The 97,135-nt window shown below is 54.1% G+C and carries 95 protein-coding genes, 5 tRNA genes, 1 pseudogene and 1 riboswitch; of the genes and pseudogenes, 70 read left to right on the top strand and 31 right to left on the bottom strand.

Translation table 11 applies throughout. From position 1 onward, the window contains the following. Window positions 1-630: 630 nt before the first annotated feature. From H8696_RS10380 to H8696_RS10345, 8 genes and pseudogenes are all read right to left on the bottom strand, one after another. Window positions 631-2,133 (bottom strand): annotated as a pseudogene (locus H8696_RS10380) (ABC transporter substrate-binding protein). A gap of 536 nt (window positions 2,134-2,669) precedes the next feature. Further along, a complete protein-coding gene (locus H8696_RS10375; RefSeq protein ID WP_283244982.1) occupies window positions 2,670-3,338 on the bottom strand; it encodes a GntR family transcriptional regulator in 669 nt (222 codons plus the stop codon). 251 nt (window positions 3,339-3,589) lie between these two features. Beyond that, on the bottom strand, window positions 3,590-5,428 hold the full coding sequence (locus H8696_RS10370) for an ABC transporter substrate-binding protein (protein WP_249317358.1): 1,839 nt from the start codon (window positions 5,426-5,428) through the stop codon (window positions 3,590-3,592). 158 nt (window positions 5,429-5,586) lie between these two features. Next, window positions 5,587-6,261 (bottom strand): GntR family transcriptional regulator, encoded by a 675-nt coding sequence (locus tag H8696_RS10365; RefSeq protein WP_249317357.1) that lies wholly within the window; start codon window positions 6,259-6,261, stop codon window positions 5,587-5,589. 181 nt (window positions 6,262-6,442) lie between these two features. Beyond that, entirely contained in the window at window positions 6,443-8,302 is a 1,860-nt protein-coding gene (locus H8696_RS10360) for an ABC transporter substrate-binding protein (protein ID WP_249317356.1), read from the bottom strand. Window positions 8,303-8,628: 326 nt separating this feature from the next. Next, window positions 8,629-9,657 carry a 5-oxoprolinase subunit C family protein gene (locus tag H8696_RS10355; protein WP_249317355.1) on the bottom strand — a complete coding sequence of 343 codons (1,029 nt, stop codon included), beginning with the start codon at window positions 9,655-9,657 and terminating at the stop codon, window positions 8,629-8,631. 1 nt (window position 9,658) lies between these two features. Then, window positions 9,659-10,363: a 5-oxoprolinase subunit PxpB gene (gene pxpB / locus H8696_RS10350; protein WP_249317354.1), complete on the bottom strand. Its 705-nt coding sequence runs from the start codon at window positions 10,361-10,363 to the stop codon at window positions 9,659-9,661. Between the two features lies 1 nt (window position 10,364). After that, complete coding sequence (locus H8696_RS10345) at window positions 10,365-11,132, bottom strand: LamB/YcsF family protein (protein ID WP_249317353.1); 768 nt, start codon at window positions 11,130-11,132, stop codon at window positions 10,365-10,367. 341 nt (window positions 11,133-11,473) lie between these two features. On the opposite strand from H8696_RS10345, the gene H8696_RS10340 reads away from it, so the two are divergent. The 7 genes from H8696_RS10340 (at window position 11,474) to spoIIE (ending at window position 19,331) form a co-directional block, all read left to right on the top strand. After that, window positions 11,474-12,166 carry a response regulator transcription factor gene (locus H8696_RS10340; protein ID WP_249317352.1) on the top strand — a complete coding sequence of 231 codons (693 nt, stop codon included), beginning with the start codon at window positions 11,474-11,476 and terminating at the stop codon, window positions 12,164-12,166. Further along, entirely contained in the window at window positions 12,163-13,902 is a 1,740-nt protein-coding gene (locus H8696_RS10335) for a sensor histidine kinase (protein ID WP_249317351.1), read from the top strand. The genes H8696_RS10340 and H8696_RS10335 overlap by 4 nt, the downstream gene beginning before the upstream one ends. A 91-nt stretch (window positions 13,903-13,993) precedes the next feature. Then, window positions 13,994-14,458, top strand: a complete 465-nt coding sequence (locus H8696_RS10330) for a GtrA family protein (protein ID WP_249317350.1) — start codon at window positions 13,994-13,996, stop codon at window positions 14,456-14,458. Between the two features lie 97 nt (window positions 14,459-14,555). Continuing rightward, window positions 14,556-15,689, top strand: a complete 1,134-nt coding sequence (locus H8696_RS10325) for a trans-sulfuration enzyme family protein (protein WP_249317349.1) — start codon at window positions 14,556-14,558, stop codon at window positions 15,687-15,689. Window positions 15,690-15,743: 54 nt separating this feature from the next. Next, window positions 15,744-16,469 carry a DUF2161 family putative PD-(D/E)XK-type phosphodiesterase gene (locus tag H8696_RS10320; protein WP_249317348.1) on the top strand — a complete coding sequence of 242 codons (726 nt, stop codon included), beginning with the start codon at window positions 15,744-15,746 and terminating at the stop codon, window positions 16,467-16,469. A gap of 60 nt (window positions 16,470-16,529) precedes the next feature. Then, window positions 16,530-16,606: transfer RNA gene (locus H8696_RS10315), tRNA-Met, on the top strand. A gap of 421 nt (window positions 16,607-17,027) precedes the next feature. Beyond that, window positions 17,028-19,331, top strand: coding sequence for a stage II sporulation protein E (spoIIE, locus tag H8696_RS10310; protein ID WP_249317347.1), 2,304 nt, complete (start codon window positions 17,028-17,030; stop codon window positions 19,329-19,331). Window positions 19,332-19,370: 39 nt separating this feature from the next. Here spoIIE and H8696_RS10305 read toward each other — a convergent pair whose 3' ends face one another. Beyond that, complete coding sequence (locus H8696_RS10305) at window positions 19,371-19,757, bottom strand: hypothetical protein (protein WP_249317346.1); 387 nt, start codon at window positions 19,755-19,757, stop codon at window positions 19,371-19,373. A 148-nt stretch (window positions 19,758-19,905) separates the two neighbouring features. On the opposite strand from H8696_RS10305, the gene tilS reads away from it, so the two are divergent. The 11 genes from tilS to H8696_RS10250 all read left to right on the top strand — a co-directional run bounded on the left by tilS (window position 19,906) and on the right by H8696_RS10250 (window position 32,800). Further along, entirely contained in the window at window positions 19,906-21,180 is a 1,275-nt protein-coding gene (tilS, locus tag H8696_RS10300; RefSeq protein WP_249317345.1) for a tRNA lysidine(34) synthetase TilS, read from the top strand. After that, the gene (gene hpt, locus H8696_RS10295; RefSeq protein WP_330605426.1) at window positions 21,177-21,731 is read left to right on the top strand and encodes a hypoxanthine phosphoribosyltransferase; all 555 of its coding nucleotides are present in this window, start codon (window positions 21,177-21,179) and stop codon (window positions 21,729-21,731) included. The genes tilS and hpt overlap by 4 nt, the downstream gene beginning before the upstream one ends. A 114-nt stretch (window positions 21,732-21,845) precedes the next feature. Further along, window positions 21,846-23,777, top strand: coding sequence for an ATP-dependent zinc metalloprotease FtsH (gene ftsH, locus H8696_RS10290; RefSeq protein WP_330605425.1), 1,932 nt, complete (start codon window positions 21,846-21,848; stop codon window positions 23,775-23,777). A gap of 53 nt (window positions 23,778-23,830) precedes the next feature. Beyond that, a complete protein-coding gene (locus H8696_RS10285; RefSeq protein ID WP_249317344.1) occupies window positions 23,831-24,289 on the top strand; it encodes a hypothetical protein in 459 nt (152 codons plus the stop codon). Window positions 24,290-24,369: 80 nt separating this feature from the next. Further along, window positions 24,370-25,632: a DNA recombination protein RmuC gene (locus tag H8696_RS10280; protein WP_249317343.1), complete on the top strand. Its 1,263-nt coding sequence runs from the start codon at window positions 24,370-24,372 to the stop codon at window positions 25,630-25,632. Between the two features lie 9 nt (window positions 25,633-25,641). Next, on the top strand, window positions 25,642-26,643 hold the full coding sequence (locus H8696_RS10275; RefSeq protein ID WP_249317342.1) for a TRM11 family SAM-dependent methyltransferase: 1,002 nt from the start codon (window positions 25,642-25,644) through the stop codon (window positions 26,641-26,643). 43 nt (window positions 26,644-26,686) lie between these two features. Beyond that, the gene (locus H8696_RS10270; RefSeq protein WP_249317341.1) at window positions 26,687-27,268 is read left to right on the top strand and encodes a hypothetical protein; all 582 of its coding nucleotides are present in this window, start codon (window positions 26,687-26,689) and stop codon (window positions 27,266-27,268) included. An 18-nt stretch (window positions 27,269-27,286) separates the two neighbouring features. After that, window positions 27,287-28,033: a ZIP family metal transporter gene (locus H8696_RS10265; RefSeq protein ID WP_249317340.1), complete on the top strand. Its 747-nt coding sequence runs from the start codon at window positions 27,287-27,289 to the stop codon at window positions 28,031-28,033. Between the two features lie 48 nt (window positions 28,034-28,081). After that, on the top strand, window positions 28,082-29,875 hold the full coding sequence (locus H8696_RS10260) for an ABC transporter ATP-binding protein (protein ID WP_249317339.1): 1,794 nt from the start codon (window positions 28,082-28,084) through the stop codon (window positions 29,873-29,875). Then, window positions 29,872-31,695 carry an ABC transporter ATP-binding protein gene (locus tag H8696_RS10255; RefSeq protein WP_249317338.1) on the top strand — a complete coding sequence of 608 codons (1,824 nt, stop codon included), beginning with the start codon at window positions 29,872-29,874 and terminating at the stop codon, window positions 31,693-31,695. Before H8696_RS10260 ends, H8696_RS10255 begins: the two co-directional genes overlap by 4 nt. A 37-nt stretch (window positions 31,696-31,732) precedes the next feature. Next, window positions 31,733-32,800, top strand: coding sequence for a lysylphosphatidylglycerol synthase transmembrane domain-containing protein (locus tag H8696_RS10250; protein WP_249317337.1), 1,068 nt, complete (start codon window positions 31,733-31,735; stop codon window positions 32,798-32,800). Between the two features lie 61 nt (window positions 32,801-32,861). Here the strand turns inward: H8696_RS10250 and H8696_RS10245 are convergent, their stop codons facing one another. Then, complete coding sequence (locus H8696_RS10245) at window positions 32,862-33,950, bottom strand: Gfo/Idh/MocA family protein (protein ID WP_249317336.1); 1,089 nt, start codon at window positions 33,948-33,950, stop codon at window positions 32,862-32,864. Between the two features lie 212 nt (window positions 33,951-34,162). Here H8696_RS10245 and H8696_RS10240 point away from each other — a divergent pair, with 212 nt between their 5' ends. Together H8696_RS10240 and H8696_RS10235 are read left to right on the top strand one after the other, a co-directional pair. Continuing rightward, the gene (locus H8696_RS10240; protein WP_283244981.1) at window positions 34,163-34,963 is read left to right on the top strand and encodes an HAD-IIA family hydrolase; all 801 of its coding nucleotides are present in this window, start codon (window positions 34,163-34,165) and stop codon (window positions 34,961-34,963) included. Window positions 34,964-34,971: 8 nt separating this feature from the next. Then, the gene (locus H8696_RS10235; protein ID WP_249317334.1) at window positions 34,972-35,682 is read left to right on the top strand and encodes an alpha/beta hydrolase; all 711 of its coding nucleotides are present in this window, start codon (window positions 34,972-34,974) and stop codon (window positions 35,680-35,682) included. A 37-nt stretch (window positions 35,683-35,719) separates the two neighbouring features. On the opposite strand, the gene H8696_RS10230 is transcribed toward H8696_RS10235, so the two are convergent. Further along, window positions 35,720-36,898: an MFS transporter gene (locus tag H8696_RS10230; protein ID WP_249317333.1), complete on the bottom strand. Its 1,179-nt coding sequence runs from the start codon at window positions 36,896-36,898 to the stop codon at window positions 35,720-35,722. A gap of 443 nt (window positions 36,899-37,341) precedes the next feature. Here H8696_RS10230 and murA point away from each other — a divergent pair, with 443 nt between their 5' ends. The 3 genes from murA (at window position 37,342) to H8696_RS10215 (ending at window position 40,513) form a co-directional block, all read left to right on the top strand. Continuing rightward, window positions 37,342-38,595: a UDP-N-acetylglucosamine 1-carboxyvinyltransferase gene (gene murA, locus H8696_RS10225; protein WP_249317332.1), complete on the top strand. Its 1,254-nt coding sequence runs from the start codon at window positions 37,342-37,344 to the stop codon at window positions 38,593-38,595. A gap of 54 nt (window positions 38,596-38,649) precedes the next feature. Then, window positions 38,650-39,696: a stage II sporulation protein D gene (gene spoIID, locus H8696_RS10220; protein ID WP_249317331.1), complete on the top strand. Its 1,047-nt coding sequence runs from the start codon at window positions 38,650-38,652 to the stop codon at window positions 39,694-39,696. A 61-nt stretch (window positions 39,697-39,757) separates the two neighbouring features. Beyond that, the gene (locus H8696_RS10215) at window positions 39,758-40,513 is read left to right on the top strand and encodes a M23 family metallopeptidase (protein ID WP_249317330.1); all 756 of its coding nucleotides are present in this window, start codon (window positions 39,758-39,760) and stop codon (window positions 40,511-40,513) included. Between the two features lie 59 nt (window positions 40,514-40,572). Here H8696_RS10215 and H8696_RS10210 read toward each other — a convergent pair whose 3' ends face one another. From H8696_RS10210 to H8696_RS10190, 5 genes are all read right to left on the bottom strand, one after another. Further along, on the bottom strand, window positions 40,573-41,853 hold the full coding sequence (locus tag H8696_RS10210) for a nickel pincer cofactor-dependent isomerase, group 22 (protein ID WP_249317329.1): 1,281 nt from the start codon (window positions 41,851-41,853) through the stop codon (window positions 40,573-40,575). Between the two features lie 8 nt (window positions 41,854-41,861). Beyond that, window positions 41,862-42,947, bottom strand: a complete 1,086-nt coding sequence (locus tag H8696_RS10205; RefSeq protein WP_249317328.1) for a zinc-dependent alcohol dehydrogenase — start codon at window positions 42,945-42,947, stop codon at window positions 41,862-41,864. A gap of 122 nt (window positions 42,948-43,069) precedes the next feature. After that, entirely contained in the window at window positions 43,070-43,924 is an 855-nt protein-coding gene (locus tag H8696_RS10200; RefSeq protein ID WP_249317327.1) for a DegV family protein, read from the bottom strand. Between the two features lie 125 nt (window positions 43,925-44,049). Beyond that, the gene (locus H8696_RS10195) at window positions 44,050-45,915 is read right to left on the bottom strand and encodes an ABC transporter substrate-binding protein (RefSeq protein WP_249317326.1); all 1,866 of its coding nucleotides are present in this window, start codon (window positions 45,913-45,915) and stop codon (window positions 44,050-44,052) included. Window positions 45,916-46,338: 423 nt separating this feature from the next. Continuing rightward, the gene (locus H8696_RS10190; protein ID WP_249317325.1) at window positions 46,339-48,210 is read right to left on the bottom strand and encodes an ABC transporter substrate-binding protein; all 1,872 of its coding nucleotides are present in this window, start codon (window positions 48,208-48,210) and stop codon (window positions 46,339-46,341) included. A 453-nt stretch (window positions 48,211-48,663) separates the two neighbouring features. On the opposite strand from H8696_RS10190, the gene H8696_RS10185 reads away from it, so the two are divergent. From H8696_RS10185 to H8696_RS10170, 4 genes are read left to right on the top strand one after another with little or no spacing between them, the layout of a single operon-like run. After that, window positions 48,664-50,754 carry an efflux RND transporter permease subunit gene (locus tag H8696_RS10185; protein WP_249317324.1) on the top strand — a complete coding sequence of 697 codons (2,091 nt, stop codon included), beginning with the start codon at window positions 48,664-48,666 and terminating at the stop codon, window positions 50,752-50,754. Beyond that, window positions 50,751-52,394, top strand: coding sequence for a YhgE/Pip domain-containing protein (locus H8696_RS10180; RefSeq protein ID WP_249317323.1), 1,644 nt, complete (start codon window positions 50,751-50,753; stop codon window positions 52,392-52,394). The genes H8696_RS10185 and H8696_RS10180 overlap by 4 nt, the downstream gene beginning before the upstream one ends. Before the next feature lie 21 nt (window positions 52,395-52,415). Further along, window positions 52,416-53,042, top strand: coding sequence for a TetR/AcrR family transcriptional regulator (locus H8696_RS10175; RefSeq protein WP_249317322.1), 627 nt, complete (start codon window positions 52,416-52,418; stop codon window positions 53,040-53,042). Window positions 53,043-53,051: 9 nt separating this feature from the next. After that, complete coding sequence (locus tag H8696_RS10170; protein ID WP_249317321.1) at window positions 53,052-53,504, top strand: GNAT family N-acetyltransferase; 453 nt, start codon at window positions 53,052-53,054, stop codon at window positions 53,502-53,504. A 31-nt stretch (window positions 53,505-53,535) separates the two neighbouring features. On the opposite strand, the gene H8696_RS10165 is transcribed toward H8696_RS10170, so the two are convergent. The 3 genes from H8696_RS10165 to H8696_RS10155 are packed head-to-tail and all read right to left on the bottom strand — an operon-like array spanning window position 53,536 to window position 55,110. Beyond that, window positions 53,536-54,102 carry a DUF4825 domain-containing protein gene (locus H8696_RS10165; RefSeq protein WP_249317320.1) on the bottom strand — a complete coding sequence of 189 codons (567 nt, stop codon included), beginning with the start codon at window positions 54,100-54,102 and terminating at the stop codon, window positions 53,536-53,538. Further along, on the bottom strand, window positions 54,099-54,770 hold the full coding sequence (locus H8696_RS10160) for a permease prefix domain 1-containing protein (RefSeq protein WP_249317319.1): 672 nt from the start codon (window positions 54,768-54,770) through the stop codon (window positions 54,099-54,101). The genes H8696_RS10165 and H8696_RS10160 overlap by 4 nt, the downstream gene beginning before the upstream one ends. 10 nt (window positions 54,771-54,780) lie before the next feature. Then, on the bottom strand, window positions 54,781-55,110 hold the full coding sequence (locus H8696_RS10155; RefSeq protein ID WP_249317318.1) for a PadR family transcriptional regulator: 330 nt from the start codon (window positions 55,108-55,110) through the stop codon (window positions 54,781-54,783). Between the two features lie 130 nt (window positions 55,111-55,240). On the opposite strand from H8696_RS10155, the gene H8696_RS10150 reads away from it, so the two are divergent. The 4 genes from H8696_RS10150 to H8696_RS10135 are packed head-to-tail and all read left to right on the top strand — an operon-like array spanning window position 55,241 to window position 59,254. Next, entirely contained in the window at window positions 55,241-56,731 is a 1,491-nt protein-coding gene (locus tag H8696_RS10150) for a spore germination protein (RefSeq protein WP_249317317.1), read from the top strand. A gap of 11 nt (window positions 56,732-56,742) precedes the next feature. After that, complete coding sequence (locus H8696_RS10145) at window positions 56,743-57,942, top strand: Ger(x)C family spore germination protein (protein WP_249317316.1); 1,200 nt, start codon at window positions 56,743-56,745, stop codon at window positions 57,940-57,942. A gap of 3 nt (window positions 57,943-57,945) precedes the next feature. Continuing rightward, entirely contained in the window at window positions 57,946-58,164 is a 219-nt protein-coding gene (locus H8696_RS10140; protein WP_249317315.1) for a hypothetical protein, read from the top strand. A 4-nt stretch (window positions 58,165-58,168) separates the two neighbouring features. Continuing rightward, on the top strand, window positions 58,169-59,254 hold the full coding sequence (locus tag H8696_RS10135; RefSeq protein WP_249317314.1) for a GerAB/ArcD/ProY family transporter: 1,086 nt from the start codon (window positions 58,169-58,171) through the stop codon (window positions 59,252-59,254). A gap of 42 nt (window positions 59,255-59,296) precedes the next feature. On the opposite strand, the gene H8696_RS10130 is transcribed toward H8696_RS10135, so the two are convergent. The 4 genes from H8696_RS10130 to H8696_RS10115 all read right to left on the bottom strand — a co-directional run bounded on the left by H8696_RS10130 (window position 59,297) and on the right by H8696_RS10115 (window position 63,441). Then, a complete protein-coding gene (locus H8696_RS10130; protein WP_249317313.1) occupies window positions 59,297-60,058 on the bottom strand; it encodes a sugar phosphate isomerase/epimerase family protein in 762 nt (253 codons plus the stop codon). A gap of 127 nt (window positions 60,059-60,185) precedes the next feature. Further along, complete coding sequence (locus tag H8696_RS10125) at window positions 60,186-61,280, bottom strand: M23 family metallopeptidase (protein ID WP_249317312.1); 1,095 nt, start codon at window positions 61,278-61,280, stop codon at window positions 60,186-60,188. 90 nt (window positions 61,281-61,370) lie between these two features. Continuing rightward, window positions 61,371-62,630 carry a hypothetical protein gene (locus H8696_RS10120; RefSeq protein ID WP_249317311.1) on the bottom strand — a complete coding sequence of 420 codons (1,260 nt, stop codon included), beginning with the start codon at window positions 62,628-62,630 and terminating at the stop codon, window positions 61,371-61,373. 109 nt (window positions 62,631-62,739) lie between these two features. Next, window positions 62,740-63,441, bottom strand: coding sequence for a tyrosine-protein phosphatase (locus H8696_RS10115; RefSeq protein WP_249317310.1), 702 nt, complete (start codon window positions 63,439-63,441; stop codon window positions 62,740-62,742). A 162-nt stretch (window positions 63,442-63,603) separates the two neighbouring features. Between H8696_RS10115 and H8696_RS10110 the strand changes: the two genes are divergently transcribed. From H8696_RS10110 to pyrE, 24 genes are all read left to right on the top strand, one after another. Beyond that, complete coding sequence (locus H8696_RS10110) at window positions 63,604-64,080, top strand: MarR family winged helix-turn-helix transcriptional regulator (RefSeq protein ID WP_249317309.1); 477 nt, start codon at window positions 63,604-63,606, stop codon at window positions 64,078-64,080. Beyond that, window positions 64,077-65,810: an ABC transporter ATP-binding protein gene (locus H8696_RS10105; protein WP_249317308.1), complete on the top strand. Its 1,734-nt coding sequence runs from the start codon at window positions 64,077-64,079 to the stop codon at window positions 65,808-65,810. Before H8696_RS10110 ends, H8696_RS10105 begins: the two co-directional genes overlap by 4 nt. Continuing rightward, window positions 65,807-67,663, top strand: coding sequence for an ABC transporter ATP-binding protein (locus H8696_RS10100; protein ID WP_249317307.1), 1,857 nt, complete (start codon window positions 65,807-65,809; stop codon window positions 67,661-67,663). Before H8696_RS10105 ends, H8696_RS10100 begins: the two co-directional genes overlap by 4 nt. Before the next feature lie 79 nt (window positions 67,664-67,742). Next, entirely contained in the window at window positions 67,743-68,195 is a 453-nt protein-coding gene (gene msrB, locus H8696_RS10095; protein WP_330605424.1) for a peptide-methionine (R)-S-oxide reductase MsrB, read from the top strand. Then, on the top strand, window positions 68,185-69,453 hold the full coding sequence (gene eno / locus H8696_RS10090; RefSeq protein ID WP_249317306.1) for a phosphopyruvate hydratase: 1,269 nt from the start codon (window positions 68,185-68,187) through the stop codon (window positions 69,451-69,453). Before msrB ends, eno begins: the two co-directional genes overlap by 11 nt. 70 nt (window positions 69,454-69,523) lie before the next feature. Continuing rightward, window positions 69,524-69,638: riboswitch (FMN riboswitch) on the top strand. A gap of 62 nt (window positions 69,639-69,700) precedes the next feature. Further along, a complete protein-coding gene (locus H8696_RS10085; protein ID WP_249317305.1) occupies window positions 69,701-70,312 on the top strand; it encodes an ECF transporter S component in 612 nt (203 codons plus the stop codon). Between the two features lie 64 nt (window positions 70,313-70,376). After that, entirely contained in the window at window positions 70,377-71,075 is a 699-nt protein-coding gene (sfsA, locus tag H8696_RS10080) for a DNA/RNA nuclease SfsA (RefSeq protein ID WP_249317304.1), read from the top strand. 232 nt (window positions 71,076-71,307) lie between these two features. After that, window positions 71,308-72,495 carry an HlyD family efflux transporter periplasmic adaptor subunit gene (locus tag H8696_RS10075; protein WP_249317303.1) on the top strand — a complete coding sequence of 396 codons (1,188 nt, stop codon included), beginning with the start codon at window positions 71,308-71,310 and terminating at the stop codon, window positions 72,493-72,495. Between the two features lie 16 nt (window positions 72,496-72,511). Then, entirely contained in the window at window positions 72,512-73,189 is a 678-nt protein-coding gene (locus H8696_RS10070; protein ID WP_249317302.1) for a YggS family pyridoxal phosphate-dependent enzyme, read from the top strand. A gap of 27 nt (window positions 73,190-73,216) precedes the next feature. Then, on the top strand, window positions 73,217-73,672 hold the full coding sequence (locus H8696_RS10065) for a cell division protein SepF (protein ID WP_249317301.1): 456 nt from the start codon (window positions 73,217-73,219) through the stop codon (window positions 73,670-73,672). 3 nt (window positions 73,673-73,675) lie between these two features. Continuing rightward, complete coding sequence (locus H8696_RS10060) at window positions 73,676-73,957, top strand: YggT family protein (protein ID WP_249317300.1); 282 nt, start codon at window positions 73,676-73,678, stop codon at window positions 73,955-73,957. Between the two features lie 181 nt (window positions 73,958-74,138). Continuing rightward, window positions 74,139-74,729: a YlmH/Sll1252 family protein gene (locus H8696_RS10055; protein WP_249317299.1), complete on the top strand. Its 591-nt coding sequence runs from the start codon at window positions 74,139-74,141 to the stop codon at window positions 74,727-74,729. Then, window positions 74,730-75,326, top strand: a complete 597-nt coding sequence (locus tag H8696_RS10050) for a DivIVA domain-containing protein (protein ID WP_249317298.1) — start codon at window positions 74,730-74,732, stop codon at window positions 75,324-75,326. A gap of 117 nt (window positions 75,327-75,443) precedes the next feature. Then, the gene (locus H8696_RS10045) at window positions 75,444-75,776 is read left to right on the top strand and encodes a DUF5665 domain-containing protein (protein WP_249317297.1); all 333 of its coding nucleotides are present in this window, start codon (window positions 75,444-75,446) and stop codon (window positions 75,774-75,776) included. Between the two features lie 75 nt (window positions 75,777-75,851). Then, window positions 75,852-76,427, top strand: a complete 576-nt coding sequence (gene lspA, locus H8696_RS10040; protein ID WP_249317296.1) for a signal peptidase II — start codon at window positions 75,852-75,854, stop codon at window positions 76,425-76,427. Beyond that, window positions 76,417-77,367, top strand: coding sequence for an RluA family pseudouridine synthase (locus H8696_RS10035; RefSeq protein WP_249317295.1), 951 nt, complete (start codon window positions 76,417-76,419; stop codon window positions 77,365-77,367). The genes lspA and H8696_RS10035 overlap by 11 nt, the downstream gene beginning before the upstream one ends. Window positions 77,368-77,528: 161 nt before the next feature. Beyond that, a complete protein-coding gene (gene pyrR / locus H8696_RS10030) occupies window positions 77,529-78,071 on the top strand; it encodes a bifunctional pyr operon transcriptional regulator/uracil phosphoribosyltransferase PyrR (protein ID WP_249317294.1) in 543 nt (180 codons plus the stop codon). Between the two features lie 21 nt (window positions 78,072-78,092). Then, window positions 78,093-79,373 (top strand): uracil-xanthine permease family protein, encoded by a 1,281-nt coding sequence (locus H8696_RS10025; RefSeq protein WP_249317293.1) that lies wholly within the window; start codon window positions 78,093-78,095, stop codon window positions 79,371-79,373. A gap of 58 nt (window positions 79,374-79,431) precedes the next feature. Further along, the gene (locus H8696_RS10020) at window positions 79,432-80,367 is read left to right on the top strand and encodes an aspartate carbamoyltransferase catalytic subunit (RefSeq protein ID WP_249317292.1); all 936 of its coding nucleotides are present in this window, start codon (window positions 79,432-79,434) and stop codon (window positions 80,365-80,367) included. Next, entirely contained in the window at window positions 80,364-81,656 is a 1,293-nt protein-coding gene (locus H8696_RS10015) for a dihydroorotase (RefSeq protein WP_249317291.1), read from the top strand. Before H8696_RS10020 ends, H8696_RS10015 begins: the two co-directional genes overlap by 4 nt. A 1-nt stretch (window position 81,657) precedes the next feature. Beyond that, the gene (gene pyrF / locus H8696_RS10010; RefSeq protein ID WP_249317290.1) at window positions 81,658-82,572 is read left to right on the top strand and encodes an orotidine-5'-phosphate decarboxylase; all 915 of its coding nucleotides are present in this window, start codon (window positions 81,658-81,660) and stop codon (window positions 82,570-82,572) included. Beyond that, entirely contained in the window at window positions 82,569-83,339 is a 771-nt protein-coding gene (locus tag H8696_RS10005) for a dihydroorotate dehydrogenase electron transfer subunit (protein ID WP_249317289.1), read from the top strand. The genes pyrF and H8696_RS10005 overlap by 4 nt, the downstream gene beginning before the upstream one ends. Continuing rightward, window positions 83,339-84,244, top strand: coding sequence for a dihydroorotate dehydrogenase (locus tag H8696_RS10000; RefSeq protein ID WP_249317288.1), 906 nt, complete (start codon window positions 83,339-83,341; stop codon window positions 84,242-84,244). Before H8696_RS10005 ends, H8696_RS10000 begins: the two co-directional genes overlap by 1 nt. Window positions 84,245-84,260: 16 nt before the next feature. Further along, window positions 84,261-84,836 carry an orotate phosphoribosyltransferase gene (gene pyrE / locus H8696_RS09995; protein WP_249317287.1) on the top strand — a complete coding sequence of 192 codons (576 nt, stop codon included), beginning with the start codon at window positions 84,261-84,263 and terminating at the stop codon, window positions 84,834-84,836. 37 nt (window positions 84,837-84,873) lie between these two features. Here the strand turns inward: pyrE and H8696_RS09990 are convergent, their stop codons facing one another. Beyond that, window positions 84,874-86,640 carry an Rqc2 family fibronectin-binding protein gene (locus H8696_RS09990; RefSeq protein ID WP_249317286.1) on the bottom strand — a complete coding sequence of 589 codons (1,767 nt, stop codon included), beginning with the start codon at window positions 86,638-86,640 and terminating at the stop codon, window positions 84,874-84,876. 140 nt (window positions 86,641-86,780) lie between these two features. On the opposite strand from H8696_RS09990, the gene H8696_RS09985 reads away from it, so the two are divergent. From H8696_RS09985 to H8696_RS09955, 7 genes are all read left to right on the top strand, one after another. Next, window positions 86,781-87,761: a GerMN domain-containing protein gene (locus H8696_RS09985; protein ID WP_249317285.1), complete on the top strand. Its 981-nt coding sequence runs from the start codon at window positions 86,781-86,783 to the stop codon at window positions 87,759-87,761. Between the two features lie 89 nt (window positions 87,762-87,850). After that, complete coding sequence (locus H8696_RS09980; RefSeq protein WP_249317284.1) at window positions 87,851-88,444, top strand: XTP/dITP diphosphatase; 594 nt, start codon at window positions 87,851-87,853, stop codon at window positions 88,442-88,444. After that, a complete protein-coding gene (locus H8696_RS09975) occupies window positions 88,441-88,911 on the top strand; it encodes a YfcE family phosphodiesterase (RefSeq protein WP_249317283.1) in 471 nt (156 codons plus the stop codon). The genes H8696_RS09980 and H8696_RS09975 overlap by 4 nt, the downstream gene beginning before the upstream one ends. A gap of 110 nt (window positions 88,912-89,021) precedes the next feature. After that, a tRNA-Arg gene (locus tag H8696_RS09970) sits at window positions 89,022-89,098 on the top strand. Between the two features lie 8 nt (window positions 89,099-89,106). Next, a tRNA-His gene (locus H8696_RS09965) sits at window positions 89,107-89,183 on the top strand. Between the two features lie 25 nt (window positions 89,184-89,208). Then, window positions 89,209-89,283: transfer RNA gene (locus tag H8696_RS09960), tRNA-Gln, on the top strand. A 3-nt stretch (window positions 89,284-89,286) separates the two neighbouring features. Further along, window positions 89,287-89,362 (top strand) — tRNA-Lys (locus H8696_RS09955). A gap of 122 nt (window positions 89,363-89,484) precedes the next feature. Here the strand turns inward: H8696_RS09955 and H8696_RS09950 are convergent. The 5 genes from H8696_RS09950 to H8696_RS09930 all read right to left on the bottom strand — a co-directional run bounded on the left by H8696_RS09950 (window position 89,485) and on the right by H8696_RS09930 (window position 92,918). Further along, complete coding sequence (locus H8696_RS09950) at window positions 89,485-90,567, bottom strand: tyrosine-type recombinase/integrase (protein ID WP_249317282.1); 1,083 nt, start codon at window positions 90,565-90,567, stop codon at window positions 89,485-89,487. A gap of 130 nt (window positions 90,568-90,697) precedes the next feature. Further along, the gene (locus H8696_RS09945; RefSeq protein ID WP_249317281.1) at window positions 90,698-91,105 is read right to left on the bottom strand and encodes a type II toxin-antitoxin system HicB family antitoxin; all 408 of its coding nucleotides are present in this window, start codon (window positions 91,103-91,105) and stop codon (window positions 90,698-90,700) included. A gap of 41 nt (window positions 91,106-91,146) precedes the next feature. After that, complete coding sequence (locus H8696_RS09940) at window positions 91,147-91,344, bottom strand: type II toxin-antitoxin system HicA family toxin (RefSeq protein WP_249317280.1); 198 nt, start codon at window positions 91,342-91,344, stop codon at window positions 91,147-91,149. A gap of 82 nt (window positions 91,345-91,426) precedes the next feature. Then, window positions 91,427-92,032, bottom strand: a complete 606-nt coding sequence (locus H8696_RS09935; RefSeq protein WP_249317279.1) for an ImmA/IrrE family metallo-endopeptidase — start codon at window positions 92,030-92,032, stop codon at window positions 91,427-91,429. Next, window positions 92,019-92,918: a helix-turn-helix domain-containing protein gene (locus tag H8696_RS09930; protein ID WP_249317278.1), complete on the bottom strand. Its 900-nt coding sequence runs from the start codon at window positions 92,916-92,918 to the stop codon at window positions 92,019-92,021. The genes H8696_RS09935 and H8696_RS09930 overlap by 14 nt, the downstream gene beginning before the upstream one ends. A 153-nt stretch (window positions 92,919-93,071) precedes the next feature. On the opposite strand from H8696_RS09930, the gene H8696_RS09925 reads away from it, so the two are divergent. Then, complete coding sequence (locus H8696_RS09925) at window positions 93,072-93,269, top strand: helix-turn-helix transcriptional regulator (RefSeq protein ID WP_249317277.1); 198 nt, start codon at window positions 93,072-93,074, stop codon at window positions 93,267-93,269. Window positions 93,270-93,305: 36 nt separating this feature from the next. Here H8696_RS09925 and H8696_RS09920 read toward each other — a convergent pair whose 3' ends face one another. Beyond that, the gene (locus H8696_RS09920; RefSeq protein ID WP_249317276.1) at window positions 93,306-93,596 is read right to left on the bottom strand and encodes a hypothetical protein; all 291 of its coding nucleotides are present in this window, start codon (window positions 93,594-93,596) and stop codon (window positions 93,306-93,308) included. Between the two features lie 150 nt (window positions 93,597-93,746). Between H8696_RS09920 and H8696_RS09915 the strand changes: the two genes are divergently transcribed. Continuing rightward, window positions 93,747-93,926, top strand: a complete 180-nt coding sequence (locus H8696_RS09915; protein WP_249317275.1) for a hypothetical protein — start codon at window positions 93,747-93,749, stop codon at window positions 93,924-93,926. 189 nt (window positions 93,927-94,115) lie between these two features. Here H8696_RS09915 and H8696_RS09910 read toward each other — a convergent pair whose 3' ends face one another. Further along, window positions 94,116-94,295: a hypothetical protein gene (locus H8696_RS09910; RefSeq protein ID WP_249317274.1), complete on the bottom strand. Its 180-nt coding sequence runs from the start codon at window positions 94,293-94,295 to the stop codon at window positions 94,116-94,118. Window positions 94,296-94,576: 281 nt separating this feature from the next. Between H8696_RS09910 and H8696_RS09905 the strand changes: the two genes are divergently transcribed. Genes H8696_RS09905 through H8696_RS09880 form a run of 6 tightly spaced genes read left to right on the top strand, consistent with a single transcriptional unit; the run spans window position 94,577 to window position 96,958 of the window. Beyond that, a complete protein-coding gene (locus H8696_RS09905; RefSeq protein WP_249317273.1) occupies window positions 94,577-94,873 on the top strand; it encodes a regulatory phage cox family protein in 297 nt (98 codons plus the stop codon). 12 nt (window positions 94,874-94,885) lie between these two features. Continuing rightward, entirely contained in the window at window positions 94,886-95,155 is a 270-nt protein-coding gene (locus tag H8696_RS09900) for a hypothetical protein (protein ID WP_249317272.1), read from the top strand. A 12-nt stretch (window positions 95,156-95,167) separates the two neighbouring features. Beyond that, on the top strand, window positions 95,168-95,569 hold the full coding sequence (locus H8696_RS09895; RefSeq protein ID WP_249317271.1) for a hypothetical protein: 402 nt from the start codon (window positions 95,168-95,170) through the stop codon (window positions 95,567-95,569). Beyond that, the gene (locus tag H8696_RS09890) at window positions 95,566-95,730 is read left to right on the top strand and encodes a hypothetical protein (protein ID WP_249317270.1); all 165 of its coding nucleotides are present in this window, start codon (window positions 95,566-95,568) and stop codon (window positions 95,728-95,730) included. The genes H8696_RS09895 and H8696_RS09890 overlap by 4 nt, the downstream gene beginning before the upstream one ends. 41 nt (window positions 95,731-95,771) lie before the next feature. Next, window positions 95,772-96,311 (top strand): host-nuclease inhibitor Gam family protein, encoded by a 540-nt coding sequence (locus H8696_RS09885; protein ID WP_249317269.1) that lies wholly within the window; start codon window positions 95,772-95,774, stop codon window positions 96,309-96,311. Beyond that, entirely contained in the window at window positions 96,311-96,958 is a 648-nt protein-coding gene (locus H8696_RS09880; RefSeq protein WP_249317268.1) for a Rad52/Rad22 family DNA repair protein, read from the top strand. The genes H8696_RS09885 and H8696_RS09880 overlap by 1 nt, the downstream gene beginning before the upstream one ends. Window positions 96,959-97,135: the final 177 nt, after the last annotated feature.

The following is a 97,135-nucleotide window of genomic DNA, read 5'->3' as shown; positions in this document are numbered from 1 at the left end:
AAGTTCAATGCCACTGCGATGACCAACGTTATCAGATACCAGATGGTTTTTTGTCCCAGGTACCTAAAATAATGTCCCATGTTTTGCCCTCCGTTCAAAAACTCTTCCTGTTGCTCTCCATGCAACCTTTGGATCCGTAGGGAATATGCATGATTCAGTCAGTCAACCATCGCACTTGCAAATTGCATCCAAGTTTAATTGATGAATCCATAAAATGAATTCACGGGTCTAGTTCGTAAAGCAGGGAGACCTCACCATAAAAATTCTCCCAAAAACAACAAATAGCGCACGGCAACGCCGTACTTTAAAAAAAGCATTTTAAATCGGTTAAAAAAATATGAAACTAATTGACAGCATCCCTTCCTTCCGCCCTTTCGCAAACAAATACATGGATTTTTCATTTGTAAATGAAGAGCGAGAGATAAACTGACTGAAAAACATTTGCCTGAGCAATGTAACCATCATAGCATATTTGAATAGGGAATTCAAGATAGTTTACAGAATGTAAAAAGTGTCAATACCGCCAATCATATATAATCATAACCAATCTATAACAAGGATGAAAGCGTTTTCGACAGAATCAAAAAAAGACCTGCCCGGAGGCAGGTCTTTTTAATAAGTAGAAATGAATTATTTGGCAGGCTCGATCTCGTAGAGGATCTTGATGCCCGCGCCACCCATGATGGGCGGAATATCGCTGTTGTTGTCCTCGGTCTGGAAACCGGTCCAGGCGGTGCTGTTGGTCTGGAACCACACACCGGAGCGGTTAAACAGGGGGATGGTGGAACAACTCTCCAGGTAGATCTTCTCCAGCTCCGTGTAGAGCTCCTTCAGCTTGGCCTCATCCTTTTCACCGGGGATGGCGTCAATGATCTCATCGGCGCGCTCGTTGGTGAAACGGTTGAAGTTGGTGAAGGCCTGCTCGCCAACAGGAGACACGCGGGAGTCCATGATGAACTGGCAGCGGCTCCAGGGCTGAGCGGGATCAAGACCGGCAGCAGCGTTGGCCAGAGTGATATCGAAGGTGCCCATCTGCTGATCGTTCAGCCACTGGGGACGCTCAGGCAGATCGGAAATCAGTTCGATGCCCACTTCCTTGGCGGACTGGCAGGCGATCTCAAGAGCCGCAGTCCAGTCGCTGAAAGTCTTAGGGCAGGAAACCTTCCAGGGACCAAGGCGGGTGCCATTGAGAACACGGATGCCGTCGGAGCCCTTCTCAGCGCCCAGGCCGTCCAGGATCTCGTTGGCTTTATCCACATCGTAGGTCCAGCGAAGAGCGGTCAGCTCCTCGGTCTCGTTCACATACTTCTCGCGCTCTTCATCGAGGAAGAGAGAAGGAACCAGATCGCTGCCGTAACCACTGATGGCCAGCTCGGAAACCTTCGCATAGTTGAAGGAGTAGGCCAGAGCACGGCGGACATCCACATTATCCAAACCAGGAACCGTGGTGTTCACGAACAGGTAGGTGAGGGTAGCAATCTGATAGTAGGGAGCGTCCTTGTAGTAGGTCTGCACAGGCAGGTTCTTATCCTCCCACAGCTCCCAGATCTGGGGCATAAAGATACTGGACATATCCACTTCACCATTGGTGAAAGCGGTGTTGGCAGCAGCGTTGTCCTTATACACCATGTGAGCGATGTACTTGGGAGCGGGCAGCTTGCCGAACATGGACTCGGCCTGGCCCCAGTAGTTGTCGTCACGAACAACTACGCCGCGGGTGTCGTCATGATAATAGGCCTTGTAGGGACCGGAACCCACGGGCTCCCAGTTCTCCCACTGGCGAAGATCAATTCGCCCAGTTCATTATACTTGGCTTCCCAGATGTGCTTGGGCAGAACAAACAGCCAGGCTGCGCTCCACAAGCAGAGCATTGGGGTTGTCAGCCTTCATCTTGAAGACCACGGTGGAATCGTCCTTGGCCTCGATGGACTCACAGTAGGACCAGATGGAGGACCAGGACACGGACATGAGCTGAGCCAGCTCATAGGTGTAGGCCACGTCCTCAGCGGTCACAGCCTCACCATCATTCCATTTGGCATCGGGATTGAGCTTGACTTCCAGCGTCAGGTCATCCACCCAGGTGTACTCGCTGCCCAGCAGAGGCTCGAGCTCACTGGTCACCTGGTTGTACATGAACAAGGACTCGTAGATCAGCTCCGTGGATTGGGCCGTGTCGGCCACCGGCCACAGGGACGTACCGGAAGTGGGGTTGTAGTTGGTGGCCTGCGTTGCGAGATAGCCCGCAACATACAGGGTTTCCTCGCGGGGAAGGTTGGTCACGGCGGTGTCGCCGTCCTTTTCTGCTTCCTTTTCAGGGGTGGCAGCGGCATCCTTGTCCGAACCGGTGCTGGACGCGGAAGGGGTAGCGGAGTTTCCGCCGCCGCAGCCTGCCATCAGCGATGCAATCATGGCGACTGCAAAGATCAGGCACAAGATGCGTTTGGTATTCTTGCTCATCAATTTTGACCTCCTCATGTGCTGAGTTGTTTTATGAAAGTAATCAAAAGATTACATTTCATTCTGAATATAAAAGACCTTGGTAATCGTAAAAAATGTTGAATTATAAAGAAAAATAGCACTTTTTAAAGAAAGAAACGCTTTACACTATCTGTTTAAAACATTTACATTATAGCCGGGGAGGGGTTCAAAGTCAATACTGGATTGAACGATTATGGATAAATCAGACTTTGGGTCCGGCCGAAGCCGTTCAACAGATTGATTTCGATGCTGCGCACAAACCGTTCCATATCCTTGGCGATCAGGGCGTCAATGATGACGCGGTGTTCCTGGAGGATATCCTGAAGCCGGGCAGGCTGCCGCTCCGTGTTTACACCCAAAAGGATGGACAAATCATACAAATTGTCCACAATGGTGAGAAACTGTGCGTTGTTTCCCTTGCACATTAAATACCGATGTAAACCGATATCACCCACCATGAATTGATAAATATCACCCGTACTTGCCTCCATTTCGCGATAACCTTTTTCCAAATAGTCGATATCCTCTTCATTGATGGCGTAGAAGGCACGTTTAGCTGAATAGGTCTCAAGGGCGATCCGAAGTTCGGTGATATCCCGGGCGTCGTTGATGGTGAGTGCGCGGACATACACACCTTGTTTGGGAACAATATTGAGCAGTCCATCGTATTCCAGCCGCTGACAGGCAGCAGTGATGGGTGTGCGGCTGATGTTGAGTTCCTTCGCAATGGCGGATATGCTCAAGGTATCCCCGGGTCTCAATTCCATGGAAATAATCTTTTCTTTAACATATCGATAAGCCTGGCTGGCTAAATCATCTGTAGCTTTGGAGCCGGCTGGGGACCGGAGGTTCAGGTTCAAATGGAAGTCGCTCCTTTCATAAATGTAAGTTAAATTCAACTTGCATTTTACATCTTCATCTTAACGAGTTTGCCTATGAATGTCAACACCCATTATCAAAATAATTTATCTTATAAAGGACCATTATAGAGAGTATTTATGTTTATGGGTTTTCAAAAATTTCCGTGCAATACAGGCCGTGAAAGACCTTTCAAGAATAAAAGAAAAGGCCCACCGAATGGCAGGCCTTTTCAAAGGAAAAGAGGATTGATTTATTTAGCAGGTTCGATCTCGTAGAGAATCCTCGTACCTGCAGCACCAGGAACTGGTGGGATGTCGCTGTTGTTGTCCTCGGTCTGCCAGTTGGTCCACACGGTACCATTGGTATGGAACCAGATGCCAGAACGATTGAACAGCGGAATGGTCCAGATATTCTCCAGATAGATTTTCTCCAGCTCGGTGTAGAGCTCCTTCAACTTGGTTTCATCCTTTTCACCGGGGATGGCGTCAATGATTTCATCGGCGCGCTCGTTGGAGAAACGGTTATAGTTGGTGAAGGCCTGCTCACCCATAGGAGCTACGCGGGAGTCCATGATGAACTGGCAGCGGCTCCAAGGCTGAGCGGGATCAAGACCCTGAGCGGCGGAAGCGAGCATGATATCAAAGTCGCCCATCTGTTGGTTGTTCAGCCATTGAGGCTTCTCAGGCAGATCGGTCTGCAGCTCAATACCCACTTCCTTGGCAGACTGGCAGGCAACCTCAAGGGCCGCGGTCCAGTCGCTCCAGCCCTTCGGGCATTCAACCTTCCAGGGGCCAAGGCGGGTGCCATTGAGAACACGGATGCCGTCGGAGCCCTTCTCAGCGCCCAGGCCGTCCAGGATCTCGTTGGCTTTATCCACATCGTAGGTCCAGCGAAGAGCGGTCAGCTCCTCGGTCTCATTCACATACTTCTCGCGCTCTTCGTCGAGGAACAGGGAAGGAACCAGATCGCCACCGTAGCTGCTGATGGCCACTTCAGAAATCTTGGGATAGTTAAAGGAATAGGCCAGAGCACGGCGGACTTCGATGTTATCAAGACCAGGCACGCTGGTGTTGAACCACAGGTAGGACAGCGTAGCGATCTGATAGTAGGGGGCATCCTTGTAATAGGTCTGCACAGGCAGGTTCTTGTCCTCCCACAGCTCCCAGATCTGGGGCATGAATACATCGGACAGATCCATTTCACCAGCGGTGAAAGCGGTGTTAGCCGCCGCATTGTCCTTGTAGATGATATGAGCGTAGTACTTGGGGGCGGGCAGTTTGCCAAACATGGACTCGGCCTGGCCCCAGTAGTTATCGTCGCGAATGCATACTACGCGGGTGTCGTCGTGATAGTACATCTTGTAGGGACCGGATCCCACGGGCTCGAAGTTCTCCCACTGACGGAGATCGGTTTCGCCCAGCTCCTCATACTTGGCCTCGAAAACATGCTTGGGCAGGATATAATCCGTGGCAAGGCTACGTTCCACAAGCAGGGGATTTGGATTGTCAGCCTTCATCTTGTAGGTGACGGTGTTCTCATCGGTAGCCTCGATGGACTCGCAGTAGGTCCAGATGGTGGACCAGGACACGGACATGAGTTGAGCCAGCTCATAGGTGTAGGCCACGTCCTCAGCGGTTACAGCCTCACCGTCGTTCCATTTGGCATCGGGATTGAGCTTGACCTCCAGGGTTAAATCGTCCACCCAAGTGTACTCAGTACCCAGCAGGGGCTCAAGCTCAGCAGTTACCTGATTGTACATGAACAGGGATTCATAGATCAGCTCCGAGTTCATGGCGGTGGGCGTAACCGGCCAGATGCAGTTGCCGGAAACAGGATTGAGCGTCGTCAAAGGTGAGAACAAATGACCGCCCGTGTACAAGGTTTCCTCACGGGGCAAGTTGACCAGAACCTCACCGTCGGCCGAATCGTCTTCCTTTTCCTTTTCAGGGGTGGCAGCGGCATCCTTGTCCGAGCCAGTGCTGGAAGCGGAAGGGGTAGCGGAATCACCGCCGCCGCAGCCTGCCATGAGCGAAGCGATCATGGCAATCGCAAAGACCAGGCACAGGATGCGTTTGAGTTGCTTACTCATCAATTTTTGACCTCCTCGTGTGCTGTTTTTGTTTTATGAAAAGCGGCCGGCCGGCCACATTTCATTCCATTGCAAACCGAGGGCAATCCTCGCTGAACGTAGCTGAGTACATATTTAAGATCGATCGGTCCAATTCAGATCAACCCTCGGTTTTATTCTTACACAAGCGTTCCCACATTTCGGATATACTGGCCGCTGAGGCTTATGAAACCATTCATGATATTGATGTCAAGACTGCGCACAAAGCGGTCCATATCCTTGTCAATCAGGGCATCAATGATGTTTCGATGCTCCTGCAAAATATCATCCAATCTGGCGGGATCCTGTCCCGTCATCAGGCCTATCAGCACGGATAAATCGTAGAGATTATCCACAATACTTAAAAATTGATCGTTGCTTCCCTTCCCGAGAAGATACTTGTGCATTCCGGTATCTTCCAGCATGAACTGGTAAAGATTAACCCGGCTCTTAGCCATCCGCACAAATCCTTCCTCCAGGTTTGCAATGTCTTCCTTATCTATAACGTGAAAGACACGTTTGGCCGAATAGGTCTCGATAGCCGCCCGCAGCTCGGTGATGTCCCGGGCCTCATTTACGGTCAGAAACCGCACAACCACTCCCTGTTTGGGTACGATATTGACAAATCCGTCGTACTCCAGCCGCTGGCAGGCCGCGGTGATGGGGGTGCGGCTGATGTTGAGTTCCTTGGACAAAGCGGATATGCTCAGCGCATCTCCGGACTTCAGTTCATTGGTTACAATCTTGCGTTTGATATACGCATAGGCCTGGCTCACAAGGTCGGTGGCGCCCGGGGAATGGAGCTTCAAATTCATGAAAACCAGGCAACCTCCTTCTAACATGTAACTTGCATGCAAACCTAATTTATCAACACATTCATCATAAAACGTTTGGTCTGTAAAGTCAATACTTCTTTGGGGCGAATCCCAAATTTTTATGTGGGATTCGATCAAAAAAAAGACGCCCGCGTATTGCGGGCGCCTTTGAAACGAAATGTTAGTTCTTGGGCTCCAGGTAGAACCACAGTTTGTTGCCGGCCTGATAGTGGAACGGAGGAATATTGTTGGGGTTGTTATCCTCTGTCGGGAAGCCGGTCCATACGGTCTCATTGAATTCGTAGAACTGGCCGGGACGATACATAAGCGGCAAGGAAGGCACATTCTCCAGCCAGATCTTATCCAGCTCGGTATACATTTCCTTGATCTTGGCTTCGTCAGTCTCATTCGGAATCGCCTCGATGAGTTCATCAGCCCTGTCGCTCTGGAAACGGCTGAAGTTGAGGAAGATCTGCTCGCCGCGAGGCTTCAGTTCCTTGGAGTACATCAGATAGCGCACGCGCTGCCACGGCTGGCTGGGGGAGAGGGTGCCGGCGGGAGTGTACATGATCATATCAAACTCACCGGTCTGATAATGATTCTCCCAGGTGGGACGCTCAGGCAGGTCAACCACGATTTCCACGCCGATGTCTCTGGAGCCGGTGGCCACGATTTCAAGAGCAGCGGTCCAGTCGGAGAAGGACTTCGGGCACTCCACGGACCAGGGGCCCATCCGCTCGCCGTTCAGCACACGGATACCATCGGAGCCCTTTTCGGCGCCCAAGCCGTCCAGGATCTCATTGGCTTTATCCACGTCATAGGTCCAGCGCAGAGCATCCAGCTCATCGCTGTTGTTGAGGTACTGATCCCACTCGGTGGGCATCAGGATGGAGGGCACCATGTCAGCGGAATAACCGCTCAGAGCCAGTTCAGCAACCTTGGGATAGTTGATGCTGTAACCGATTGCACGACGCACTTCGGAATTGTCCAAACCGGGCAGTTCCATGTTGAAGAAAATGGAGGGCATGCCGCCAGGAATGTGGTAGGGCAGCTCCTTCAAATAGGTACCGCCTTCCATATCGCCTTCCCAAACCTTCCAGATTTCCGGAATAAAGGCCTGGGAGATGTCAGCTTCGCCCGCTTTGAAAGCGTTGTTGGCAGCGGCGTTGTCCTTGTACACCATATGGGCGATGTACTTGGGCGTGGGCAGCTTGCCAAAGCGGCTCTCGGTTTGACCCCAGTAGTTGTCGTCACGGATGGTCACGACACGGGTGTCATCAAAATAGTAAATCTTGTAGGGACCGGAACCCACGGGATCCTCAAAGTTCTGCCACTGGCGAAGATCGGTTTCTCCCAGCTCCTCATACTTGGGCTCCCAAATATGCTTGGGAATGATGTAGGTGCTTGCCAAAAGCTCATTCACCAGCAGACGGTTGGGATTGTCGGCCTTCATCTTAAAGACGACGGTGGTTTCGTCGGTAGCTTCAACGGATTCGCAGTTGGTCCAAATGGAGGACCAGGAAATGGCGATCTCATTGGCCAGGTTGAAAGTGTAAGCCACATCCTCAGCGGTCAGCTTCTCACCATCGTTCCAATGGGCATCGGGATTGATCTTGACCTCGCAGGTCAGATCGTCGGTCCACTCATAACTGTCGGCGATCAGGGGCTCCATCTCGCCGGTCAGCAGATTGTAGGAAAACAACGTTTCATACAAAAGAGCGAAACCGGATGCGTTCGGCATCGGAAAGGTGGTCACGCCAGCGATGGGGTTGAAGGTCTGCGGAGCAGCCCAAAGGCCCAAACCAGCGTAGTAGAGGGTTTCTTCACGGGGCAGGTTGGTAGCGGTTGCATCGCCGCCAGCCGAAGCCTCGTCGTCCTTGCCATCATCCTTATCGGCTTCATCGCTGGCCTTGGGAGTTGCTTCCCCGCCGGCTGAAGCGGAAGGCGTTGCAGCGTTGCCGCCTCCGCAGGCTGCCAGCAATGATCCTAGCAACGCGACCACAAAGACGATAGCAATCCATCTTTTGAGGTTTCCTTTCATGATACATCCCCTTTTCACACGTTATTTTTATGAAGACCTCAAACCTGCATGGGCCTGAGGAAATTCATCCGAAGTGTGATCTAAACGTTTTCTTAATATGTAAATAAATTTGGCCGCCCGCACGACCCTGTAAAACGATTTCTAATAATGACTATAGCTGTTTAAGGAAATAAAATCAAGATGCAAATGGAAAAATCTCGTTATATTAAAAGATATGAAATAATTATGAAATGATTTCGAAATATTTAATGGAGTTTAACGGGCTTATTTTCAGAAAACATAGTTTATACAAATTTGTACAAATGCCGAAAATAAAAAACATTTTCTTAGCCAATCTGAAGGATATCCACTTGGTAGCTGCTGGATTCGACCTGAAGGCGCATATGGAGGTCCTTTTCAATGACTTCATGATCCAACAGGCGCTGGAGAAGCGCATATTGCTGGCTTCGGCGAGCGAGGAGTTCATGCGCTTTGCCCAGCGAAATTGGCTGAAAGTGGACGTTTTGTCCGGGACGCATCTGGGCCAGAGCGGGTAGATCCACGGAAATAACGTTGGCAATCTTGGTATAGCCGCCGGTGGTCTGCCGATCGGCCATCATGACGATGGGGTGGCCTTCGCCGGGAACCTGAACGGCGCCGAAAGCGATGGCATCGGAAATGATGTTGCCGTTGATGCCCGGCTTATGTGCAACGAAAGGACCGGAAAAACGGTATCCCATACGGTCGCTGTTGGCGCTGACGGTATAGGGCTCCTGAAGAAAGGTCTGCACACCCTCCGGCGTGAAGGCGTCCAGCTGGGGTCCCAGGATAACCCGAAGGGTGGGAGAAGGCTTGGGGAAAAGGGAGGCGGGAATGGCGCGGAAATCGGCATTGGCTAATTGGGTTTTAGGCGTGAGAAAACTGATCCGATCGCCGGCACGGAGCTTTCGGCCGTAGTATCCGCCAAGTTTTCCTTTAATATAGGTGGATTTGCTTCCCATCACTTCAGGCAGATTCAGTCCGCCCGCCAAAGCGAGATAAGCCCGGCAGCCTTCTGTAACGGTTCCAATGGACAGCGTATCCCCCTTTTGGGCGAGATAGGCTCTGTTAGGAAGAAGGGAAGTGCCGCTAAGCCTAATTTCCACACCATGGCTTACCACAGCAAAAAAGTTCGATTCATGAAAGCGCATAACCATGCCTGTATAAGTCATCTCAAGAACTTCGGTATAAATTGGATTGCCAACGAGAATATTGGCGAGAGCCATGCAGTGGGTATCCATGGCGCCCCCTACAGGCATACCATATTGCTGATAGGCATGGCGGCCGCCGTCCTGTACAGTGCTGAAAAAGCCGCCCTCCAAAATTTCTATACCCATATCACTGTTCCCCTTCGCTGTTTTCCCGCTGCTGAATCGCCAAGAACTCCTGCTCATTAATGGCCCGAAATTTGATGTACTGGGAGGCCTCCAGCAGAATTGGATTCTCCCGCAGCGGGTCATAGAGCTTGAGAGGCGTACGGCCAATGATGCGCCACCCGCCGGGGGAGTCGATGGGATAAAGACCGGTCTGCTGAGCGGCGATACCCACGCTGCCCGCAGCAATACGGGTGCGGGGCGTTTCCAGACGGGGGGTGGCAATTTTCTTGCTCATCCCGCCAAGATAGGGAAAACCGGGCGTAAAACCCAGCATATAAATCAAATACTTGGGCCGCGTATGGATACGAACCACGTCCTCCATGCTGATATGATGATACTGAGCCACATCCGCAAGGTCGGGGCCGTACTTGCCACCGTACAGCACCGGTATTTCAATGGTCTTGGCGGGGGAGGCCGCCTTTTTTCCGGTGGAACCATGGAGATGCACGATGCGGTGCACCAATTCAGGATAGCTGATTTGGCAAGGATCGTACTGCACCATAAGAGCCCGATAGGTAGGGATCATCTCACCCACGCCGGGAATATGGGCTTCCAGGATGGCATCTTTCAAATCCCGTACACCGTGATTGATCTTATGGGATATTTTATTTTCAAATTCCACGGTGACCGCTGAGTCGCCGCAGGGCAGAATCTCGATGGGCAGCACGTCAAATCACCGCTTCCAAAGGCGAAATTTCGATGCCCTCCGAGGAAAGAGCGCTATGGATTTGCTGGACAAAGGCCAGGGCTTTGACGTTATCTCCATGGACGCAGACGGAATCGGCCTGAATGGCAATATCTCTGCCGGTGATGGTTTCAACCCTGCCTTCCTTTACCATGCGGATCACCCGCTGGATGGCGAGCTTCTCGTCGGTAATCATGGAGCCCTCCTTGCTGCGGGCCACCAAAGATCCGTCCTCTTCGTAGGCACGATCAGCAAAAACTTCCCGGGCTACAGGAAGTCCGATATCCTTTGCGGCTCGCACCATTTCACTGCCGGAGAGTGCCAAGAGGATGAGCTCCCGGTCAAACTCCTGCACCCCTTCACAGATGGCCCGGGCAAGAGCGTAATCCTTGCCTGCCATGTTGTAGAGAGCACCGTGGGGCTTGACATGTTTGAGGGCAACGCCCTCCGCCCGGCAGAAAGCGTACAGCGCCCCCAGCTGATACTGGGTGTAGGCTTTGGCCTCCAGGGGCGTGACCGCCATATTCCGCCGGCCAAATCCCAATAGATCGGGAAAGCCGGGGTGGGCTCCGCAGGCAACCCCGTGCTTTTTCGCCAGCGCCATCGTCTTTTTCATATTTACGGGATCGGAGGCATGAAAACCGCAGGCAATATTGGCGGAGGATATGTAGGGGATCACTTCATCATCCAGACCCAAGGTATAATGAGCAAAACTTTCGCCCAAATCACAGTTCAAATCGATCTTGGCCATAAAAAAGTCACCTCAATTTATTCTGTAGGCTGCAGGTGAGGAAGCCCTATCCTGCAAAAGCCCGCATCTTTCGTCAAATCATTATTTTATTGTATCCACTGGGACCATCCTTTGTCAATCCAGCGGAAGGTTTCTTGAAGGAAGAGGGTTATCCCGGCCGGTGAACGCAGCTTTACACGGAATTCTTGCTCATGAATGAATGGTATCTTTCATTTTGGAAAAAGGAATGATAAAAATGGAGTCATTTGTGACGGGATTTTGACAAATGGACAAAAGGGTATTCCCGGCCTTGTCTTTGAAGGAGGGGAATCGTATAATTTGAGGGAGGGGGTAAGCTGGAAATGAACGATACACCGCATATTTTGATCTGTGATGATCAGCCTGCGATCCATGAGACGCTGGGCGCCTATTTGGAGAATGAAGGTTACACCTACAGCTCCACCTATGATGGGGAAGCCGCGCTGAAGGCGGTGCAGGAGCACATGCCCGATCTTATTGTGCTGGACATCATGATGCCGAAGCTTTCGGGCACGGATGTGTGCCGGGAAATCCGCAAGACTTCGCAGGTGCCCATCATTATGCTCACCGCCAAAGGTGAGGAAATCGACCGGGTGCTGGGACTGGAGTTGGGAGCGGATGACTATATCGTCAAACCCTTTTCACCCCGGGAGGTGGTGGCCCGCATCAAAGCGGTGCTTCGCCGCATGAGCGAACAGGCGGCGGAGCCGCCCAATGTGCTCCGCTTTGAGCGGCTGAGCATTGATCTGGGCTGCTATGAGGTGCAGCTGGACGGCAAGCCCGTACCCTTCACCCCCAAGGAGGTGGAGGTCCTGTATCTGCTTGCCTCCCATCCCGGCCAGGTCTTTGACCGGGAGCAGATTCTCTCCAAGGTGTGGGGCTACGATTATTTCGGAGATACCCGTGTGGTGGATACCCAGATTAAGCGGGTTCGGAGAAAGCTCCAGCTTGAGGATGTGCCCTGGTCCATCCGGACCATCTATGGTGTGGGCTACAAGTTTGAGGTCAAACGATGATCAAAAGCGTACTGCTGAGACGCATCGTGCTGTTGGTGCTGCTCACGGTCATCTTAAGCGCCGCGCTGACCTACGGCATTTATACGGTGACGGCTCGGAATACCTTTGCGGACATCAAATCGGAGGAGCTCATGCCCAAAGCGGAGTTTCTGGCCGATTTCGCGCTGGGATACATGGACGGCCAGATATCGCAGGCTCTTTTTAAGCAGGTTTTGGGAAGCAGCGGGGTGTGGGATGCAACGCTGGATATCTACGATATCACCGGGCAGACCATCGCCTATCTGCATCCGCCGGAGAACATCCAGACCTCGTTTTTGGATACCTATTTGCAGCAGGTGCTTCAAGGCCAGGTGGTCAAAAAAACGGAGGGCAGCCTTTTTCAGCGGACGGACAGCATGCTCATCGTGGGTATACCCATCACCGAGGAATCGGGGGAGATTCGTGGCGCCATACTATTGACAAAGAATCTTCAGGAGGTTTCCACGGCCATGTCCGGGCTCAACGTGACGCTGGTGCTCAGCATGCTGGGCGTGTTCTTCCTGATGCTCATTCCTTCCTATTATTTTTCATCACGAATCGTCCGCCCGCTGAATCGGATGCGGGATGTTGCGCTGACCCTGTCCGACGGCAACTTTACCGTGCGGGCCGACGAGCGGCAGAAGGGTGAGATTGGACAGATGGCCCAATCCCTCAACGTGCTTTCCCGGAGACTGGCCACCACGATTGGGGAACTAACCCTGGAGAAAAATCGTCTAAGCGGTATCGTGAACGGTATCAATGAGGGCCTTGTGGCCGTAAACCGCCACGGCGAGGTCACCCATACCAATCCCGCTTTGGAATGGCTTTTCGGGCCGCGTCAGGAGGACCTTTTGGCGTGGATTCCCGACGGGGAGCTTTGGCAGGATTTTGATGAAGTGGTGGAAAGCGCGGAGAGTCGCTCCAGGCATCTGGTGCTGCAGGACGCCATCATTGAGGTTTCCATCGGACCTCTATGGGACGAGCGCGGACAGGTTGCCGGCGCGGTGGGACTTTTCCGGGATGTTACTGAAGCGGAGCGGCTGGAGCAGACCCGGCGGGACTATGTGGCCAATGTATCCCACGAGCTGAAAACGCCGGTGGCATCCATTCGGGCCATGACGGAAACGCTGGAGGACGGGCTCATCAAGGATGAGGAGAAGCGCCAGCATTACTACGGCAATATGCTGAAGGAGACCATGCGTCTGAGCCGGCTGATCGATGATCTTTTGGAACTTTCCAGGCTTCAGTCGGGAAGCATCGCACTGCATAAGGATAGGGTGGATGTGGGCGAGATCGTGGCCGATGTGGCGGACCGCTATCAGGGGATGGCGAAGAAGGCGGGCCTCTCCTTTAAGCTTGAAATGCCCAGCGAGGACCTGGTCGCGTACACCAATGGCGACCGGGTGGAGCAGATTCTGATTATTCTGCTGGACAACGCCGTCAAATACACACCGGAGGGCGGCATAGGGCTGGGGGCCTTGGACGAGGGGAATTGCCTGCGTTTGTATGTGAAGGACACCGGTACGGGTATCTCGGGCAAGGATTTGGAGCATGTCTTTGACCGATTCTACAAGGTGGACAAGGCCCATGCCACCACAGGCACCGGGTTGGGACTGTCCATTGCAAAGGAAATCCTGAAGCTTATGGACGAAGACATTTGGGCGGAAAGCGAACCCGGCGAGGGCGCGTGTTTCAGCTTCACACTCCACAAGGCATAAAATTTGCATAAAATTGTTTTGTTTTTTGGCACCGTTGGAGTATAATGGACGCGGCCTGATGGAAATATCAAGATGATAGGAAGTGTTCGGCTTGGATTGGATCAAAAAGCTTTGGCATAAATGGATGGTGGAGGATACGGACAAGGCCATCATTCAGCTTTTCCGGTATTTCTTCGTTGCAGGACTGGCGACGGTGGTGGACTATGGCATCATGGTGCTTTTGAAGGAAGCGGTGGGCCTCCACTATCTGGTGGCGGCGTCCATCAGCTTTATCGCCGGCCTTTTGACCAACTTCTTTCTTAGCATCAACTGGATCTTTAAGACCAACCAGAACCGTTTCAAGGAGTTCATCAGTTATGGCGTGATCGGCATTTTCGGTCTCATTTTAAACAACCTGATCATGGCTCTTTTTACGGAAGTGTTCGGCTGGTTCTATGTGCTCTCCAAGCTCATTGCCAGCATGGTCACCTTCTTCTTTAACTTTATCTGCCGCAAAGTTTTGCTGTATCGCAAGAAGGGGAAGGCAAATAATGGCGCGGTAATCCAGGAACAATAATTATGTAAACAAATGCCGAATGGATTGCACTTGAACCAGGCCCATGGTATAATGGGCTTGGTTTTTTCTAGTAATAAAGAATAAGAGGTGTTTGTCCATGAAGTTTGATTCCCAGGTTGTTCACGGTACGGGCAAATGTGATCCTGCCACAGGTTCGATATGTGTTCCCATCTATCAAACCACCACTTATAAGCATCCCAGCCTGTCCGAATCCTGCGGATATGACTATTCAAGAATCCAGAACCCCACCCGCCAGGCGCTGGAGGAGACCATCGCCATGCTAGAGGAGGGAACCCATGGGTTCGCCTACACCACCGGCCTTGCGGCGGATATGGCCGTGTTCTCTCTGCTTTCCGCCGGGGATCATGCCGTTATCTCCGATGACGTGTATGGCGGCACCTACCGCATGATTGAGAAGATCTGGTCCCGCTATAAGGTTGAATTCACCTTTGTGGACCCCGGCAATCTTGATGCCATCGAAGCGGCGATGAGACCCAATACCAAGCTGGTGTTTGTGGAGACGCCCACCAATCCCACCATGAAGGTCGCGGATATCGCGGCCATCGCCAAGATCGCCAAAGCACATGGCGCTTATACGGTTGTGGACAACACCTTTTTGACCCCCTATTTGCAAAAACCCCTGAATCTGGGTGCCGATATTGTACTGCACAGCGCCACCAAGTTCCTGGGCGGACATCATGACACCATGGCCGGGCTCATCGTGGTCAAAGATCCCGAATTGGCCGAGCACTTTAAGCTCATGGTGGGCACCGAGGGTGCGGGCCTTGCGCCTTTGGACAGCTGGCTGATCCTTCGGGGTATAAAGACCTTGGCCCTTCGCATGCAGCGCCACGAGGAGAACACCCGGAAAGTGGCCGAATGGCTGCGGAACCATCCCCGGGTGGAGAAAGTGTACTATGTGGGTTTCCCCGATCATCCCGGCTATGAGATTTCCAGCCGCCAGGCCAGCGGTTTTGGCGGCATGCTTTCCTTCACCGTGGACAGCGTGGAGACGGTGCATCGGGTGATCGAGAATGTGAAGATGATCATGTTTGCGGAAAGCCTCGGCGGAACCGAGACACTGATCACCTATCCCCTGACGCAGACCCATGCTTCCGTGCCTGAGGAGGCCAGGCTGAAGCTGGGCATTACCGATCGTTTTATGCGCCTTTCCGTGGGTATTGAGGACGTTCAGGACATTATCGACGACCTTGCTCAGGCTTTGAATTAAGATAGCAGGGGCTTGTGATGATCACAGGCCCCTGTTTCTAGTATAGGAGAGAATATGGATCCAGCATACCGGAAAGTGAAATCCTGCCCAAGCCGCCTGAAAAATGAGCGGGATCTTTATGTGCCAGTACGACAGTTTTGGCAGGCTCAGGGCTATGATGTGAAAGCGGAAGTCAACTACGTGGATGTCCTGGCGGTAAGGGACAACCACATGGTGGCCATTGAACTCAAACTCAATATCAACTTTGATCTGCTCTTACAAGCCAGCAACCGGCAGCAGTACATGGACTACGTCTATGTGGCGGTGCCCAAGCGGGGCAGAACCCTCTACACCGCCCGGTGGCAGAAGATTTGTGCTCTGCTGAAGCGTCTTGGCATCGGTTTGCTCCTTGTGGGCGAGGATATGCTGGGTGAGCTTGCGGTACAGCTGATGTTTGAAGCCAAAGCCGTGGATTCGGTCCAGCGCTTCAATCCCCGGCGCAGAACCAAGATCTTTGAAGAATTTTCCGGCCGGGAAGGGGACGTCAACGTGGGAGGCAGCGTGGGCGTGCCCATCATGACCGTCTATCGGCAAAAATCCTTCCTGGTGGCCAAAGCCCTGGCGCAGGGTCCTCAAACCCTGAGACAGCTGCGGGCACGGAATCTGCTGGCCTGTGAAACCGTCCTGCAGAAGAATGCCTATGGCTGGTTTGTCCGGGTGGGCCGCGGCAGCTATGCCCTCAGTGAGAAGGGCAGGGAAGCCTTGGGTACATGGAATGAAGACCTATCCCATGAGGAATAATTAGAAAAGTATTGACACGGGGCTTGGACAATGTTAAAATAATCACCGTGTCAACAACATGGCGGCGTAGCTCAGTTGGCTAGAGCATACGGTTCATACCCGTAGTGTCGGTGGTTCGACCCCACTCGCCGCTACCATGTCGGGACAAGCATTTGCTTGTCCCGTTTTTTTATGCCTATTGTGCTGTTTCCTTGCAATGGCCTATGAATAGAATCAGAACCGCAAACCTGGACCGAAAGCGCATTCATCAAGACAGCTGTGGCGGACATCGTCCCGGATGGGATTTTAAAAGGCGAGTCAGGAGCGGCTGGCAATATGTTTACATAACGCAATCCGTGATCCTAGATTCCAGAGAAAATCTTGCAAAATAAATCCCTTGGGATTCGCGTGCGAAAACATGGGAAATATCCCGAACAGGCGGGATTGAATGGGATACCTGATGAGAAAGAGACGCTTGTGTCGCACGATTGGGTCTTTCCGGTACCACCAGTTGACAAAATGCCGTCGACCGATCCCCTTATAATGAAGTAGAAATCAAGTAAAAGGGGATTGTGGGTCATGTCCGTTATACGAATGAAAACATCCAGGACGCCATTTGTTCTGCGCCGTGAGGTGCTCTGGGAGGCGCTTTGGCTGGTAATAAGCCTGTTTTTGGGACAGGCGTCCATGATGGGCGCCGCGGGCAGTTTTGGCGCGGCGGCGGTTGCCGCGGCCATGCTTGCGGGAACGCCGGTGTATCCCATGGCCATTGGCGCGGCTTTGGGCGCCGTCATCGGCGGAGGCTTTGGCGCATGGAGCGATGCGTTGGTGCCTGTCATGCTGGCCGCCACCCACTTTGGCCTGCGGCATATCAAGCGCAAGCCCACCCTTGGCTTTGTGGCGGTGTTTTTTGTGGTGCTCTATCTGCCGCGGATGCTTTTTGCTTCCCCGCTGGTGTTCGATAAATTGGTCACCCTGGCGGCAGCGGGTATGGGCGGGCTGATGATCTTCGTGTTCCAGGGTGCGTTGAGAGCCATTAAGGACACCAAACGCAACTTTCTGACGGCGGAGGAAACAGCCTATCTGCTTATCTTTGCCGGGGTGCTGTTTCTGGGCCTTGATATCACGCTGTGGGGCGTTCATCTCAGAAACATCCTTGCCTTCACACTGGTCCTGTCGGCGGGCTTCGTGGCGGGACCGGGCATCGCCGGCGGGAGCGCTATTCTGCTGTCCATGCTCTTTGTGCTTTCCGGCAAGATGGATGCTGCCACCATGGCCAGTTTTTGCGCCAGTGCCTTTGTAGCGGGTGCGGCGCGGCCCCTCAAGCGCTGGGGTATGATGTTTTGCTTTATTCTCACCAATACGGTGATCACGTTTTTTCTCAACTCGTCCACGCAGGTGCTGCTCTCCCTGGCGGATATGCTGTGTGCCGCCGCTTTTTTCGCAGTGATCCCCAAGAACTGGATGGACAAGCTGTCGGTGTATATGGATGGCAGCGCCCAGCGTGCGCTCCGCCAGCAGCAGGTCATGAACCGAACACAGCGTATGGGGGTGACACGGCTCAGGGAGTTCTCCGGAATCTTTGGTCAGATGGGGGATGCCTTCGAGGAGATGGTTACCCAGGTGCCGCCCAAACAGCCCGCCCTCAAGCGCGTGGCCTACTGCGCCTGCCGGGGCTGTGCCAAGGCAAGCTGGTGCTGGCGGGAGAGCGCCCCCTATGCGGCGCCGCCCATTCAGCTCCTCTGGGAGCGCATTCAAAAGCAGGGAATCGGAAGCACGATCATGGCTCCGGAGGCTTTCCAAAAGCAGTGCTACCGCCTAAATCAGCTTATCAAGGTTATGGAGGACGTGACGGCTGAGGAACGCTCCCGCAAGGAATGGGAGGATCATCTGGTACAAAGCCGGATGCTGGTGGGTCAGCAGCTGAAAGGCGTGGGCAACGTGGTCCGGGGCCTGGCCGAGGAGCTCGATCTATCCATCCGTTTTGATCCTGCCAAGGAAATGCGCATCGTTCAGGAGCTGGACAAGGACGGCGTTTACTGCAAGCAGGTGTGCGTTCAGCAAACCGTCGGCGGCAGATTCAGTGTATTTCTGGAGGTGCCTTCCTGCCGCACGCCGGTGAGCTGCCACAAGCGGGTGGTGCAGGCGGTGAGTGCCGCCATGGAACGGCCCATGCGCATCGCTCAAGGCCCCTGCCGGCCCCAGATGGGGACCTGTGAGATCATCTTGGAGGAAGCGCCGGTCTACGAGGTGATGACGGGCATCGCCAGAAGAGCGCTGGACGAGGTGTCCGGGGACAGCTATTCCTTTGGACAGCTCCGGGACGGCCGGTATCTCATGGCACTCTCGGATGGTATGGGCTCCGGTCCAAGGGCTCAGAAGGAATCGGCGGCCACCCTATCCCTGCTGGAACAGTTCTATGAATCGGGCTTCACGGAGGATGTCATTTTCAGCACCATCAACCAGGTTCTGCTGCTCCGCAGTGTGGATGAAGTCTTTTCCACGGTGGACCTTTGCCTCATGGATCTGGTGGAAGGCCAGGCCAACTTTGTCAAGATTGGCGCCGTGTCCTCCTACATCCTGCGCCAGGGCAAGGTGGAGCGTATCTATGCACCTACCCTCCCGATGGGTATCCTGGAGGAGGTACAGCCGGTATGCACTCAGCGCACGGTGCGGGACGGCGATTTCATCATCATGGTCACCGACGGTGTCACAGAAAAGCTGGGCATCAAAGAGGAGCTTTGGATGGAGCGGACCCTCACCAAGGCACCGGTGATGACCCCGGAAAACATCTGTCACCATATCATGGAGGAATCGGGCAAACTGGGCGTGGGGGATGACATGACGGTGATGGTCAGCCGCATCTACAAACATATTCGATAAAAAAAGAGGCTCGAAAGAGCCTCTTTTTTGTTTGCGAAGCTAATGATGAAAAAGGCGCCACCAAAACCCCCGCTTTTTTCGGTTGCGGGCCAATCGGGTGGTGCTGGGAAAATCGAGATACTTATCGTAATCGTACTGCCAGGCGGGCAGCGCAATCTCATGAAGGCTGGCAAGGGGTACCAAAGCGGCGGCCACGGCCTCCGCTCCCCATGCCTTTCCTAAGGAAGGCGCCGGTATATCCTCCTGGCGGGGGGCGCTTTCGCATACGGGTGCGTCCGGCAACGGAGGATGTTCCAATGAGCGCACGATATCCTCCACATCCCACGATTCCTCACGGGGCGGATCATCCATTCCCAGCTTGGACAGCCGCGGCACGCCGAGAGCCGGGTTCCATTCGCTGAGCTCGTCCGTCCAATCCTCGTTCATGAAAGCATCCATCCTTTTATCGTACTGTCCTTATCATATCGACAATCCCTTGGCCTGACAAGAGCTTTTCCGACACCAACTTTGTTTTTTCCGTTGCCACACCCTCCAAAAATGGATACAATAGTGCCATACCAGCAGGAGGAAAGCCATGGTTGAAAAAATTCGCCGCACCCTGGAGAGGGAAAGGCTTGCCGCGCCAGGGGAACTCATCCATGTGGGTCTGTCCGGCGGACCGGATTCCATGGCCCTCATATCGGTCCTTAGCGCCCTTTCAGGAGAGATGGGGTTTCGGCTGGCGGCCATTCATGTGGAGCATGGGATTCGAGGAGCGGACAGCTTGCGGGATGCGGAGTTTGTAAGGGAGTATTGCAGAAAGCAAAACATTCCGCTGACGGATTTCTCGGTGAACGTTCCGGCTCGGGCCCGGGAGGGCTTGACCCTGGAGGAAGCAGCCCGCGCTGCACGCTATGAATGCTTTCAAAGAGCGCTGGACGGGCAGCCGGGTAAGGTAGCTCTCGCCCATCATCTGGACGATCAGGCGGAAACCATCGTGATGATGCTCCTAAGAGGCGGCGGCCCAAGGGCCATGGCGGGGATGGACTATCAAAGGGGCCCCTACATCCGGCCTATGCTGGATGTAAGCAGGGCGGAGATTTTGATCTATCTCCATGAAAAGGGAATACCCTGCCGATATGATGCCACCAATGGGGATCCGTCCTATGAACGGAATCGAATCCGTATGGAGCTTATGCCCCGCTTAAAGGCGTTCAACCCGAATCTTTCCGCCACCCTTGCCCGCAATGCGTCGGTCTTTCGGAAGGAGGATCAATATCTTGACGAGAAGGCTGAGGCGTTTCTAAGGGCGTATGTCGGCCCCGAAATGGGCGGATTGACACTGAACAAAGGGGCGCTTGGGCTGCTGCCCTTGGCTCTTCAGAGGCGGGTGCTCCGGCTTGCCGCCGAGCGTCTGCATATTTTAAAGGATCTCACCTTTGAAAAGGTGGAGGAAAGCCTTTTTGCCCTGCGGGAAGGACGAAGAAGCGTTCAGTGGCTGCGAAATCGTGTCTTTTTGGTGGGCCGGGAAAGCTGCTATTTGGGTATGCTGCCAAGGACGGAACCGGTTCCCTTGGCGGGTCAGACTGTGATCGATCTTCCGGGATGGCGGCTGATCGTTGTTGCCTCAAACGGATTAAGGGATGCGGCGGCCCGATTTTGGCAGCCGGGGGATCATATCGTCAGGGGCGGCAGGACTGTGAAGCTCAAGGAGGAGCTTCAAAAATATGAGGTCTGGCAGCGCAAAACCTATCCTGTGATTGCCCGTGGTTCCCAGGTGCTTTGGACGATGGACCATGGGTTCTTGGAAGAAAATCCAGGAATGGTTTTAAGAATCGAAAGACAAAATGATAGGGAGGCTTCAACATGACAGAGATGATGAACGATGTGGCCAAGGTACTTTGCACCCAGGAGGAGATCGAACAGCGGGTCCAGGAGATGGGGCAGGCCATCACACGAGATTTTTCCGGCTCCAACAGGCTTATTGTGGTGGGCATCCTGAAGGGCGCCGTGGTTTACTATGCGGACCTTATCCGCCATATCGGGCTCCCCATGGCCATGGACTTCATGATGGCGTCAAGCTATGGCAGCTCCTCGGTGACCTCCGGCGTGGTGAATGTGACCAAAGACCTCGAGAACGACATCGAGGGCCAGGACGTTTTGATTGTGGAGGATATTATCGACACGGGGCTTACCCTCAGTAAATTGAAGCAGGTGCTGCTCGCACGCAACCCCAATTCCCTCAAGATATGCTGTCTATTGGATAAGCCCGAGCGACGCAAGGTGGATATGAAGGCCGATTACGTGGGTTTCTCCATTCCCGACGAGTTTGTGGTGGGCTACGGTCTTGATTATAATGAACGTTACCGCAATCTTCCGGATATCTGCGTTCTCAAGCCCGAAATTTACGCAAAAGATTAATAAAAGCCTAACCCGAATTCATTTTCCTTTTTGGGAGGCTTATGGTACAATGTTACATTATAGTAGGCTATTTAGGACGATTCCATTATTCTAGGCCCAAGGAGGAAAGAGAATTTGAAGAAAATCATGCGCGGCCCGGCGCTGTACCTGATCATTCTGGTGCTGGTTATCCTGATCGCCAGAATGTTTGGTGCAGGTTCAACGCTGCCCGCGGAACCATTATCCTATGAACCGGACTTTTTGAACGCTGTGCGTGACGAAAAGATCGAAGAGGTCATTATCAGCGAGAACAATTTGATCGGTATTTATAAGGATTCCAAAGTCAAGAATTTCCCAAGCAGTTATGATTTTAAGGTCTATCTCCCGTCGGTGGAACAGCTCCGTCAGGATGTAGCGGCGATCCGAGGCAAGTCGGTGGACGAGATCACCGCCGCCGATTACGGCTTTAAGGTGACCTATGAGCCGCCGGCGGAAACGCCTTGGTGGGTCTCCATGATCCCCTTTTTCATCGTGATCGTCATTCTGGTGGTGTTCTGGTACTTCTTCATGCAGCAGGCTCAGGGCGGGGGCAACAAAATGATGTCCTTTGGCAAGAGCCGGGCGAGGGTGAATGAGGACGGGAAAAACAAGGTTACCTTCGACCGGGTGGCCGGAGCCGATGAGGAAAAGGAGGAACTGAAGGAGGTCGTGGACTTCCTGAAGGACCCGAAGAAGTTCACGGCATTGGGTGCACGCATTCCCAAGGGCGTACTGTTGGTGGGCCCTCCCGGGACGGGTAAAACCCTTCTTGCCAAGGCGGCGGCCGGCGAGGCCGGCGTACCCTTCTTCTCCATTTCCGGTTCGGACTTTGTGGAAATGTTCGTGGGTGTGGGTGCATCCCGTGTCCGCGATCTGTTTGAAAATGCCAAAAAGCATTCCCCCTGCATCGTATTCATCGATGAAATTGATGCGGTGGGCCGGCATCGCGGCTCTGGACTGGGCGGCGGCCATGATGAGCGTGAACAGACGCTGAATCAGCTCCTGGTGGAAATGGATGGGTTTGCGGTCAACGAGGGCATCATTATTCTGGCGGCCACCAACCGTCCGGATATCCTTGATCCCGCGCTGCTCCGTCCTGGACGATTCGACCGGCAGGTTATCGTGGGCAGGCCGGACGTGAAGGGGCGCCTTGATATCATGAAGGTGTATGCCAAGGATAAACCCCTGGAAGAGGATGTGGATCTCAAGGTGCTGGCCAAGCGCACGCCCGGCTTTACCGGAGCGGACATCGAAAATATGATGAACGAGGCCGCCATCCTGACGGCCAGAGCGAACAAAAAGAAGATCAGCATGCCCGAACTGGAAGAGGCCATCACCCGGGTTATTGCGGGTCCGGAGAAGAAGAGCCGTCTCATTACGCCCAAGGACAAGAGGTTGGTGGCTTATCACGAGGCGGGGCACGCCATTGTGGCGGCGAAGCTGCCCAATTGCGATCCCGTTCACGAGGTTTCCATTGTTCCCCGTGGTATGGCCGGCGGCTACACCATGACTCTCCCCAAAGAGGATACGAATTTCGTGACCCGGGGCAAGCTTCTCGATCATATCGCGGAATTCATGGGCGGCCGGGTGGCTGAAGCGCTGGTACTGGACGACATCTCCACAGGCGCATCCAACGATATTCAGCGGGCCAGCGAAATCGCACGGGATATGGTGACCCAATACGGGATGAGCGATACGCTGGGTCCGGTCTATCTTGGCGGCGGCGAGGAGATCTTCCTGGGCAAGGAAATTGGACACTCCAATAACTATTCCGAAGAGATTGCCGCTCGGGTGGATAAGGAGGTCCATGCGATCCTGGAGACCGGTTACCGCCGTGCGGAGACGATTCTTAAGGAAAACATGGATAAGCTCCACGAGGTGGTGGGGATTCTGTTGGATCAGGAGAAGCTGGACGGCCAGGAATTTGCTAAGATCATGGGTATCGAGCCTCCGCCCGATCCTACGGCTCCTGATTCGAACGACGATGCGCCTGGACCTAGTGCTCCGGAAGCGTTTGCAACGGCATAGAGATTGAAAACCGCGGCCCAGCCGCGGTTTTTTGCTAAGAGGAGGCAAGCTCCATGGTTGAGAGAATCCAAAAAAAGCTGTTGAAACTCTATTTGACGGACTGCATTGCGGTTTTGATAATGCTGGTGCTGGCCCTGTTGCTCAGACTCATTTCGCCGGGCTTCAACCAGCTGTTCGGCCTATATACAATGCAGCTGGCCTTCATGACCTGCCAAATTCTGCTGCTGGAACGGGCGAGCCTCTGGTTTTTGCGCTGGGCGAGACTGAAGCGCATGCTGCCGGAACGAAGCATGCAAAGGGGGTTGTCCATTTTGCGCGGCTTCAGGGTGCTGGACTGGCTGCTTTTTGCGGGCTATGTGCCCCTTTTTGTGTACGATTGGTTCACGGGAAGTCTGGGCCGCTCGCCATCCCTTATTCTGGGTCTGGGGCTCAGCCTTATTTTCTGGGCTTTGGCCATCGGGTTTTATGTCTCCGCCTATTGGCTGCACATGCCGCCCAAACGAAATCATTGATCTTCCCGGCGCCCTCCTAGCAGAGGGCGCTTTGTTGTGTTACAATGAAATAGGTCAAGCACATAAAGGAGTATGAGTGAATGGAAATTGCATTGATAGTTTTGGGGGTTATCAATTTGTTGGTGCTGCTTTTTGTGGCCCGCAGTGCGATGAAGAACAAGGGGGATGAAGATCTCTCAAAGGAGGTGCGGCGCCTCCGGGAGGAGACGCTGCAGTGGGGTCAGGTGACCCGTGGTGAGCTGATGGGTTCGGTGCGGGATGGACACGCCATGATGTCCCGTTCGGTGCTGGACAGCTCCCAGCTTCTTCAGCAGCAGATGGAGGCGCTGACCCAGCGCATCGGTTCGGTGTCCCAGGGCAATGAGGAGCGTCTGGACCGGCTGAGGGAGTCGGTTCAGCAGCAGCTTCTTGCCATTCAGCAGGAAAACGCCAAGCAGATGGAACAGATGCGAAGCGTGGTGGACGAGAAGCTGGACAAGACCCTGCAGACCCGGCTGGATGCATCCTTTGACCTGGTCAGCAAGCGTCTGGAGGCGGTTTATAAAGGTCTCGGCGAGATGCAGAGCCTGTCGGTGGGGGTCAATGAACTTAAGCGTGTGCTCACCAATGTGAAAACCCGGGGCACCTGGGGCGAGGTGCAGATGGGCGCGCTGCTGGAGCAGGTGCTCTCCGCCGATCAGTATGCCACCAATGTGGCAGTCAATCCCCAAAGTGCTGAACGGGTGGAGTACGCGGTGAAGATGCCCGGACAGGGTGAGGACACGGTGTGGCTGCCCATGGACGCCAAGTTCCCGGTGGAAGATTATCAGCGGCTCATGGACGCGGTGGACGCTGGTGACAAACTGGCGGCGGAGGCGGCGTCCAAGGCGCTGGAGGCGCGCATCAAGGAGGAGGCCAAGAAGATTCATACGAAATACATCTGTCCGCCGCACACCACCGATTTTGCCATCCTGTTTTTGCCTGCGGAGGGCCTGTATGCAGAGGTGCTTCGCATTCCCGGCCTGGCCGATTACCTGCAGAACCATTTTCGCGTGAGCATCGCCGGGCCCACCACCCTGGCTGCGCTGCTGAACAGTCTCCAAATGGGCTTCCGCACCCTGGCCATTCAGAAGCGTTCCAGTGAGGTCTGGAAGCTTCTTGGTGCGGTCAAGGGCGACTTTGCCAAGTTTTACGATCTCCTGGAGAAGACGCAAAAGAGCATTTTGGCGGCGGCGGGCAACATCGAAAAGGCTAACAAGCGCACACAGATCATTCAGCGCAAGCTGAGGGATGTGGAGGAACTGCCTGATGCCGGTGGGGTGTCTTTGGATTTGGATATGGAGGATCAACTAAAGATTAGCTAGGAGGATAGGATGAATTACGCGCTGATGATGGAGCGCCATCCCAACGTGCGCTATCGGGAGAGCCTGCAAAAGCTGGCCAGGATCGAACTGGAAGTGAGCCTGGGAGCCATCCATACGCCGGCGGAGCTTGTGGGCTGGCAGAAGGTTGGCGGGCTTTCACTGCTGATGATAAGAAGTGAAGAACCCCTCGAAGAAGAGGAACTGGATGTGCTTCGGCACCAGTCCGCCCTCATGGCGCTTTTTGAACTGAAAGAGGATACGCTGACGCCTCTCATGGAGGGACGGGGATATTATTTTCCGGAGGATATGGCGGCCATTTTGAAATATAAAGGAAAGACCAACGAGACCTTTACCGATTTCATGGTGCATACGGCCCTTATGGTTTCGGACTTTAAAAACGCTTCCGAGCCCTTGACCCTGATCGATCCCATGTGCGGCCGGGGCACGGCACTTTTTGCTGCCCTGAGACGGGGACACAACGCTCTCGGCGTGGATGTGGACAAGAAGGATATTCAGGAGCTGGACCATTTTGTGAAGCGCTATCTGACCTTCCATGGCTGTAAGCATCAGCGGCTGGAGGAGAACTGCACGGTTCCTTCCCGCAAGGGCGTCCGGAAGATCACTTACCGGGTGTCGGATACCGCGGAGCATTATAAGGCCAAGGATGTCCGTACGCTGTCTGCGGTGCTGGGAGATGCTCGGGATCTGGCTTACTATGGCGTAAAGCACGCCCATGGCATCGTGTGCGATCTTCCCTACGGCGTTCAGCATGGCGGAGAGAGCCGAATGCCTTTAGGAAAGCTTTTGGCCCAGGTGCTGCCCGTATGGCGCAGAGTGCTTATTTCCGGCGGTGTGATGGCTCTTGCCTTCAATCGCTACACTTTGAAGCGGGAGGAGCTGGAGGGGCTGGTACGGGACGCCGGTTTCAGCGTGTTGGCAGGTCCCCTCTCCGACTGTGAGCACTGGGTGGAACAGGCAGTCATGCGGGATGTGGTTTTCGCCAAGGCATAAATCGGCGAGAAATTTCGTACCCATCACCAGGGGGTGGGTGCCCATGGCAAGAAGAATTGCCCTTGGATTATTGGTGGTCGTGCTGACAGTGCTGTGCGGCTGTTCCAGCGGTCCGAAGCTGGAGTATGACGGCCGAACCTATACGTTGAAACATGAAGAAGACGGGATCTATTTCTTCCAAAGCGGGGCTCGGGAGATCTCCGTGGATAAGAGCGGCGCGGATGGTTTTACGCTGGTGGTGGAAGGGGAAACCTATCGGATAACAGAATCTGGGGATAGGCTGAGGATCGCTTATCCTTCAGGCAAGGTCATCGAAGGGCGCTGGAATGGCGATGAGCTGGCCGGTGTGGAAAGCTCCACAAGCTCCGCTATCGTGGCACAGGACGTGGAACTTCTCGGTTTGGCATTTCAGGCAAACGGACTGAACGGTGAGGAGGAAACGAAAAGGAGCTCGGAAATTTTGCCGGTGCTCATCCTGGCCGGCACAGGGCTGGCATGTTTGATGGCGCCCGCGCTCCGTGCCTGCATCGGTATTGGGCGAAGAAAAAGAAAAGAGAAATCCATTGTCCGGGCGATTGGCTTTTTACTGTTGGCGTTGGCCCTTCTAAAGCTGATCTGGGGATGAAAAAAGGGGAGAGGAAAAATGTTTAAGATTGCGCTGATTACGGGCCTTGCCGTGGGGGCCGCGACTCTGATTGGGTCCCTCTTGGCCTTTGTTGTCAAGAAAATATCCCATAAGTTTAACGATATGCTGCTCGCCTTTGCGGCGGGCATTATGCTGGGCGCCACCTTCTTTAGTTTGGTGCTGCCCTCCCTGGAAGGCGGGGGAGAGTACGGTATATTTGTGACCGCCGGCGGCGTCATCGCCGGGGCGCTTTTGGTGACCGTACTGGACCGTATCGTACCCCATCTGCACAGCTTCATCGGGGTGGAGGATGACGGGGAGGGGACAAGCCACAGGCTGATGCTCTTTGTCCTTGCCATCGCCTTTCACAATCTCCCGGAGGGCATGGCGGTGGGTGTGGGCTTTGGCGGCGGCAATGTGGGGGACGCCCTCAGCATCGCGATCGCTATTGCGCTGCAAAACATTCCCGAGGGCATGATTACCATCTTTCCGCTGCTCATGGCGGGCCTCAGCAAAAAGCGGGCGCTGCTCGTGGGTGCGTGCACCGGACTTGTGGAGGTTCTGGGCGTACTCATCGGCTTTACGTCGGTAACGCTGGTGCAAAGCCTTCTGCCTTTCCTGCTGGCCCTTGCGGGCGGCACCATGCTCTATGTGATCAGCAACGACATGATTCCCGAAACGCACAGCCATGGCTTTGCCAAACAGGCCACCTTCTCAGTGATTGCCGGGTTCATCGCCATGATGTTCATTGACCATATTTTTTAGAGCCACTGCCCCTGAATGGACAAATTTTGATGTGTTCCTGGAGGACCTATGAAAAAGCGTCTCAAAATGCTTTGGCAGCTCACAAAGGGGAACCGTATTCTCTATGGCTGCGCATTTTTATGCGTGGCCCTCAGCGTTTTGGTATCGTTGGTAACTCCCCTCATTGTGAGAACGGTGCTGGACAGCATCATCGGGGATGCGCCCCTTTCCGGCTGGCCCGCACGGTTTGTGGACTTCTTTGGCGGCAGGGTGGTGCTTTCCGAGAACATCTGGATTGCCGCCATGGTTTTTGTGCTGCTCAATGTGCTGAACGTGGGTTTTCTGTACGGCCGAGGCAAGCTCTCGGCCATGGCCGCGGAAAGGATTGTCCTTGGCCTTCGGGAGAGGCTTTATGACCATCTTCAGCACCTGCCCTATCAGGAGCATGTGGACGCGGAGACGGGAGACTGGATTCAGCGCTGCACCTCCGATGTAGAGACGGTACGGCGGTTCTTTGCGGGCCAGCTGGTGGAGTTCAGCCGGGGCATTTTCATGCTGGGCATTGCCATCGCCATCATGGTTCCCCTGAACTGGAAGATGACCCTGGTGGGCCTATGTACGGTGCCCATCATTTTTCTATACTCTTTTATCTTCATGCTGAAGATCATGAGAGACTTTCAGCGGGCGGATGAGGCGGAGGGCCGGCTTTCTACCGTAATTCAGGAGAATCTCACCGGGATCCGGGTCGTGCGGGCCTTTGGGCGCCAGGCCTTTGAAAAGGACAAGTTTGATGAGGCCAACGAGATTTACTGCGGCCATTGGCGCAGACTTATGCGCATTTTAGGGCTGTTCTGGTCTCTGGGCGATCTGACAGCCATGACCCAAACGCTGGCAGTTTTGGTGTTCGGCTCCTTCCTTGCCGTGCGCGGTGAACTGAGCCTTGGCACCTTTGTGGTCTTTATCACCTACGAGGGCATGCTCCTTTGGCCCATCCGTCAGATGGGCCGCATCTTGGCGGACATGTCCAAGTGCACCGTGTCCATCGGCAGGATCATGGAGCTGTTGAACAAGCCTCTGGAGGGCCAGCTGCCGGACAGCGTGAAGCCATCATTGAATCAGGACATCGTTTTTGACAATGTCTATTTTGAATACGAACCGGGCAAGCCGGTTCTTAATGGCGTTTCCTTCAACGTGAATGCAGGGCAGACCGTGGCGGTTCTCGGGTCCACCGGATCGGGGAAATCCTCTTTGGTACAGCTGCTCCAGCGGCTCTATGAGTACCAGGGCGGCAGTATCCGCATCGGCGGTGTGGAGCTCAATACCATCGACAAGCATTACTTAAGAAGCCGGGTGGGCCTGGTTCTGCAGGAACCCTTCCTCTACTCTCGGAGCATTCTAGAGAATATCGCCATCGCTCAAGAGGAAGCACCCCTCGAGCGGGTCTATGAAGCGGCCAGGATCGCGGCGGTCCACGAGGTGATCGAGGAGTTCGATCGGGGCTACGATACCCTGGTAGGCGAGCGGGGCGTGACGCTCTCCGGCGGACAGAAGCAGCGGGTATCCATTGCCCGCACCCTCATGGCGGACAGCGATATCCTGATATTTGACGATTCCCTGAGCGCCGTGGACGCCAGGACCGATGTGGAGATCCGCAGGGCTTTGCTGGAGCGCAAGAAGGGCGTAACCACTTTCATTATTTCCCATCGTGTATCCACACTGTCCGAGGCCGATTTCATCGTGGTGCTGGAAGACGGCAAGGTCACGGAACTGGGCACTCATGAGGAACTGATCCGGCGGCCGGGGCTTTACCGGCGCATCTATGACATTCAAAGCGGTTTGGCGGGAAGGGAGGCGGAAGCATGAGTTTCTATCAGGAACAGGAATTTCACAAGGGCTTTGATTTCTCCCTCTGGCGCCGCCTCATCGGCTATCTCAAATCCGCCCGCAGGTATCTCGCCTGGGTCGTGGGATCCATGGTGCTCTCCGCCGGCATCGATGTGGTTTTTCCCATTCTCAACGGCTATGTAATCGATCACTTCGTGGTGCCCGGCAGCACTTCGGGAATGCCGGGGTTCATTGCCCTCTACGCAGGACTCATGGTGCTGCAGGCAGGCAACATGTACTTTCATATGGTGCAGGCGGGCAAAGCTGAGATTCTCATGTCCAGCACCGTGCGCACCATGGCTTTTGATAAGCTTCAGCGTCTTTCCTACAATTACTTTGATCATATGCCCGTGGGCAACATCATGGCCCGGTTGACCAGTGACGCCACCCGCCTGGGCGAATCGGTGGCGTGGGGCCTGGTGGATCTGGTGTGGGGTCTTCTGTTCATGATATTTACCATGGTATCCATGCTGGTCATTCATTTTTGGCTGGGGCTTGCAGTGATCTCCGTCATCCCGGTGCTGCTTCTTATCAGCAGCTACTTTCAGCGCCGCATTTTGGCGGGCCAGCGCAAGGTGCGCCGCACCAATTCCATGATTACCTCCGCCTTTAACGAGGGAATTCTTGGCGCCAAGACCACCAAGACCCTGGTTCGGGAGGAGGCCAATCTCGGTGAATTCCAGCAGCTGACCCATCGCATGTACGGCGCTTCGGTGAAAGTGGCGGGGCTTTCCGCCCTGTACATGCCCCTCGCACTGCTGCTGGGCAGTGTGGGCACGGCTATTGCACTTCATTTCGGCGGGACCGGCGTGATCGCGGGTACGCTCACCTATGGTGATTTGGTGGTGTTCATGAATTACACCACGCTGTTCTTCGAGCCGGTGCGGGAACTGGCCCGGGTTCTGGCCGATCTTCAGTCCTCCCAAGCGGCGGCGGAACGGGTGGTTTCTCTCATTGAGAGCGAGCCTCAGATCACGGACAGCGAGGCCATCGAGAAGGTTTACGGGGACACCTTCCATCCGAAGCGGGAGAACTGGCCGGAAATCCATGGGGAAGTGACCTTTGAGCATGTGGATTTTCATTATGAGAGCGGCGAAAAAGTGCTTCGGGATTTCAGTCTCGAGGTGCCTGCGGGAACTAGCGTAGCTCTGGTGGGGGAGACGGGTTCGGGCAAGAGCACCATCGTCAATCTCGTATGCCGATTCTACGAGCCCACAAAGGGCCGCATTCTTATCGACGGCGTGGATTATCGGGAACGTTCCCAGCTTTGGCTGCAGTCCCATCTGGGCTATGTTCTTCAGTCCCCCCATCTTTTTTCCGGTACGGTGCGGGATAACATCCGCTATGGCAGGCTGGACGCCTCCGACGGGGAGATTGAGCGAGTGGCGAAGCTGGTGAACGCCCACCCCTTCATCAGCCGTTTGGAACACGGCTATGACACCGAAGTGGGGGAGGGCGGCAGCAGGCTGTCCACAGGCGAAAAACAGCTGATCTCCTTTGCGCGTGCGATTCTTGCCGATCCGCCCATCTTTGTGCTGGACGAGGCCACTTCTTCCATCGATACGGAGACGGAAATGGCCATCCAGCATGCCATCCAGGAAGTTCTTCGAGGAAGAACCAGCTTTATTGTGGCCCATCGCTTGTCCACAATTCAAAATGCTGATATTATTTTAGTGATCGAAAATGGCACGATCGTGGAGCAGGGCACCCATGAGGCGCTGCTGCAGAAAAAGGGCCATTATTATGCCCTCTACACCCAACAATTTCAGCTGGAAGCTGAGAAAGAAATTTTGGGGTAAAATAGATAGGTGCCTTTTGAGGCACCCGGGAGGTATCATGAAGCGGAAGAAAATATTGATGTTGCTGTACTTTCTATTCACCATTGGCCTTCTGCTCTACATCGCTTGGGCCAATCCGGAATGGAAGGATATTGGCAAAGCCATTCCATCCTTCAAGGTGCAATGGATTCTGTTATCCTTGGCGTTCATGGTGCTCTATGTACTTTTGGACGGCGTATCCATCGGTCTTTTGGGAAGACTCTATGGCAGGGAACGATTCGTAGGGTCGGGTATCAAGGTGGCGCTCATCGGTAAATATTACAGTGCGGTGACGCCCTTTTCCACCGGCGGTCAGCCCTGGCAGATCTATTCCCTGAACAAAGCAGGGCTCAATCCGGGCCATGCCAGTTCCCTTTTGATCACCAAGTTTTTCATCTATCAGACGCTGCTGACCATCTTTTCCATCGTGGGCTTCGCGGTCCACGCCGGGGAAGTGTTTCATCTGTCCAAAGTGTTCTTCTATGCGGCGGTATTCGGCATTCTCTTCAATGCCTTCAGTCCGCTCATAATCATTCTTTTCACCCGCCATCCCAAAGCGCTGGATAAACTTTTGCAGTGGGTTGTGAAGTTGCTTCACAAGGTGCGCATCGTGCGCTTTGCCGATCAGGCGGAGGAGAGCATGCACCGTGTGGTCGCCGATTTCACCGACGGCATCGCTTTTTGTAAAAAGGACAAGAAGCTGGTGGCCCGTGTGGTGCTGTACAATGTGTTTGAACTGTTCTTCTACTACAGTATCCCCTACTTCCTTTATCGCGGTCTGGGGCTGGCAGAGGTCACGCTGTGGGACAGCTACACACTGTCGCTGGTGGTCTTTCTGGTCATGTGTTTCTTCCCCCTGCCCGGCGGTACCGGTGCGGCGGAGAGCGGCTACATGTATCTATTCAGTCTCCAGTTTCCAAGGGAGTCCCTTTTTGTGACCATGCTCATGTGGCGGGCGATCACCTACTATCTTTTGATCGTGGTGGGCAGCGTCGTGGTGATGGGGGATTCCTTCCTGCGAAACCGCAGGCAGAAAAAGACGGCGGCTGAAGCGGAGCCTGCCGTGGATATGGCGGACGAGAACTGAACGAATATAAAAAAACGGTGATGCGATCGCATCACCGTTTTTTGTGTTGCTAAGCTTAAGCTTACAGATGCACGGCCTCGCCGGTCTTGGCAGACTCGTAGATGGCCTCGAGCACCTGGGTAACCTTCGCAGCCTGCTCGGGCAGGGTGGTCAAAGGCGTGTTGTTGGTCACATGGCTGTACCAGGCCTGGGCCTCGAGCACAGCGGGATTGGTCTCGGAGCCGCCCTCATAGAAGGCCACGCCGCCCATATCGAGCTCGATGTCCTTGGTGTACAGCTTGCCATGGGCCTCACCATTGATGTGCAGACCGGAATAGTCAGCATCCATATGAACGCCGCCCTCGGTGCCGCACAGGGTGGTCATAGCTTCGCCGATGTTCATCGCATTGAGAGCCCAGGAAGCCTCCAGGTTAACGGTGGCACCGTTCTTGAACTTGATGAAACCAAAAGCGGAATCTTCCACGGTGAACTTCGCGGGATCCCAGCTGCCGAACTTGTTCGCAGCATTCTTGCGGCTGCTCAGCTTGTGGTAGACACTACCCACGACCAGTTCAGGCTCGTAGTTGTCCATCATCCACATGGACAGGTCCAGAGCATGGGTTCCGATATCGATGAGGGGACCGCCGCCCTGCTTCTCTTCGTCGATGAACACGCCCCAGGTGGGCACACCGCGACGACGAACGGCATGAGCGCGGGCATAGTAGATATCGCCGAGCTCATTGTTCTCGCACAGGGTCTTCATGTACAGGGAATCCTGACGGAAACGGTTCTGATAACCAATGGTCAGCTTGCGGCCGGTGCGCTTCTTGGCCTCCAGCATCTGGCAAGCCTGCTCATAGTTGATCGCCATGGGCTTTTCGCACATAACGTCCTTGCCAGCTTCCATCGCAGCGATGGAGATCTCGGCATGGGAGCAGTTGGGGGTCAGAACATGAACAACGTCGATGTCCTTGCGCTCCAGCATTTTCCGGTAGTCGGTATAAACCTCAGCACCGGGGGCACCATATTCCTTGGCACCCTTCTGAGCACGCTCTTCAATCAGATCGCAGAAAGCCACGATTTCCACATTGGGCAGCTTGGACAAAGCGGGCATATGTTTGCCGTTCGCAATACCGCCGACACCAACGAGTCCTACACGAACTTTTTCCATAGCAGACAGTCCTCCTTAAATTTTTGAAATTCCTATAATATTATACTAGACCCCCGTCCATTTTTCAATGGGATATTTGTCTTTCATGAAAAAAAGAGGGAAATTTCATCTTTTCATTCATAAACCGTTTACTTTACAAAAATTTGCTTCTTCCTTTCTTTTCAAGGGGAATCATCCATGGTATGATATTCCATGAATAGGGGGCATGACCGATGAAAAATGAGGATATCAGAAAGCGGTTACAAGGCATTGAATGCTTTGCTTTGGATATGGATGGCACCTTCTATTTAGGGGGCCGAATCCTGGAGGGTTCAATGGCTTTTATCAGGAAGGTTAAGGCCACGGGACGACGGGTTATCTTCCTCACGAACAATTCATCCAAAGGCTCCTGGCAGTACGTGAATAAGCTTGCCGGCATGGGAGTCACGATCGGTAAAAATGAGATTCTGACCTCCGGACAGGTTGCTGCTGAGTATGTTTTAAAGACCTATCCGGGGAAAAGGGTATTTTTGCTGGGCAATGAAAATCTCCGTAAGGAGATGGAAGCCATGGGCGTCGTTTTGAGCGAAGATGCTCCCGATCTATGCGTGATCGGCTTTGATACCACCCTGGACTATGACAAGATGTGCAAAGTCTGTGATTACGTGAGGGCAGGACTGCCCTTTGTGGCAACCCATCCTGACTTCAATTGTCCCACGGAGACGGGTTTTATCCCCGATATCGGGGCCATTCTGGCCTTCATCGAGGCCTCCACCGGCCGAAAACCGGATAGGATCGTGGGCAAACCCTATGAGGAAATTGTGGATTGTCTCAAAGCTCGGACCGGCCTTGAAAGCGGACAGATGGCCATGGTGGGGGACCGGCTGTACACCGATATCCGAACCGGTGTGGATCATGGGCTTCTCGCCGTTTTGGTGCTGAGCGGAGAGACCAAGGCCGAGGATCTGGAGCGTTCGGAGATTCAGCCGGAGCTTGTCTTTGAAAATCTGGGCGGTATGGTGCCCTATCTATGAGGAGTGCTATGAAATCACAGGAGAGGAAACTGGAGGGCCTGCAGAGCCAGTGGGGGCCCGACTTGGATTTCTATCCCGCTGGAGGCGGGACGGCGGTCATCGTCTGCCCTGGCGGCGCTTACGCCATGCTGGCGCCTCACGAGGGAGAGCCGGTGGCGCGTTTTTTTCAAAGCGAGGGCTACCCTGCCTTTGTGCTCCATTACCGCGTGGCGCCCTGGCATTATCCTGCACCTCAGATGGATCTCATGCGGGCGCTTTGCCGGGTCAAAAAGGATTATGACAAGGTCGTGGTGGCAGGCTTCAGCGCCGGCGCCCATCTTGCCGCATCCACCGCCCTATATCATGAAGAATGGACGCCGGGGATTGGTCCGGACGCCCTGGTGCTGGGTTATCCTGTGGTCAGTTTTGTGGAACATGCCCATGTCCGATGTGTGGCGAACCTGACGGCAGGCGATCCGGTGCTCATGGAGAAGCTCAGTTTGGAACGCCACATGACGGCTGATTTTCCGCCCACCTATTTCTGGCATACCCGGGAGGATGCCTCCGTTCCGGTGGAACATGCCTTCATGCTGGATGGGGCGCTGGAGCGCTGCGGCGTATTCCATCGCATGGATCTGTATGATGCGGGACGGCACGGGCTGGGACTGGCCAGAGGTTACGAAGCGGCGGCCTGGTCCAGGGAAGCTGTGAAATTCCTGCGAGACTGCGGCTGCGTATAGAAAAGCTCCCCCGCTTGGGGGAGCTTCTTTTTTCGAATTATGGGTTCAATGCAGGCTGATTCTTGTTCATGCGGGCATAGAAGGCGGTGATGATGGCGCCGATAATACCCATGGAACCGATCACCCAGAAACCGCCGGTCATACCGATGAGATCGGAGATGAAGCCGGTCAGCGTGGGGCCCAGGAACATCCCCACGCCATAGATGGCCTGGAAGAAGCCCATGGCGGTACTGCGCTTTTCCGGTGCCACTGATTCGATGGACAAGGACATGAGCGTGGGGAAAATCATACCCTTTGCAAAACCGCCGATGAACTGGACCACATAAAGTCCCATAATGCTGGTCATATAGGGGAAGGCCGCGGTGGTAATGAACGCCAGCACAAAGCCGATGATGATGGTCAGATATTTTCCAATATATTTGGTGAACACGATCCCCACCAGGAAGGAAGAACAGAACGCGGACAGGGATGCCATGGCCGTGAGGATGCTCTGCTGCATGGAGGTGGCTCCGAGAGCGTCCGCCTGGATGGGCACAAAGCCGAAGGTGGTGCCAAAGGCGATAAGCTGAATGAGCACCGCAAGGATGGATACGATAAGAAGGTTCTTCTCCTTTCCCATGAGGAGCAGCTTTTTGACGGTGATGGGCTCCTGCGCTACCGGCGGCCGGTTTTCCTTGATGAAGAAGGAAATTACGAGCGAGACGGCGCCGGCGATGATGGACGTGATAAACGCCGCCTGTACGCCGAAGCTGTTGCCGATGGCGCCGCCTAAGAGCGTCCCGCACATGTTGCCGCTGTAGCTGATGGCGTTTAGAATGCTGATGGCCTGGGCCGATTTATGGGCCGGGAAGTAGCTGGTGAACAGCACCGAGATATGGACCCAGGCGACGGCCGCCGCTCCGGAGCACATGCGGCAAAGCAGGACCCAAACGGGACTGTCCGCAAAGAGCATCACCAGAGCCGCCACGATATTCATGGCCATGCCGGCCATCACGAAGACTTTGCGCCGGCGCATCTTGTCCGACGCGATGCCAAGAGGAATCCGCAGGAACACCTGAATCAGACCATAAGCGCCGGTGATAACGCCGATCATGGACAGGGTTGCGCCCAAGTTCTGGGCATAGGGTGACAAAATGGGCACGTAGGCATACATGGAGATAAAATACAGAAAGGTCATGCCTACAAAAATGGGTATGGCTTTCTTATAGGGCGACATGAAATGGCCTCCTTTTCACATACGTTACCCAGTCTAGCACGGGTTTTCTATGGACGCAATCAAACAAAAGGCACAAATGGGACAAAAAAACAAAAAATTTCAAAAAAGCTAAGAAAACTTTTTCTTGAGGACAAAAAAAGGACCGGATGATAATGATTCATCCGGCTGTAAGAGTATATGAAAGGGAGGTTGCAGGGGATTCAAATCAATTGAATCCTTACGATGTATAGAATAAGGGGACAATTTGAACTCATTATAGCCAAAAAATGAACTTTTTGTGAATTTGGACAATTTTAATATATGGAAGATTTCCAGCCAATAAATGACGAATCAAGGAACCTTTTTCGCGTATATGGAGGATCGCTTTCGGGGAAGATGTTTTTGAACCAAGAACCTTGAGAACCTCAAAAACTTGGTATTTTTTATGGAAAGGATCAGCGCGGATGCAATCCATTTGGATCGAAAAAAGTGTGCCCCTGGAAGGTAAAGTCGTCGTCAGTTCCGCGAAAAACGCGGTGCTGCCCATCATGGCGGCGACGCTTCTGACCGGGGAAACCTGCACCATACATAAGATGCCCCGATTGTCCGATGTTCAGGCCATGGTGGAGGTACTGAATCATCTTGGAAGCCAGACCCATATGAAATATGATACCCTTACCGCCCGGTGTGAAGGTCTGGTAACGGAGGAAGCGCCCTATGAAGCCATGCGGCGTCTACGAGCATCGGTCCTGGTGATGGGCCCGCTGCTGGCCAGATTTGGCAAAGCCCGGCTGCCGCTGCCCGGGGGATGCAACATTGGCGTTCGCCCGGTGGATCTGCATCTCAAGGGATTTCGCGCCCTGGGTGCGGAGATCACGCTGGGCAACGGATACGTAACCGCCACGGCACCCCGGCTCACCGGCGCCAGGATCTATCTGGACTTCCCCAGTGTGGGCGCCACGGAAAATCTGCTCATGGCAGCATGCCTGGCCAAAGGCACCACCATCCTGGAGAATGCCGCGAAGGAGCCGGAAATCATGGATCTGGGAGAGATGCTGATGGCCATGGGCGCCAAGATCAAAGGCCTGGGAAGCGACTTTTTGATCATCGAAGGGGCGCGTCAGCTTTCGGGCGTGGAATATACGCCCATTCCCGATCGAGTGGAAGCGGGTACCTTCATGGTGGGCGCGGCCATGACCGGCGGCAATGTGCTTCTCCAGAACGTTCGCTGCGCCCATCTGAGGCCTGTCTTAGCCAAGCTTCGGGAGGCGGGCGCCACCATCACCGAATATCCCAAGTCCCTTCGAATCAAGGGCAGTCCAAAGATCCATTCGGTGGACATCAAATCCCTGCCGTATCCTGGGTTTCCCACGGATATGCAGCCCCAGATGATGGCGCTATGCTGCCTCGGGGATGGTACCAGCGTGATCACCGAGACGGTCTTTGAGAATCGATTCCTTCATGTTGGCGAGCTGAAGCGGATGGGCGCCGATATACTGATCGATGACAGGAGCGCCGTCGTAAAGGGCGTGTCCCAGCTTCAGGGGACGAAGGTGGAGGCCCCCGATCTTCGAGCGGGTGCAGCCCTCATTCTTGCGGGTCTGGCTGCAAAGGGCGTTACCCAGATCATGGGCCTTGAACATATCGACCGGGGCTACGACCGGCTGGAGGAGAAACTGCGCAGTCTGGGCGCATCCATTGAGCGTCGGGACGCATGAAGCCGGACCATTCCCGCATAGTCTAATAAAAAGACTGGGATGGGATGTGCGAAAATGACGAGACGGCGTCGCAGGCAGAAAAAGAGAATGGCTTGGACCGTGGGAGGCGCGGCAGGCCTTCTTATGCTTTTGGTGGGTTTTCCCATGCTTCTCGGGGCAGGCCAGAGCGTGGACAAACCCAGCGTCACACCGGGCATTCAGGTGGAGAACAGCGCAGCGCCTATGAAAGCTCAAGGTGCTGTGCCGGAAACGATCAAGGTTTATGATCACAACAGTGGTTCGATTGTGGAGATGGGGCTCGACGATTATGTGTGCGGCGTGGTATCGGCAGAGATGCCCGCTTCCTATGAACTGGAAGCCCTCAAAGCCCAAGCTGTGGCGGCGAGAACCCTGGCCGTCAAGAAATCCACCGCCCAGGGGGGCGATGGCTGTGTCAAGCATCCTGGCGCGGACGTATGCACCGAATTTGGCCATTGCCAGGATTATAAGACGGCGGATAACCTCAAAAAGGATTGGGGCGGAGCCTATGAAACCTACGCTGCCAAGATTCACGAGGCAGTTTTTTCCACGGAGGGACAGATTCTGACCTACGATGGCAGGCCCATCCAGGTCTTCTATCACGCCGTGAGTGGCGGAAAGACGGAGGATGCCCAGGCGGTCTTCGGCGCATCCTATCCCTATCTCAAAAGCGTGTCCAGCACCGGCGAAGAAAAATCTCAAAACTACGACCGGACACTCACCTTCACCAACGAGAAATTTATCAGCACCTTCAAGAAAAGCTACGGCAAAGCCAAGCTCAGCGCTGGAAAACTATCGAGCCAGGTGAAGATTCTGTCTTACACGGAAGGCGGCCGGGTGGATACCATCGAGGTGGGCGGCGTTGCGGTGAAGGGGACGGATTTTCGCACGGTGTTTGATTTGCCCTCGGCCCAGTTTGATCTGAGCTTTACCGATGGAGCGGTAAAGATTCATTGTATTGGTTACGGCCACGGCGTGGGCATGAGCCAGACGGGTGCCAACAGCATGGCGCAGAACGGCCAGGATTATAGGGCCATTTTAACCCATTATTACGGGGGAGCGGAGATCAGCCAGCTAAATTGATGGGCTCAAGTATGAAATAAAAGCAAACGGTCAAAATATCACCTAGGAGGTGATATTTTTAATGAGCAACAGATATAGGAACGGTTCCAATCGCGGCCAGGATGGGCAGAAAAAGAGCTTCAAGGATTTTATGAAGGGAAAGGGCGTATACGTCTTTGTCTTTGCCTGCCTCGCCCTTGCGGGCGCTACCGCCTTGGTGGCAACCGGCCTTCAGGGCGACAAGCAGCAGGCCCAGGCGACGCCCGCGCCCTCGGAAGGCAGTCAGCAGGTGGAATACCTGCCCGATTTGAACCAAAGCATCGCTGATGCAGAGCAGGAACGCAATCAAGCGGTGGAGGATCTCAAGGCGACGCCCGAACCCACAGCTGCGCCTCAGCCCACGGAGACAGCTAAGCCCGTCAATGAGCTGCAGCTTTCAAAACCTGTGGAGGGCGAATTTGGACAAACCTACTCCAAGGACCAGCTAAGATATTCGAAAACGTTGGACCAGTGGACCACCCACCAAGGTCTGGATATCAAAGCGGAGGAGGGCACCAAGGTGTGCGCAGCTCTTGCCGGTGAAGTGACCGACGTCAAGGAAGATGGTTTCTACGGCAACGTGGTGATCATTGATCACGGCAATGATGTAAGAACGGTCTACGCCTGCCTTGCCGCCACCAACACTGTGAAGGTGGGGGACAAGGTGGAAAAAGGCCAGCAGATCGGCGCCGTAGGAACCAGCGCCATGATTGAATCGGAAGAGGGCCCGCACCTGCATTTCGAGGTCTGGAAAGGGGACGCTTCCCAGGACCCCGCCACCACATTCCCAACGAAATAAGCTAAAAAGCGAACCAGATAGGTTCGCTTTTTTAATTTCCGCAAGGCCCTGCGCCATTCTCAAATAAGAGTATCCAGCAGAACACCCGTTTCATCGAAACGCCATGAATACGGATCTGAAACCGCTTCCATCATGGGATGATTTCTGACCTCTGGAAGCAGATTTTCCGAGACTTCGACGAGCTCCATATCCAGGGTATTTCTTAGATGCATCATGCGGACCTTTCGTTTATCGAGCACATTGGATGTCTTGACAGCGGCCTGAATGGCCAATCGGTCACTGCCCAGCACCATGGGCATCTTGGCGCTCTGCACCACCGTGGAGGTCAGACAGTTGGCGTAGGCCTGGTCAGGAATAAACTTATCCTGAACCCGCTTCGTGGTGAAGTCCACGATGCCAATACCTGTGCCATTCCCATGGGACACATCGGTCAGATCCAGCACGGCCATCTTGGTGATGGTGGGCCCGCCATAACAGTAGGGCGTGTGATAACGTCCCACCACGTTGGTGTCCATACCGGTTCCGCTGATGTTCTTGCCAATCTCATCAATGATGAGAACATCAAGTTCATCAAAATAGATGCGGGGCAGCAGAGTTTTAGCCCGCTCCAGCAGTCCTGGTTCCTCGCGTTCGATCTCATTTTTGCCCAGCACGGTGATCTCACAGATCTCGTGATAGGGATTCTCCAAGGTGCCTACCGCAAAAAGGACGTTCTCCTTGGACAGGGAGACCCGGCCGATAGCGGGGATGTTTTCCGCCATTTTGCCAAAGCCAAGCTCATGGCACATGGCAGCTCCCTTCTGCTTGCCCAGCCCTATGGTGATCATCTTCATGAGGCCGCTTTCAAATTGACCTCGGAAAGCCACATGGGGTTTGATTCGGTTGATGATCACTATACCGTCGGCCTCGTGAGCCAGGGCATCAAAATACACGGGCAGCCCGTTGGCCGATTCGCCCAGACATACGGTATCCATGGTGGCACGCACGGGAACGCCCATGGTCTTTTCTGATACACCCAGGCCTGCCAGCATGGCAATCTGTCCCTCCGCCGTTGCCCCGCCGTGGCTGCCCATAGCTGGAATGATAAAGGGAATGGCGCCGGCCGCTTTCAAGGCATCCACCGTTGTCCTGACCAGCAGGGGGAGATCCGTGATGCCGCGGCTGCCTACACCCACGGCGATGGACATGCCCGGCCAGATAGCGGTCAGGGCGGGATGGGCCTTGATTCTGGATTCGAGGGTTTTGGCCACGTTCTCTATCCTGGGACGTTCAAAGGTTTGCTTCACCTTGACCATCCGAGGTATGGGCATGGGATCTAAAATTTGTTCAATGGTTCCCATAACGCACCTCAAAGCTGAATGGCGACGCGGAGACATTCTGGACTGGTTGCGGCAAGATCGAAGCCCTGCTCCCAATCCTTCAGCGGGAAGGTGTGGGTGACCAGTTCATCCAGTTTGACCGCACCCGTTTCCACCAGATGGATGGCTGTTTTCCAATCGTAGGGCACCTGGGAGATTTCGCCGTGAACATCGATTTCCTTGACAATGATCTTGTAGGTGTCCACCGGCGCAACGATGCCGCCGCGAATGCCGCCGCCGGCCCAGAGAACCTTACCGCCCTTGCGCACAATGTCCAAGGACTCGTCGATGGGCTCCACCGATCCGGTGTTCTCCAGCACCGCATCCACACCGATGCCGCCGGTAATCTCCGCAATGCGCTGGCGAACGTCTTCCTTCTCACCGTTGATCACGTAATCGCAGCCCAGTTTTTTGGCCATGGCAAGGCGGGTGGGGACATCCCGCTCCAAACCGGTCATGATGATGGGACCAGCGCCGATGGCTTTGCATACCTGCATCATCAAAAGACCGCGGGCACCGGGACCCAGGATGGCCACCGACTCACCGGCCTTGATGCCCATACGGGTAATGACACTGTGAATGGAACCGGCAGTGGGCTCCATCAAAACGGCGGATTTGGGATCGATGGAATCGGGAAGCTTGTGGAGCTGCCATTCCGGCCAGACGGTATATTTGGCAAAACCGCCGCCAGTCACGAAGTGGGCGCGGCCCTCCATTGGGGGAATGGTGTTGCAGATATTGAACCGGCCTTCAAGGCAGGCGGGACAGCGCCCACAGTAGAAGGTAACAATCTCATGGACAACACGGTCTCCGGGTTTTACCGTGGTGACCTCCTTGCCGACGGCTTTGACAACGCTGACGATTTCATGGCCCACAACTACTTTATGAGGAGACGTTTTCACACCCGTTTTATCCGATTTCCACCGATGAATATCGCTGCCGCAGATGCCGCAGTATTCCACCTCGCAAAGAACATCGTGGGGCGCATAAGGATTTTCGCCGATTTTAGGCACAGAAACGGTCTCGAGCTGAATATCACCATTGGGATAGGCAACCAGGCCTTGCATGGTTTCCATGGTACATGACCTCCTCAAACATTTTATTTTGGCTACAAACATCATAGCACTATCCTTCAAATAAGTAAACGTTTTATTGTTGATGAATTAAAAAACCTCTCCATTGGAGAGGTTTTTCAGCATTAGTCGTTGGTAATAAACAGGATGCCGATGGTGCCTGGTCCGCAATGGCTGGAGATAACCGATCCTGCACGGGTGATATGGACGTTTTCAAAACGCTTATCCGCCTTGAGACGTTCCGCAAAATATTCGGCGTCCCCATCGCTGGCGGTGTGGGTTACGAAGATGCGGTGGGGGTCGATGCGGTCCAGCAAGGGCGTCACTTTGTTGCGATAATAGGTATCCAGACAGCGCCTGCGTTTGCCCTTGATCTTATCGGCTACCGTCATTTTTCCGTTCACCACATCGATCTGGGGATGCAGTTTGAGCACCGATCCCGCCACGGCCTGCACCGTGGAACAGCGGCCGCCCTTATGCAGATATTCCATGGTGTCGATAACAAAGCTGCTGTTGACCCGGGGGATGAACGCCTTTAGAGCTTCCACCACCTCGGCACCGCTCATACCCGCCTGCGCCAGCTCCGCGGCTTTGAGCACGACATGGCCCACACCCGTGGAGAGATTTTTGGAATCCACCACGTAGGCACGGTCCCAGCCCTTGCCGCTCACATAGGTGCAGGCGTTCTGATAGGTGGCGGACAGATCGGAGGAGATACAGATGAAAATGACATCGTAGCCCTCCTCATACCAGGGCGCCAAATGTTCCTCGAAATCCAGATAGGAGATGGAGGCGGTTTTGGGAAGAACCTTATATTCGCTCACCAGTTCAAAGAGTTTGTCCTGATCGATTTCCGTTCGATCCTTATAGTCCCGTCCGCCAATATTTACATAGAGGGGAAGAATGGAAATATCAAAAGCCTTTACTAAATCATCGCTAAGATCACAGGTACTATCCGCAATAATCTTTACTTTTGCCATTGGACAGAGATCACCTCAATTTTACAAAGATAAAACCAGTATAAAGGCTGAAAGATAGGGTGTCAATTTTAAATTTGTAGAAAAAAACAAGCCCGCAAATGCGGACTTGTTTTTGTTTGTGTTGCTTACTTCACGTTCTCAATCATGAAGAGCATCTTCACACCAGCACACTCGAAGCCGGTCATCGGAGGCACGTTTTCAGGATTGTTATCCTCGGTCGGCCAGCCGGTCCACACGGTCTCGTTGATGGTGTAGAAGCGCAGCGGACGATACATGAGGGGGATGATCGGAATGTCACGGAGGTAGATCTTATCCAGCTCGGTGTACAGTTCCTTCAACTTGGCCTCGTCCTCGGTAGCGGACATCTCAGCGATGATCTCGCTAGCGCGGTCGTCCTTGTAACGGTTGAAGTTCTCAAAAGCCTGCTCGCCCACAGCGGGGGTGCTGCTGCCGTCCATGATGAACTTGCAGCGAGCCCACGGCTGAGAGGGATCCATGTAGGAACCAGGACGCTGCATGATGATATCAAACTCACCAGTCTGCGAATGGTTCAGCCACACAGCCTGCTCAGGCAGCTCAGCGCCAGCATCGATACCCACAGCCTTCAGGCTCTGAGCAACGATCTCAAGGGAAGCAGTCCAGTCAGAGAAGGACTTCGGGCACTCCAGCTTCCAGGGACCCAAACGGGTGCCATCGGGAAGCACGCGGATACCGTCGGAACCCTTCTCAGCGCCCAGACCATCGAGGATCTCGTTGGCCTTGGCTTCGTCGTAGGTCCAGCGGAGGGATTCAAGCTCCTCGTCCACGTTCAGCCACTTATCCTGCTCCTGAGGAAGCAGCAAAGAGGGAACGATGTCCTCGGAGTAACCGCTCATCGCAAGCTCGATAACCTTGGGGTAGTTGATGGCGTAGGCGATAGCACGACGCACATCAGCATTGTTCAGACCGGGCTTCTCCATGTTGATGAACAGCATGGGGATGGTGCCAGGAATGTGATAGGGGAGCTCGTTCAGGTAGCAGCGGATGGGGGAACCATCCTCCCACATCTCCCAAACCTGGGGAATGAAGCACTCGGTGATGTCGATTTCGTCGTTCTGGAAAGCGGTGTTGGCACCAGCGTTATCCTTGTAGAGGATATGGGTGACATACTTAGGAGCGGGAAGAGCACCAAACATGGACTCGTCCTGGCCCCAGTAGTTGTCGTCACGGACGCAAACCACGCGGGTGTCATCGTAGTACATGATCTTGTAGGGGCCGGTGCCGATGGGATCAAAGTTCTCCCACTGACGCAGCTCAGCCTCTTCCATCTCGGCAGCCTTGGCTTCCCAGATGTGCTTGGGCAGCATGGACACACGGCTGATCTGGCGAAGAGCCATGTTCTTGTTGCCGCCTTCGATCAACTTGAACTCAACGGTGTAGTCGTCCACAGCCGTGATGCTCTCGAAGATCTGCCAAGCGTCGGACCACCAGATGGAGTAGGTTTTGCCCATCTCAAAGGTGTACACAACATCCGCAGAGGTGAAGGGCTCGCCATCGCTGAACTTAGCGTTCTCGTTGAGCTTCACGGTGAGAACATCACCATCGAAGTTGAACTCGGTGCCCAGGTAGGGCTCCAGGCTGGCAGCGCCACCCTCGGGGTTCATCATGTTGTACATGAACAGCGTCTCATACACGAACGTACGGTCGCCACCAGCACCACTCATGGGGAACACGGAGGTACCGGAGATGGGGTTGAAGTTGGTGGGGGGAGCCCACAACAAACCGCCCACATACAGGGTCTCCTCACGAGGGGTCGTGCCATTCGTCAGACCAGCATTAGCGTCGTTGTCTTTGCCGTCATCCTTGTTATCCGCAGCAGCAGAATCCTTGGGAGCACTGGCATCACCAGGAGCGGGAGTTCCTTCGGAACCGCCGCCGCAACCGGCGAGCAGGCTACCCAACAGAGCTACTGCGAAAACCAGGCACAGCAGTTTTTTCAGGTTACCTTTCATGTAGATCCTCCTTTTGAATTGTTTATAGCAATGGCCCAATTGCCATGGCTTTCAACAATCACTTCATGAACACGGGAAAGACTCTATTTATTTTTTAAAGTACCCATGGTCACGAATTTGCGTGATCATTTACAAATGAGATTTTAATACATGCGAGACAAGAATACAAGCAAATTTGCATTTTGTAATTTAAAATTAAGATTCCCCATATCGATTTATAATTTATAACAATATTTTAAATATAATAGACTCATAAAATAATTATAAACTATATCATGAACACCGAAACCAATAAAGTTCACAAATTATTTACTTTTTAAACGATTTTCATAGTAAAACACTTGACAATTTTTAGAAGCTGTGAAAGGCGGGATACAAAAAATGGACCCGCCGAAGCGGGTCCACTTATAGAATGAAAGGGAACTACTTTTTCAGTTCGATGGTATAAAGCGCTCTCACAGCAGCACCATCAAAACCGGTGAAGGGCGGAATATCGGGATCGTTGTCCTCGGTGGGCCAATTGGTCCAGGTTCCTTCATACACCGTGTAGAAACGATAGGGCCGGTACATGAGCGTGATCTGAGGAATATCCTTGAGATAGAGCTTATCCAGTTCGGTATAGAGCTCCTTCATCTTGGCATTGTCCTCCGTGACGGACAGTTCCTTGATGATTTCGGTGGCACGATCGTTGCTGTAACGGTTGGGGTTGGTGAAAGCCTGCTCACCGATAGCCGGCACACCGGAGATGTCCATGATGTACTGGCAGCGGGCCCACGGCTGAGAGGGATCAACATAGAAGGCGGGACGGTCCATGATCATGTCGAACTCGCCCATCTGTTTATGATTGGTCACCTGAGCGGACTCGGGCAGCTCGGACCCCACATCAAAGCCGACTTCCTTCAAATTCTGGGCCACGATTTCAAGAGCGGCGGTCCAGTCGGAGAATCCCTTCGGGCATTCCAGTTTCCAGAAGCCAAGACGGGTACCGTCGGGCAGTACGCGGACGCCGTCGGCACCGGGTTCGGCGCCCAGTCCATCCAGAATTTCAACGGCCTTTTCCTTATCATAGGTCCAGCGGAGAGATTTCATCTCCTCGTCCTCATTCAGCCACTGCTCCATCTCCTGGGGCAGCATCAAGGAGGGCACGATATCCTGGGAATAACCGCTCATGGCCAATTCACTGATCCGAGGATAATTGATGGCATAAGCGATGGCGCGCCGTACATCGGGGTTGTTCAGGCCGGGCTTTTCAAGATTGAAAACCAGGGTAACCAGCACGGCGGGTACATGGTAGGGGGAGTCGTTGAGATAGGTCTTGACGGGCGCGCCGTCCTCCCACAGCTGCCAGACCTGGGGCAGGAAGGATTCGGTGATGTCCAGTTCGCCATTGGCAAAGGCGGTGTTGATGCCGGCGTTGTCGTTCCAGCGAAGAACGGTGATGTACTTGGGAGCGGGCAGCTTGCCAAACATGGAAGCATCCTGGCCCCAGTATTCATCGTTACGCAGGCAAACGATGCGGGTATCATCATAATACAGTACGGTATAGGGACCGGTGCCGATGGGATCAAAGTTCTCGTAGGCACGGATTTCGGCCTCTTCCATTTCCTGCGTCAGGGGCTCCCAGATATGTTTGGGCATCATGGGAACACGGCCCAGCTGGCGAATGGCCATCAGCTTGTTGCCGCCTTCGATCATGGTCAGCACCAGGGTATGGTCATCCTTTGCTTCAACCTTATCAAAGATATCAGCAGCCGAGGACCAAGGAATGCTGTAATCGGAACCAAGCTGGAAGGAGAAAGCGGCGTCCTCCGCCGTGAAAGCCTCGCCGTCACTAAACTTGGCGGCGGGGTTCAGCTTAACGATAAGATCGTTGCCCTCCCAGGAGAATTCAGTTCCCAGAAGAGGCTCAAGACCATTGGTACCATTATCGGTAGCCATCAGGTTGTACATGAACAGCGGCTCATAAATCAAAATCTTGCTGCCGTCACCGCTGTTGGTGGGGAAAACACCCGTACTGGACATGGGGTTGAAGTTGGCTGGCGGGCCCCACATGAGACCGCCCATGTACAAAGTCTCTTCCCGGGGGGTGATGCCGTTTTCAAGGCCGCCCGCTGCACCGGAAGCATCCTTGTCATCTTCTTTGCCGTCATCGGTGGTTGCAGAATCCTTGGGTGCGTCAGCACTGGCGGAAGGTGCAGGCGTTTCTTTGGAATCGCCGCCGCAGCCGGCCATAAGGCTGCCCAGTAGTGCGATAGCAAAGATGAGGCAAAGTATTTTTCTAAGCTTTCCTTTCATGATCGATCCTCCTCAAAATAATGATGATATATAGCAAAAAAGCTATAACAAAATAAGGCCTCCGACAAGGCGGTATGAAAAAGAAATCGTATTCACATTTTTCGTTCAAATCGGCCAGTAATTCTTAATCTTTACGTTACAACAATATCCATTTCAAACAACAATAAAAAATAAACGATGCCCTGAAAAATCAGGAAAAATAAAGAGTGATAGAAAAAAAGATAAGGCTGTTAAGAAAGTCGTTTTGAGAAAAGGAGACGTTTTCGTCTGTTGGGATCATTATAATCAATTGAATTGGAAATTTCAAGAGGGAATTGGAAAAAATAATGCTTAAGCATCACTTTTTCTTCAATTTGCCGGTCAGGAATTCATATTGACATTTGAGTTGGGATAGAATAGGATAAAACTGAGGATTAAAACAAATGTTTTAAAAATGTGTTGGGATGTGATGCTGTGGAACGATTAGCTTCGTTTATTGTGGGGCATAAGAAGCTTATTCTTATCGTGTTCGTGGTATTGGCAGTCATCGGCGCGCTTTTAATGCCGCTGGTCCAGGTCAATTATGACATGTCCTTGTATTTGCCGGAGGACACGGCAACCAAGAGGAACATGGAGATTGTGGAGCATGAATTCGGTCTTGCCGGTTCGGCACAGGTGATGCTCTCCAATGTGGAGATCGTCGATGTGCTGCAGCTGAAGAAGACCATTCAGCAGGTTGATGGTGTGAAAAGCGTGATGTGGCTGGATGATCTGGTGGACATCCATCAGCCGCTCGAGTACCTTGATCCATCCACCGTGGAAAATTATTATAAGGATAAAACCGCCTTTCTTGTGCTGGAATTTGAAGAGGACGATTACAGCAGCAGGACCTATCAGGCTTTGGATGAGATCCGAACCATCGTGGGCGAGGATGCGGCCATAGCGGGTTCCTCCGTCATTAACAAGGTGATGCTGCAAACCTCCGATTCTCAAACGCTGATGCTTACCTTGGCGGTGATACCGCTTATTCTTGTCGTGCTCATCTTCGCCACCCATTCCTGGTTTGAGCCGGTAATCTTTTTGATGACCATTGGCATATCGGTGGTGATCAATCTGGGCACCAACTGCTTTTTCAGCAACATATCCTTTCTCACCAATTCCACGGCGGCGCTGCTGCAGTTTGCTATTTCCATGGACTATGCCATCTTCCTGCTTCACCGCTTCACGCGGGAGCGAAAGACGGGCATCGATGTGGAGGAGGCCATGAAACGGGCCATCGTGGGTTCGGTACGTTCGGTGACGTCCAGTGCGCTGACGACGGTGGCTGGATTTGCCGCTTTCCTGTTTATGCGTTATGAACTCGGTGCCGATCTCGGTCTCATTCTGGCCAAGGGCATCGTCCTCAGTTTGATCAGCGTATTCCTGTTGCTGCCGGTGCTGGCCCTTTATTTTGATAAGCTCATCCTCAGGACCCAGCACCGCAATCTCCTGCCGCCCTTTGGCGGCTGGGGAAAGTGGACGGTGAAGCTGCGCTACGGAGCCGTCATTATGCTGTTGCTGGTGGTGCCCGTGTTCTTAGCCCAAACCTCCAACAGCTTCCAGTATGGCCAGGAAGCCGTGGCCGCCAATCCGGGCAGCCCATCGGCGGAGGACAAGATCAGGATTGAGGAAACTTTTGGGGCCTACAATCCGATGATGGTGCTGGTGCCCAAGGGAAATGTGGCCAAACAGGCGGCTTTGGCAGACGCCCTTGAGAGCATACCCGGCGTGCGGGAGGTGCAGGCTTTGGTCAAGGTGGCCGATCCCGCTCTGCCCCAGGAGATGCTGCCCAGCGCGGCGGTGGAGCAGTTTGAATCGGAAAACTATAGCCGTATGGTGGTTGTTTTGAATACGGCGGAGGAGTCGACGGAAGCCTTTGCTGCGGTGGATGCCATTGATGCAAAGGTGAGCGAGATCTATGGCGATGAAGGGCTGGTCCTCGGCTCATCCATGAGCGTCTCGGACATCAAGACGGTGGTGGATAAGGACTATGTGACCGTTACCTATGTGTCCATCGGTGCGGTTCTGCTGATCCTGCTTTTGGCCTTCCGGTCTCTGTCTCTGCCCATCATCCTGGTCTTTGTTATTGAGCTGTCCATCTGGGTGAACATGTCCGTTCCTTACTTCATGGGCGATCCTATGAATTTCATCGGCTATCTCATCGTGAGCGCCATTCAGTTGGGAGCGACCATCGATTACGCCATCCTGCTCACCGATCATTATCTGGATCATCGGAAACGGCTGAGCAAGAAGGAGGCCATGGTGGAGGCCATGAGACAGGCCGGGCCTTCCATTTTCACCTCCTGTCTCATCTTAACCATTGCCGGCGTCCTGGTGGGTACGGTTTCCCAGGTGCAGGGCGTATCCCAAATGGGCTGGCTATTGGGCAGAGGAGCCTTTTTAAGTGGACTGTTTGTACTCATCTTATTGCCTCAGCTGTTGGTGCTGCTGGATAAAGTGGTGATGAAGACCACTTTTCGAGGAAAGAAAAGCCGGATCAAGGCCGGGAAGGAGCATGTGGGATGAAAAAATGGATGAAGTGGACGGCGACGCTGTCGGCGCTGTTGATGGGTTTCGTTTTGACGGGCACGGTTCAGGCCGCCGGCGAGGATGCCGTGACCAAGGATGAAACGATTTATGTTAACTTAAAAAACGATGGGTCTGTGGATCAAATCAATGCCGTTCAGGCCTTTGAAGCCAAGAACCCAGGGAAATATGTGGATTATGGTACCTATGGTGAGATCAAGAATCTCAGCGACGGTACTCAGCCCGTGGTGGAGGATGGCACAGTTATCTGGGACTTGTCCCAGGGACAGGACCGATTCTATTATCAAGGAAGCCTTCCCAATAAGGTCTTGCCTTGGGAGGTAAAAATCGCCTATACTTTAGATGGGGAGAGCCTATCTGCGGAGGAACTGGCCGGCGCCAGTGGCAAGGTGGGTATTCATTTGGAAGTGATCCCGCGGGAGGATGCGGGGGAATACTTCAAGTCCTTTATGGTGCAGCTTTCCGTACCGCTGAAGCTGGACCGGGTCTCGGCGGTGGACGCTCCCGGCGCCACCTCCGCCATTGCAGGCGGCACTCAAACGCTTTCCTATGCCGTGTTGGCCGGCGGTTCTGGAAGCTTTGACATCACCATGGATGCCCATGACTTTGAAATGGATGCCATGCAAATCACCGCTATTTCTTCCGATATGGCCGCCTCTTTTGACAGCGACGAGCTGGTGAAAAACTTCAATGACCTCTCCGGCGGTTTGGAGGAGATGATCTCCGGCACCAGTCAGCTTCGGGACGGCTTGAGTCAACTGGCGGGCGGCATCAGTGAGGCCAAGAGCGGTTTGGACCGGTTGGAAAGCGGAACGTCCGGCCTGAAACAGGGCCAGAATGATTTTCGCCAGAGGCTCGTTGATTTCATCGCCAATATTCAAAAGATGAATAACGGTTCCCAGGCTGTTAACGATGGACTGAAAGCCCTTTCAGATCAAGGTGATACGTTGCTCGGCGGCTATCGGGACCTGGCCGATGGTTTGTCTCAAGCCTCTCTCGACGAGGCACAGCTTGCCCAGATTCAGCAACTGGCTGGTCTTGCGGGCAGCGCCGATCCCGGTGAGGCACAGCTTGGGCAGCTTGCCCAAATCATTCTGGATCAGAATGGTGCTCTTGGTAGCGCCCAATCCGGGCTCAGCGATCTCAACAGCGGTCTTGGAGAGTATACCGGTGGAGTCGGGCAGGCGGCCGGTCAATATCAGGAGTTTGCCAGCGGCATGGACCAGTTGGCCCAGGGTGCGCCCGCCCTGCTGGATGGCTTTGACCGAATGCGAAAGGGCAATGAGAAGGTCTACAGTGCGCTCGGCACGCTCCGAGACGGCCTGGCCAGTTTAAACAGCGGTGCAGCATCCTTGCCGGATGAAGTCCAAAAGCTGATCGACGGCCAAAAGGAAATGAAGGACGGAGTGGATGAGGGCACACAAACCGTGGATGAGCTGTTGAACGGTGGGAACGACGTAAAGCCCGTATCCTTTGTGGATGAGCGAGGCAGGGTGTCCAGCGTACAGTTTGTGATGCGCACCGGGAGCATTCAAAAGGCTGAAGCACAGGTGGAACCGGAGGAAGAGGAGAAGGCGCCCACCAGCTTTTGGGGACGGCTTGTCGATCTGTTTAAGTAAAATAAAAAGGGTAGGTTTGCAATGGATGGTTATGAAGAAAAGCGCAGGCTGCTTTTTCAAAAGGCATTGGAGCTCTTTGAGAAGACCGGAAATGTGACGATTCGCCAGTTGGCCCAGGAGGCCAACATGAACATTTCCGCAGTGAACTACTATTATAGGAACAAAGAAAATCTGGTCAAGGATATTCAGGCCTATATCATGGATTCCCTGGTCAGCATGACGGCGGAGGCGGATAAGCTGGACGTTTCTCCCCGGGAGAAACTGGAAGCACTGTTGAAAAATTTTATGGATTACCTGATCGCAAGTCCTGGTGTGGCAAGGTTTTTGTACTCCATCTTGGGCAAGCAGGATGAACTTTCAGTGAACATGCTGTGGGATGCCATCGACGGTCCCACCCCTATCTTTTGCATGAGGATGATCCGGGAAGAAACGGGCATTGAGAATCCTGCAATACTGTTCCACCGCTATCTTGCGGCCATGTGCAGCCTCATCCCATCGGCGGCCTTCGGCATGATGGGCGGTTTGCTGGAAGCCCAGATGTCGGATCGATTTAAAGTGTTGTTCCCTGTGGGTGGCGGCGGCAATATTCATGAATTTGTGGATGCCTACATGAATTCTCTCATGGTTATGCTGCTGGCGCCGCAGTAGGAGGTGCGCGTGCCCATCGTGCCCATGCTGCAGAAACATGCGAAGGTCATAGCCCGGTGGCGGTACGATGGGATCTATGCCGTCTACAACGCGCCGCAAAGAAGGGCACCGCTGGACGGTACGGCCTTTGTTTGGCTGGACAGCGATGGCCGGATCGCGGGTCACTTTTCCTTCGGTCAGGATGGCCGGATTCCCACCGCAGAAAATTTTGAGTACACCAGCGACCATCTGGACATCGGCCTCGGATTGCGGCCCGATCTGTGCGGAAAAGGTCTGGGTCCATTCTTTGTATCCATGTGTATGGAGTACGGACGCAAGGCCTTTGGGCAGGATAAGTTTCGCCTGTCGGTGGCAGCTTTCAATCAAAGAGCGGTGAAGGTCTATCTAAAAGCGGGGTTTTCGGTCACAGGCCAAGTCACCCATGCCCAAAGTGAAGAGAAGTTTTATATTATGACGGTATAAAAAAAGAGCCGGCCCAGCCGGCTCTTTCCTTTTATTCTTTGATTTCGAAACAGTCCATACAATTTTGAAGAAATCCGGGCCGTTTCAATCGATCTTGAAGCTGGTTTTTCCACGTTTCCGGGTCCAGAAGCTCTTCGGAGGAAATATCCCAGTTGCGCATAAGGTCCATGCGGGCCACCCGATAGGTAACATCACTGAAGGAAAACTCCACGCCGTTGACATTGCGGATCAATGAGAAGATGGCGGCTGCATTGTAGACCAAGGCCTGGTGGAGCTTTTCTTCCTTATAGTCCGACGAGGAAGCTTCATAGTGAACCTGGACCCAAAGATGCTCGGAATCGAGTTCAAGGCTGACGGGGACATCGGCAAGGGGAAGGCGGTAGAGCAATTGGCTGATATTGGGCGCATCCCCCATATAGTCACTTTTGTAGGGCAGGATGGAGCCGAGATCATGGGTCAAAGGGTCCTTTTGCGCCTTATTATAAGCTTCGGTACGGGCGTCCTGGGCGGGGATTATATAGGCATAGACGATGGCGGTTAAAAGAATGGCCGCCGCGGCCAAAAGAATGATCACACGGTTTCTTTGCTGAACGGTCATGGGCTCACCTCATATCTATAAAGAAATCGAACCGCTGCCCGCACCCCCAGAGGAATGATGATGGTGAAGCAGGGCAGAATGAAATCGGCTGCAAGCAGTGCGGCCTGATAGGGGCCATCAATGACGATGGGATAGCCGAACCAGAGACTGCTGACGAATCGGGTGGCGATCACAGTGAGAAATACTGCGGCAATAAACAGTCCCCATATCCGCCAGGTCCATTTTTGAATTCGAAGCATGGTCTTAAGCTGAATAGTCGAAGTATTGGCTGAATAAGCGCTTACATTTCTGCTCCTGAAAATGAAATAGAGCACGGCCAGCACCAGGGATAGGCAGATGAGAACGAATCCTATAAATGAGCCCGTCCGCATTACGGCCAAGGGTATGGACGCGATCCAGGCGATCAATGTATACATGAGCAGGGTCTGCGTCAATTCCATACGAAAGGGCCAGATACGCACTTTGATCTCGTCCTCCACAAGATCGGCCACCGATGTGATGCTGGCTTTGGCCTCGGCCAGCGCTGCGTCCGGATCAATCCCTTCCGCAACCAGGTCCTCCAACTTGGCCCGAAGATTGCTGAGCACCTCCTCCTTAAGATCCCTGATCCTCGGGGAGTCTCCATAATCTGAAAATAGATGTGCCACATATTTCTGCAATGGATCCATGTCCTTCACCTCATCTTTCAATTAAGCGGCTGATTAACGCCCGGGCTGTTTGCCATTCCTCCAAAGCCTTTGCAAAAAGAATTCTTCCCGATGGCGTAATCCGATAGTATTTTCGCCGGCCCCCCTGGCTCTCGTCGCCCCAATAGCTTTCGATGAGCCCCTGTTTTTCCAGCCGTTTGAGGCTGGTATACAAGGAGGGCTCCTTGAGCTCATACTGCCCATCGCTCAAAAGGCGGATCGCTTTGATGATCTCATAGCCGTAGTTGTCTTCATCCATCAGGACCCGCAGAATAATGGTGTCAATATGGCCGCGTATGAGATCGCTGCTGATGCCATCCATAATTTCACCTCGCTCAGGTGCATTATACCGCAATGTACTATGTGTGTCAATGTAATATTTGTAGAATAGCAATTTCGCACCAGTATAAATTTCCGGCGTAGGTTCAAAATAGGAGAAATGGAGGGTTAGTATGGCTTGGTTTGGAAAATCAAAGGAACAGGAGAAACTGACGTTTCAGGCGTTTATCGATATTTTGGGCGCCAACAATCAGGACGTGGTGATCCGGGAGATCAATGTCTCCGGAGATCCCCGTTTCAAGGCCCATATCTGTTTTGTAGACGGCCTGGTGAACTATCAGGCGCTCAGCGAATCGGTGCTGAAGCCTTTTCAGCAGGAGCTGGTCTTCGATGAGATAAAGGATCCACACGAGCTTTTCACGGCCATGATGGAGGGGGCTGTGTATCATACCTTTGCTAAACGCCGCAACACCATGGACGATATTTTGACGGATGTGCTCGGCGGTTCCATGGCTCTTTTTCTGGAGAAGGTGACGGACGAGGTACTGACCTTTGAGGCCCGAAGCTTTCCCACCCGGTCGGTGGAGCAGCCCTCCGATGAAAATGTGCTCAAGGGCTCCAAAAGCGGATTCGTGGAATCCATTCGCAGCAACACGGTGCAGATTCGCCGCAAGATTCAATCGCCCAACCTCAGATTGGAGGCGGGCAAGATTGGCCAGCGCACCCATACCTCCCTGGTTATCTGTTACATCGAAGGACTGACCAATCCCAAACTGGTGCAGACGGTGCGGGAGCGCCTGGCCGCCATCGACGTGGACGGCGTGCTTACCACGGCAGTGATTGAGGAAAACATTGTGGAGCACAAATATCTGCCCTTTCCCCAGGTGATGATCACCGAGCGGCCGGACAACTTCTGCGGCAAACTTCTGGATGGGCAGGTGGGCATCATCATCGATGAGCTGCCCACGGCCTTTATCGTGCCCGGTACCATGACCCAATTCATTCGGGCCCCCGAGGATTACGCCAACAATTTCTGGATTGCCAGCATGATCATCCTGCTGCGCTATTTGGCCATCTTTGTAACGCTGCTTTTTCCCGCGTTTTACATCGCGCTGACCACCTTCCATCAGGAGATGATCCCAACGGAACTGGCCATATCCATCATGAAAAGCAAAATGGGGGTGCCCTTTCCATCCTTTGCCGAAGTGATCTTGATGCTGCTTGCCTTCGATATGCTGATGGAAGCTGGGCTTCGGCTGCCGCAGAACATGGGGCAGACGGTATCCATTGTGGGTGCGCTCATTGTGGGTCAGGCAGCGGTGGACGCCCAGATCGTTTCGCCGGCCATGGTGATCGTGATTGCCACCACCGCTATCACAAGCTTCGTCATTCCCAACCAGGATTTTACCAATGCCCTTCGCCTTTGGAGATTTATCTTTGTGGTCCTCGCTTCCCTGGGGGGGCTGATGCTGCTGTTCTTCGGCGTTTTGGTGCTGTTCTATATCCTTTGTACTGTAGAGTCCTTTGGCGTGCCCTACCTTTCGCCCTATGTAGCGGCCAACAGCGAGGAGATCATTCCGGATACCATGATCCGGCTTCCCATATGGATGCAGAAGTTCAGGCCAAGGGCCTTCAACGCGCAGGATAAACGCAAACAAAAATAGGAGGCGGACCCATGAAACGTTGGATAGCGCTGGCTGTAACCCTGATACTGGGATGCGTATTGACCGGCTGCGGCAGCTCTCGAATACTGCCTGTGCGCCGGGAGATCAATGAAATTGAAATGGTTCGGGCCCTGGGTCTGGATCAGGGCAGTGAAAATGCGGGCAATATCCGCATCACGGCTTCCATTGATAAGCTGGGCGGCACGACGGAATCGGAAACCTCGAGCAAAGGAGAAGGCGGTGGAGGCGGAGGCGGCACGGGCAACGTGGTGGTGATGAGCCGGGAGGCGGCCACCGTGGCCAATGGCATGAACGAGATGCAGTTTGGTGTGGATTATACCATCTTTTGGGGCCACATGGGATTTATTATCTTTGGTGAGGACGCAGCCCGGGAGGGCATTGCCAAATATATCGATGCTTTGGCACGGAACAACGAGCTTAGACTGAATTCCAACGTCTTTGTGGCGGAGGGGATAAGTGCCGAGGAATTGATGAATAAAACCAAGGAAAGCGATTCGGTTCTGGCCGATCAGCTGCAGGCCCTGATTACCAGTGCTGAGGCCCTCAGCACCGGCGCACCCGTGGATCTCCTCGGTCTTGTTAACATGCTGGATAACCCTTCCACGGCCGGGGTGGTGCCCATCCTCGCTCTGGAAGAAGAGGATGGGAAACCGGTGGTGGTCATCAAAGGTTATGGAGTGATCAAGGACGATAAGCTGGTGGATACGATTGAGACCCCCGATTCCTATGGCGTTGCCATCCTGCGCAACAGGATGAATGAACACATCGTGGAGGTTGAACTTGAGGACGGCAATCGGGTGGCCCTCGAATTGCTGGAGTCCGCCTGCAAGGTCAGACCGGTCTTTGAAGGTGAGGAGCTCAGGGAAATCGTCTTTGAAGTCCATTTCACCACGAATGTCACTGAAATTCAGTCCCAGGTCGAATTCACTGAAGACCTTTTATCGGAACTGGCCAAGCTCCAATCCGACCAGGTCAAGGGACAGCTGGAGGAGCTTATCGGCCGTGCTCAGGATCTGAAGGCCGATTTTTTGGGCGCGGGACAGGCGCTGGAGGCCCAGCACCCCTTGCGCTGGAGGAAGATGAAAGACGATTGGAATGAAACCTTCGGAGCAATTCCCATCCGCGTGGAAATCGAATCCAAGGTAAACCGGACCTATAACATCCGGGAACCGAATGGAGAGGGGCGGTAAGCCATGACAACGACAAGCTTGGCGGTCATTATATTCGTTGCACTGATAGGCGCCTTTTATGATTTTTCCATGATGAAAAAGGGCAATGCGAAGACGGTGGACAAGGTGGTTTACAGCGCCTTGATGCTCCTTGCCGTCCTGATTGGCATCATCTATGTGCAGGATGTATATCAGCCCAGCGTATCCGAGCATCTGTTCAATTTACTTGGGATCAAGGGGTGAAGCGATGTTAGAGGATAACAAGAAGATCTCGCTGAAACAGGCCATGATTTTGTACCTGCTTTGGGTTCTGGCCCCGACCATCCGTGTTGCGCCGCAGGCTGCGGCGGCCATGGCGGGCAAGGCCGCCTGGCTGGTACCGGTGGCGGCGTCCATTCCGGGTATTCTGCTTATTTTTATTCTGGCCCGTTTTTTTAAGACGGACCAGGGAAGTCTTGCCGATATATTGTGTAAGGCTCTAGGCAATACTGTGGGACGCATCGTCATGGGAATATACCTTTTTCAGGTGATGCTGCAGCTGATCGTTGCGCTGAGATTCTATGCGGAGCGGGTGCTTTCCACCATTCTGCCCAACGTATCCATCCTCATGCTGGGCGTGATCATGCTGGCGGTCGTCTATTTTGTCGCACGGGGCGGCCTGGTTTCCTTCGCCCGGCTGGGTCAGCTTCTTTTTGGGATCATCATGGTGGTTTTTGCGCTGCACTTTGCGCTTGCCCTGTTCAATGTGAAGCTGGAGAACCTCTATCCCATCGTTCTCCAGGACGCGGCCGACGCTGCTTTGGGATCCTATACCATTGCAGGGGTATGGGGCAATGTGGTGCTGGTGATGTTTCTGGGACGGCAGATAGTGGGCAAAGATCAGATGAAAAAACATGGGCTTCGGGCCATGCTCACCATTGGCTTAGTCACGCTTATTCTTTTGATCACCGTGGTGGGCGTATTGGGTTCCTCCGTCACCGCCAGAATGCCCATGCCCTTTTTCATGATGGTCAAGAATCTGTCCTTCTTTGGAATCATCGAGCGTTTTGACGCCTTCATCCTCTCCCTCTGGATTGGTATTGACTTCATGCAGATTACGCTGCTGGCCATCATTGCCAAGGAGCTGTTTGGCCGGGTGTTTAAGATGCGGATGGACCGGCAGATGATCACCCCCATACTGCTGTTTATGCTCTGCGCGTTTCTTTTCATTGCAAGGGACAAAAAGGAACTGGAGAATCTCTCCAGCGACGTGCTGATGCCCATTCAGCTGACCATGGAGTTTGCCGTTCCCGTTCTTGTGCTCATCGTGGGCAAGATCCGAAAAAAGATATAAAAATAGCCCTCCGGCGTACCGAAGAGCTATTTTTTACGGCTTTTATTGCTGCAATTTCAAAAGGTAGTCATAGGACGCTTGAGCGCAGTCGAAGGCATCCCGCGTCCAGCGTTCCTGTTCCGCAAAAACATATTCTACCGCATGCATATTACACATTTCATAGTAGGGTTTCCAATCGTGCAGGCCTTCGCCCAGTGGCACGAGTTGGTTGCTGCCATCGGGGAGTATGATGTTGTCCTTGAAGTGGACAAGTTCCATCTTACCCTCGTACTTCTTGAAAACATCCTCGATCTTGGTAGTGCTTCCAAAGGCGGATTGAAGGCAGAATGTCAAATGCAGATCCGGCATGAGCTTCAGCAGGCGCTGAAAAACCGGAACACCCTCCATTTCACGGTAGTCGCTTCCAACGGGATGGAAAGAAAAAATCAGCCCGGCCTTTTTGACCATTTCCTCAATCGCACCCATTTTTTCAGCAAACGCTTTTAGCTTATCCGTATCATTGACATCCCGGGGAATCAAGGCAAAAGCGAGATATTGGCACCCGCAAGCGACAGCCCGTTCAATTGCCGCCCCGGGGTTTTCGCCAAAACCGAAAGGATAGTCCTCCTGGGTTGCAACACAGACCAAGCCGTTCCGTTTCAATTCCCCGGCAAGAAATTGATTGTCAATCTGGGCCGGAACTCCCTGAAGCTGAACGAATTTATAACCAATTTGCGCTATTTTGCTTAAGGAATCCTTGATATGTTCCTCGGTGTCAAGGTAGGGCGTTATGCTTGAGAGTTGAAAGCCTATTTTCGTTTTCATCGTATTCCCCCCTAATTGTAGCTGCATGGCACTGCACACGACGGCAGAGCTTATATACGTACACATTGTATCGGACAGAAAAATTTTTTTCAATAAACTTTGCTTTATATTTTATAACAGAAGTATTTTACGGCTTAGCCATCACCAATGTGTATTCCTGCTGAATAAGGGACAGGGGATTTCTGCGGCAGTCCATTAGATTTGTGAAATGACAGGGGAGCCCTCTTGCGCTGTAAACATCCGGCCCATCCATCAAATGAAAGTGCAGATGGGGACCGGTGGAAAAGCCCACATTGCCGACGCGCCCCAGCACGTCGCCCTGCCGCACGTGGTTTCCTTTTTGCACGGCCACGCTGCCCTCAATCATGTGGGCATAGACGGAGTATTCTCCGTGAGCATGCTTTAAAACCACATAGTTGCCGTATTGAAGGGGCATGCGCCCCACTTGCTCCTCCATTTGTTTCAGCATCCTTCTTTTCTCCTTGTCGGCAAAATCATCATGGAAGAGGATGCGCCAGTGGGCATCGTTGAAACAATCCACCACCTCGCCGTCACCGATGGCAAAAACCTGCTGGCCGTAGGAGACGAAGTCCTCGTTTGCCATGGCATCCTTCCATTTGAGCATGCCGTCGTTATTGAGTTTTTCCATATCAATGGAGAATTCCAGAGCGTAATGGGTGCGATGGCCAAAGTAAAAGTCGTAATTGCCGCTGACCTGCCACACACCCTTGAGGGGGAAGGTGTAAGCATTTCGGGTGTGATAGTCTGTCACTGGCAGAACGAGCCGTTCGCTGGCCTCAATGCCGTTTTGCTGGTACTGAACGCGGATTTCCACGGCATCGATGGGCTGGGCGGCGACGGCAATGAAATATTCATTGAGAAGTACGGCCTCCTGACCGGGCTGCAGGACCCGGGTTTTGCTCATTACTTCGGGTCGCCAGCGGATGGAGGAGCCCAGCATTGATTTCAGGATCCATGGATCGTTTGAGACGATTTGCTGATAGCCGTCCTCAAGCCTTTCCGTAAGGGCATCCCCAGGATAGACGATCTCCTTGACCAGTTGGTTTAAGGCCACCAGACCATAGGTCAATTTTGTAATCGTCAGCGGCCCCGTCCCATCATTGGCAAGGATGAGGGCCTTCAGGACGAAATCCGATTTGATATCGTCCCTGACCTTGAGTGCCGGATTGATGATCGATTGGGGGAGTGCCTGAATTTTCATGGGAATGCCTCCTTTTGATGGCGGAGAATGGTGCCGCTTCATCTGCATCGTATGCCATTCCTCCATCAAAGTCAATGGAGCCCCATGAAGTCAAGCGTAGAGATGCTTGGCCACCACCGGGGTTTGGGGTTCCAAAAAATACTGTTCCAGGAGGCTGTAATAGCTGCCCGGTGTGGGAATACCCAGCCAGCCCGGAGCCTCGAACCCCACGGCGTCCAGGATCTCTTCAAGGAAAAAGGAACAATTGGTGCGAAGAATAAAATAGGTTTTGAAGCGTCCCCCGGTGAAGCGGCGATAGGAAGCGCCAAAGGCACGCGTCATGGTGCTGGCATAGTCGCCCGCCGCCGGATTGTGCCGGATGGGAGCCTGCCAGGGCTCGGTCTCCATCATGATCCGGTCCAGTTTCAAACGCACCTTTGCTTTTTGCTCCTCGGTGAGCTTAAGTCCATAGGTGAAGAGAGTTTTTTCGCTGAAGCTTTGACAAAAACGGATATATTCCGTTTTGCTTTCAGCCATCATAAGGACGCCGTCGCCGAGAGCGCCGTTTAGACGGTGAGAGCTATCGTCGAAGCTTCCATAGGAATAGACGGTTCCTTCAAAAACGAAATCCACGTGGCCCACGATACCGAAATCCTTTTTGGTCACGTGAATGAGCACCTCCATGTCCGCCGGGCCGTTGGCACTGCAATGGCGTGCGTTTTCCTCCAACAGGACCTTAGCCTTGGGTGAGCTCCGCATCAGGCGGAGCATTCCATAGGGCAGAAAGGTGGTGATGAAAAGGGGAGGCAGCATGCGGTGCCGGGGGCGAAACCGGGGCAGATCGGGCGCGATGACCGCCATGGAAAATGCGTTCCAAAGTGTGTAAAGCCCGTAGACAATTCCATGGAGAGCCGAAAGGGTTATGACGGTGCGGATGCCGATAATGCGGGCCGCACAGGCAAAGATGATGATTCCAAGAATACCCGCAAGGGCGCTGAAGAGAACGGGTCTTGCGGGTACCCGCTGGTGCCGGTACACAGCATAGTCCATGCCGCGGATGGCCAGGATGGCTAAAACATACAGGGTCAGCAAAATGGGGAAAAGAGTGAAATAGGCATCCCTGAAAATAAGGATGGCCAGAGAGATCAGAATGAGGACAAAATTTTTCCATAGCCTTGATCCCAAAGATGCAGTATTTTCAAAAACGCAGCGATAGATGCCCACCGTACCCAGAACCAGGGGCAGCAGCACCGATAAAATATGAAAAAATACCATAAAAATTCCGCCATAGGTGAGCATATATCCACCCAGGGAGATGAGCAGTACTGCTTCCACAAACAGGCTGCCGGCATTTCGTGTGACAGATGACATTCCAAATCCCTCTTTTGTAATCTTTTTTACATTGGACGAGGGAATCTGGAAGAAACCCTTCGAAAAAAAGCGCCGGCCCGAGCCGGCGCTCCCCTCGCAAATTGGATTGTCAAGTCACCAGTTTTTCCGCCAACCGGTTCAGGTTTGTCTCGGACACGCCGGTGCTTTTCAAGAACTCCCGGGCGCCGCCCCTCTCCTTTATAAAATCGAGGAATTGTTCAATGTAGGAAGCGTCGGAACTGAGGGCGTTCATGGGCACGTTCCGGAGAGCGGGACGCTGGGAATTGACCCGGATGTAGGTGTTGCTTACCTGATAATTGGCCACAATATCGTTATATGCCACGCCAACAAGTCCAAGGAGCAGGGCCGCTGTCACACCGGTTCGATCCTTGCCCGCGGAGCAGTGAAACAATATGCCGCCTTCGCACTCCGCCATCAGCGTGAAAAGCCTGCCCAGGTTGTCCGGATAACGGTCCGCCAGCGCTACATAGAAATCACCCATGCCGTTGGAGATGAGATGCACCGTATCGGCATAGGCATCGGTATCCCATAGACAAATGTCATATACCGTAACCCCGGGCACGCCCTTGAAGGCATTGGGCTCCGTTTCCTTTTCCGCGTTTCCCCTGAGGTCAAAGACGTTCCTGACGCCGTAATCCCACAGGAAACGAAGATCCGACTGGGATAGGTCATAGAGCGCATCGCCCCGAAGGAAGCGGCCGAATTGGGTGGCCGTGCCCTTTTGGGCCGGGTAGCCTCCCAAGTCCCGGACATTGACGCATTTTTCAAGGGGCAGTCTGCGATAAAACATAGCTATCTCCTTTCGTGAACTGATACTACCTATTATAGGGGGGAGATGGAGCTTTGTAAATGTTTACTCAGGAAAATGGTTTGACAAAAGTATGGAAGGATTCATATAATTAGTTAGGCAAATAAATTAAATGCCTAAGCATATGAAGGGGGCTGGGATATCGTGGACCCGGAAATGAATGGGGTAGTTCGGCAGTTGATGGAGGCCTTTCATGCCTTTCAAAAACTGCATGTTGAAAAGCATGGACCCAAGATTGGAGCGAGCCGCAGCGAGATAACGCTTCTGCTCATGCTTCATGCCCACGGAGGGGAAAAGGGGTTAAAGGTCAGTCAACTCAGCAGGCGCCTTGATGTTGCCCCGCCCACGGTGACCCAGATGATCAATTCGTTGGAACGGAAGGGCTTTTTGGAACGGAGCATCGATCCTGAAGATCGCCGGGCGGTTTTGGTGAAGCTGACCGAACGGGGAAGCGAAATTATGGAGCGGGGGCGAAGGGAACTCATGCAGCGCTTTCATGGCCTTATCCAATACATGGGCCCCGAGGATGCCAAGGAACTGGCAAGGCTGCTCAATAAAACGGCGGAATATATGAGACACCGTCAAATAAAAAAGGGCGAGATCGGAGATGATCAAGTGTGACAAAACTCTTTAGGTACCTCAAATCCTATGTTGGGGCCATTGCAGGCGTGCTGGTACTGGTTTTTCTTCAGTGCCTGGCTCAGTTGTACATGCCGGATATCATGTCGCGGATCGTGGACGAAGGCATCGCGGGCGGCGCGGGTACGAATTACATCATAAAGCAGGGCGGACTCATGCTGCTGGTCGCGGTGGGCGGAAGCGTTGCCACCATTGGTGCGGCCTTTTTGGCTTCCCGAACGGCGGCAGGATTTTGCAAGGATGTGCGCCACGATGTTTTTGAGCATGTGGAAAAATACACATTGAACGAATTTGACCAGATCGGCACCGCCTCTCTGGTCACCCGAACCACCAATGACATCACCCAAATGCAGCAGTTTTTGGTGATGTTCCTGCGGATGATGCTGATGGCGCCCATGATGGCTGTTGGCGGCATCATCATGGCGGCAGGCAAGGATGGGCAGCTCACCTGGGTGCTTATCGGCATTATCGCCGTTTTGTTCATCATCGTGATGCTCATTGCGGGCCGGACCTTCCCGCTGTTTAAATCGATGCAGAAGAAGGTGGACCGCATCAACCTGGTGCTCCGGGAAAAGCTGACGGGCATTCGGGTCATTCGGGCTTTCAACAAGGATGAGTATGAACGGAAACGCTTTGACGAGGCCAACACCGATCTGACCCGCACGGCCATCCGCATTCAGCGCATCATGGCGGCCATGATGCCGGCGGTCATGTTCGGTATGAACATGCTGGCGGTGGTCGTGGTCTGGGTGGGCGGCCACCGGGTCGTCAATATGGATCTCGGCGTGGGCGATTTGATGGCTTTCATACAGTACGGCATGCAGATCATGATGGCCCTCATGATGGCCACCATGCTGTTTGTACAGCTTCCCCGGGCTTCAGCGGCGGGCAGCCGTATCAGCGAGGTGCTGGGCATGAAGCCGGAGATTAACGACCCCGAACTGCCGCAGAAGCCGGCGGAAGATCAGCGGGGGAGTGTGGAGTTCCGGGATGTGACCTTTCGCTATCCCGGCGCCGAGGAGCCCACTTTGGAGCACATCTCCTTCAGATCCGGGCCCGGCGAGGTGACGGCCATCATCGGCGGCACCGGTTCGGGCAAGAGTACGCTGCTCAACCTGATCCTGCGTTTTTATGATGCGGAATCGGGTGAGATTCTGGTCGATGGGGTGAATGTGAAGGATATGACCCGTCAGGAGCTTCGGGACCGTATCGCCTATGTTCCGCAAAAGGCCGTGCTTTTTGCGGGCACGGTGTCGGAAAATATCTGCCAGGGCAAGCAGGACGCCACGGACGAAGAGGTGCATAAGGCCGCCAGCATCGCCCAGGCCTCCGGCTTTGTGGAGGAGATGGAGGGCGGCTTTGAGGCCAGGATTGAACAGGGCGGCACCAATGTGTCCGGCGGCCAGCGACAGCGTCTTTCCATCGCCCGGGCGCTGGTGCGGAAGGCCAAGATCAATCTTTTTGACGACAGCTTTTCCGCCCTGGATTTCAAGACGGAAGCCAGTCTGAGACGGGATCTGGCCAAAGAGACGGAGGACGCCACGGTCATCATTGTGGGACAGCGGGTGGCCTCCATCATGAACGCCGACCATATCCTGGTGCTGGATGACGGCAGGATCGCCGGTATCGGCACCCATCAAGAATTGATGCAGGGCTGTGAGGTCTATCGCGAGATCGTGGCCTCCCAGCTTTCGGAGGAGGAGATCGCATGAGTGAACGTAGAACCAGAAGGGGCCTTGGCGGTCACCGCGGTCCGGGCGGCCCCGGCGTGGCCATGGCCTTTGAAAAGCCCAAGGATTTTTCCGGAACGCTGAAACGCATATTGTCCTATCTTAAACCCCACGCCTGGAAAATTTTCGTGGTGTTTGTGGCGGCGGCGATCAGCACCGTATTCATGATCCTGGCACCGGATAAGCTGGGTCAGGCCACCACCGAACTGTTCAAATATTTCTCCGTGCCGGGCACCCTTGCGCAGGATGTTTTTTCGGCGGTGTTTGATATCCTGCTGGTGCTGGCAAGCTATTATCTTTTGAGCGCGCTGTTCAACTGGGTGCAGCAGTTTATCATGGCCGGAGTGTCTCAGCGGGTGGTGTACGACCTTCGTGAAGAGGTGGACCAAAAGCTTTCCCGGCTGCCTCTCAAATATTTTGACGGGCAGTCCCATGGGGACGTGCTTTCCCGGGTCACCAACGATGTGGATACCATCGCCAACACGCTGCAGCAGTCCCTGACCCAGACGGTCACTTCGGTGGTGACGCTCATTGGCGTGACCTTCATGATGTTCAAGATCAATTGGATTTTGGCCATTGTGGTGCTGTGCACTCTCCCGCTGAGCGCTCTCGCCGCCCGTTTTGTGGTCAAACACTCCCAGCGCTACTTTTTGGGCCAGCAGACCTCTCTTGGCGACATGAGCGGTCATGTGGAGGAGATCTACGGCGGTCACCGGGTGGTCAAGGCCTATGGGCTGGAGGAGGATGCTCTCCATAAATTCAATGGCATCAATGAACGGCTCTATGAATCGGGCTGGCGCAGTCAGTTTATCTCCGGTATCATGATGCCGCTGCTGAACTTTGTGGGCAACTTTGGGTATGTGATTATCTGTGTATTGGGCTCGGTTTTTGTGACCAAGGGCCGCATGACCATCGGTAATGTGCAGTCCTTCATCCAGTACGCCCGGCAGTTCACCCAGCCGATCAACCAGACCGCCAACATTGCAAACGTGATTCAGTCCACCGTAGCAGCGGCGGAGCGGGTGTTTGAAATCATGGACGAACCGGAGCAGGTGCCCGACACCAGCGATCCCAAGCTGTTGTCCATGCCGAAGGGCCACGTGACCTTTGAGGATGTGGCTTTCTCCTATAGCCCGGATACGCCGCTCATCGACAATCTCAATATTGAGGTGAGATCCGGTCAGACGGTGGCCATCGTGGGCCCCACCGGCGCAGGAAAGACCACGCTGGTCAATCTGCTCATGCGCTTCTACGAGCTGGATGAGGGCCGGATTTTGGTGGACGGCGTGGATATTCGGGAAATGCCGCGGGACGATCTCAGATCCCTGTTTGGCATGGTGCTGCAGGATACGTGGCTTTTTAACGGCACCATTCGGGAGAACATCGCCTACTCCTGCAACCGCGAGGTGAGCGATGAGGAGATCCATGCAGCGGCCAAGGCCGCCTATGCGGACCGATTCATCCGCACTTTGCCCCATGGCTATGACACGGTGATCAACGAGGAGGCCTCCAACATCTCCCAGGGTCAGAAGCAGCTGCTCACCATCGCTCGTGCGATCCTGGCCGATCCGCCCATCTTGATCCTTGATGAGGCCACCTCCAATGTGGATACCCGAACGGAGGTCTATATCCAAAGGGCCATGAATAAGCTGATGGTGGGACGGACCAGTTTCGTCATCGCACACCGCTTATCCACGATCAAGGAGGCCGATCTCATCCTGGTGATGAACGCGGGCCATGTGATCGAACAGGGCACGCATCAAGAACTCCTGGAGCAAAAGGGATTCTACGCGGATCTTTACAACAGTCAGTTCGCCGGTCAGCAGTCGGCATGAACAAAAGCCCGGATTTTTCCGGGCTTTTTTTATGAAACAGGACGGATGTGGGAAAAGTAGGAACAAGGAGGCATGAAGCATGAATGAAAAGTGGAACCGCCAGGATTTGAGGGAAAGACTCACCCCGGAACAGTTTGACGTGACCCAGAACAATCGCACGGAGCGACCCTTCTCCAGTCCTTACGTGAACCTTGCGGCACCGGGCATCTATGTGGACGTGGTCAGCGGCGAGCCGCTGTTCTCCTCGAAGGATAAATTCGATGGGGGCTGCGGCTGGCCCAGCTTTGACCGGCCCATAGGCCAGGTTGTGGAACAGATGGATCACAGCTACGGTATGCGGCGCGTCGAGGTGCGAAGCGCGGAAGGAGACAGCCATCTTGGCCATGTTTTCCCTGACGGCCCCACAAACACGGGAATGCGCTACTGCATCAATGGCGCGGCCCTGCGTTTCGTGCCCCTGGAGGATATGGAGGCCGAAGGGTATGGGGAATGGGTCAGGCTATTTGAGGAAGGAGATCAAAATGAAAATTGAAAAACTAGAGGCCCTGGAGATCTTGGATTCTCGGGGCAATCCAACGCTGCAGGTGACAGCGGAGCTGGAATACGGCATTCAGGGCGTGGCTGCAGTGCCCTCCGGCGCCTCGACGGGCACCTTTGAGGCGGTGGAACTCCGCGATGGCGGCAACCGTTTTGGCGGTAAGGGTGTGGAAAAGGCGGCGGGTTATGTAAACGGGCCCATCGCCAACGAAATTGTGGGTATGGAGGTCTTCCGGCAGCGTGAGATCGACGAGACCATGATTGCTCTGGATGGCAGCGAGAACAAGTCAAATCTTGGCGCCAATGCCATTTTAGGCGTATCCATCGCGGTGGCCAAGGCTGCGGCGCAGGCCCATGGCCTGCCGCTATACCGCTATCTTGGCGGCATCGGCGCCCATGTCCTTCCGGTGCCCATGATGAACATCCTGAATGGCGGCCGTCATGCGGACAACGGCCTTGATTTTCAGGAGTTTATGATCATGCCGGTGGGCGCCGAAAATTTCAGGGAGGCTCTTCGTATGTGCGCCGAGATTTACCAGAACCTCAAGACCCTTCTTCTGGATAAGGGATTATCCACCGGCGTGGGGGATGAAGGAGGCTTTGCACCCCGGGTCAGCGGGGCGGAGGAGGCCATCAATGCCATTCTGGAGGCGGTGGAACGCTCCGGCTATACCGACGCCGTCAAGCTGGCCATGGACGCGGCAGCCAGTGAATTTTATGACAGCGGAGCCCGAGTCTATCATTTTGCCAACTCCGAACGTAGCAGCGAGGAGATGGTTCACTACTATGAGGCGCTGACCCGCGAGTACCCGGTGATTTCTTTGGAGGATGGTCTCGCGGAAGAGGATTGGGAGGGCTGGAAGATGCTCACCGAGGCGCTGGGCGGAAAACTGCAGCTGGTGGGGGACGATCTATTCGTGACCAACACCGAGCGGCTTTCAAAAGGCATTCAAATGGGCGCGGGCAATGCCATTTTGGTGAAGATGAATCAAATCGGCACCCTCAGCGAAACTTTGGATGCGGTAGCCATGGCCCATCACGCCGGATACGCCTCGATCATTTCCCATCGTTCCGGTGAGACGGAGGATACGACCATCGCTGATCTGGCGGTGGCCCTTGGCAGCGGCCAGATCAAGACCGGCGCGCCCTGCCGCAGCGAACGTGTGGCCAAATACAACCGCCTGCTGGCCATCGAACATGAGCTTGGCCGGGAGGCGGGCTTCGGCCGGGTTCCCAAAGAATTCGTAGATTGAATGGAATAAGTTGCATTTTAACGGGGCCAGTGCTATAATGGCCCCGTTAAAAGTGCATACGGAAGTTTGAAGGTTCTTTCAGGGCAGGGTGCGATTCCCGACCGGCGGTTTAGCCCGCGAGCCCCCTTGGGGTTGACCAGGTGATTCCTGGGCCGACAGTAAAGTCTGGATGAAAGAAAGTTCCTTTTTTGTACTCAAAAGCCCCTGGACTCTTCTCTTCCGTGCTCAAAGAAAGGAAGGAAGAGATATGACATCAAAAGCAAAGACCAAATGGATGATGCGGGTTTCCATGCTGGCAGCGGTGGCTGTAGTGCTGATGTATCTGGAGTTCCCTCTGCCGCTGTTTCCGCCCTGGCTCCAGATCGATTTTTCCGACATTCCGGCGCTCCTTGGCGGTATTGCCCTCGGTCCTTGGGCGGCGGTGACGATCGAGGTGCTGAAAAATCTGGTCCACATTCTTCTGAAAGGATTGTCCTTTGGCGGCGCGGGGCAGCTGGCCAACCTGCTGATCGGCCTTGGCCTGGTGCTTCCGGCGGCCCTTTGGACGAGGGCCCATCCCATCCGCAGAGGCGCGCTCATCGGCATCGCCTGGGGCACTTTGTGCGTGGCCATCGTGGGTCCGCTGGCAAACGTGTTCATCTTGGTGCCCGCGGCGGGCATCTCCACGGAGGCTCTGGCAGGAGCCATGACGCCCATTATGGAGATTTTGGGATTGCAGGGCAGGCTTTCACCCATGGTGGGCTACGGGCTTTTGGCGGTGGCGCCTTTCAACATCATCAAGGGTCTGCTGGGCATGCTGGTGGTGGGGCTTCTCTATAAGCCTTTGCTGCCCACTTTGTCGGCGGTGGAACGGGAATAATAGGGGCCCGGCTTCGGCCGGGCTTTTCTTTAAAACAAATTGAAAGCGCTTACGGAGGAATACTATGCGGCTGGAAGGTTTGGTGAAAGGACAATTTATGGAACGGCTCAACCGGTTTGCGGCCAGGGTGGCTGTAAATGGGGAGCCCTGTCTATGCCATGTGCCCAATTCGGGGCGGATGCGGGAACTGCTCCTTGTCGGTGCGGAGGTACTGCTTCTGCCGGCTGAAGCGGGATCGGAACGAAAGACGGCCTATACCCTGGTCATGGTGCGTTACCGAGGCAGTTGGGTGATGATCCACGCCCATTGGACCAATGATATCGCTGAAGAGGGGCTTCGCCGGGGTTTTTTTCCGGGCTTTGAAGAAGCGGCGGATATACGGCGGGAAGTGGTCCATGGCGGCAGCCGGTTTGACCTGGGCTTTCGCATGGCGGGCAGGCTGTGGCTGGGTGAGGTGAAGTGTGTGACCCTGGTGGAGGATGGCCTGGCACTTTTTCCCGATGCACCCACCCTGCGGGGCGCCAAACACATGGAGCATCTGAAGGATGCGCTGGAAGCGGGCTACGGCGCGGCGGTGTTCTTTATCATTCAGAGGGAGGATGCCAAAGCCTTTCGCCCCAATCGGGCCATGGATTCCCATTTTGACGAAGCTTTTTGGCGGCTTTTGAGAGCGGGCGGCCTGGCTGGAGCCTTTGGCTGCCAGGTCACGGAGGAGTGCGTTTCGGTTTCCCATAACGTGCCCATTCTTCGACAAGAGACATAATATAATCGGTTATGTAGACATTATTCTCTGTGGATAACTTGGGGAATTTGTTGAAAAGGGTGCTGTTGAAGCAAGAAAGCGCAAACATTTTTTTAGAAATTTCAAAAAATAAGCAGGAGTTTTGCCTTCAAGCGAGAATATGTTGTTGACGTAATCAAGCAATAGTTTCGCTGGAAGGCATTTTTTTGTTTTCCATAAGCGTTTGGAAGGATACGGAAGGGTTAGGGACTGAATGAGGATACGCATACGTAGAATTAAACCCCGCTTCTATGTTTTTGTGGGTATAGTGGTGCTGATCCCAATCATCATCCTGCTGGCCAATATGGGCGGCTCCAAGACCGCCTTTGTGGACTGGGGAATCATGTCCTCCAGTTCAAAGAAGGACGTGGTGCTGCTCCGTTCAGAGACGGTGGTCAAGGCGGAGAGTGCGGGCAAGGTTGTCTACGTGGCCGAAGAGGGTCAGCGCGTAGCCCAGGGGGACAAGGTTGTGGAGGTTTATCAGGCCGGTTACGACCAGAAATCTCTCGATGACTACGATGCGCTGCAAAAAAAGATCTATGAATATCAGATCGGCGCGCTGGCCGATATTAAGAATGAAAATCTATCCACCATTGATCAGGCGATCAAGGGAAAGCAGAATCAACTGAACGCCGTCTACGATGCGGAGGACCGAACCGAGACCCTCAAGCTGGAGGAGGAACTCAATCAACTGATCGAACTGCGCAAGGCCCATCTTCGCCAGATCGTTCCGTTGGACAGCCAGCTGAACGAACTGTATCTGGAGGAACAGAATCTTCTGACCAAGATCAACGCTTGGAAGAAGGACGAGCTTGCCCCGGAAGCCGGCATCGTAAGCTTTTATTTTGATGGCAATGAAGCCGCGCTCAATCCCCAGGAGTTGGACAAGCTCACGGTGAAGGACATCCAGACCCTGTTGCAGGGAAGTGCCAGCTACAGCAACCAGCAGGAGGCGAAAATCGATCAGCCCCTGTACCGCCTGGTGAGCAGCAACACATGGTATGTGGCCATACTTGGGGATGAGAATTCCGATCTGGCTCTCAGCGAGACCTACGATATCGTCTTCGAGGGCATGGAAAATGCAACCTATACCGGCCAGGTCGTGGTGGACAAGGACAAGGGCAAGGATCACCTGACCATCCTGTCGGTGGAGCAGGATATCCAGCCGCTTCTCAACGTTCGGGAAGCCAAAGCCAGCATTGGGAAGAGCCAGGAAGGCTTTATGATCCCAAAGGACGCTCTTTATGAGAAGAGCGGACAAAAGGGCGTTTACATTGTGAACGGCAGGGAGGAAACTTTCGTGGGTGTGGAAGTGCTGGAAGAGAACGATGAATCCTATTTGATTCGGGAGTTGAACGGCGGAGAGACCATCAAGGTCAATCAGGCCGTCAAATGCCGCTAGAAAAGAAGTGGATGGGATGGATGACAAACTTTTAGAGATCCAAGGGCGCATTCAAAAAGCTGCAGAAGCGGCCGGGCGCGCACCTGAAGATATTCAGCTGATCGGCGTGAGCAAGACGGTGGATGCGGAAAGAATCAACGCTATGATCGACCGGGGCCTTGCAAGGATTGGCGAGAACCGAGTGCAGGAGCTTCTGAGCAAGCTGCCGGAGCTCCATCCGGTGGAGGTACATCTGATCGGGCAGCTGCAGAGCAATAAAGTTCACCAGATCGTGGATAAGGTGGCGCTTATTCATTCGCTGGACAGGCTTTCTTTGATGGAAGAGATTCAGCGTCAGGCCGCAAAGCGGGATATCGTGATGCCGGTTTTGATCGAGATCAATATCGGCAGAGAGCAAACCAAGGGCGGCTTAATGGAGGAGGACCTCCCGGCTTTTTTGGACCGGGTGGTGGATTGTCCCAATCTTGAGGTGCGGGGCCTGATGTGCATCGCACCGCCGGTAGCGGATCCGGAAGCGGCGAGACCCTATTTTACCAGAATGCGGGAACTGGCTGAGGGGATCCGCGGCCAGCACGATTCCAGAATTCAAATGGCGCACCTATCCATGGGGATGTCCCACGATTTTGAGGCGGCGATCCGGGAAGGTGCAACCATGGTGCGGGTGGGCAGAGCGCTTTTTGGCGCCAGAGCCTGACCGCAATAAAGAGGAGGGTATATAAAAATGGCAAACGCGTTGAACAAATTCATGGCAGCGATCGGACTCCAGGCGGAAATGGATGACGAGTACGGCATGGACGAAGGCATGGAGATCGAATCCGTCCAGGAAGAGGCTCCCAAGGCAAAACGGGAGAACCGCAAGGGCAAGATTGTCAACATGCCGACGAACGGCGCCGATCGTCCTCAGGTGATGGTCTATAAGCCTATGGACTACGAGGAAATCCGCCTCATCATCGATCATCTGAAGGAGCAAAAGATGGTCTTCGTGATTTTGGAGCACCTTCAAACCGACGTGGCCCTGCGCATGCTGGACTTCATGAGCGGTGCGGTCCATGCGCTGAATGGCAATTTCAAGCGTCTGTCCGACGGTATCTATATCCTCACCCCTGCTCAGGTCGTGATTTCCACCAACATGCCCGAGGAGCTTAAGTCCCATCGCAGCTTTGGAAGGCGGGAATAATACTTGGAAATCCTGCGTTACGTCACCGTAGGCGTCAACTGGTTCATCCAGATCGTGACCTGGGCGATTGTGCTTGAAGCGCTGCTGTCCTGGTTCCTGCCGCCTTACAATAAAGTGCGGGAATTTTTAGCCAGATTCACCGCTCCTTTTGTGAACCCTTTCCGCAAATTGATGTCTCGATTTACGGGAGGCATGCCCATCGATTTTTCGCCCATGCTGGCGATCATCGCTCTGCAGGCGGTGGGCTATTTCTTCCAGATGATCATGATTCGGCTGATCTATTGAGATAATGATGAACGGCGAGGATAAGAAACAAAAATTTCTCGTTGCGGAGATTGAAGCAAGAGCCCAAGGGGTTGCCCGTACCGGCAAGCCTTGGGCTACTCGTTTTTTGGATCCGTTGCAACAAAACCTTGCGAAAAACGCCGCAAAAGGCTATGATGTTCATATAGCTTTGGAGGGCGGCGTGCCTTGGGCGGAACGGAAGATCATGGTGCTGACCCGCCAGGGCGAGACCGATGCGTCCGATTACCTTGCGGCCCTGGAGATCTCTTGGAACAGCCGTTTTGGCAGCGCCGGGCATCGGGATATTCTGGGCTCGCTCATGGGCCTTGGCATCGTACGGGAGAGCCTTGGGGATATCGCGGTGGAGAAGGAGCGGGCGGTGGTGTTTATGCTTCCCGACATGGCAAAGTATGTGGAAGGCCAGCTGGACCGGGTGGGCCGGACCTCGGTGAGGGTTCGGGCATTATCCCTTGACGGGCTCAATTTGGAGGAGCCTGCGCTGGACCAGCAGGTTATCACAGCGGCATCCCTCAGGCTGGATGCTCTTTTGAGTGCTGCGCTCAAATCGTCCCGCAGCAAGATTGCAGCCATGATTGCATCGGGACAGATCAAGGTCAATCATGAACCGGTTTATCGAAGCGACATCCGCCTTACGGAGGATGACCTTCTGTCCATCCGGGGCTGGGGCCGCATCCGCATCCATGAGGTTTGCGGCGAGACGAAAAAGGACCGTATGCGCGTGGTTATTGACCGATATCGGAAAAGGGAGTGAATGAGTATGGCGTTGACGCCCATGGATATCCACAACAAGGACTTTTCCCGGAGCTTTCGGGGCTATCAGGAAGAGGAGGTGGACCGCTTCTTGGATGAAGTGGTGGCCACCTTCGAACAGCTTTACCGGGATAATTCCGATATGAAGGACCGCATTACGTCGATGATGGAGCAGATGGAATACTTCAAGGCCATGGAGGCGACCCTGAAGGAAACGCTGGTCACTGCGCAGCGGGCCGCCGATGAATTGGTGGAAAAGGCGCACGGCAAGGCGGCGAGCATCCTGGAGGAGGCAGAAACGGAAGCAAGGCACATCGTGGAGGAGGCCAAAAGCCAGCATCAGCGGATGATGGAGGAGGCCAATGGGGAGCTGGAAGCCATGGAAAGCCGCCAGCGTTCCCTGGAGGAGAAGCTCTACCGATACCATCTGAGCATGAAGGATATGCTGGAACTTCAGCTTGAGACGCTGAAGCAGAGCCAAAAGCGGATGGAGCAGATGAATGAATTTCCCGTTCCAAAGGAGGAAGAAGTGGACACCGGAGCTTTCGTCAGCGAGCCAGGACAGCCGGTCCATCTGGAAGTGCCTGAAGAGGAATAACATGAAAGCGATGCCGTTAAAAAGGCATCGCTTTTTTTGAATCCCTCCGCTCTTTTCTTAATTCGGGTTAATTGGAAAGCAAAACTGCCATATTAGTGATATGTGGGGGGAATTTGAATGGGAGTTTTGACTTTGAGCACGAAGCGGTTGGATCGAAAAAAACAAAGGGAAGAGAAGAAACGCGCCTGGATGCGGGAGGAGATGCACCGTCTGGCAGCCTCTTTGGAGCATGAGAAGGTGGATGAATATTTGACGTACCTTACCGATCCCAAACGAATGCTCTGGAAAAATTTTATTGGCGGCGTGGCTCGGGGGCTGGGAATGGCTGTGGGTTTTTCCCTGCTGGGCGCCCTGCTCATCTATGTGCTCCAGAAAGTGGGCTGGGAAAAGATCCCTTTTATCGGCGATATGATCAACGATATCATGAATATCATTGAAAACAAGCTGTAAAAAAGCATGACTCCATGCTTTTTTTTTGCTATAATAAACGTTAAGAGTCTACAACGGTTTTTTTGGAGGCAAACATTGTCTTTTTTATTGATAGCAGCCCTGATTGTGGGGCTGGACCAGCTGACCAAATATCTGGCGGTTCAATATTTAATGCCCCTGCCCTTCGGGGACCTGCCCCTGTGGAAGAATGTGTTTCATCTCACGTACACGGAAAACTACGGTGCGGCTTTTGGTCTGATGGAGGGTGCGCGCCCGTTTTTTCTTGCGATCACGATAATTTTTGTGGCGGTCATCATCGTCTATTATTTTAAAAACCGCAAGCGGACCACCAGGCTGTTCATGCTTTCGCTCTCCTTTTTGGTGGGCGGCGCGCTGGGCAACTTTATCGACAGGTTGTTCCAGGGCTATGTGGTGGACTTCTTCTATTTTAAGGCCATCAATTTTGCGATCTTCAATGTGGCGGATATGTTTGTGGTCATCGGCGGTATTCTTTTATGCGCATGCATCATTTTTGGATGGGACGCCAAAAAGCCTCTGCCAAAGGACAAGCCTGAGGAGCAGGAAGCCGCGGCGGGGGAGAATGGGACCGGAGCCGAATCCAAAGCTGGGGAAGCGCCGCCGGTCGGTGGGGAGGAGAAGATTGATTCATGATAGGAGCGATGCCGACGTGCATCGCTTTTTTGTGGAAAAAGAATATGAAGGCGTGCGGCTGGACGTCTATTTGACGGAGCGGGTGGATGGGCTTTCCCGCTCCTATTTGAAGCGGCTTTTGGAGGACGGTCAGGCTCTTTTAAACGGCAGAACGGCCAAGGCAGGCGCCAAACTGAAGACCGGTGACGCAGTGGAGCTTTCCGTGCCGGAGGCGGTGGAACTTTCCTTGGAGCCGGAGGACATCCCCCTTGATATTGTCTATGAAGACGAGGATTTGGCGGTGATCAACAAGCCCTGCGGCATGGTGGTCCATCCGGCCGCGGGTAACCTCACGGGCACGCTGGTGAACGCCCTTCTCCATCATATGGATCATCTGTCCGGTATCAACGGCGTGATCCGTCCGGGCATTGTCCACCGGCTGGACAAGGAGACATCCGGGCTTCTCGTGGTGGCCAAGAATGACCGTGCCCACCGCTTTTTGGCGGAGCAGCTGAAGGGTCACACCTTGGGCCGCACCTACCTGGCAGTGGTTTACGGCAATTTCAGGGAGGACGGCGGGACGGTGAACGAACCCATCGGTCGTCATCCCGTTCATCGAAAGAGGATGGCTGTGGTGGAAGGCGGCAAACAGGCGGTGACCCATTACCGTGTTCTGGAGCGCTATCAGACAGCTGCCCTGATCGAGTGCAGGCTTGAGACCGGACGCACCCATCAGATCCGGGTGCATATGGCGAAGCTTGGCCATCCCGTGGTGGGGGATGAGCTCTATGGACCGGCAAAGGGTTCTCTCGGCATTGCGGAAGGTCAGGCTCTTCACGCCTGGCGGATTCGTTTTGTTCATCCAAGGACGGACGAGACGATGGAACTGGAGGCCGCCCCGCCCGAGGCCTTTCAGGAACTGGTGGAAAAACTCCGCAAAAAAAGCGGGTATCCTGTCTGAAAAAGGATGGACAAAGGATGGGGCCTGTGATATACTTACGCCAATTAAGAACAACGGCAACCTTTAAATTGGTCCCGTGAGGCTGATAAGGTGGTGCGTTTTTTCGTGCAGTCTTGTCAGCAGGTGGCAAGGCTTTTTTTGTGTATGAAAGGAGGCGCTCTATGCGGCAAAAGGCGGAGATCATGGATCGTGAGGCCATGGGACGGGCCATCACGCGAATCGCCCATGAGATCATCGAACACAACCAGGGCACCGACGGTGTGGCCCTTATCGGCATTCAGCGGCGGGGCGTGCCGCTGGCTAAAAGAATCAACGACAGGATCGAACAGGTGGAGGGCAAAAGGCTTCCGCTGGGTATCCTGGACATCACCCTTTACCGCGACGATCTGTCCACCTTATCGGAGCATCCCGTAATCAATGGAACGGATATTGCCTTTTCCATTACTGGGATGAATCTGGTCATGGTGGACGATGTTTTATTTACCGGAAGAACAGCCCGGGCCGCGATGGATGCGCTCATCGATATGGGAAGGCCCAAAAGCATTCAGTTTGCTGTGCTGGTGGATCGGGGACATCGGGAACTGCCCATCCGGGCGGACTATGTGGGCAAGAACGTGCCCACCTCCAGCAATGAGGTCATCGCCGTGGAAGTGGATGAAATTGATGGCCGGGAGCAGGTTCTCATCGGGGAGATTACCCGTTAAAAAAAGAAGGAGGTTGGAGAAATGACCGAGACACAAAAACTCGACCGCAAGGGCTGGGGCCGCGTCCTGCTGCTGGGCGTGCAGCACGTGTTCGCCATGTTTGGCGCCACGGTGCTGGTGCCGGCTCTCACCGGAATGAACACGCTGGTGGCGCTGTTCTGTGCCGGCGTGGGAACGCTGCTGTTCCACTTTGTGACCAAGCGGAAGGTGCCCGTATACCTTGGCTCTTCCTTCGCATTCATCGCCGTGATTCAAACGGTGGCCTGGCACTATTCGGGCCTGCCCGGTTCCTTTGATTCGGCCCAGACGGCGGCGGCGGCCTATCAGGCGGCGCTGCCCTATGCGACCGGCGGCGTCATCGTGGCCGGTGCGGTGTACCTGGTGCTGGCACTTTTGGTCAAACTGTTCGGAGTCAACCGGGTGAAGAGCTTTTTCCCGCCCGTGGTGACCGGTCCCATGATCATTGTTATCGGCCTCACCCTGGCGCCCACGGCCATCGCCAACATCATCGGCGACGGCGGAGCCGGGATGGGAGCCCGCTGGATCGTGGCCCTCGCCGTGCTCCTGACCATGATCATCGTCTCGGTCTTCTGTAAGGGATTCTTTAAGCTGGTGCCCATTCTGTTCTCCATCATTGTGGGTTACGTTGTGGCGCTGCTGTTCAATATGGTGGACACGACGCCCATTCGGGAGGCGAGCTTTCTGGCCCTGCCACCCTTCTTCCTGCCCAAGTTTGATGGGTTTGCCATTCTTACCATTGCGCCCATGGCCATTGTGACCTTCATGGAGCACATGGGGGACATCACCACCAACGGCGCTGTGGTGGGCAAGGACTTCATGGAGGATCCCGGCCTGCACCGCACCCTTCTTGGGGACGGCCTGGCCACCATGGTGGCTGGTTTCCTGGGCGGCCCTGCCAACACCACTTATGGAGAGAACACCGGTGTTCTCGCGGTGACCAAGAACTACGATCCGAGAACCCTTCGGGTGGCCGCGGTATTCGCCATCCTGATGAGCGTGTTTGGCAAGCTGGGCGGCTTCCTGCAGTCCATTCCCGCAGTGGTCATGGGCGGCGTTTCCATGATCCTGTTCGGCATGATCGCTTCGGTAGGTATGCGGACCCTGGCGGAGGCGGATCTCGACTTTGCCAAGTCCCGGAACCTCATCATCATCTCACTCATGCTGGTCATCGGTCTGGGCGGGGCCTTTGTCAACATCACCGCCAACGTGCAGCTTTCGGGCATCGCCCTTTCCGCTTTGGTGGGTATTGTCCTTAACAAAGTGCTGCCGGACAACATTTAGAACGAGCGGCCTTCGGGCCGCTTTCCTTTAACCGGATAACCCGATAAGGAGGTAAGCTATGCCGCTGAGTCAAAAGGATGTGCTGGGCCTGAGGGGTATGCCCCGGGAGGATATGGAGACGATCCTCAACACGGCCGAACTGATGAAATACATCCTCAAACAAAACAACAAGAAGACGCCCCATCTCCAGGGCAAATCCATTGTGACACTGTTCTATGAGAACAGCACCCGTACCCGGATGTCCTTTGAGCTGGCCTCCAAGTACATGAGCGCGGTCGCCGCCAATATGGCGGCATCCTCCTCCAGCGTGCAGAAGGGCGAATCGCTGATCGATACCGGAGTTACCCTGGATCAGATGGGAACGGATGTCATCATCATCCGGCATCCCATGTCCGGTGCGCCTCACCTGGTGGCGAGGCACGTGCGAAGCTCCATCATCAATGCCGGCGACGGCATGAACGAGCATCCCACCCAGGGCCTTTTGGACATCTTCTCCATGAAAGAGAAGCTGGGCAAGGTCGAAGGACTGAAGGTAGCCATCATCGGTGATATCCTCCACAGCCGGGTGGCGCGAAGCGACCTGTTCGGCCTCACTACCCTGGGAGCGGAGGTTCATCTCGCGGGACCGGCCACCATGCTGCCCGCTGAGGATTTCAAAAAGCTGGGTGCGGTTGTCCATCGAAAGGTGGAGGACGCCATGAAGGATGCCGATGTGGTGATGGGCCTTCGCATGCAGAAGGAGCGCCAGCAAAAGGGACTCATCCCATCCCTCCGCGAGTATTACGATGTGTATGGTATCACGCCGGAGCGAATGGAACTGGCCAAGGAACATGCCATGGTCATGCACCCCGGTCCCATGAACCGCGGTGTGGAAATTGCCTCCTCGGTGGCCGACAGCGATGATTCGGTGATCGCTGAGCAGGTCACCAACGGTGTGGCGGTGCGTATGGCGCTTCTATACTTGCTGACCCGCAGGAAGGGGGAAGAGATTTGAAAATTCTGCTGAAAAACGGAACGTTGGTGGACCCGGCCCAGGGCATTCACGGCAAGATGAGTGTGCTTATTGAGGACGGCCGGATTGCGGGCCTTGGTGAAATTCTTCCCGAGGAAGGCGCTGAAGTGGTGGATGTGACGGGGAAGATCGTCATGCCCGGCCTCATTGACATGCACTGCCACCTGCGGGACCCTGGTTACGAGTACAAGGAGGACATCGCAAGCGGCACCCGGGCGGCAGCCATGGGCGGCTTTACATCGGTGGTCTGCATGGGCAACACCAAGCCTTTTGCCGACAACGCGGCGGTGATCACCTATATTTTGGATAAGGCCCGGCGGGAAGGCAGGGTGCGGGTATATCCTGTAGGCACCGTGACCGTGGGGCTGAAGGGAGAGGAACTCACGGAGATGGCGGATATGCTGAGAGCCGGCGCCGTCGCTTTCTCCGATGACGGCAGGGGTGTGGCCAGCGGCGGTCAGATCCGGCTGGCTCTTGAATATGCCAAGGATTTTGACGCGCTCATCATGGAACACTGCGAAGACATGAAGATCGCGGCGGACGGCTATGTGAATGAGGGGCTCATGTCCACGCTTCTCGGCCTGCAGGCGCAAAATGCCGCGGCGGAGGAGGCCATGCTGGCCCGGGATCTCATCCTGGCCGAACATCTGAATGCGAGAATCCATCTGTGCCATGTGACAACGAAAGGCGGCGTGGAGCTCATTCGTCTCTACAAGAACAAGGGTGTGCGGGTCACGGCGGAGACCGCGCCCCATTATCTTGCCGCCACCGAGGATATCCTGGACGGCTACGATACCAACACCAAGGTCAACCCGCCTCTGCGCACGGCGGAGGACCAGGCGGCGCTGAAGGCAGCGCTGGCTGATGGAACGCTGGATGCCATCGCCACCGATCATGCACCCCATCACAGCGATGAAAAGCGGGTGGAGTATGCCCTGGCGGCTTCCGGCATCAGCGGTTTTGAGACGGCATTTGCGCTGTCCTACACCGAGCTTGTGAAAGGCGGCGTGCTGACGCTGGACCGGCTGGTGGAGGTGATGTCCGGGCGCCCGGCGGAGATTCTGGGACTCGAGCAGGGCACGCTGAAGCCCGGTGCTCCGGCGGATATTGCGGTCATGGACGTGGACGCGCCCTATGCCATCGATGTGAATGCCTTCGTATCCAAAGGCAAGAACAATCCCTTCCATGGACGGCAGGTCTATGGTAGGACGGTGCATACGCTGGTGAACGGTGTCTTTGCGGTGCGGGATGGAAAGCTGAACGAGGTGTGAAATGATTGATCGATTGATCGAGGCCATTGAGGCCAAAAAAAATCCCACGGTGCTGGGTTTGGACACACGCATCGAGTATTTCCCCGAGAAGTTTGCTTCCGGATTCGATCTTACCACTTTCTCCGGCGCCGCCGATGGCATCATTGCCTACAACAAGGCGCTGATGGATGCCCTCTTCGGGACGGTACCGGCGGTAAAAATCCAGCTGGCCTATTATGAGATGTATGGGCTTGAGGGACTGAGGGCCTTTGCGGAGACCATAGGCTATGCGAAGAAGAAGGGCTTTGTTGTGATGGTGGACGGCAAGCGCAACGATATCGGTGCGACCGCCACCGCCTATGCGGCCGCCTACCTTGGCGAAACGCCGCTGGCGGGGGAAAACGCCAGGGCCTTCGACGCCGATTATCTCACCGTCAATCCCTATCTGGGTTCGGACGGCGTACTGCCCTTTGTGGAAGCCTGCAAGGCTCAGGACAAAGGTATCTTTGTCCTGGTCAAAACCTCCAATCCGTCCTCCGGCCAGCTCCAGGATCTGGTAGTGGAAGGGGAGAGCATTTACCAGCGGGTAGGCAGGCTGGTGGTCGAATGGGGGAAAGAACTCATCGGCAAATATGGATACAGCGATGTGGGCGCGGTGGTGGGCGCCACCTATCCCGAGCAGGGTGCGGAGCTTCGGAGGCTTCTGCCTTCCGTCTTTTTCCTGGTGCCCGGTTACGGCGCTCAGGGCGGTGGCGGCAAGGAGCTTGCCGGCTGCTTCGACGGCAGCGGCCGGGGCGCCATCGTGAACGCTTCGCGAAGCCTTCTTTGCGCGTACAAGAAGCATGGCGGTGATTTCGACGAGGCGGCTTTTGCGGAAGCGAAGCGCATGCGGGAGGATCTTGCCGAGGCTGTAGCCTTAAGGAGGGAGCGGTCTTGAAGGAATACCGCGCTGAGATTTTAGAAAACAAGCGGATCGCACAGGACATCTATAGGATGGTTCTGCGGGATGAGGGCTTTGAAAGGGCTCTGCCCGGCCAGTTCGCGCATCTGAGAATTCCCGACGGCCGCCATATTCTGCGGCGGCCCATCAGTGTTCATGCCTACGATCATGATCAGCGGACGATGAGTCTCATCTATCAGATCAAGGGCGAGGGAACCCGGATCTTAAGCGGGATGAAGTCCGGTGAATCTGTGGATACGCTGATGCCTCTGGGCCGGGGTTTCTGGGTACCGGAAGGAACCAAGGAGATCTGGCTCATGGGCGGCGGCATCGGTGCGGCGCCTCTTTTTGAGGCCTATCGCACTTGGGGCGACAAGGTGAAGGCGGTTTTTCTTGGTTTTCGGAGCTTGGATGTGGCCTACGGTGTGGATCTCTATGATAAGGCCGCGTTCTATGTGGCAACCGAGGACGGAAGCTTCGGGGCGCAGGGCTACATCACCGATATGTTGGACCGGCTGCTGGAAAAGAAACGTCCCGACCTCATTTTTTCCTGCGGACCGGTGCCCATGCTGCGGTCCTTCAAGCGGGTGATGGAAAAATATCCCGATGTGGCTTGCCAGGTATCCTTGGAGGAGCGCATGGGCTGCGGCATCGGCGGATGCCTTGTATGCAGCTGTAAAATTCAAAGCGGAGACGGATGGTCCTATAAGCGGGTGTGCAAGGACGGCCCCGTGTTTGACCTCAAGGAGGTGGATTTCGAGTGATGGATCTATTGGTAAACCTCTGCGGCGTCAAACTGAAGAACCCTGTCATCGCTGCCTCGGGCACCTTCGGCTTTGGTGCAGAGTATGACGAATACTACGATATCTCCCTGCTTGGCGGAATAAGCGTGAAAGGCCTTACATTACTGCCTAGACAGGGGAATCCCCCTCCAAGGATTGCTGAAACTGCAGCGGGTATGCTGAACAGCGTGGGTCTGCAGAATCCGGGCCTTTCGGCCTTCCTTTCGGATGAACTTCCCAAGCTTCGTCAAAAGAACACGGCGGTCATCGCCAACGTTGCGGGAGCGACCCTGGAGGATTACGAGAACATGGCTAAAGGCCTGCAGGGCGCCGATGTGGATCTGGTGGAGCTCAATATCTCCTGCCCCAACGTGAAGGAGGGCGGCGTGGCATTCGGCATCCGTCCCGCCATGGTGGAGGAGGTCACGAAGCGGTTCAAAAAGCATTGCGAGCAGCCTCTCATGGTCAAGCTTTCTCCCAACGTGGCCGACATCACGGACAATGCCCGTGCAGCGGAGGACGGCGGCGCCGACGCGGTCTCCCTCATCAATACGCTGACCGGTATGGCCATTGATATCGAGACAAGAAAGCCCGTTTTGGCCAATGTGACCGGCGGCCTGTCCGGTCCGGCGGTGAAACCGGTGGCCCTTCGCATGGTCTATCAAGTGGCTAAGAGCGTGAAGATTCCGGTGGTGGGCATGGGCGGCATCGAGACCGGCGAGGATGCCGTGGAATTTCTGCTGGCCGGAGCCACGGCGGTGATGGTGGGAACGGCCAACCTCAGCGATCCCATGGCCTGTCCCAAAGTGATTCAAGGCATCAAGGCCTATTTGGAACGTCATCACTTGAGCGGAGTCCAGGAAATTATCGGAAAACTGGAAGCATAGAAAGGAGTCTTGTACCATGAAAAAAGAAGAGGCATTGGATATTCTGCGCAAATCGGGCGCTATGCTGGAGGGGCATTTTCGCCTGACCAGCGGACTGCACAGCAACCGTTACATGCAGTGCGCCCAGCTTTTCAAGAGCCCTGAATATAGCCGCATCCTCTGCGAAGATTTGGTGAACAAGTTTGAGGGCACAAAGATCGATCTGGTGGTGGGACCGGCCATGGGCGGCATGATTATGGCCTATGAAGTGGCCCGCCAAATGGGGGTCCCGAACATCTTCGCCGAACGTGAAAATGGCGTGATGACCTTTCGCCGCGGCTTCAGAGTCCCGGAAGGCGCCAGGGTGCTCATTACCGAGGACGTGGTTACCACCGGCGGATCGGTGCGCGAGGTCATGAAGCTGGTGGAAGAAGCGGGCGCCGAGGTCGTGGCCGTGGGCGTCGTGGTGGACCGAAGCGAGGGTGCTGTGGATTTTGGCGTGCCCATGCAGGCGGTTCTCAGCATGAAGGTGGAGGCCTTTAAGCCGGAGGAATGTCCCCTCTGCAAGGAAGGCGTGCCGGTGGTCAAGCCGGGAAGCCGTCCCGTAAAATAAGATATAATGAAAGGCCTGGCAAACCGCCAGGCCTTTTTTATATATCTTCCAATCGCTTTAATCGCTTGATGGTTTCCTCCGAAGGCGTGATATAGAGGGTGCGATTCTGAAAATAGATCACATATCCCGGCCGGGCACCGGCAGGCTTTTTGATGAATTTCCGGGGTGTGTAGTCCACCGGCACCTGCGCACCGCCCTTGCCCTTGGAATACCAAGCCGCCAGCGCCGCCGCTTCCTGTATGGAGGAGCCCGGCGGCTCTTTGCCCTGAGTCTTAAGAATCACATGGGAACCGGGGATGTTTTTCGTATGAAACCAGTAGTCGTTCCCATCGGCAAAGCGGAGGGTGAGCCAGTCGTTCTGCACATTGTTTTTTCCGACATACACATCAAGACCGTCACCGGTTTGATAATGATGGGGCCGGGACAGGGAGGGCCGGGAGGCCTTCTTCTTATCAGGCAGTTTTCGAAGATACCCAAGCCGCGCCAGTTCATCCCGAATCTCCAGAAGTTCATCGGCCTCGGTGCATTTATCCAGGTTGTCCAGCTGCCCCTCCAGGTAACTCAGCTCTTCCTTGGCCGCAGCCAGCTGTTCGGTGGTGGTGTCAAAGGCCTTTTTGAGCTTGTTGTATCGTTTGTAATAACGCTGGGCATTTTGTGCCGGCGTACGCTGGGGGTCCATGGGAATATCCAGCATTTCAAGGTCGGGGCTGTAATAGTTTTGCACCCGTGCGCACGTCATGCCTCGGGTCAACCCATGCAGATTGGCCGTGATGAGATCGCCCCTAATCCGGTACTGCTCCGAATGAGCGCAGTCCGCCAAGGTGTCCTGCTGAATCTGAATTTTCTTTTGACAGCGTTCGATGTTGTTTTTAACCACTCGAACCAGGTTGGCACTGCGCTGGGTGACCCGCGCCCTGCGGTCACGGGCGGCATAATACCGGTCCGCCGCTTCACTGGGTGATGCGGCCTGAACCAGATGCTCATGGGCCTTGGAGCAATAGATGAAGGGAAACAGATCCGCAGCTTCGCCGTCCCGTTCCAGCAGCACGGGCGAGAAGCGTGCTGCCCGGACGTCGTCGTAGAAGGCGCCAAAAGCCCGCCAAAGAGCGGAAATCTGTTCCGCCGTAAGATTCCCTGCCAGAGGTATGTCTTCGCCGAGAGCCCGGTACAGGATCTCCTGAGCGGAGGGCAGTGAAAGTCCCAAATACGCACCCGCCAGGCATTTATCCAGCTTGGCATGGGCGGGTTCGGCAAAGATGGCACGAAAGGAGGCCTCATCGGCGGCGAGGGGATCACTTTTGCCAAGCTCCGGCGGATTTTCATAGGGCAGGCCGGGCAGAATTTCCCGTACCCGGCTCATCTGTTCATCCACCCGGCGCACGCTGTCCAGAATACGATCGTTTTTGCCGATCAAAATGATATTGCTGTTTCTGCCCATGGCCTCCACGATCAGCCGCCTTGGACTGCGGTCGCCAAGCTCATCGATGGTTTCAATCCGAAGTTCCACTGCCCGCTCCATACCCATCTGCCTGATCTCCAGGATCTTGGCGTTAACGAGATGCTTGCGAAGAAGCATGCAGAACATGGGCGGGGTCATGGGATTGGGTTTGGAACCCGCGGTCAGATGGATGCGGGCGTTGTTGGGGCTGGCGGACAAAAGCAGGCGTTGATTTTCGCCCTGACTTCGAATCACCAGGTGAATCTCATCATTTTCGGGCTGCAGCACGCGGTCTATCCTTCCGCCGGTAAGCTTCTCCTGAAGCTCGGTGACCACGCTGCGCAGCATAATTCCATCCAAAGGCATATTATTTTCCTCCCAGTCTGTCTCTATTATTATAGTGGAAATGACCGGCGAAAGAAAGAAATTTATGAATTTAGTCTTTTGGGACACATACTCGTCAACCTCCGTCCATATAATTCCTTAGAACTGTGGAGGTGGGATGAATGAGAAAGACTGGTTGGTTACTCGTGGTGTGCGTTCTAATGATGGGGCTTTGCCTGGCGGGCTGCGGATCGGAGGACGAACGAGTCATCTCTTCGCCCGTGGCTTCGGGAGACCTGAGCATTGAAGATCAAACGACTTCGGCATCGGGCATGCGGGAGACGCTGCTTTATGTGCAAAATGAAAATGGCCAGATGGTGCCCGTCATGAAGGAAATCCCCTGGACCGAGGGTATCGGCAAAGCGGCTTTGGAACAACTGGTGATCGATGGCCCCGGCGCGACCTCTCTCGCGGCCAATGGCCTCAAAGGCGTGATTCCTCCGGACACGGATATTTCACTGTCCATCAAGGACGGCGTGGCGGAAGCGGCGTTCAGCAAGGAAGCCTTGGAACTGGACAGCGCAGTGGCCGAGAAAAATTTCACCACCGGCGTCGTCAACACGCTGACGGAATTTCCGACCATTGACGAGGTGAAGATCACCGTTGAGGGTTCGGAAGGAAAACTTCCCTTCGGCAGTGATTTGGCCGAGGCCTTCTCTCCCATGGATCTCAATGTGGAAACCATGGCTCAGGGACTGGATGTCAACGCAACGGAAAAGGTGACGGTGTTCTTCCTGGATCAGAACCGGAAAGTGTGGGTGCCGGTCACCCGTCTCGTTCCCCAGGGCAGCGGCTTTGAGGGCGCGGTGGAGGAGATCATCAAAGGGCCCGACGCCAACAGCGGCCTCATCAGCCCTTTCCCGGAAGGCGTGACCATCAAGGAAGTGAAACTGGAGAACGGCGCTGCCACGGTGAATTTCTCCAAGGAGCTCAATGAGGCGCTAAAGGATGAGGACGGCGGAATCGCCTGCGTCAAAGCGTTGGTGCTCACGTCCATGACCTTTGGAGATATTCAGCAGCTCAATATTCAGGTGGAGGGCAAGAACTTCGATGCATTGAAGAAGTTTGACGGCGCGCCTACCTTTGCCAATATCATCGATTGATGGATTCCTAAAAGCCGGATAGCATCCGGCTTTTTTGTTTGCCCAAATTGTGCTACAATGATGCCATCGGAACAAAGGAGGATTGGGCAATGCGGCTTATGATCGCTTCCAACAATCAGGGCAAGGTGCGGGAGATCAAAGAAATTCTGGGACCCTTCTTCGACGATGTGATTTCTTTGAAGGAGGGCGGATATGTCATCGATGTGGTGGAGGATGGCGTAACGTTCGAGGAGAACGCGGCAAAGAAGGCGCGGGAGGTGATGGAACTTACCGGTTATGCTGCGCTGGCCGACGATTCGGGCTTGGCCGTGGATGCGCTGAACGGTGCTCCGGGTGTCTATTCGGCCCGGTTCAGCGGAGAAGGCGCGACCGATGCAAAGAACAATGCCAAGCTTCTGGAACTCATGAAGGATGTGCCGGCGGCGGAGCGCAGTGCCAGGTTCATATGCTGTATGGCGCTGGCTGTGCCGGGAAAACCTATTCGTACGGTTCAGGGGAGCTGTGAGGGAAGCGTCCTTTTTCAGCCGCGGGGCGAGGGCGGCTTTGGTTATGATCCCTTGTTTTTTGTGCCCGGCGAGGGCGGAACCTTTTCGGAGATTTCCATGGAAGTCAAAAATAAAATCAGCCATCGGGGAAAGGCTTTGCGGGCTGTGCTTGCGATTCTGGAGGAGGAAGGACTTTGATTCTTGCTGTTTTATCCGATACCCATGGCAGCCTAATCCGTATGAAGCAGTGGATGGAACAGCTGGGACCGGTGGATGGAATCATTCATTTGGGCGATCACTGGAACGATCTGGATAAACTGAACGCGGACCTGCCCTGTCCCTTGTACACGGTCAAAGGGAACTGCGATTATGGCGATGGGGATACGGAGAATATTCTGAGCTTTATGGGGCATAGGATATTTATCACCCATGGACATACCTATCGGGCCAAAATGGGTACCGCGCTCATTGCGGAACGGGCACGGGAACTTGGAGCTGAGGCGGCCTTGTATGGCCATACGCATCAGCGGGATATCCATTATGAAAGCGGCGTTTTGATGATGAATCCGGGGAGTTTGGGAAGATCGCTGGATCATCCTTCCTATGGGATTTTGGTGGTGAACAAGGAAGGAATCGTACCGAAGCTTCAGCTCTTGAATGGTTAGATGCTTCCGTGAAAAATATTGACAATCTGGGCCGCCTATGCTAAAATCGACAGATGTTAGCCGTTATCGGTTGCATCGCGTGGATGCGCGCTGTCAGGGTGGTTGGATGTGCGCCTGTAGCTCAGTCGGATAGAGCAACGGCCTTCTAAGCCGTGGGCCCGGGGTTCGAATCCCTGCAGGCGCGCCATTATTGTGGTGGGTATAGTTCAGTTGGTTAGGGCGCCAGATTGTGGCTCTGGAGGTCGTGGGTTCGAATCCCACTACCCACCCCATTTTTTCTTTCCCCGATAACCTTATTGGGGTGTAGCCAAGTGGTAAGGCACGGGACTTTGACTCCCGCATTCGTAGGTTCGAGTCCTGCCACCCCAGCCATAGGATCCATTAGCTCAGTCGGTAGAGCACCTGACTTTTAATCAGGGTGTCCGGGGTTCGAATCCCCGATGGATCACCAACCTTGAAGCTCTGGAACTGTTAGGTTCCAGGGTTTTTTTGTTTTGGGAAACTGCGAGTAAAAGGGGCGTGTTGTAATCTTTTTGTAAACTTACTTTTTCTATAAATTTTGATGAGATAATCCTATTCCCACGCGCTGAGCACCTTTTGATTTGCAGCTTCAATACCGGCTTCAGTGGGGTGGTAGTAGACTTTGATCAAAATGTTGGTACTGGCGTGGCCGGTTACCCGCATCAGTTCATGGGGCTGAATACCGCGATCAACCATCATGGATGTGAAGTTGTGGCGGAACCAATAGGGCGTAATATAGGGGGTGTCGGTCTGGACCATAAGGCGCGTCCAGAGCTTATGAAAACTCGTGCGGGAAATAGGCTTGCTTGGATCCTTGAGCGCGCCAAAAAGGAAATTGTCGCCAAACACCGGCCGCTTGCGCAACGCTCGAACCAAAACCTGGGGGATAGGGATATCGCGACGCGATTGCGGCGTTTTGAGGCTCCTGTCCTCGGCAGTCCGGTTCGAAACATAGGTGATCGCTTGCCGTACATGGATAACCCCACGTTTGAGATCGATATGTTCGGCCTGAAGACCACGGACCTCCTCCGGGCGCATTCCCGTATAATACAACACCAGCAAAAGCAACCCCTCGGGATGGGTGCTGCCTACGCGAAGAATACGGGTTGTTTCCTCTGGAGTAAAGGCTCTGCGAACGACTTTGGGTTTAGATTTGGTTTTGGGCATGGTCACAACCGATAAGGGATTGACGGGTAGGATCCCTTCGGCCACAGCCCGCTTGAATATTCGATTGAGAATTGTCCGGCACTTGGCCAGATAAGACTTTGAATATTTTTGATTTGCAAGATTATTAAATTCTTGCTGTATTATCGGAGGTGTAAGCGCTCTCATCTGCCTGTTGCCAAAGATGGGTATGAGGCAGGCGTTGAGCATGCCTTTATACCCATCGGCCGTTTTTTCCGCTATAGTGGGTGTAATGGCATAATACCATTCCGCAGCGTACTCACCAAAGAGTACTTCGGCCCTGGCCTTGCCGCCCAGCGCGTAGTGGCGCAACACTTCTTCGCGCTTATCGTCAATTTCTTTAAGGGTGCGTCCAGCAATGGGTTTGCGAATCGCTTTGCCTCTGGCGTCGTGGCCCACGACCACGGTGGTGTGGTATCGCCCATCGGCCTGTTTGGTCAGTCTTGCCATATTGATCCTCCTTGTTTTGGCAGGCCGACCTATGATATAATAACAGGGCAGAGCCTACCTACGTCGTTGTTGGTACATTTCTGCAACCGCTCCTTCGGTGCGCCAACACCGGGGGAGCATTATTTTTGTGCTATCGATCATTTTGGATCTGTCGTTTAAGGGCATCCTGCAGGACCTGAGAAAAATTTACCCCACGCTCCAGCGCCGCGGCATTGAGCCAAGCGGGAAGCGTAACGGTGCGGTTGACGGACCGGTTAATCTGTGCCAACCGGATCGAGGGCATATACACATCAATCAGCACAGCACGCTCATTGTCGGCCACCTGCACCTCCGCCAGGGGAGTGGGCTCGGGGATGTCCTCGCCATCCTCCTCGCGTCCGTACATCACACAACCCAGTAGTTCGCGGGCCGACAACAGAGCATCGGCGTCATCGGCGCCGCTGGTGGCGCAATCCAGATCCGGAAACACCACGGCAATCTCTTGGTCCTGATCATAGGCAAATACCGCTGGATAACAATACCGATCGGGTCTTTTCATTTTGTCATCTCCTTTCTGCTGACGCCCGGAGGGCGTCGGGATTACCTGAATCGTAATCCCGACTGTCGCTCTATGCTGTCCAGGGTGCGCCGTGGGATATCTTTGTCGGGATGTTTAACCGTTGTTCGCCCCCGTTTTACGGGGTGTTTGAACTGGTGATGGCTCCCAACCACGGATACCTCGTACCACCCATCGGCAATGAGCTTCGCGATGACCTCTCGCGATGAGTAGCTTTTCATTTCGCTTTCCCTCCTGACAATTACATGATAACACATATAATAGTGTTTGTCAATAGGAAAACAAATATTTTAACAAATATTATTATGCGGCGTACAGCTCCACAGAGTATTCTTCGCGGAACATGGCGGCAAACTGCCGCAAGAATCGCTGATCTTGATGAGTGTATCCATGTCGAGCCTTGTAGGCGTCGTGATAGCCGCCAAAGTCCGAGGCGCGGGATGCTGCCGCTGCTCGGGACACATTACATACCCGCATGATCTGATCGGGCGTCCGTGCGCCCAGCTCATCCAACACGGCAATGGGCATCAGGACCTCTCGCGCAAAGTAATTGGCCTCGACTTCCTCCTTGACGAGGTTTGTTTCGATCCGAGAGTGGTGGAGGAACAGATGCCCAAGCTCATGAGCCAACGTCCACCGAATACGCCCCTTGACTGCCCGCGGCTCGTAGATCACATAAATCTGACCGTTGAGCTCCACCGTGTACCCACCGCCGCGCTGCAACGCCGGGATAATGATACCAACCTCGCGTGCCTCGTCAACGGTCAGGATCGTCCATTTGGGGCGTAGTTCTACGATCCTGTATAGGGGCACCGGCAGCCGGTGGATCCGGGCCCGCTCCAAGAGATCGAGGACCACATCCTTGATTTCGGCCTTTCGCCAAGTAGAGACCAATTTAAAACTCATCATGGGGTTGCCGCTTACCCTCCTTTTTGAGCTGGGCCACACGTTTGTTGATGATTTCGCCCTCTACCCGGTTATTGTAAATCCCTTCGGGGTCCGTTATGGGGCCTAAGCTACCATCGCGGGCGGCGCGGAATACGTAATCCTTGCGGGGCACCACGACCTTGCCCACCGGCCGAACGTCCTGCCAGTCCGCGGGCTCTATATCATCATACGCGGAGTTGAGGGACCGCAAAACATAGCGGCCATTGACCTTGACCAGCTTTTTGCAGGTGGCCTCGCCGTCGATCAAAAACACACCGATGTCCCCCGAATGAGGGATGGCCGTACCATCCACCCAGACGATGGACCCGTCCTTGATAACCGGCTCCATGCTATCGCCTCGGACCACCAGCCCCAGCGTGGCACGATCCGGGATGTCTTCGCCTTCGGGCATATTAATCTCCTGTTCAATGGCCTCGATCGGTGCGCCGGCAGCGGTATACCCCAATATGGGCACGTTCCGGCGGCTGGAGGCCTTGGCGAAGGAATAAGAAGGAGGCACAATTCGATTGCGCTCCTTTGTCGCTTCGAGTTCATAAACGACTGTAGAGCGGACAGACCCCTTACCACGCTCATCGAGGTTCCGGTAATCTCGGATTAGCCCTTTTTCGTCATCGCTGTACTGCATTCCTGTAGTTTGGTATTTTCCGTACATTTCTCCTACCGGGACCCCCAAAACTTTGCATACTTGATATAAAGTATCAATATCAATGGAGCTTGCCCCTGTTTCCCAACCGGAAACTGTTGTATTTGCCACTCCCAATTTTTTGGCAAGATCTTTCTGCGTATAATTGTTTTGCTTTCTATAATAGATAAGATTTTTGGCGATTTCATCCATAATGGAATTCAAGATTAACACCTCCAGCATCACAGTACCACACTCCATTCTAAAAATCAATAGAAAATTCCGAGAAATCTGGAATTTGCTCTTGACATTCCGATTTTACCGTATTATTATGATTACAGATTCCGAGTTTGATGGAATTTTGAAGGAGGTGAAATCATGGTTGGTGCGGCGATTAAAGCATATTTGGACAATGAAGGTATCAAATATTCGGCTCTTGCAAAACGGACAGAAATGCCATTGAATACACTTAGCGCAATGCTTAACTGTAAGAGAAAAATGACCGCTGAAGAATACTTTCGAATTTGTAGTGCCTTGGGGGTTGACGCCGGTTATTTTGTAGACAAAGATTTCTAATAAAATGCCGCCCCGAAGGACGGCAGGCAGTGGACTCTATAGCATAAGGATCAGGCTTAATACTGTCGATGCTACGGCAATAGCCGCCAACACCGTGAAGAACGTAACCATCTTTTTTACGCTGGCGAGCTCTTTGTGAATGTTGGCCAGAAGAAATATCTTGAGATCATCATCTTCAAGACCCTTGGGAACGTTACGGTAATAAGTCTGGGTCTGCGGGTCGTAACTGCAATGATCATGATTGCAGCCCGGCGTAGTACATTCCTCCCGAGAGGACGGCACAAAAGATAAAGTTTCGGTAATCATCTTGCGATACTCGTCGCGCATTTCTAAGACCTCCCTGTTATTTAATTGGTTACGAAAATTATACCACGGTGGTCCAGCATTTTTCCAGAGGGAGGGGAGGAGATTGAAGCATGTACATCCATGGGGCTGTTGAATACCCCAACTACGATTGTAAGGAAAGGTGGTGCCAAGATGAAATACGCGGTGGAAGCCAAGGTATTTGACAATGGAAGAATGGTGGCCCGGGTAAGGCCGGCACGAGATGGCGAGGAAAGCGGCTGTACAGAAACACGATCTTGTGATGTATGGGTGGATATATTTGATTCGGAACAAGAGGCCGTCCGATTTTGCAATGACTACAAGCGTGGTTAGGAGCGGCCAGAGAAACCAACAACGACGACTAAAGCAAAGGGGATGGCGACATGAAGATACAAACGGGCTGGCGAGCATCCGAAAAGCTCCACGCCAGGCTACTAGAGATAGCCTCAAGATACGACGAATCTCTGAACGATGTGATTACTCGTCTCGTGCTATGTGGTCTTCGGATTGAAGAAGCAAACGTTACTGTTCTTCTGGAAGGACAATCTCACCATGTGTAGCTTCATATTCGTCGATACACTTTTGAACGGCGTACTCAATCTGAGCATTTAAGGACCTGTGTTCCTGCTTCGCAATTGCGGTAATTTTACCTAGAGCGAGGGGCTGTAAACGCAAACCGGTTTGAATCTTATTTGTTGCCATGATTCATCCTCCTTTGATCGATAACAAAATGTTAGCATAATAGGGCTTGACAATCTAGCAACAAAGTGTTAGCATAATGTTAGTAAAATTAAAAGAAAGGAGAGAAAATTTGAAACGGCAAACTGGCTATAGGTTAACAGAAAGATCGCTCAACTGGTTGGCAAAAGAATCTCAGCGTAGAGGGATCAGCATGAATGATATCGTCCAGGAGCTCATCAATCACGCGATGGAGCGGCCAGAAAAACCAACAACGACGAGTAAAGCGTAAAGGAGGAATGAAGATGAATGTTGAGTACATGGCGATCGTGAATCAAGACCGGGAAAAAGCGATCAAAGCAATTGAGGCCTATTGGAAGTCCATGGAACAGGCCATGTTCGCCAACATGGATCTGCGGGCGGTGCCCATTAAACGGGCCGCTGAGATGCTGGGAAGATCGCCCGGAACCATCCGTAAGATGGCGGCGGAAGGTAAGCTGGACAGGGTGGACAACTCCATTACTGTGGAATCCATCCACCGCTATTTGCACACCGGCGGGCGAACCGGGCGCAGCAGAAGCGGATACATGCGGATCTTGTAAGGAGTTGATTAAATGAGATGCGACAAATGCGGTGAGGAGTACAGCATTATGTACCATGGTCGGAATGGTATGCCGCTATGCGGGCTCTGCTATGATGCGTATCTGGAAGAGGAACGGACGGAAGAGGAATGGGACGGCTGCTGCGATCAGTGCGGGGAATACATCCAAGGGGCAGTGTATCGGCCGTGTAACGATGGGGAGCTGTACTGTTCGGCCTGCTATGCAAAGTATCAGGAGGGTCGAAAGGAAGCGGCAAGCTTTGAATATGAGGAAATCGCGTAAGGAGGACAAACAATGCATATCTACACGCAAGAAGAATTCGAAGCGCTGCCAAGGGATGAATATGGGGTTAAACGGTGCCCGACAGGGGACTACAGCCGGATTAAAGTATTTGGCGAGCGATGCAGCTTTGGCGAGTGGTGCAGCTTTGGCGAGCGATGCAGCTTTGGCGAGCGATGCAGTCATGAAGGGCTGACAAACAGCCGGTATTTTGCTTGTGACCGGATCGGGTCGGAGCGGAGAAAGACCTACTTTTTTGCGGCGGAAGAAGGGTATTTTGTGCGTGCAGGATGTTTCTTTGGGACGCTGGATGAGTTCACGGAGCGGGTCAAAGAGGTACATAAGGGCACACGGTATGAACGGGAGTACCTTGCAGCGGTTGAGCTGGCCAAGATTGTATTGGAGGGAGAAGCATGAAATACGATGATCCATTACACGTGTTGGATGACCTATTCCCGGAAAAAGAGACAAAAAAAGAAGGACCTCAGGAAGGCCCCAAGCAAAAATCACAATTACATTATACCCACTCGCCGGCGAAAGGTCAAGATGGATTATATCTTGTTGGGCGTAATTTCTGACAATGGGGGAGGGCGCACCGCCCCCCGGTAAGGAGGGAACCATGGAAGCTTACAAATATGAGGAGCCCAAGGCCTATGAGATTAAGGACGATTTTGAGGCGGAAAGGGCCCTGCAAAAGATCGATGAGATCAATGCCCGGGAACAGCGCATTGTGGAGACCAGCCGCAAATGGATCAAGTACTATGAGGACGTGATCCAGGACTACACCGACAAGTGCAGCCGGGAGCGGGCCTATTACCTTGGGCCGCTCCGCGCCTACTTTGAGGGCCTGGGCCCCAAGGCCAAGCGCAGGGGCAAGACCCAGGAGACCTATGACCTGCCGTCCGGCGTCCTTCGGCTCAAATACCCGGCCTCGAAGTATGTCCGGGATGATGAGCGGCTCCTGGCATGGCTCAAGGAGCAGGGCAAGGAAGAGTACATCAAGACCAAGGTCACCGAGACCCCGGACTGGGCCAGCCTTAAGTTGACAACCACCATCCATGACGGACAGGTGGTGGACGATGACGGACAGGTGGTTGAGGGCGTCAAAGCTGAGGAGCAGCCCCCGAAGTTCGAGGTGGAGAGGAGGAGCTGGTTTTGATGGACGCCGCAACGATCAAGGCCCGGCTGCAAGCCCCTTTTGCCCCGGATGAGCTGGAATGGCGGGTGGGCGCAACCAGTGGCGACAAGAGCAAGGGAATGGCCCTGGCCTATGTGACCAACAGGGCGATCCAAAACCGGCTGGATGATGTGTTTGGGCCCTTCGGGTGGCGCAATGAGTATCAGCAATGGCAGGGCAAGAGCCAGCTGTGCGGGATCAGCGTATATGATGCGGAAAAGGGCGAGTGGGTCACGAAATGGGACGGAGCGGACAACACGGAGTTTGAGAGCACAAAGGGCGGGCTTTCGGATGCCATGAAGCGCGCTGCCTATCAATGGGGCATAGGGCGCTATCTCTACAAACTGGACGCCAAGTGGGTGCCCATTAAGCCCGTCGGCAACAAGTCCTATACTCTAGCCGGGCCGCCTCCCGCTCTCCCCGCATGGGCGCTGCCGGAAGGGTACAAATCCCAGCCAAGGCAGCGGCAGGAGCCGCCGAAGTGCGAGGAATGCGGCAGCCATATCCGGCCCACCTCGAAATCAACCGTGGAAGAACTGATCCAGTATGGGCGTGAACATTACGCCGCCCAGCTGTGTGTAGAGTGCATGAAAAAACGACTGGAAGCGAGTAAGAGCGAAAGCGCTTAACAGGAGGTGAACGGCATGATTGTGACGGGGCGGATAAACAAACTGGAGGATGGTTTGATCCATGTGTCCGCCCCGCTCCAACTGCCGGAAGGGTACCGGATCAGCGCTGAGTGTGATATCTACCTAAGCGACGGCAGGAGCATCACACCGGACCAGCGGCGCAAGGCATGGGCGCTC

Origin of the sequence: Gehongia tenuis (assembly GCF_014384795.1) — a bacterium.
GTDB lineage: Bacteria > Bacillota > Clostridia > Christensenellales > NSJ-53 > Gehongia > Gehongia tenuis.
This window is presented reverse-complemented; position numbering and strand designations above follow the sequence as displayed.

Coding starts and splice junctions, on each gene's coding strand:
- H8696_RS10245 (WP_249317336.1), bottom strand. CDS start 33,950: ATGGAAAAAGTTCGTGTAGGACTCGTTGGTGTCGGCGGTATTGCGAAC.
- H8696_RS10130 (WP_249317313.1), bottom strand. CDS start 60,058: ATGAAAACGAAAATAGGCTTTCAACTCTCAAGCATAACGCCCTACCTT.
- H8696_RS10150 (WP_249317317.1), top strand. CDS start 55,241: ATGGCTTGGTTTGGAAAATCAAAGGAACAGGAGAAACTGACGTTTCAG.
- H8696_RS10125 (WP_249317312.1), bottom strand. CDS start 61,280: ATGAAAATTCAGGCACTCCCCCAATCGATCATCAATCCGGCACTCAAG.
- H8696_RS09940 (WP_249317280.1), bottom strand. CDS start 91,344: ATGAAAAGCTACTCATCGCGAGAGGTCATCGCGAAGCTCATTGCCGAT.
- H8696_RS10180 (WP_249317323.1), top strand. CDS start 50,751: ATGAAAAAATGGATGAAGTGGACGGCGACGCTGTCGGCGCTGTTGATG.
- H8696_RS09915 (WP_249317275.1), top strand. CDS start 93,747: ATGAAATACGCGGTGGAAGCCAAGGTATTTGACAATGGAAGAATGGTG.
- H8696_RS10165 (WP_249317320.1), bottom strand. CDS start 54,102: ATGACCGTTCAGCAAAGAAACCGTGTGATCATTCTTTTGGCCGCGGCG.
- H8696_RS09880 (WP_249317268.1), top strand. CDS start 96,311: ATGGACGCCGCAACGATCAAGGCCCGGCTGCAAGCCCCTTTTGCCCCG.
- spoIID (WP_249317331.1), top strand. CDS start 38,650: ATGACGAGACGGCGTCGCAGGCAGAAAAAGAGAATGGCTTGGACCGTG.
- H8696_RS10210 (WP_249317329.1), bottom strand. CDS start 41,853: ATGGGAACCATTGAACAAATTTTAGATCCCATGCCCATACCTCGGATG.
- H8696_RS09950 (WP_249317282.1), bottom strand. CDS start 90,567: ATGGCAAGACTGACCAAACAGGCCGATGGGCGATACCACACCACCGTG.
- H8696_RS10240 (WP_283244981.1), top strand. CDS start 34,163: ATGAAAAATGAGGATATCAGAAAGCGGTTACAAGGCATTGAATGCTTT.
- H8696_RS09925 (WP_249317277.1), top strand. CDS start 93,072: ATGGTTGGTGCGGCGATTAAAGCATATTTGGACAATGAAGGTATCAAA.
- H8696_RS09980 (WP_249317284.1), top strand. CDS start 87,851: ATGCGGCTTATGATCGCTTCCAACAATCAGGGCAAGGTGCGGGAGATC.
- H8696_RS10325 (WP_249317349.1), top strand. CDS start 14,556: ATGAAGTTTGATTCCCAGGTTGTTCACGGTACGGGCAAATGTGATCCT.
- H8696_RS10365 (WP_249317357.1), bottom strand. CDS start 6,261: ATGAATTTGAAGCTCCATTCCCCGGGCGCCACCGACCTTGTGAGCCAG.
- H8696_RS10155 (WP_249317318.1), bottom strand. CDS start 55,110: ATGGATGGCATCAGCAGCGATCTCATACGCGGCCATATTGACACCATT.
- H8696_RS10120 (WP_249317311.1), bottom strand. CDS start 62,630: ATGTCATCTGTCACACGAAATGCCGGCAGCCTGTTTGTGGAAGCAGTA.
- eno (WP_249317306.1), top strand. CDS start 68,185: ATGAAAATTGAAAAACTAGAGGCCCTGGAGATCTTGGATTCTCGGGGC.
- H8696_RS10255 (WP_249317338.1), top strand. CDS start 29,872: ATGAGTTTCTATCAGGAACAGGAATTTCACAAGGGCTTTGATTTCTCC.
- H8696_RS10215 (WP_249317330.1), top strand. CDS start 39,758: ATGAGCAACAGATATAGGAACGGTTCCAATCGCGGCCAGGATGGGCAG.
- pyrR (WP_249317294.1), top strand. CDS start 77,529: ATGCGGCAAAAGGCGGAGATCATGGATCGTGAGGCCATGGGACGGGCC.
- H8696_RS10250 (WP_249317337.1), top strand. CDS start 31,733: ATGAAGCGGAAGAAAATATTGATGTTGCTGTACTTTCTATTCACCATT.
- H8696_RS10175 (WP_249317322.1), top strand. CDS start 52,416: ATGGATGGTTATGAAGAAAAGCGCAGGCTGCTTTTTCAAAAGGCATTG.
- H8696_RS09945 (WP_249317281.1), bottom strand. CDS start 91,105: ATGAAAAGACCCGATCGGTATTGTTATCCAGCGGTATTTGCCTATGAT.
- H8696_RS10025 (WP_249317293.1), top strand. CDS start 78,093: ATGACCGAGACACAAAAACTCGACCGCAAGGGCTGGGGCCGCGTCCTG.
- H8696_RS10100 (WP_249317307.1), top strand. CDS start 65,807: ATGAGTGAACGTAGAACCAGAAGGGGCCTTGGCGGTCACCGCGGTCCG.
- H8696_RS10260 (WP_249317339.1), top strand. CDS start 28,082: ATGAAAAAGCGTCTCAAAATGCTTTGGCAGCTCACAAAGGGGAACCGT.
- H8696_RS10140 (WP_249317315.1), top strand. CDS start 57,946: ATGACAACGACAAGCTTGGCGGTCATTATATTCGTTGCACTGATAGGC.
- pyrE (WP_249317287.1), top strand. CDS start 84,261: ATGAAAAAAGAAGAGGCATTGGATATTCTGCGCAAATCGGGCGCTATG.
- H8696_RS10205 (WP_249317328.1), bottom strand. CDS start 42,947: ATGGAAACCATGCAAGGCCTGGTTGCCTATCCCAATGGTGATATTCAG.
- H8696_RS10075 (WP_249317303.1), top strand. CDS start 71,308: ATGAGGATACGCATACGTAGAATTAAACCCCGCTTCTATGTTTTTGTG.
- H8696_RS10320 (WP_249317348.1), top strand. CDS start 15,744: ATGGATCCAGCATACCGGAAAGTGAAATCCTGCCCAAGCCGCCTGAAA.
- sfsA (WP_249317304.1), top strand. CDS start 70,377: ATGCGGCTGGAAGGTTTGGTGAAAGGACAATTTATGGAACGGCTCAAC.
- H8696_RS10160 (WP_249317319.1), bottom strand. CDS start 54,770: ATGGATCCATTGCAGAAATATGTGGCACATCTATTTTCAGATTATGGA.
- H8696_RS10085 (WP_249317305.1), top strand. CDS start 69,701: ATGACATCAAAAGCAAAGACCAAATGGATGATGCGGGTTTCCATGCTG.
- H8696_RS10065 (WP_249317301.1), top strand. CDS start 73,217: ATGGCAAACGCGTTGAACAAATTCATGGCAGCGATCGGACTCCAGGCG.
- H8696_RS10270 (WP_249317341.1), top strand. CDS start 26,687: ATGGCAAGAAGAATTGCCCTTGGATTATTGGTGGTCGTGCTGACAGTG.
- H8696_RS10280 (WP_249317343.1), top strand. CDS start 24,370: ATGGAAATTGCATTGATAGTTTTGGGGGTTATCAATTTGTTGGTGCTG.
- H8696_RS09890 (WP_249317270.1), top strand. CDS start 95,566: ATGAAATACGATGATCCATTACACGTGTTGGATGACCTATTCCCGGAA.
- H8696_RS09985 (WP_249317285.1), top strand. CDS start 86,781: ATGAGAAAGACTGGTTGGTTACTCGTGGTGTGCGTTCTAATGATGGGG.
- H8696_RS10200 (WP_249317327.1), bottom strand. CDS start 43,924: ATGGCAAAAGTAAAGATTATTGCGGATAGTACCTGTGATCTTAGCGAT.
- H8696_RS10265 (WP_249317340.1), top strand. CDS start 27,287: ATGTTTAAGATTGCGCTGATTACGGGCCTTGCCGTGGGGGCCGCGACT.
- H8696_RS09895 (WP_249317271.1), top strand. CDS start 95,168: ATGCATATCTACACGCAAGAAGAATTCGAAGCGCTGCCAAGGGATGAA.
- H8696_RS10360 (WP_249317356.1), bottom strand. CDS start 8,302: ATGAAAGGAAACCTCAAAAGATGGATTGCTATCGTCTTTGTGGTCGCG.
- H8696_RS09905 (WP_249317273.1), top strand. CDS start 94,577: ATGAATGTTGAGTACATGGCGATCGTGAATCAAGACCGGGAAAAAGCG.
- murA (WP_249317332.1), top strand. CDS start 37,342: ATGCAATCCATTTGGATCGAAAAAAGTGTGCCCCTGGAAGGTAAAGTC.
- H8696_RS10000 (WP_249317288.1), top strand. CDS start 83,339: ATGGATCTATTGGTAAACCTCTGCGGCGTCAAACTGAAGAACCCTGTC.
- H8696_RS10190 (WP_249317325.1), bottom strand. CDS start 48,210: ATGAAAGGAAAGCTTAGAAAAATACTTTGCCTCATCTTTGCTATCGCA.
- H8696_RS10045 (WP_249317297.1), top strand. CDS start 75,444: ATGGGAGTTTTGACTTTGAGCACGAAGCGGTTGGATCGAAAAAAACAA.
- H8696_RS10145 (WP_249317316.1), top strand. CDS start 56,743: ATGAAACGTTGGATAGCGCTGGCTGTAACCCTGATACTGGGATGCGTA.
- H8696_RS10235 (WP_249317334.1), top strand. CDS start 34,972: ATGAAATCACAGGAGAGGAAACTGGAGGGCCTGCAGAGCCAGTGGGGG.
- H8696_RS09900 (WP_249317272.1), top strand. CDS start 94,886: ATGAGATGCGACAAATGCGGTGAGGAGTACAGCATTATGTACCATGGT.
- H8696_RS09990 (WP_249317286.1), bottom strand. CDS start 86,640: ATGCCTTTGGATGGAATTATGCTGCGCAGCGTGGTCACCGAGCTTCAG.
- H8696_RS10020 (WP_249317292.1), top strand. CDS start 79,432: ATGCCGCTGAGTCAAAAGGATGTGCTGGGCCTGAGGGGTATGCCCCGG.
- H8696_RS10285 (WP_249317344.1), top strand. CDS start 23,831: ATGGTTGAGAGAATCCAAAAAAAGCTGTTGAAACTCTATTTGACGGAC.
- msrB (WP_330605424.1), top strand. CDS start 67,743: ATGAATGAAAAGTGGAACCGCCAGGATTTGAGGGAAAGACTCACCCCG.
- hpt (WP_330605426.1), top strand. CDS start 21,177: ATGACAGAGATGATGAACGATGTGGCCAAGGTACTTTGCACCCAGGAG.
- spoIIE (WP_249317347.1), top strand. CDS start 17,028: ATGTCCGTTATACGAATGAAAACATCCAGGACGCCATTTGTTCTGCGC.
- H8696_RS10050 (WP_249317298.1), top strand. CDS start 74,730: ATGAGTATGGCGTTGACGCCCATGGATATCCACAACAAGGACTTTTCC.
- H8696_RS09910 (WP_249317274.1), bottom strand. CDS start 94,295: ATGGCAACAAATAAGATTCAAACCGGTTTGCGTTTACAGCCCCTCGCT.
- pyrF (WP_249317290.1), top strand. CDS start 81,658: ATGATTGATCGATTGATCGAGGCCATTGAGGCCAAAAAAAATCCCACG.
- H8696_RS09885 (WP_249317269.1), top strand. CDS start 95,772: ATGGAAGCTTACAAATATGAGGAGCCCAAGGCCTATGAGATTAAGGAC.
- H8696_RS10195 (WP_249317326.1), bottom strand. CDS start 45,915: ATGAAAGGTAACCTGAAAAAACTGCTGTGCCTGGTTTTCGCAGTAGCT.
- H8696_RS09935 (WP_249317279.1), bottom strand. CDS start 92,032: ATGATGAGTTTTAAATTGGTCTCTACTTGGCGAAAGGCCGAAATCAAG.
- H8696_RS10070 (WP_249317302.1), top strand. CDS start 72,512: ATGGATGACAAACTTTTAGAGATCCAAGGGCGCATTCAAAAAGCTGCA.
- H8696_RS10335 (WP_249317351.1), top strand. CDS start 12,163: ATGATCAAAAGCGTACTGCTGAGACGCATCGTGCTGTTGGTGCTGCTC.
- H8696_RS09920 (WP_249317276.1), bottom strand. CDS start 93,596: ATGCGCGACGAGTATCGCAAGATGATTACCGAAACTTTATCTTTTGTG.
- H8696_RS10115 (WP_249317310.1), bottom strand. CDS start 63,441: ATGTTTTATCGCAGACTGCCCCTTGAAAAATGCGTCAATGTCCGGGAC.
- H8696_RS10230 (WP_249317333.1), bottom strand. CDS start 36,898: ATGTCGCCCTATAAGAAAGCCATACCCATTTTTGTAGGCATGACCTTT.
- H8696_RS10135 (WP_249317314.1), top strand. CDS start 58,169: ATGTTAGAGGATAACAAGAAGATCTCGCTGAAACAGGCCATGATTTTG.
- tilS (WP_249317345.1), top strand. CDS start 19,906: ATGGTTGAAAAAATTCGCCGCACCCTGGAGAGGGAAAGGCTTGCCGCG.
- H8696_RS10345 (WP_249317353.1), bottom strand. CDS start 11,132: ATGGCCAAGATCGATTTGAACTGTGATTTGGGCGAAAGTTTTGCTCAT.
- H8696_RS10305 (WP_249317346.1), bottom strand. CDS start 19,757: ATGAACGAGGATTGGACGGACGAGCTCAGCGAATGGAACCCGGCTCTC.
- H8696_RS10340 (WP_249317352.1), top strand. CDS start 11,474: ATGAACGATACACCGCATATTTTGATCTGTGATGATCAGCCTGCGATC.
- H8696_RS10355 (WP_249317355.1), bottom strand. CDS start 9,657: ATGGGTATAGAAATTTTGGAGGGCGGCTTTTTCAGCACTGTACAGGAC.
- H8696_RS10275 (WP_249317342.1), top strand. CDS start 25,642: ATGAATTACGCGCTGATGATGGAGCGCCATCCCAACGTGCGCTATCGG.
- H8696_RS10370 (WP_249317358.1), bottom strand. CDS start 5,428: ATGAGTAAGCAACTCAAACGCATCCTGTGCCTGGTCTTTGCGATTGCC.